Annotated in this window: 64 protein-coding genes, 1 tRNA gene, 1 pseudogene and 1 riboswitch; of the genes and pseudogenes, 39 read left to right on the top strand and 27 right to left on the bottom strand. The window is 70.4% G+C overall.

Annotated features, from left to right (window positions below; all coding sequences use genetic code 11):
- From G448_RS15780 to G448_RS0108325, 4 genes and pseudogenes are all read right to left on the bottom strand, one after another.
- Positions 1–728 (bottom strand): annotated as a pseudogene (locus G448_RS15780) (hypothetical protein); the annotation flags it as partial.
- Positions 725–1,117, bottom strand: a complete 393-nt coding sequence (locus G448_RS0108335; RefSeq protein WP_026407620.1) for a hypothetical protein — start codon at positions 1,115–1,117, stop codon at positions 725–727. The pseudogene G448_RS15780 and the gene G448_RS0108335, both read right to left, overlap by 4 nt.
- Before the next feature lie 738 nt (positions 1,118–1,855).
- Positions 1,856–4,435 (bottom strand): heterodisulfide reductase-related iron-sulfur binding cluster, encoded by a 2,580-nt coding sequence (locus tag G448_RS0108330; protein WP_026407619.1) that lies wholly within the window; start codon positions 4,433–4,435, stop codon positions 1,856–1,858.
- A 395-nt stretch (positions 4,436–4,830) separates the two neighbouring features.
- Positions 4,831–5,154: a hypothetical protein gene (locus G448_RS0108325; protein WP_156910975.1), complete on the bottom strand. Its 324-nt coding sequence runs from the start codon at positions 5,152–5,154 to the stop codon at positions 4,831–4,833.
- Positions 5,155–5,279: 125 nt separating this feature from the next.
- Here G448_RS0108325 and G448_RS0108320 point away from each other — a divergent pair, with 125 nt between their 5' ends.
- A complete protein-coding gene (locus G448_RS0108320; RefSeq protein WP_026407617.1) occupies positions 5,280–6,074 on the top strand; it encodes a hypothetical protein in 795 nt (264 codons plus the stop codon).
- 48 nt (positions 6,075–6,122) lie between these two features.
- On the opposite strand, the gene G448_RS0108315 is transcribed toward G448_RS0108320, so the two are convergent.
- A complete protein-coding gene (locus G448_RS0108315) occupies positions 6,123–6,428 on the bottom strand; it encodes a DUF4235 domain-containing protein (RefSeq protein WP_026407616.1) in 306 nt (101 codons plus the stop codon).
- 381 nt (positions 6,429–6,809) lie between these two features.
- On the opposite strand from G448_RS0108315, the gene G448_RS0108310 reads away from it, so the two are divergent.
- The 9 genes from G448_RS0108310 (at position 6,810) to G448_RS0108275 (ending at position 19,198) form a co-directional block, all read left to right on the top strand.
- A complete protein-coding gene (locus tag G448_RS0108310; protein WP_026407615.1) occupies positions 6,810–8,009 on the top strand; it encodes an AAA family ATPase in 1,200 nt (399 codons plus the stop codon).
- Positions 8,010–8,118: 109 nt separating this feature from the next.
- Positions 8,119–8,775 (top strand): hypothetical protein, encoded by a 657-nt coding sequence (locus G448_RS18110; RefSeq protein ID WP_156910974.1) that lies wholly within the window; start codon positions 8,119–8,121, stop codon positions 8,773–8,775.
- Between the two features lie 459 nt (positions 8,776–9,234).
- The gene (locus G448_RS0108305; protein ID WP_026407614.1) at positions 9,235–10,287 is read left to right on the top strand and encodes a thiamine ABC transporter substrate-binding protein; all 1,053 of its coding nucleotides are present in this window, start codon (positions 9,235–9,237) and stop codon (positions 10,285–10,287) included.
- Between the two features lie 386 nt (positions 10,288–10,673).
- Positions 10,674–12,290, top strand: a complete 1,617-nt coding sequence (locus G448_RS15775; protein WP_245572256.1) for an ABC transporter permease — start codon at positions 10,674–10,676, stop codon at positions 12,288–12,290.
- Positions 12,283–13,218 (top strand): ABC transporter ATP-binding protein, encoded by a 936-nt coding sequence (locus G448_RS15770; protein WP_156910973.1) that lies wholly within the window; start codon positions 12,283–12,285, stop codon positions 13,216–13,218. Before G448_RS15775 ends, G448_RS15770 begins: the two co-directional genes overlap by 8 nt.
- Positions 13,219–14,077: 859 nt before the next feature.
- Positions 14,078–14,509 (top strand): YbjN domain-containing protein, encoded by a 432-nt coding sequence (locus G448_RS0108290; RefSeq protein ID WP_026407613.1) that lies wholly within the window; start codon positions 14,078–14,080, stop codon positions 14,507–14,509.
- Between the two features lies 1 nt (position 14,510).
- Entirely contained in the window at positions 14,511–14,957 is a 447-nt protein-coding gene (locus tag G448_RS0108285) for a YbjN domain-containing protein (protein ID WP_026407612.1), read from the top strand.
- A 108-nt stretch (positions 14,958–15,065) separates the two neighbouring features.
- Positions 15,066–18,101, top strand: coding sequence for a hypothetical protein (locus tag G448_RS0108280; RefSeq protein WP_026407611.1), 3,036 nt, complete (start codon positions 15,066–15,068; stop codon positions 18,099–18,101).
- A 233-nt stretch (positions 18,102–18,334) separates the two neighbouring features.
- Entirely contained in the window at positions 18,335–19,198 is an 864-nt protein-coding gene (locus G448_RS0108275) for a glutathione S-transferase family protein (protein ID WP_026407610.1), read from the top strand.
- A gap of 249 nt (positions 19,199–19,447) precedes the next feature.
- Here G448_RS0108275 and G448_RS0108270 read toward each other — a convergent pair whose 3' ends face one another.
- The gene (locus G448_RS0108270) at positions 19,448–20,305 is read right to left on the bottom strand and encodes a CPBP family intramembrane glutamic endopeptidase (RefSeq protein ID WP_245572255.1); all 858 of its coding nucleotides are present in this window, start codon (positions 20,303–20,305) and stop codon (positions 19,448–19,450) included.
- Between the two features lie 59 nt (positions 20,306–20,364).
- Positions 20,365–21,006: a PadR family transcriptional regulator gene (locus G448_RS15765; RefSeq protein WP_084436530.1), complete on the bottom strand. Its 642-nt coding sequence runs from the start codon at positions 21,004–21,006 to the stop codon at positions 20,365–20,367.
- A 439-nt stretch (positions 21,007–21,445) separates the two neighbouring features.
- Positions 21,446–21,538, top strand: a riboswitch (SAM riboswitch).
- Here G448_RS15765 and G448_RS15760 point away from each other — a divergent pair.
- The 8 genes from G448_RS15760 to G448_RS19315 all read left to right on the top strand — a co-directional run bounded on the left by G448_RS15760 (position 21,532) and on the right by G448_RS19315 (position 28,453).
- Positions 21,532–22,650: a methionine ABC transporter ATP-binding protein gene (locus tag G448_RS15760; RefSeq protein WP_051268767.1), complete on the top strand. Its 1,119-nt coding sequence runs from the start codon at positions 21,532–21,534 to the stop codon at positions 22,648–22,650. (Overlaps the previous riboswitch by 7 nt.)
- Complete coding sequence (locus G448_RS0108255) at positions 22,647–23,399, top strand: methionine ABC transporter permease (protein ID WP_026407608.1); 753 nt, start codon at positions 22,647–22,649, stop codon at positions 23,397–23,399. The genes G448_RS15760 and G448_RS0108255 overlap by 4 nt, the downstream gene beginning before the upstream one ends.
- A 179-nt stretch (positions 23,400–23,578) precedes the next feature.
- Positions 23,579–24,442, top strand: a complete 864-nt coding sequence (locus tag G448_RS0108250) for a MetQ/NlpA family ABC transporter substrate-binding protein (protein ID WP_051268766.1) — start codon at positions 23,579–23,581, stop codon at positions 24,440–24,442.
- A 186-nt stretch (positions 24,443–24,628) separates the two neighbouring features.
- A complete protein-coding gene (locus tag G448_RS0108245) occupies positions 24,629–25,495 on the top strand; it encodes an SMP-30/gluconolactonase/LRE family protein (RefSeq protein WP_026407606.1) in 867 nt (288 codons plus the stop codon).
- 185 nt (positions 25,496–25,680) lie between these two features.
- Positions 25,681–26,172, top strand: a complete 492-nt coding sequence (locus tag G448_RS0108240) for an ATP-binding protein (RefSeq protein WP_026407605.1) — start codon at positions 25,681–25,683, stop codon at positions 26,170–26,172.
- Positions 26,157–27,041, top strand: coding sequence for a fructose bisphosphate aldolase (locus G448_RS0108235; RefSeq protein WP_026407604.1), 885 nt, complete (start codon positions 26,157–26,159; stop codon positions 27,039–27,041). Before G448_RS0108240 ends, G448_RS0108235 begins: the two co-directional genes overlap by 16 nt.
- 520 nt (positions 27,042–27,561) lie before the next feature.
- A complete protein-coding gene (locus G448_RS15755) occupies positions 27,562–27,984 on the top strand; it encodes a helix-turn-helix domain-containing protein (RefSeq protein WP_084436526.1) in 423 nt (140 codons plus the stop codon).
- Positions 27,905–28,453: a VapC50 family PIN domain-containing toxin gene (locus G448_RS19315; protein ID WP_483756934.1), complete on the top strand. Its 549-nt coding sequence runs from the start codon at positions 27,905–27,907 to the stop codon at positions 28,451–28,453. The genes G448_RS15755 and G448_RS19315 overlap by 80 nt, the downstream gene beginning before the upstream one ends.
- 110 nt (positions 28,454–28,563) lie before the next feature.
- Here G448_RS19315 and G448_RS17565 read toward each other — a convergent pair whose 3' ends face one another.
- The 3 genes from G448_RS17565 to G448_RS0108220 all read right to left on the bottom strand — a co-directional run bounded on the left by G448_RS17565 (position 28,564) and on the right by G448_RS0108220 (position 30,988).
- Positions 28,564–29,037 (bottom strand): hypothetical protein, encoded by a 474-nt coding sequence (locus G448_RS17565; RefSeq protein WP_084436524.1) that lies wholly within the window; start codon positions 29,035–29,037, stop codon positions 28,564–28,566.
- 483 nt (positions 29,038–29,520) lie between these two features.
- Positions 29,521–29,949, bottom strand: coding sequence for a hypothetical protein (locus G448_RS0108225; RefSeq protein ID WP_026407603.1), 429 nt, complete (start codon positions 29,947–29,949; stop codon positions 29,521–29,523).
- Positions 29,950–30,037: 88 nt separating this feature from the next.
- Complete coding sequence (locus G448_RS0108220) at positions 30,038–30,988, bottom strand: HNH endonuclease (protein WP_026407602.1); 951 nt, start codon at positions 30,986–30,988, stop codon at positions 30,038–30,040.
- 1,254 nt (positions 30,989–32,242) lie between these two features.
- On the opposite strand from G448_RS0108220, the gene G448_RS15750 reads away from it, so the two are divergent.
- Entirely contained in the window at positions 32,243–32,647 is a 405-nt protein-coding gene (locus tag G448_RS15750; protein WP_051268771.1) for a very short patch repair endonuclease, read from the top strand.
- Positions 32,648–32,869: 222 nt separating this feature from the next.
- Here the strand turns inward: G448_RS15750 and G448_RS15745 are convergent, their stop codons facing one another.
- The 3 genes from G448_RS15745 to G448_RS15735 form a co-directional block, all read right to left on the bottom strand.
- Positions 32,870–34,489, bottom strand: coding sequence for an amino acid permease (locus tag G448_RS15745; protein WP_245572254.1), 1,620 nt, complete (start codon positions 34,487–34,489; stop codon positions 32,870–32,872).
- A 232-nt stretch (positions 34,490–34,721) separates the two neighbouring features.
- Positions 34,722–35,195 (bottom strand): NanQ anomerase/TabA/YiaL family protein, encoded by a 474-nt coding sequence (locus tag G448_RS17050; protein ID WP_051268762.1) that lies wholly within the window; start codon positions 35,193–35,195, stop codon positions 34,722–34,724.
- A gap of 4 nt (positions 35,196–35,199) precedes the next feature.
- A complete protein-coding gene (locus G448_RS15735; RefSeq protein WP_084436520.1) occupies positions 35,200–38,256 on the bottom strand; it encodes a glycoside hydrolase family 2 TIM barrel-domain containing protein in 3,057 nt (1,018 codons plus the stop codon).
- Positions 38,257–38,397: 141 nt separating this feature from the next.
- Between G448_RS15735 and G448_RS0108190 the strand changes: the two genes are divergently transcribed.
- The 5 genes from G448_RS0108190 to G448_RS19205 all read left to right on the top strand — a co-directional run bounded on the left by G448_RS0108190 (position 38,398) and on the right by G448_RS19205 (position 41,656).
- Positions 38,398–39,411, top strand: coding sequence for a LacI family DNA-binding transcriptional regulator (locus G448_RS0108190; protein ID WP_026407600.1), 1,014 nt, complete (start codon positions 38,398–38,400; stop codon positions 39,409–39,411).
- Between the two features lie 315 nt (positions 39,412–39,726).
- The gene (locus tag G448_RS0108185) at positions 39,727–40,305 is read left to right on the top strand and encodes a TetR/AcrR family transcriptional regulator (protein ID WP_169720836.1); all 579 of its coding nucleotides are present in this window, start codon (positions 39,727–39,729) and stop codon (positions 40,303–40,305) included.
- A gap of 144 nt (positions 40,306–40,449) precedes the next feature.
- Positions 40,450–41,196, top strand: coding sequence for an HXXEE domain-containing protein (locus G448_RS0108180; RefSeq protein WP_211227985.1), 747 nt, complete (start codon positions 40,450–40,452; stop codon positions 41,194–41,196).
- Positions 41,197–41,318: 122 nt separating this feature from the next.
- Entirely contained in the window at positions 41,319–41,450 is a 132-nt protein-coding gene (locus tag G448_RS18990) for a hypothetical protein (RefSeq protein ID WP_281170946.1), read from the top strand.
- On the top strand, positions 41,429–41,656 hold the full coding sequence (locus G448_RS19205) for a transposase family protein (protein WP_425393644.1): 228 nt from the start codon (positions 41,429–41,431) through the stop codon (positions 41,654–41,656). Before G448_RS18990 ends, G448_RS19205 begins: the two co-directional genes overlap by 22 nt.
- A gap of 1,200 nt (positions 41,657–42,856) precedes the next feature.
- Here G448_RS19205 and G448_RS0108175 read toward each other — a convergent pair.
- The 4 genes from G448_RS0108175 to G448_RS0108160 form a co-directional block, all read right to left on the bottom strand.
- Positions 42,857–44,101, bottom strand: a complete 1,245-nt coding sequence (locus tag G448_RS0108175) for a hypothetical protein (protein WP_245572253.1) — start codon at positions 44,099–44,101, stop codon at positions 42,857–42,859.
- A 239-nt stretch (positions 44,102–44,340) separates the two neighbouring features.
- Positions 44,341–45,102: a hypothetical protein gene (locus G448_RS0108170; RefSeq protein ID WP_026407596.1), complete on the bottom strand. Its 762-nt coding sequence runs from the start codon at positions 45,100–45,102 to the stop codon at positions 44,341–44,343.
- 366 nt (positions 45,103–45,468) lie between these two features.
- The gene (locus G448_RS0108165; protein WP_026407595.1) at positions 45,469–45,891 is read right to left on the bottom strand and encodes a HipA domain-containing protein; all 423 of its coding nucleotides are present in this window, start codon (positions 45,889–45,891) and stop codon (positions 45,469–45,471) included.
- Positions 45,888–46,220, bottom strand: a complete 333-nt coding sequence (locus G448_RS0108160; RefSeq protein ID WP_211227984.1) for a helix-turn-helix domain-containing protein — start codon at positions 46,218–46,220, stop codon at positions 45,888–45,890. Before G448_RS0108160 ends, G448_RS0108165 begins: the two co-directional genes overlap by 4 nt.
- Positions 46,221–46,798: 578 nt before the next feature.
- On the opposite strand from G448_RS0108160, the gene G448_RS0108155 reads away from it, so the two are divergent.
- Positions 46,799–47,647 (top strand): glycosyltransferase, encoded by an 849-nt coding sequence (locus G448_RS0108155; protein WP_390882947.1) that lies wholly within the window; start codon positions 46,799–46,801, stop codon positions 47,645–47,647.
- Between the two features lie 256 nt (positions 47,648–47,903).
- On the opposite strand, the gene G448_RS15730 is transcribed toward G448_RS0108155, so the two are convergent.
- Both G448_RS15730 and G448_RS0108145 read right to left on the bottom strand, forming a co-directional pair.
- A complete protein-coding gene (locus G448_RS15730; RefSeq protein ID WP_156910971.1) occupies positions 47,904–50,594 on the bottom strand; it encodes a hypothetical protein in 2,691 nt (896 codons plus the stop codon).
- A gap of 57 nt (positions 50,595–50,651) precedes the next feature.
- Complete coding sequence (locus G448_RS0108145) at positions 50,652–51,548, bottom strand: fructosamine kinase family protein (RefSeq protein ID WP_026407592.1); 897 nt, start codon at positions 51,546–51,548, stop codon at positions 50,652–50,654.
- A 163-nt stretch (positions 51,549–51,711) separates the two neighbouring features.
- On the opposite strand from G448_RS0108145, the gene pheA reads away from it, so the two are divergent.
- A complete protein-coding gene (gene pheA / locus G448_RS0108140; protein WP_026407591.1) occupies positions 51,712–52,668 on the top strand; it encodes a prephenate dehydratase in 957 nt (318 codons plus the stop codon).
- A gap of 918 nt (positions 52,669–53,586) precedes the next feature.
- Here the strand turns inward: pheA and G448_RS0108135 are convergent.
- Together G448_RS0108135 and G448_RS0108130 are read right to left on the bottom strand one after the other, a co-directional pair.
- On the bottom strand, positions 53,587–54,609 hold the full coding sequence (locus tag G448_RS0108135) for a diacylglycerol/lipid kinase family protein (RefSeq protein WP_026407590.1): 1,023 nt from the start codon (positions 54,607–54,609) through the stop codon (positions 53,587–53,589).
- 93 nt (positions 54,610–54,702) lie between these two features.
- On the bottom strand, positions 54,703–55,632 hold the full coding sequence (locus G448_RS0108130) for a hydrogen peroxide-inducible genes activator (protein ID WP_026407589.1): 930 nt from the start codon (positions 55,630–55,632) through the stop codon (positions 54,703–54,705).
- A 286-nt stretch (positions 55,633–55,918) separates the two neighbouring features.
- On the opposite strand from G448_RS0108130, the gene G448_RS15725 reads away from it, so the two are divergent.
- The 6 genes from G448_RS15725 (at position 55,919) to G448_RS0108100 (ending at position 63,948) form a co-directional block, all read left to right on the top strand.
- A complete protein-coding gene (locus G448_RS15725; RefSeq protein ID WP_245572252.1) occupies positions 55,919–56,821 on the top strand; it encodes a helix-turn-helix transcriptional regulator in 903 nt (300 codons plus the stop codon).
- Positions 56,818–58,038, top strand: a complete 1,221-nt coding sequence (locus G448_RS0108120) for a MalY/PatB family protein (RefSeq protein WP_026407588.1) — start codon at positions 56,818–56,820, stop codon at positions 58,036–58,038. Before G448_RS15725 ends, G448_RS0108120 begins: the two co-directional genes overlap by 4 nt.
- A 301-nt stretch (positions 58,039–58,339) precedes the next feature.
- A complete protein-coding gene (gene nhaC / locus G448_RS0108115) occupies positions 58,340–59,842 on the top strand; it encodes a Na+/H+ antiporter NhaC (RefSeq protein ID WP_026407587.1) in 1,503 nt (500 codons plus the stop codon).
- Between the two features lie 150 nt (positions 59,843–59,992).
- Positions 59,993–61,264, top strand: coding sequence for a serine--tRNA ligase (gene serS / locus G448_RS0108110; protein WP_026407586.1), 1,272 nt, complete (start codon positions 59,993–59,995; stop codon positions 61,262–61,264).
- Positions 61,265–61,285: 21 nt separating this feature from the next.
- A complete protein-coding gene (locus G448_RS0108105) occupies positions 61,286–62,413 on the top strand; it encodes an HAD family hydrolase (RefSeq protein ID WP_026407585.1) in 1,128 nt (375 codons plus the stop codon).
- On the top strand, positions 62,413–63,948 hold the full coding sequence (locus G448_RS0108100; protein WP_026407584.1) for an ABC transporter substrate-binding protein: 1,536 nt from the start codon (positions 62,413–62,415) through the stop codon (positions 63,946–63,948). The genes G448_RS0108105 and G448_RS0108100 overlap by 1 nt, the downstream gene beginning before the upstream one ends.
- Positions 63,949–64,425: 477 nt before the next feature.
- On the opposite strand, the gene G448_RS18535 is transcribed toward G448_RS0108100, so the two are convergent.
- From G448_RS18535 to G448_RS0108075, 5 genes are all read right to left on the bottom strand, one after another.
- Positions 64,426–67,749, bottom strand: a complete 3,324-nt coding sequence (locus G448_RS18535) for an alpha-mannosidase (RefSeq protein ID WP_051268758.1) — start codon at positions 67,747–67,749, stop codon at positions 64,426–64,428.
- A 36-nt stretch (positions 67,750–67,785) separates the two neighbouring features.
- Positions 67,786–68,817 carry a carbohydrate ABC transporter permease gene (locus tag G448_RS0108090; RefSeq protein WP_084436518.1) on the bottom strand — a complete coding sequence of 344 codons (1,032 nt, stop codon included), beginning with the start codon at positions 68,815–68,817 and terminating at the stop codon, positions 67,786–67,788.
- Position 68,818: 1 nt separating this feature from the next.
- Entirely contained in the window at positions 68,819–69,664 is an 846-nt protein-coding gene (locus G448_RS0108085) for a carbohydrate ABC transporter permease (RefSeq protein ID WP_245572251.1), read from the bottom strand.
- Between the two features lie 122 nt (positions 69,665–69,786).
- Positions 69,787–71,157: an extracellular solute-binding protein gene (locus tag G448_RS0108080; protein WP_026407581.1), complete on the bottom strand. Its 1,371-nt coding sequence runs from the start codon at positions 71,155–71,157 to the stop codon at positions 69,787–69,789.
- A 525-nt stretch (positions 71,158–71,682) separates the two neighbouring features.
- Entirely contained in the window at positions 71,683–72,915 is a 1,233-nt protein-coding gene (locus G448_RS0108075; protein WP_026407580.1) for an ROK family transcriptional regulator, read from the bottom strand.
- Positions 72,916–73,126: 211 nt separating this feature from the next.
- Here G448_RS0108075 and G448_RS0108070 point away from each other — a divergent pair, with 211 nt between their 5' ends.
- The 6 genes from G448_RS0108070 (at position 73,127) to G448_RS0108045 (ending at position 82,054) form a co-directional block, all read left to right on the top strand.
- Positions 73,127–74,476: an AGE family epimerase/isomerase gene (locus G448_RS0108070; protein WP_026407579.1), complete on the top strand. Its 1,350-nt coding sequence runs from the start codon at positions 73,127–73,129 to the stop codon at positions 74,474–74,476.
- 144 nt (positions 74,477–74,620) lie between these two features.
- Positions 74,621–77,230, top strand: coding sequence for a class III lanthionine synthetase LanKC (lanKC, locus tag G448_RS0108065; protein ID WP_026407578.1), 2,610 nt, complete (start codon positions 74,621–74,623; stop codon positions 77,228–77,230).
- 342 nt (positions 77,231–77,572) lie between these two features.
- On the top strand, positions 77,573–79,228 hold the full coding sequence (locus G448_RS0108060) for an ABC transporter ATP-binding protein (RefSeq protein WP_084436514.1): 1,656 nt from the start codon (positions 77,573–77,575) through the stop codon (positions 79,226–79,228).
- Positions 79,225–79,992 (top strand): ABC transporter ATP-binding protein, encoded by a 768-nt coding sequence (locus G448_RS0108055; protein WP_034494784.1) that lies wholly within the window; start codon positions 79,225–79,227, stop codon positions 79,990–79,992. Before G448_RS0108060 ends, G448_RS0108055 begins: the two co-directional genes overlap by 4 nt.
- 53 nt (positions 79,993–80,045) lie before the next feature.
- Complete coding sequence (locus tag G448_RS0108050) at positions 80,046–81,854, top strand: FtsX-like permease family protein (protein WP_169720835.1); 1,809 nt, start codon at positions 80,046–80,048, stop codon at positions 81,852–81,854.
- A 111-nt stretch (positions 81,855–81,965) separates the two neighbouring features.
- A tRNA-Ser gene (locus G448_RS0108045) sits at positions 81,966–82,054 on the top strand.
- A gap of 149 nt (positions 82,055–82,203) precedes the next feature.
- Here G448_RS0108045 and G448_RS15715 read toward each other — a convergent pair.
- The gene (locus G448_RS15715; protein WP_051268756.1) at positions 82,204–83,748 is read right to left on the bottom strand and encodes a recombinase family protein; all 1,545 of its coding nucleotides are present in this window, start codon (positions 83,746–83,748) and stop codon (positions 82,204–82,206) included.
- 487 nt (positions 83,749–84,235) lie between these two features.
- Here G448_RS15715 and G448_RS15710 point away from each other — a divergent pair.
- On the top strand, positions 84,236–84,548 hold a 313-nt coding region (locus G448_RS15710), incomplete at its 3' end, for a transposase family protein (RefSeq protein WP_169720834.1).

Raw genomic sequence — 84,548 nt, 5'->3', positions numbered from 1 at the left:
GACAACAGATAACAGTCGTTGAGAGTTCCTTGACGCGGAGAACCCCAACCGCCACTGCCGTCCGCTTGCCGAGCAATCCGCTTGATGTCGTCGTCGGACAGGGGTGTTTTCTCGTCGGTTGCCGGGGGGCCGTCGGTCTTCTTGCCGCTGCTGGTTCGGGGGTTTGCGGTGTCCCCGGTGGTGTCTGCGGTGTCGTTGGTGTTGGTGGTGGTGAGGAGTGCTGCGGTGCGGGTGGCGGCGGTGGTGAGGAGTGCTGCGGTGCGGGTGGCGGCGGTGGTGAGGAGTGCTGCGGTGCGGGTGGCGGCGGTGGTGATGGTGGTGCGCAGGGTGTTCCAGGCGGTGGTGATCTCGGTGGCGGTGGCGGCCGCGGCGGTGGGGTCGGCGTGGGCGGTGGTCAGTGCGACGGCGGCTCGGCGGCGCAGGTTCTCGGCGGTGGCGGTGGCGGCGTCCAGGGTCTGGGCGTAGAGGTCCAGGGCGCGGGCGCCGGTGCCGAGGGTGTCGACGTCGGTGTCCAGGGCGCGGGTCAGTGTGCGGGCGGTGGTGGTGAAGGCCTCGGCGCTGCGGCCGGTCCAGGTGGTGGTGGCGGCGCGGGCGGCGTCGGCCAGGTCGGCGGCCTCCTTGACGGCGCGTGCGGAGTGTCTCCAGGAGTCGGCCAAGGCGCGCACGCCGCCGGGTGAGCCGGGCAGCTCGGCGGTCAGTACGGCCGTCAGGGCCTCGATGGCGCTCATCGTGGGGCCGTCAGTCCCCGGTAGCTCCTGCGCCCCGCTGCGCGCCCGGCGATGGTGCCGGCGGCTGTGCCGGTGATGGCACCGGCGGCGGCCGCGGTGGGTGCTGGTGGGGTCAGGGCGTGTGCTGCGGTTGCTGATCGTTGGTCGGCGTCGGTCAGCAGGTCCAGGGCGCGTGCGACGCCGTCGGCGAGGCGGTCGGCTCGTTGTGCGCGGTGGTGGGCGCTGGTGGTGCGGGCGGTGGCGTAGGCGGCCGCGGCGCTGGTCAGGTCGGGTGCGCCCAGGGCGTCGGCGGTGCCGGGCTCGATGTCGATGGGGGCCAGGGTGCGGGCGCATTCGTCGGCCAGTGAGATCGCTCGGCTGAGTTCTTCGGGGGCGACGTGCAGGTCCATCGGCGACCACTCCGTATTGTCGCGAACCGGCGCGGGGCGTCCGCGTTCGGCGGCGGTTTCATAGGGTAACAGGAACAACCGCACTGTAATCCCCGCCACGTTACCGGCGAAGGGACCAACGACCCCCGACAGCAGCGGGTGACCCGAGCGGGGCCGCTCGACAGCCGCGGGGCGACGCAGATGGGGTTCACTGCGGACGACTCGACGCGTGGAGTTGCGCGACCGGCGCGGGGCGACGAGGCTCAACGGGGATGCCCACGGAACGGGGCCCGGTGTCGCCGGTCGATCGGAGACGCCGGTTCCGGGCGCCGATGGTCCAGTGTCCCGGTGCGGGGTGCCCCGGTACTCCCGGGTCCCGCGAAGACCGCGATGTCTCCGTGTGTCTCGGTGCGGGGGTGGCCTTCGGCGGTGCGGGTGGCGGCGACGCGGTGTGCCCCGGTGCGGGGGCGGCCTGCTGCTCCCGGGGTCCGCGCGGTCGTACATGGGGCGCGTGGTCGTACTTTGTACTGCGCGGTCGTACGTGGACTTGCGCGGTCGTACCCTCCCGCGCCAGGTCGTACCTTAGGGAGGCTCTAAGGTACGACCGCGTGCAGCTGGGTACGACCGCGCGGCTCCGGGTACGACCAGGCGTACCCAGGTACGACCGCGCGCGGGGCCGACCCACAAACGACGCAGGAAGGACGAACCCCCAGGTACGACCGCGTGTGGGGCCGGCCGAAGACGAGGTCTCTCGAGCTCTCAGGCCCGTCCGCGATGCACGGCCTCCAGCATGAGGGAGGCGATGTCGGTGACCCGTACGTCCGCGCCTTCGGAGGCGACGCCGTCGGAGAGCATCGTGGTGCAGAACGGGCAGGCGGTGGCGACCACCTGCGCGCCGGTGCCGATGGCCTCGCGGGAGCGCTCCACCGCGATGCGCGTGCCGATCGACTCCTCCATGAACGCCTTCGCACCGCCGCCGCCGCAGCAGAAGGCGGTCTCGCGGCTGCGCGGCATCTCGACCGCCTTGGCGCCGGTCGCCTCCAGCAGTTCGCGCGGTGGGGAGTAGATCCGGTTGTGCCGGCCCAGGTAGCAGGCGTCGTGGTAGGTGACGGTCGGAGCGCCCTGCTGCCCGGTCCGCGCCGTCGCCTCCATCGCTCCTGCTGCCGTCGCTCCCGCTGCTGCCGCCGTCGCGCTGCCCGGAGCGGGATCCCCGCCTCCCGGCGCGCCCGTCGGGCCCTCCGTCGGGTGCGGCGTGCCGTCGCTCCCGCCTTCGCCTCCCGGTGCGCCCGTCGGATCGGGCTGCGGAGGCACCGGCCTCAACCGCCCCTCGCGCACGAGCGCGTTGAGCAGCTGGGTATAGTGCAGCACCTCGAAACGACCGCCGATCTGCGGGTACTCCCGCGAGATCGTGTTGAAGCAGTGGGCGCAGGTCACCACGATGCGCTGCGCCTTCGCCTCGGTGAGGGTCTCGACGTTCTGGGAGGCGAGCATCTGGTAGAGGATCTCGTTGCCCGCTCGCCGGGCCGGATCGCCCGTGCACGACTCGGCGTCCCCCAGCACCGCGAAGCTCACCCCGGCGATGTGCAGCAGCTCGGCCACCGCGCGCGTGGTCCTCTTCGCCCGGTCCTCGAAGGCGCCCGCGCAGCCCACCCAGAACAGGTAGTCCGCCTCGGAGGCGTCCTCGACGTCGACCCCGACCACCGGCACCTCGAAGTCCAGCCCCTTGACCCAGTCCATGCGCTTGCGCGGCGCCAGCCCCCACGGATTCCCCTTGGACTCCATCTTGCGGAACATCTTCCCCAGTTCCTTGGGGAAGGCCGACTCCATGAGGACCTGCTGGCGGCGCACGTCGATGACGTGGTCGAGGTGCTCGATGTCCACCGGGCACTGGTCGACGCACGCCCCGCAGGTGGTGCACGACCACAGCACGTCGGCGGGTATCACGTCGCCGGCCAGCGGGGCCGGGCTCGTGGCCACGCCCGTCTCGGAGGGGGAGGCCTTGGCCGCCAGCAGCGCGCCCAGCACGTCGCCGGTGTGGGCGCTGCCGGGGGCCAGGCCCAGGCGGTCGTCGTTCTCCAGGCCGTCGGTCATGCCGCTCAGGCGGCCCGCGATCCCCCCGCCCGCGCGACGCTCGGCCAGCATCTCCTCGGTGACCTCCTCCGGGGCGACGCCGAGGGCGTCGGCGGCCCGCAGGTAGGGGGCGACGGCGGCGTGGTGGTCGCGCAGCGCCATCACGAAGAGCTTGGGGGACAGGGGCTTGCCCGTGTTCCACGCCGGGCACAGGTCCTGGCAGCGGCCGCACTCGGTGCAGGTCGAGAAGTCCAGCAACCCCTTCCAGGTGAAGTCCTGGATACGGCCCACGCCCAGAGTCACCTCGTCGCCCGACTCCTCGGCCGCCTCCATGGCGGCGTCGAGGTCGTCCATGGTCTCGGCCGTCAGCGCCTCGCCGTCCGGCAGGAGCAGCGGCTTGGCGGGGCCGAGCGATTTGGTGCCGTCCGTGTTGCTGCGCGCATAGAGGTTGACGAAGGCCAGGAAGCGGTGCCAGGCCACGCCCATGGAGGGCTGCATCCCGACGACGACGAACCAGCTCATGGAGATGACGATCTTGACGGTGGCCACCACGGTGATGGCGATCGCCAGACCGGTGGCGCCCAGCGGTTCGAGCAGCGGGCCGCTCCAGGCGGTCAGGGGGAAATGGGTCCAGCTCGCCAGCGCGCGCTCGGCCTCGTCGTCGGAGATCGCCAGCCGGGCGTGCTCCAGCATGCGCAGGATCAGGACGCACCCGACGACGGCGGTCACCACGGCCTCGACGAAGTGCGCCTGCCCGGCCGAGGAGCCGGCGAAGCGGGGGGTGCGCGGGCGGGTGGCGCTCTCCTCGGCGTCGGGGAAGGGCGGGTCGGCGGCGCCGCGGCGGGTCCTGCGCCGTCGGACGGCGACCATGTGGAGGATGCCCGCCGTGCTCAGCCAGGCGATGAGCTCCACGACCCAGGCCCACCAGGCCTGGTGGCCGAGCCACGGCAGCTCCCAGGACGGGTGCGCCAGCACCTGCCCGTAGCCGGTGACCAGGGTCAGGAACAGCAGTGGGAAGCTCACCATGACCAGCCAGTGGGCCGCACGGATCCAGGGGCGGCCCTTGAACGCGGTGTGACCGACGACCTCGGCGAGCATGCGCACCAATCGGCGGACGACCGGGCGCAGGCGCTCGCGCGGCACGGGTCGGCCCACGCGCATGCGGTTCACGATCGTGCCACAGGCACGCGCGAAGACGGCCACGCCCACCACAGTGGTGAGAGTGACCACGATGGCGCAGATGAGACGCACGATCGCCAGGGAGGTCATGCGATCAGCCTAGTTGCCGGCGGGGGCCGGACCCGCACGACGGTCCGCGAGGGGCCGCGAGCTTCGTCGAGATCGGTCCGGTTCCGCGTCGAGATCGGTCGTAATCCGCGTTGAGATCGGTCTGGGCCCGGGTTCGAGGGGACCCGCCGTGGCCCTGGCGATGCGAGGTCGGTCCGGTGCGCTGTCGGGCTCGGCCGGGTGGCTGAGGGACCAGGTGGCTGAGCGGCCAAGGGGCCGGGCGGGCTGCCTTAAAAGTGCGTGAGAGCCTCGGAATCGCGCCTGGGACTCCGCGGGGAGCCGTGCATCCTCGACCCCGCCCCCATATGGATGCCTGCGTTGACGCCCACTGTCGGTTGCGACGCGAAGGTGCACCACCTGCGCACCCGTGACGGACTTCATGAGGCGGATCTGATCTCGAGCAGTGCGATGGCGCGGTGATCGCCGTCGAGGTCAAGCTGGCACGAGTCGTTGACGACCACGATGTCCGGCACGTGAACCGGCTCGGGCAGCAGATCGGCGAGCGCCTGGTCGATCGGGTCGTGGTCACGGGGGCCGCCGCCTACTGCAGGCCCGATGGTGTCGCCGTCGTTCCCCTGGACATGCCGGGCTGCCCCCACCCGTGCCGGCCTGTTATTCAGTCGATGCGCCCGCCGCTCGCCGGGGCGGACCTCCCGCGTGCCCGGGCACCCCGCCCCGGCCGTCGCGCGGGAGGCAAACATGAGCGCGGATCTCCTGCGTGCCCTAGCGCCCCGGAACCGCCCGCGTCCGGGACGCCCCGGACCGCCGGTGCGGATGGGGAGACCGGCCCAGTGCAAGGGGTCGTCGCCGTTCATATTCTGCCGTCGTGAGCGTCCCGTACATATCCTCCCACTCGCAGGACGGGCACCCGGGTGCGTGGCAGGCGGCCTCCGACCCGGTTCCCGACGGGCGCCCTGGCGCCTGGAGCCGGCGGCGGGGCGGCCTGCGCATCATCATCGACCTCATCGTGCCGCCCCGGCCGGGATCCGCTGCGCGCTCCCGCGCCCCGCGCCGCGCCTCCGCCCCGTCCCCGGATCTCGCCGACAGCGGTCCCGGTCCCCGGCCGCTCGAGGCCCCGGCCGATCTCGGCAGGCGCGAGACCGGCACCCGGGTGGGCCGCCGTCGGCTCATGGCACTGCGCTGGACCCTCGTGGCGCTCGCGATCGCCGTCGTCGCCGTGGGAGTCGCCGCGCTGACCGAGGGGGAACCGCTCTCGGAGGTCGTTGCCACCCGCGGCTCGCTCGTCCTCGTACCGGTCCTGATCGCCACCACCTCGCTGCTCGTGATCGTCACGTGCAGAACGGCTGTCGATGCGCACGCCGAGGGCTTTCGGCCGGCGACTCTTCTGTGGATCGCCGTCGTGCTCGGCTGCCTGGCCCTGGTGTGGCCGGCCGTGCTGCTCGTGCTGTGCTGGAGCGTCGTCCTCTCCGGGCTCGACACGATCATCCTCCTGCCCCCTGCGTCGGAGATCTCCGGTGTGATCGCCGGGATACTCCACCCCGCTCAACTGGTCGCCGCGGGCGGGTGCCTGACCGTGCTCGCGCTCGCGACGAGCGCCACGGCCCTGGACGTCCGACGGAGGTCGGGGCGCCGGGCGGGCGCGGGCGCCTCGGGGCGCTGAGGGGGCGGCGGGTGCGAGGCTCCGGACCCCGGATTCCGCCCCCGGCTCTCAGGCCTCCAGGGACCCGGAGCGCCCGCGGGTCAACCGGTTCGGCCCGCGCCTGTCGCGCCACCTGGCGGCCTGACGCAGGGTGAGCTGTCGCGTGAGGGACATGACCGCCCCCGAGACGATCGCGAAGACGACGACCTCGCCGAGCTGGTAGTTCAGCGTCTGGCTCTCGTCCTGAGGGGCGGGCCTCCCGGTGACGGCCTTCCACCCGACGGCGACGACCCGTTCCGCGACGATGCCGGAGGCCAGCAGGATCAGGGCCGAGGCGGCCGTCCAGGTCAAGTCGTTCTGCTTGCTATCGGTCATGGTGGCTCCGTTCCTCCGATTCGTGCGCCGACGACGGCGCGCCCCGCGGGACTGCGGCACTGCTGGGGCGCTTCAGCGTCGATCATGCCTTACTTGCCGGCGCGGCGCCCGACGCCACGGCGGCCGACGGCGCGGCGCCGGTGTCCGCGGGCGGTGCGCGGGGCGGGCCCCGTGGGGAGCGGGGGAGCGCGGGTATGCGCGGGGCGGGCCCGGCTGCCGAGTCCACGAGTCGGGCATGTCCGCACGAGGCTGACTTTTCGGCGCGAGTCGGGCGACGGCGTCGTCGGACTCGCGCAGGAATGCTCGCCTCGCACCGAAAAGCCGGTCTCGCGGCCCCGCCAGATCTCATGGAATCTCAGGTGCGCCCGGTAGTGTATGACCATGGCCACTGGGAAGCCGACGCCTCTGCGCTCGATCCGGGCGAAGAACTACCGATCCTTCGTCGACGTCGACGTCGAGTTCGGGCCCTTCTCCGTTCTGGCCGGTCCCAACGGCTCCGGCAAGTCCAATCTGCTCTCCGTCCTTCAACTGGTGAGGGACACCGCCCGCACGGACATCCCCACCGCCGTCGATCGGCACGGCGGATACGAGCAGTTGCACCGGGCCACCGGCGACGCCGGCCCGATCGAGCTCACGATCGAGGCCGAGGTCACGGAGAACGCCTCCCCCGGGGCGCCGGACGAGTACATCCTCACCCTCGACCAGGACGACGCCGGTATTCGGCGGACGGAGGACTTCCAGTACAAGCGCACCGCTGGTCGTGGGCGACGGCTCGGCTTCGCCCTCGAGGGCGTGGATGCGGTGAAGGTGCAGGGGAGCAGGAGCAATAAGAGGAGCTCTCTGACGCTGACCGATGCCGCATCCTCCGGCCTGGGGACCTTCGCCCTGATCAATGCGGACTGGCTCGGCGACGGCCCCAGCCGGTTCGTCTCCTTCCTCTCCTCGATCCGCTATCTCGATCCCGACGTCCCCGCCGCGCGCCGGCCCAGCCGCTTTGATCAGAGGCGCCTCGCTCCGGGGGCGGCGAACCTGTCCGCCGCGCTTCAGCAGATCCACGACGCCGCCCCGGACGCCTTCAGGACACTCGTTCGTGATCTGAGGCTGTGCCTGCCGGGCCTTGACTCCATCGGCTTCGAGACTCGTGGAGGGGACGCCCACGTGGTTGTCGCGGAGCTCCATGAGAACGGATTGCGCAGGCCGATCGAGCTCGCCGACGCCTCCTTCGGCACCGTGCGCATGCTCGCGCTCCTCACCGCCCTCCACGACCCGGACCCCCCGGCTCTCACCGTCATCGAGGAGGTCGACCACGGCCTGCACCCCTATGCCCTGGACGTTCTTGCGGACCGGATGCGGGAGGCGTCCGGGCGGACCCAGATCATCGCGGCGTCGCACTCGCCGACCCTCGTCAACCGGCTCGAGTCCGAGGAGCTCATCCTGTGTGACCGGGATCCTGAGACCGGCGAGTCCGTGATCCCCGTGCTCACGGCCGACCGGCTCGCGGATAGCCAGGAGACGAGCGGTCGGGGTCTGGGGGAGCTCTGGTACTCCGGAGTCCTCGACGGAGTGCCGAGCGTTGGCTAGGAAGTGCCCTGTCATTCTTGTCTTCGGCGAAGGCGGTCGGGGGAAGGCGGGCAGGAATAGCTATGACGCGCAAGCGATCAAGGCGCTCATTCCCGCCTTGGCTCCGGGGGTGAATGACTCGTATGACATCAAAGTCATCAAAGATCCGCCTTCGCTGACCAGAGGGGCTTCGAGCGAGTCGGTGCGCAGCTGGATGGATGACATCGGACGTGCGGTTGCGGCTCAGGAGGTTTCTCGGCCGGTCCACGCCGTCCTCGTCCACCAGGATGCCGACGGAAGAGATGGTGAGCAGCGTCGGAAAGACCTTCAAAACCAGTTGGATAAGATGAAAACTGCGCACGATTCCGAGTTCTCGACAGGCAGGAGGAAGAAAAAGAAGGGCCCCACTCCCCGGCCATGGCGCGTCTGCGCCGTCGTCCCGGTTCAGATGACCGAGGCGTGGTGGTTGCTCTTCCCGGACTCCATTCGGGCGTTGAATCCTGTTGCATGGCGCGGTCTCAGAGTCCCGACAAGAACGGTTGAGAGCCACGGCGACCCGGCCGCTCTTCTGATCTCGCTGACGGATAAACACACTCGGGGGAAGAAGAAGTACATCAAGTCCGACTCGCCCGCGATCGCGGATCTCGTCGCACGACGCATCATCGCCGGCAAGGAGCCGGACAAGCCTGCGCGCCCGTCGTCCCCGTCGTGGAATCGATTCGTGGACGACGTACGCGCTCTTGCGCAGAACCGGCCTCCCGCCCCCGCCCGGGCGCCGATCGTCTAGACTCGTCCCACTACGACAGGGGAGCGCCCCGTCGTCGGTCCGGGGCCCAGCCGCTCCGCCCCGGCGGCCACGGCGCTGAGAGTGCGGGCGACCGCAGACCCTCGAACCTGCTCCGGTCAGCACCGGCGAAGGAAGTCGAGCAGAATCTCCCCGGGCGCGCGGCCACCAGTCACCGGCCACCGCGCTCGGGCCCTCCCGGTACCCATCCAGGAGGACACCATGACCACCGCCGACCGCGTTTCATCGGCCTCATCGGCCTTGCCCGCCTCGCCGGTCTTACCGGCTTCTCCAGCCTCGCCGGCCTCGCGCCGCGCCCCCGGTGCGACTGCCTGCACAACCCCCGGCTCGCCGTCCCGTCGCGTGCGGCCGTCCCTCGGCCGGGAGCACTGGGGAGGAGGACCGGGCGCGCCACTCCGCCTCGCCCGGACGTCCCGTCGTGCCCGGCCGTCCCGCCGCGCCCTGCTGGCCGGAGGCGCGGCCACCGCCGTCGGCGTCGCGCTCGCCGCTTGCGGCTCCAAGGGCTCCGGCGGCTCGGGCCCGGCTGGCGGAGGGACGGTCACCGTCGTCACCCACGACTCCTTCTCCGTTCCTGACGAGCTCATCGACGCCTTCCGGGCGGACACCGGCTACGCCCTGGAGCTGGTCGCCTCCGGGAAGAGCGGGGAGCTGACGAACAAGCTCGTCCTGACCAAGGACGCGCCGCTGGGCGACGCCTTCGTCGGCGTGGACAACACCTTCGCCTCCCGCATCCTGGACGAGGGCGTCATCGACACCTCCGCCGCCGTCGATCTGCCCGAGGGCGCCGACCAGTACGTCATCGACGACACTCCCGCGCTGACCCCCATCGATTTCGGCGAGGTCTGCGTCAACATCGACACCGCCTGGTTCGCGGAGCACGGCGTCACCCCGCCCGCCGCCTTCGAGGACCTGACCGGGGCCGACTACAAGGATCTGTTCGTCGCCATCAACCCCTCGACCTCCTCCACCGGACTGGCCTTCCTGCTGGCCACCGTCGGGCACTTCGGCACGGGGGAGGCCGGCGGCTTCGCCGACTACTGGAAGCGGCTCGCGGCCAACGGCATGCGAATCGATGAGGGCTGGTCCGACGCCTACTACACCGACTTCTCCGGCGGAGGGGAGGGCGGCGCCCACCCGATCGTCGTGTCCTACTCCTCCTCTCCCGCCGCGACCCTCACCGAGAACGGCTCGGCCTCCACCACCGCCGCCCTCCTGTCCACGGCCACCCGGCAGGTCGAGTACGCCGGGGTCCTGGCCGGGGCCGCCAACCCCGACGGCGCCCGGGCCTTCCTGACGTGGATGCTGTCTGCCGATGTCCAGAGCTCCATCCCCGAGACCATGTACATGTACCCGGTCAACCCCGAGGCCACGCTGAGCGAGGAGCTGAGAAGGTTCGGCGCCACCAGCGATGATCCGGTCGTCGTCCTCGCCGACGACATCGCGGCTCACCGCGAGGCCTGGCTGGCCACCTGGACGGAGGCCGTCGGCGCGTGAACGCCCCGCGTGCGCGGTCCGGCGGTCCGCGCCGAGATCGGTCCGGCCCCACTCTGGGGAGCACTCCGCGCTCACAGCCCGGCGAGGGCGCCGCCCGCCCGGGGGCGCCGCGCACCCAGCTCGTCGGTGGACGCGGCGGACCGGGGGGCGCCGCCCGCCCGGGGGCGCCGCGCCGTCGGCCCGAAACGTTCCCCGAACCGATCTCGGTGCGGAACCGGACCGATCTCGAGCCGGAACTGAACCGATCTCGGTGCGGAACCGGACCGATCTCGGCGAGGGGGCCGCGGGCCGCGAGGGGACCGCGGGCGAGCGCGGGGGAGCGCGCCGCCTGGGCCCTCGCCGTCGGGCTGCCGCTGATCGTCCTCGCCGTCTTCTTCGCTCTCCCGGTGGCGACGCTCGTCGCCCGCGGACTGGCCCCCGACGGCCGCCTCGACCTCGGGGGCTTCGCCGAGGTCCTGGGGCGCCCCCGCACCTGGCGGATCATCCGCGCCACCCTCGTCCAGGCCACCGCCGCCACCGCGGTGTGCGTCGTGCTGGGCGTGCCCGGGGCGGCCGTGCTCTACCGGCGGGTCTTCCCCGGTCGCGACCTGCTGCGCGCGCTGGTCATCGTCCCCTTCGTGCTGCCCGGCGTCGTCGTCGGCGTCGCCTTCCACGCCCTGCTCACCACCGGCGGCCCCCTGGGCGCCACCGGCCTGGACGGGACGACGACGGCGGTCGTCGCCGCCATGGTCTTCTTCAACTACGGCCTGGTGGTGCGCACCGTGGGCACCATGTGGTCGCGCCTGGATCCGCGCGCCGTCGAGGCGGCCCGGGCGCTGGGGGCCTCGCCCTGGCGGGCCTGGCGCACCGTCACCCTGCCCAGCCTGGCGCCCGCCATCGCCTCGTCCGCCTCGATCGCCTTCCTGCTGTGCGCCACCGCCTACGGCGTCGTCCTGGTCCTGGGAGGGCCGGGCGTGGGCACCATCGAGACCGAGATCTACGTCCAGACCGCCCAGTACCTCGACCTGCGGGCAGCGGCGGTCCTGTCCGTCCTCCAGCTGGTCGTCATCGCCATCGCCCTGTGGGCGGTCGAGCGGACCCGTCGCGCCTGGCAGGCGCGCCTGGCGCTGCGCCTGGACGTGCCGGCGCTCCGACTGCGCCGCGGCGACCTGCCCGCCCTGATCCTGACGCTGACGGTCGTGGGCGGTCTGCTCGTCGGACCGGTCGTCGTCCTGGTCGTGCGCTCCCTGCGGCGCGCGGGGCAGTGGACGACGGCGAACTACACGGATCTGTCGGCACTGGCGCCCCGGTCGCCCCGCTCCGCCGCCGACGGTCGCAGCGCCCTGACGGTCACCGTGTGGGAGGCGGGCGCGAACTCGCTGCGCGTGGCGGCGGTGGCCACCCTCATCGCCCTGGCCGTGGGCGCGGCCGTGAGCCTGGCGGTCTCGCGCAGCCCCCGCAGCCGCCTGCTGGCCCGCGCGGCGGGACTGCTCGACGCCGTCTTCATGCTGCCGCTGGGCGTGAGCGCGGTGACGGTCGGCTTCGGATTCCTCATCACGCTCGCCCGTCCGCCGTTGGCGCTGACCCGCAGCTGGTGGATCCTGCCGGTGGCGCAGGCCATCGTCGCGGTCCCCCTGGTGGTGCGCACCCTCCTGCCGGCGCTGCGAGCCGTCGACCCGCGTCAGCGCGAGGCCGCCGCGGCCCTCGGCGCGGGACCGGGCCGGGTCCTGGCCACCGTCGACGGGCCGCACCTGCTGCGCGCCGGAGGACTGGCGGCGGGCTTCGCCCTGGCCACGAGCCTGGGGGAGTTCGGGGCGACGTCGTTCCTGGTGCGGCCCCGCACCGACACCCTGCCGGTGGTCCTCTACCGGCTCATCGGCTCGCCCGGCGCCCAGAACCAGGGCATGGGGCTGGCGACGGGCGTCGTCCTGGCGCTGGGGACCGCCGCGATCATGCTGACCTGCGAGTGGCTCCAGACCGTCCATCCGCGCAGCGCTCGCAACCGGGAGGGAACCCATGAGTGATGACACCGGCGACATCGATGGCACTGCCGGCGAACCGCACGACGGGGGCGGGTCCGGCGCAGTCCTCGGAGAGCCGGGAGCAGCCGCCGGCGGACCGGGTGGAGGAGGCGGGTCGTGCCGGGACAGCGCGGCTGCTGCGGGGCCCGCCGGCGCGGCCGGCGCTCGCGGTGGTGAGCCGGCGTCGGCCGGCCTGAGCCTGCGCGGCCTGCGGGTCGTCTACCGGGGGACGCGCGGCGCCGCCCGCGTCACGGCCGTCGACGGCGTCGATCTCGACGTGTCCCGTGGCGAGACAGTCGCCCTTCTGGGGCCCTCGGGGTGCGGGAAGTCCTCGCTGCTGCGCGCCGTCGCCGGGTTGGAGGACCTGGCGGGCGGGACGGTCATGTGGGACGGGCGGGACGTGGTGCGCGTGCCGGTCCACAGGCGCGGCTTCGGCCTCATGCTCCAGGACGGCCAGCTCTTCCCCTTCCGCGACGTCGCCGGCAACGTCGCCTACGGCCTGACCGGTCTGCCGCGCCGCGAGCGGCGGCCCCGTGTCGAGGAGATGCTGGAGCTCGTCGGTCTGCCGGGCTACGGCCCGCGGGACATCGCGACTCTGTCGGGCGGGCAGGCGCAGCGCGTGGCGCTGGCGCGGTCGCTGGCCCCCCGGCCGCGGCTGCTGCTGCTCGACGAGCCCCTGAGCGCGCTCGACAGGGCACTGCGCGAGCAGCTCGCCGTCGACCTGCGGGAGATCCTGGCCGGACAGGGGACGACCGCCCTGTACGTCACCCACGACCACGGGGAGGCGCGGGTGGTGGCCGACCGGGTCGGCGTCATGGACGCCGGGCGCCTTCTGCGTCTTGATGCGCCCGAGGCGCTGTGGGCGGACCCGGGCGATGAGACGGTCGCCCGCTTCCTCGGCCTGCAGGGGGCTGTAGCCGGGCCCCACTGAACTCACTTCCCGCATGCCCGCTTCCTCGGCCTGCAGGAGCCTGTAGGGGCGGGCGCGGGTGGACATGGTCGAGTCTGCGATCACGCCGCCGCCGAAGCGGTGTCCGCACCGGCACTCGCGCCCGCGCCCGCGGGAGACATGCGAGCCGACAGGGCGAGGAACGCCCATTCAGCCGCCCGGGCCCGCGCCCGCGGGAGACTCGCGCGGGAGTCTCGCCGTGGAAGTAGACGAAGCTCCGGCTCGGCTCCACCCGAGCCCACGGGAGCCCCGTGCGGTCGTACCGTATTCCATGAGGTCGTACCCGAATGCGCGCGGTCGTACCCTCTCTCGCCAGGTCGTACCTTGGAGGGGCTCTAAGGTACGACCGCGCGCCTCCGCGTACGACCGCGCGCCTCCGCGTACGACCGCGCGGCAGGGCGCCGCGCGCAGAGCACGGGCCGGCGCGGGACTCGCGAGTCGGCGATGTCCGGCCCCGCGGGCCATCGCCGTAAGCCGATCTCGCCGCGGAACCGAATCGACCCCGGCGCAGGGGACGCCGATGCTCTGCGTGCGTCCTATGAGTGTGGCGAGCTCGATCGACCCCGGCGCAGGGGATGCCGGCGGCCGCCCGGTGCCCCGGCTGCGGCGCCTGCGAGGTGCTCTGAACCAGTTCGGACCGCGCAGGACGCCGGTGGCCGCCCGGTGCCCGACGGCGACGGGGGCGCCTCTGCCGGTGATGCGTCGCCGCCCCGGTCGCCCCTCGCGTTCCATCCCGCTCACCCCCTGGTCGGCTCGGTCGGAGTGGACTGCGGCGCCCCCGGGTTGCAGACTTCACGCAGAGGTTACGAGGCGATCACGAGCCCGACGCGAAGGAGACGCGATGAGCGCACAACCGAGGGTCACGATTCCCCGAGTGGAGGCGTGGCTCAGGGCCGAGCGGCTCGACTACGAGATCGCGGAGGACGGCGGCATTCTCGTCGACCTGGAGAACTGCGAGATCCTCATCGTGGACTCCGCCTCGGAGTTCCTCGTCGTGGGCAGTACCTGGAACAGCGAGTTCGACGTCGTCGATCCCGCCCTGATGGACTACATCGACAAGCACAACAGCACCATGTACGCGCCGCGGGTCGTGGTGGGCGCCTACGACGACGCCGTCTGCCTCCAGGCGGACATGGTCGCCTTCACCGGCGAGGGCATGAGCGACGCCCAGCTCCGGGGTTTCCTGGACTCCGCCCTCACGACGCTGCTCAGCTTCTACGAGACGGCGGCGGAGGACCTCTCGGACCTCGTCACTCGGACGGAGGGGGACTGATATGGCCTGGTGGAACGAGCCCGCGGGCGATCGGACGCCCCCGGTCACGATCGACCGCGTCGCGGCCTGGTTCGATGGCAACGACTTCACCTACGACCGCAGGGAGGGCGACAGCGCGATCGTCTCCGGCTTCGACGAGTACTCCTACGTCGTCGCGATCGTGGACGGCAACCTCCTGGCGATCTACGCGCGCTACTGGTTGAACCTGCCCCAGGACGCGGAGGTCACCGCCACCCTGCGCGACCTGCTCAACACCCTCAACCGGTCCCAGCCGATTCCCACGCTGAGCACCTTCGTCGACGAGGACGGCCGGCAGGTCGCCGCCGAGGTCGCGGTCCCCGTCGCCGAGGGCCTCAACGACGACCAGCTCGCCACCATCCTGGACATGAGCCTGCAGGCCATCGTCTCCAACTTCGAGGAGCTCGGCGGGGTCGTGAGCCATGGGTAGACCATCGACCGCGACCGGTGAGCAGCGGGGCGCGACGCGCGCCGCCCCGGACGACGTCGCCCCGATCCCGCGGCCCTTGGACGCCGCCCGCTCAGGAGGAGCTCCGCAGTGACCAGCCGTGACGACGTCGTGGGACGCCTGGACCTCGCCTCCGACCATCCGTGGGGCCCGACCCGCACCGGCCTCGTCGCCGAGGCCGTGGCCCTGGCCGACGCGCTGCGGGACGACCAGTTGGCGATCGACGCGCGCCTGGCCCTCGCCGAGGCCCGCCACCGGGGCAACGAGGAGTGGAAGGCCCTGACGCCCTTCGTCTGGCTGCTGGCGCGCCTCGACGAGCATCCCGAGCTCTTCGACGCCGATCGTCTGGCGCGGCTGGGTCGGACCTACGAGCGGGTGGTGCCGGTGGCCGCCGACAACCCGGCCGTCAGCATCGCCCAGCTGGGGGAGCTCGAAGCGGGTCTGAAGAGGTTCTCCCGCCTCCTGGGCGGTTCCACGCACGCCACCCACGGCGGTCTCCTCCACGCCGCCATCATGCTCGGCCTGGAGGAGGAGGCCGCCGGGGAACTCGCCGCCTGGCGCTCGACGGCGCGCGACGCCGGCCGGGAGGACCACGACCCCCTGCCCGTGATCGAGTGGGCGAGCATTCATGAGGACTGGGAGACCGCCGTGGCCGCGGCGGAGCCGGTGCTCGGCGAACGGGAGGACGACGACCGGCTCTACGCCGTCCAGAGCGAGGCCCTCCTCCCACTGCTCGCCTCGGGCCGCTCGCACGAGGCGTGGAACGTCCATGCGCGCTCCTATCGAATGCTGCGCGACAGGCCCAACGTCATGGGCTACCTTGGCAAGCACCTGGAGTACCTCGCCCTGTCCGGGCGCGGGGCCCGCAGCCTGAGGCTCATGCGCGCGTATGCCGGGCGCATCGATGAGGCCCAGTCGGCCCGGGTGCTCATGGATCTCCTGGCCGGCGCCGTTCTCGCGCTGCGCGAGTCCGAGCGCGATGGACGCGGAGACGAGCCGCTGGATGCCGACATCCCGTCGGCCACCGCCTGGTTCCCGGGGCCCGAGATCGATCCCGATATGCCGCTGCACGCCGTCCGCGTGCTGATCGAGGGCTGGGTGCGCAGCATCGCCGCCCGATACGACGCCCGCAATGGCAACACGGCCGTCTCGGCTCGCCTGGATGTCGGGCTCGCACGCGCTCCTTTCATCAGTGCCGAGGAGGTCGTCGGGCGTCACGCGCGCGCGGTCTCCCGACGAGTCGAGGAGCCCGAGGCGTCGACCGAGGAGGTCCAGAAGGTTCGGTCCGCCGGCACTCCCGTGAGCGCACCCGCCCCCACCGATGCCAGTGCCGGTGCCGGGACCTCCGCCGGCGCCGCTGCCCCGGCTGGTGCCGATGCCACCGCGGGCGCGCCCGCCCCCTCCGCGAGCGCGCCCGCTGCCGCTGGCGAGACCGCCGTCGAGGCCGCGCCGCTCCCGACCGGGCCCTACTCGCCCGTCGACCTGCGCACTCCACCCGCCGTCGGCGACGCCGATGACCTCCTGCGCCGCCTGGAGGCCGAGCTCCTCCGCCCCGGGCAGACACTGGAGCACGCCTTCCTCATCGGCCAGGCCATGAGGCGGGGACTGGTGCCGGATCCCGATCAGGTCGCCCCCGGGCTCGTGCGCGCGGCCTGCTCGCTGCGCTGCGCCATCGCCGACCGCGGTTGGGACTACGAGCGGGCGGCCGACGAGCTCGCCCGCCTGCGCACCCGCCTCGACGGCGTCGCCCATCCGCTGCGGCTCATCGAGCTGGACCTGCAGGCCCTTCAGGTCGACAGCAGTGCCCGTGACCTTCACGACCGGTCCACCGACCGGACCCGTGCCGATGAGCTCGCTCGCGCCGAGGAGCTCGCGGAGCGGCTGACGCCCCTGGCCGAGCGTCTCCTGGACGAGCCCGCGGATCACCGGGCGGAGCTCGTCGATGCCTACCGGTCGGCCACCGCGCTGGTGCGGTTCCTGTCGGGCCGCGGCGACCATCGCGGGGGCGCCGAGTTCCTTGAGCTCGCCCGGCTGATCGCTCCGCACGTGAGCGATCTGCTCGACCCTCGCGACGGGACCCTGGACGATCAGCTGATCCTCCTGGAGGCCGAGACGCTGATGGCGCGCGACGATGTCCGCGGCGCGCGTGCGCTCGCCGACTCGGTGCTCAGGCGCTACGACCCGTGCCCGGTCGTCCTGGCGGAAGCGGCCCGCAGGATCCTGGTGCGGGCCTCGATGACTCTCGGCGAGACCGAGACTGCGGTGTCCCGGTCCCGCGAGCTGCTCGACATCCATCTGTCGGTGGGCCTGGACTCGCTCGCCGGACCATTCTTCGGGACCCTGGCCGCCTCCCTGAGCGCGTCGGGACGGCCGTTGGAGGCGGCCGAGGTGCTGGAGACCGCGCTGAGCGCCGATGCGCCCCGGGTCCTCGCCGAGGAGTTGCGCCGTACCCTCGTGTCCGTCCTGGAACGACTGAGCGAGGAGGAGGGCGTTCGCGACAACTGCCTGATCGTGGCCGAGTCCGCCTTGAAGCGCGGCGAGACGGAGCGGGGCGCGGAGTATCTCCTGCGAGCCGCCTCCGCCTGCGAGAGGCTCGAGGAGAGCACGAGAGCCTCGCGTCTGTTCGAGCGCGCCGCCGAGCTGGTCGATACCGGGGACGACGCCGGAAGGGTCCGCTGCGCGAAGTACCTGCGGCGAGCCGCTCGCGCCGCCGTCGCCGAGCCCGCTGTCCTGGCGGCGCCGGTCCGCCCCGACGAGGCCCGCGCTCTGATGTCGCGCGCACGGGGCCTTGTCGAGACGGTGCCCGATTCGCCCGAGTACTCCAAGGATCTCGAACTGGGCGACTGGCACGACGACATGGCGTGGATCCTGTGGCGCACCGGTGAGCGCGTCGAGGCGCTCGAGCACTGCGAGAAGGCCTTCCTCCGCTACGAGGAGACCGGGGATCGCGGTACCGCCTCCCACCCGCTGACCCTCATGGCCCTCATCCACGCCGAGATGGGCGAGACCGGGGCGGCGCGCGAGGACATCGCCCGCGTGCGCCGGCTGCTGGCCCACCCGCGCTGGGAGGGGCACCCCGCCCTGACGCGAGTCGCCACTCTGGAGGAGGCCCTCGGCAGGGCCTGAGCCGTGGGGCCTTGAGGCGCCGGGCCGGAACGCGTCGGGGCCAGGACTCGCCGGGGCCTGAAACGGCGGGGCTTGGGCCGCGGGAGTTTGAGGCGCCGGGGCCTGAGCCGTGGGGCCTTGAGGCGCCGGGCCCGGTTCGCCTGAGGGGGAATGGGGCGGCGCGTTCCGGGTGCGGGGGCCACCATTGGCCTGAGACTCTGCGACGCTCATCTCCACCTGCCGGGAGGCACTCCATGCCCATCGCCATCTCGCACCGCTTCGCCGACGACGATCTGCCCGTCGAGGCCGGTCGCTACCGACTCATCGCCTCCGGAGGCTGCCCGTGGTGCCGCCGTGTGCTCATCGCCCGGCGACTGCTGGGCCTGGTCGAGCCCATTCCCGTGTCCTGGACCTACGGCCGCGGCGAGGACGGCTACTGGGAGCTGACCGGCGCCGACGGCGAGCCCGGTGCGGACCCGGTGCTCGGGGCGAGTTCCCTGGCCGAGGTCTACGCGACGACGCCGGGCTACACGCCGCCGCCGACGGTCCCCGCCCTGGTCGACACGACCAGTGGTCGGGTCGTCTCCGACGACTCCGGCGACATGCTCTTCGACCTGGCCACCGCCTGGCGGAATCTCCAGCGCAGGGGAGCCCCCGATCTCTACCCGATCAACCGCCGCAACTCGACCGACGCCTGGGACGCCTGGCTCGCCGAGCACGTCAACGGCCCCCACGGGGTCGCCACCCACGGCGAGAACGAGGAGAGGAGGACCGGGGCCGCCAACACGGTGCTCATCGCCCTCGACGTCATCGACACCCTCCTGGCCCGCGCCACCCGCATGGAGGCCTCCCGCGAGGCGGCGCTCACGGTGCAGGACCTCCCGCCGCTGTCCGCCGTCGTCTCCGTGGAGCAGTTCCTGTGCGGGGCCGCGCCCACCGGCAGCGACATCCGCCTGTTCACGACCGTGCAGGCCTACGAGTACGGCGGCCGTCAGCGCTACCCGGGCGGGGAGGCGCCGTCGATCGCCTTCTGGCCGGCGCTGGCCCGGTGGTTCCGGGCGCTGGAGGCCCGCAGCGGCTGGGTCGGTCCCGAGGAGCGCAGCGCCCTGGGCCTGTGAGGCCGCTGAGGCCACTGAGGTCGCCCACCCCTTTCGCCGAGATCGGTCGGGTTCCGCGTCGAGATCGGTCGTGCTCACGGGTCCGGCGGGCTCAGGCCGGCGGCGCCTTCTCCTGATCGCTTGCGAGTCGTGCCCGCGCGGGCTCGGCGAGTTCCGGCAAGGCCGGGGCGGGGCCCCGCCCCGGCCGCCGTGCCCGCGCGGGTCCGGCGGGCTCCTCCGGGGGTCTTCGCCGGGCCCGCGCCGGGCGGCTCATCGGGCCCGACGGCGGAGTCGGCCGGTGCGCCGCGCCCACAGACCCAGGCCGGCGGCCGCGACGATCGCATTCGGAATAACGCCCACCAGCGGGGAGACCAGCAGGTCCCGACCCGGCGTGATCGGCAGGCCGCCCATGCTGAGGGGGATCTGGCTGAGGTTCGCGATCGAGTGCGCGATGAGGCCCGGCCAGATGCTGCCACTGAGGATCCGAAGCTCGGTGAACAAGGGGGCCCAGCAGATCGAGATGGCAATTGCGATGAGGGCGTAGACGATCGGCGGGACGTCCCAGACCGAGCGGATGAGCGACTCGTCCAGGAACCACAGGTAGTAGGGGATGTGCCACAGGCCCCAGATCATTCCGACGACGAGCCAGATCCAGGGGTCGGGCAGCCTTCGACCAATGAGCGCGGGTGTCAGATAGCCGCGCCAGGCGCCCTCCTCGGCGACGTTCTTGAGCACGGTCGCCACCGCGCTCGCGGCCACCACGCCCCCGAACGCTCCCAGCCCGGAGGGGGTGAGCCATCCCGCCGCCCAGCCGACGGCGATGGCGACGGCGAAGGACAGCGGGAAGACGGCGAGCGCCACGCCGTAGGCACGCAGTCTGCCCGGCAACCATGAGGCGGCGTAGAGGCGGCGCAGCGACGGGTCGCTCAGAGCCATGACGGCACCGGCCAGAAGGGGCGTCGCGATCCAGATGAGGGCGGCCGGCGACTCCATGGAGTGGGGGATGTCGAGGATGTCGTCGGCGACGAGTCCGATCCAGCCGGAGCCGAGGGCGACGACGACGAATACGGCGAGGCGGGTCGTGGGGCTCGCGGCGACGATGCCGCTGGGAGGAGGGGTGCGACTCATATCCATACTGTACAATACGAATATTGGATTTTACAAGTATGGATGCGTGGTGATCGCCCTCAGCGGGTCTTGTCGCCGGCGGCGTCGGCGGTCGTGGCCGTCTCAGCCGTCTCAGCCGTCTCAGCCGTCTCAGCCGTCTCGGTGGTCTCGGCGGTCTCGGCGACTCTCGCCCGTGTCCCGACGGCATCGGCGGCGACGGCGCGCCTGGTCCGCGCGATCCACTTCAGTTCGGCTTTCGCGCCGTCGATCCCGTAACGAAGGGTCGCGGCCTTGAGGGTGGTGTCGAGATCCACCGCGTCGACGTCGATCGCCTCCAGGGCCTCCAGGTCCCGTCGGACTTGCTCCTCCATCCCGGCCAGGAGCTCATCGGCTCCGTCGTGCCCCAGCCGAGCGGCGAAGAAGACGCGCGCCAGCACGGGGTCCTTGCTCGTGCGGGTTTCGAGCGGGCTCGCCAGCCAGGCGTCGAGCTCGGCGAGACCCGACTCCGTCAGGCTGTGCACCCGGCGATCCGGCCGGCCGCTCTGGGGGATGACTCGCGTCGATATGGCGCCGTCGGCCTCGAGGCGATCGAGAGTGCGGTAGATCTGGGACTGGTCGGCGTGCCAGAAGTGGACGACCGAGCTGGCGAAGGCGCGGCTGAGGTCGTAGCCGCTCTGCGGCGCGTAGAACAGCAGTCCGAGGATGGCGTGCCTGAGTCTCATGCACTCCACAGTAGGCGAGAGGGACTCCGGGACCCGGGCGCCGCCGGGAGGCCGACGTCCTGGAGGAGGCGCCCGCCCTGTGAGAGCCGGGACGCCCGGGCGTCGCGAGGGCCGCAGCACCTCGTGAGTTCGTGGCGCGGCTCGACGCAGTGCGTCGAGCCGGGCGTCCTTGCTCGAGTCGGACGACGGCGTCGTCGGACTCGCGCCGGAATGCCGGCCCGTGCAGACATGCCCGACTCGTGTCTCCGACGGCCGGGCGCGGCTCCGTCGGACCGATCTCGAGCCGGAACCGGACCGATCTCGAGCCGGAACCGGACCGATCTCGAGCCGGAACCGGACCGATCTCGACGAAGCCGATTGCGCTCCTGCCCGGGCGTGACGTTCCTCCCTTCATGTGTTGGGACTTGCGTCCCCGGTCGCCGCCGAATAACGTGTCACCCGACCATCTAGAGCAGCCGAGAGACCTGGCTCATCGACGTTGCAGCAACCCCCGCATGAGCGGTGCAGGTGCTTCCGCCAGGACCGATGGAGGAACGAGTGACCGCAGACCCCGCACCCGCCAGCGACTCGGCCCGGGCCGGTGCCCCGGTGGGCGCCCCCGGCGCGGATGAGTCCATGATCTCGCTGCGGAACGTCCACAAGATCTACCACCTGCGCGACGGGTCGGACGTGCGCGCCCTGGACGGGCTCACCCTTGAGATCCCCGCCGGCTCCATCCACGGCGTCGTCGGCACCTCCGGCGCGGGCAAGTCCACCCTCGTGCGCTGCCTGACCGCCCTCGAGAGGCCCACCGACGGCGAGGTGCGCGTCGCGGGTCAGGACGTGACCTCGCTCAGCGCCTCCGAGCTGCGCAAGGCCCGGCGCGCCATCGGCATGGTCTTCCAGCACGCCAACCTCCTCGAGCAGCGCACGGCCGCTCAGAACATCGCCTACCCCCTCGACCTGGCCGGGGCGCAGAAGGGGCAGCGCCGCGGCAGGGTCTCCCGGATGCTCGAGCTCGTGGGCCTGGCGGACCGCGGCTCGTCCTACCCCGCCCAGCTCTCCGGTGGCCAGCAGCAGCGCGTCGGCATCGCCCGGGCCCTGGCCGACGAGCCCGCCGTCCTCCTGTGCGACGAGCCCACCAGCGCCCTCGACCCCGAGACGACCCGCTCGATCCTCGACCTCATTCGCGATGTGCGCGACCGTCTGGGCGTCACCGTCGTCATCATCACCCACGAGATGAGCGTCGTTCGCCGGATCTGCGACTCCGTCAGCCTCCTGGAGGCCGGTCGGATCGTCCAGTCCGGCCCCATCGAGGCCGTCGTCTCCGACGTCGATTCCCGGCTCTCCCGCGAGCTCGTCCCGCCACCGGACGTGCCCGCGGCCGTGCGCACCGCCGGCGGGGCTCACGGTCACGGCTCCGGCCCCGACGGCGCTGCTGACGCCGTGATCGATGTCGCCCTGACGGCGCACCCGGGCGAGCCCGCCGCCGCCCAGGTGCTCGCCCTGGTCGCCGAGCAGGGTGCGGACGTCGCCGGGGGAGTCTTCGAGACCCTGGGCACCGCCCAGGTCGGGCGGCTGGCCCTGACCATCCCGGCCGATCGTGCCCGGGCCATCGTCGAGGCCCTGCACGACGCCGGTCTCATCGCGGAGGTGCGCCCGTGAGCCCTGTGACGACTGCTCTCCTCTCCTCGCCCGTCGCCGGGCCCGCGCCGTCGGCCGGCGCTCTCGCCGCTCGCAGCGGTGACGGCACCTGGTTCTCCAACCCGGCCGTCAAGAGCCACCTCGGCCCCGCCACGGCCGAGACCTTCGCCATGACCTTCGTCTCCGGCGTCCTCGTCATCGGCTTCGGACTGCTCCTCGGACTCGCCCTGGTCACCACCGGAAAGCGCGGCCAGCACCGCAACCGCGCGGTCTACGAGATCCTGTCCCAGATCGTCAACATCGGCCGCTCGATGCCCTTCATCGTCCTCATGGTCGCCATCGCGTCGGTGACCCGCCTCATCGTGGGGACCTCGGTCGGGTGGGCCGCCGCGTGCGTGCCGCTGACGATCGGCGCCATCCCCTTCTACGCCCGCCTGGTGGAGACCGCCATCAACGACGTCGACCACGGCAAGGTGGAGGCGGCCCTCATGATGGGGGCGTCCGGCTCCCAGATCACGTGGGGCGTCCTCGTCCGGGAGGCGCTGCCCACGCTCATCCAGTCCGGGACCGTCACGATCATCACGCTGCTCGGCTACTCGGCGATGGCCGGGACGGTCGGCGGCGGGGGGCTGGGCGACTTCGCCATCCAGTACGGATACAACCGGAACATGAGCGACGTCATGGTCATCGCCGTCGTCCTCATCGCGGTCATCGTCGGCGTCATCCAGGTGGTGGGCGACATGCTCAGCCGGCTGGTCGATCACCGCTGAGCCACGACCAGCCGGAGCACCCGCTCGGGGCCCCGCGGCGCGCCGTGCCGCGGCGCCGGCCCCGACGCGGCCCGCTCGGCCCGGCCGGTCGTCCGCGCACCGGCCGGTCCTCCGCAGTCCTCACGTCACCCCGGTCGGCCCGTCATCCGGCCCGGCCCCTCCACGAGCAAGGAACCACCATGACCCCCGTCCTGTCCTCCGTCGCCTCCGCGCCGATCTCCCGTCGCACCGCCCTGGTCGGCGGCCTCGTCTCCGCCACCTCCCTCGCACTCGCGGCCTGCGGATCCAACGGCGGCATCGACGTGAAGAACGGCGTCGCCACCATCGCCATCGGCGCCACCCCGCAGCCCCACGCCACCATTCTCCGGTGGGTCCAGGACAACCTGGCGGCCGACGCCGGACTGAGCCTGGACATCAAGGAGATCAACGACTACCAGACGCCGAACTCGTCCTTGAACGACGGCTCCCTGGCGGCGAACTACTTCCAGACGCCCAACTTCCTCAAGCAGCAGATCGACGAGAAGGGGTACGACTTCGTCTCCATCGCCGACGTCCACGTCGAGCCCCTGGGCCTGTACTCCTCCACGGTCGGCAGGGTCGAGGACATCCCCGCGGGCGGGAGCATCCTTCTCAACAACGACCCGGCGAACACGGCCCGCGGCTTCAAGCTGCTCGCCCAGGCCGGGCTCATCACGCTCGACGAGACGGTCGAGCTGCCGACGGACGCCGACATCACCTCCAACCCGAAGAACCTCACCTTCTCCACCCTGGAGGGCGCCCAGGTCGCCCGCTCCATGCAGGACGCCGACGCAGCGGTCATCAACGGCAACTACGCCCTCGAGGCCGATCTCAGGCCGAGCCGGGACGCGCTCATCCTCGAACAGGGCGGCGCGGACTCCCCGTACGCCAACGAGCTCGTCGTGCGCACCAAGGACAAGGACGACGAGCACCTGAAGAAGCTCGCCGAGCTCATGAACTCCGGGGAGCTGCGGACCTACATCGAGCAGACCTGGACCGACGGCTCGGTCCTCCCGGCCTTCTGACCGCGGGACGCCGGGTCCGGGAGCGGTCGAGGCGCCCTGGCCGGCCCGGCCCCGTCGAGTCGGGCTTTTCGGCGCGAGTCGGACGACGGCGTCGTCGGACTCGCGACGAAAAGCCGGCCTCGTGCAGGAATGTCCGCTCCCGACGGCGGGCGGCGGCACCGGACGGACGGCGCGTACCGTGGTCCCATGAGGGCTGAGCGCGTCACGGACTCCATCACCTACCACGGGGAGGGCCCCTGCTGGTGGCCGGCCACCCGGCGCCTGCGCCTGGTCGACATGCTCGCCGGCGCCGTCGTCGAGTTGGACGAGGGGGCCGGGGGCGGCCATCGCCGTCTGCCCGTGCCCTCGCCGGTGGCCTCGGTGATCCGGCCGCGCACGGGTGGCGGAGCGGTCGTCGCCACCGAGCGCGGCATCGCCCTGGGGCGGGCGGAGGACCTGAGCGACCTGGCGGAGGTCGTCGCCCTCTGGGACGATCCGACGGTCCGCACGAACGAGGGCGGCTGCGACCCGGACGGCCGGTTCTGGATCGGGTCGATGTCCTACGACAAGACTCCGGGCGCCGCCTCCGTCCACCGCTGGGACGGGCCGGGGGCCGAGCCGCAGCGGGCCTGGGGCGGGGCGACGATCTGCAACGGCCTGGGCTTCAGCCCGGACGGCGCGCGCGCCTACTGGGTCGATACCCCGACGCTGACCGTCACGGTCCTCGACTACGACGCCGAAGCGGGGCTGGTGGACCCGAGGCCCTTCGTCACGATCGAGGAGGGGGCCGGTCACCCGGACGGCCTGACCGTGGACGCCGACGGCGGGGTGTGGGTCGCCCTCAACGGGGGCGGGGCCGTGCGGGGCTACGACGCCGAGGGGAGGCTGTCCGAGACCGTCGAGGTGCCGGTGCGGCAGGTGACCGCCTGCGCCTTCGGCGGGGAGGGCCTGGAGTGGCTGTTCATCACGACCTCGCGCGAGAACCTGCCCGACGACGTCGAGCCTGCGGCCGGGTCCGTGTACGCCGCCGAGGTCGGCGTGCGCGGCATGGAGCCGCTGGCGTTCGCCGGCTGAGGGGCGGGCTCGGCCGAGGCGTGAGTGACAGCGGGAGCGGCACCGGGAGCACCGGTCTTGCTGTCAGTGACGGGAGCAGCGGCGCCATCAGTGACATCGTGCTCCGCTAGTGTGTCACTGACACTGGCAGTCGGTCAGTGCGAGTGACGGTAGGGCTTCGCTCCCGTCGGCTCGAGGATGTCGCCGTGCTCGAGCAGGGGGTTGCCGGTCAGGCTCGGGAGGCTGTGGCGCCGCCTGTGACCCGCACCTTCTCGACCGTCGAGTTCGAGGGGGCCGAGGAGCGGACTCACGCCCTGGTGCACAGGAATCTCGATGCCATCGCCGAGTCCAAGCGTGTGGAGATCGGGATCGTCGAGGACAAGCTGGTCGTGACCAGCCCTGGAGAATTGCGGGGCGTCTCGGAGCGGCAGCTCGGGCGCCCCGGCGGCAAGAGCGCCGTCAGCCCCGTCCTGTACGACATGTGCAAGAACCTTCGCACCTCCGGCGCTCGGCTCATCGAAGGCGAGGGAGGAGGCATCCGCGAGGTCCTTCAGGCGACCTCGCCTCGCACTCCGGGGCCCGTCACCCCCTGTTGTCTGAGAGGCGCGCCACATACACTTGAAGTGGCGGTCACGATCACTCCGCGGAGATACTGCGGCCGCGCACCGCTCAGGAGGCCACCATGTCCGAGCAGATGAACAGGATGCGTGACGGAGCCGGCTTCATCGCCGCCCTCGACCAGTCCGGGGGCTCCACCCCGCGCGCCCTCGAGGCCTACGGCATCGGCCCCGAGGCCTGGAGCACCGACGAGGAGATGTTCGACCTCGTCCACGCCATGCGCACCCGCGTCATGACCAGTCCCGCCTTCACCTCGGAGAGGATCCTCGCCGCGATCCTCTTCGAGCGCACCCTCGACTCGACCGTCGAGGGCCGTCCCACGGCCGACTACCTGTGGGACGTCAAGGGCGTCGTCCCCTTCCTCAAGGTGGACAAGGGCCTTGAGGCCGAGGCCCATGGCGCCCGCCTCATGAAGCCGATCCCCGACCTGGATGCCACCCTCGCCAAGGCGGCGGGCGCCCACGTCTTCGGCACGAAGATGCGCTCCGTCATCCTCCACGCGGACACCGCCGGCGTGCGTGCCGTCGTCGACCAGCAGTTCGAGATCGCGGACCGGATCCTCGACGCCGGACTCACCCCCATCATCGAGCCCGAGGTGGACATTCACGCCTCGGACAAGACCGGCATCGAGCTGCTGCTCCTGTCGTCCCTGACCGCGCACCTCGACGACCTCCGCCCCGGCCGCGACGTCATCCTCAAGCTGACGATCCCCTCGGTGACGGACTTCTACTCCGGGCTCATGCGCCACCCCCGCGTGGCGCGCATCGCCGCGCTTTCCGGCGGGTACAGCCGTGAGGAGGCCGACCGGAGGCTGGCGCGCAACCACGGTCTCATCGCCAGCTTCTCCCGCGCTCTTCTCGAGGGCCTCGACGCGGGTCAGACCCGGGAGGAGTTCGACGCCGCCCTGGCCGCCTCGATCGACAGCATCTATCGGGCCTCGACGACCTGAGTCCGACGTCGCCGGGCGGCCGGGCGGTCCTGTCGTGACGAGCACGGCGGACCTGGAGGAGGGCGCCGGGCCGCCGGGCGGTCCGGCGCCGGGGCGCGTAGTGCCGGCCTCGGCGCGGGATGATCGGCCGGGTCGCGCTCTGGGCATGGCCGGCGGATTCGGTGAACCGGGCTCGCCGGGGATGGCCGGCCAGAGGCGGGGCCGGGCCGGGTGGCCGCTTCGGAGCGAGCGCCCTGTCCACCTGCGCCTGCCCGCGCCTTCGCTGCGGCCCAGGAGAGCCCGTTCGTGGAGTAGGCCTTCGCAGGGTCGGTGTGCGTTGCCGTTCTCCCGGGTGGGGCCGCCCTGGGGCGTCGCGGAGCGTCCCGTCCCGGTGCCGGAGTGTCCAGATCTGCCACAAAGGTCCGGATTCTGTCGGGGTGTACGAGGAGAATCGTTGGTATTCCGGGCTTTTTTCACAGTCGATTCCGCCTCGCGGTTCCTTTGTGGCAGATCTGGACAACCTTCCGCCCGGGTGAGTCCTATGATCCTCGCGCGCCCCATCGGCAGGGCGTGCCTGCGTCTGATGGTCGACGGAGAGAAGGTCGAGGTGAGCCCGGACGTGGCGGATGTCCTCGTTCGTGTCGCACGGGCGATGCAGCAGGGGCTGGCCGTGACGGTCGCGCCGCAGAGCACTCGGCTGACGACGCAGGAGGCGGCCGACATGCTCGGCATCTCGCGGTCGACGCTGGTGAGGATGCTGGATGCCGGCGAGATCCCCTTCGAGAAGATCCGTCGGCACCGGCGACTCCATCTCGCCGATGTGCTCCAGTTCCGGAATCGTCAGCGGCGCACAGCGAGCGAGGCGCTGTCGGACATGGTCGCGGATGCCCAGGCGATGGGCGCCTACGACGACGAGCCTACTCGGGTGCGCGAGATACTCGCCGGCGTGCGTTCGGAAGGATGACGGACGGACGATTCTCCACCTGCACGAGGATCGTGGCCGAGACCGTGATGAGTCTTGCGGCTACGTGACGCGGCTCCGCAGGCAGATGAATGGTGCTCTCCCCGATGCGCGAGTGCGCGGGTGGGAGAGCGCTCTGCCATGCGTCCCGAATATTCGGGACGCGAATGACCGGCATGTCGTTGCAGCGGAGCTTGTCGGTCGGGCGGACGTCATCGTGACCTTCAATCTCAAAGATTTCGTTACTGCTCGACTCCCGGGCGACTTATTTTCCCAGTCTCCGGATGAGTTCCTCCTGGACCTTCTAGATCTATATCCTATGCCAGTCCGCGATGCGCTTGAGGAGGTGGCATCGAGAATGGGCCGTAAGGGGCCTCGGTGGACGCTGGAGGATCTTCTTGTGCGCCTCGAGCGCGAGGGATGCTGTAGGTTCGTCTCGGCAGCGCACCAGAGCATGGGGGCGCCGAGTTAGAGGGAAAACCGTGAACTTGACCTTCTAAAGGCTCTTATCATTTCGCTCGGCGGCTCGAGGAATGGATCTCGACGTGAGGTGATCGGCCAGTGACGGGGTCGGGTTGATGGTCAGGTGTCATCTCGCAGGTCTGGGCTGGCGCTGAAGTGCTCCTGTGTCATTGAGGTCGTCCACAGCCTGCGTTCGGTCTTGATTCTGCCGCGGGTGCTGGGCTTATTCGGGTGGTACCACTTGGCCGCCTCGATCTTGGCGTGGCCTGTTCTGGCGGCATGGTCAAAAGCGGGCGCCGGGTCGGTGTCGCGAGAAGCCGGGACGATGATGTCGTGAAGTCCGCAGCGAGCCAGATCCACCAGGGTCGGGGAGCACATAACGTTTACTCTTTTCTCGCGCCGGGAGAGTCGCACCGGTTTTTCTCGCCATTGATGTACTCCCAGGAGTACTTCAATGGTCGCAGTGTTGCGTGCGCGGGCGAGCTGGCAGCTGAACCGATGGGGATCGATCAGTGCCTCCTCGGGCGGGCGTGCGGGTAGGAACAGTCCTGCGGCTGTAACGTGGACATTCTGGTAGTCGATGACGACCGCCATCGTGAGAGCCGCGGGAAGCCTCCGGCAGGGAGAAATAGGTCCCGCCAGTCCCGGAGGACGACGGGGAGTTATGTGAGAAGGGTGGGTGGCGGTAGGGCGTCGTGGCCAGTACGCGATGTTGTGATCCATGACACTTGAATGGTGGTTGGATGCCTCTCGTCCCGAGTGGCCGGGTTGCTCGGGATGCCGCGGTCAATGCTGGTGAGATTGCCTGGCGGCTCCATGCGCCCGAGGGTGACGGAGGACCGCATTACCTCGCCTCTGGGCTTCGCGTGGGGAGCGGCACCAGCCTTCACAACCTACGAGATCCGGCTCATGCGGTCAGGAATGCTACGTCGCGGTGGGGTTCGGCCGGCTGACAGGGACAGTGGACGGCCTCAGCCGGCGCGGGTGTCCGACCACGCGGACGTTGAGGGGCGGAAGGATCCCGATCTGCTCAGCCTCCGCATGTCCGGCCGGTTCGGCGGCGTGCCGAGGGTCCTCTCATCCGACGGCGGCCCTGGCGGCGTCGGCGGCGGTGACGGCCCGGACCTGAGCGGACCAGGCGCCGACGGCGGTGTCGCGGCTGCGTCTGCCGGGTAGCGCGGCGATGGCTTCGCGTCGGCCCTCCCGCCAGGTGCCGACGACGGTGAACCGCGTCGGTCGGTTCAGGCGGCGCAGCAGGGCGGACCCGTGCGGGTCCGCCGCCAGGTGATCGACGACGACGTCGAGGGCTCGCCGCCAGGTGTGCAACTCGATGCCGGTGTCCGCGTGCGACTGAAGGAGATTCGCGACGAGCAGCATGACGTCGTCCCGGTCGTTCTCCGCGCGGTGGGGGCGGTACCAGTCGTCCTCGAGGACGGTGGCCAGGTGAGCGGCCCGCTCGAGGATGTCGCGCTCGGTTTCGTCGGCGATGTCGTTGGGGTAGGGCATGAGTGCTCTCCGATCTCGGGTGCGGTGCGCTGTGCGGGGAGAGTCTGCGCGGCGCGTCGTAGCTTGCCTGAAGCTTTCCGTCCGCTTGCTACGCCGAGGTCTTCTCCTCGGCCTCCAGGAAGCGGCGGAAGTGCTCGCTGAGACGATCGCCATCCGGGCGCAGCCGTTTGCTCCTCGGCACGTGCGTGAGGGATTCGGCGTCGAAAGCCAGAAAGCCGGTGCGATGGGAATCCGTCTCGAGCTTCCGCGCCCGCTCCGCCACATGGATGCAGTGGTTCGCATCGATGCCGATGAGGTTGCGATCGTAAGCCGTGTGATGGACCCTGCACAGTGCAAGGCCATTGCTGACTTCGGGTGCGCCCGACTCCTCCGCGTCCGGGATGATATGTGCGGCTTCGAGGAGTTGCGCGTGCGGGAGGTCGCAGACGGCGCAGGAGATTTCATATGCGCTGATGACGTGCTCGCGAAAATCGTGCTGGTGAACGCGCGCCCTGGTCCAACGAGATACGTACCTTCGTTCGATCAGCGGAGGGCCGGCATTCTCGATGACGGCCGACCTCGCCTCTTCGATGGCGATAATGAATTCCGAACTCTCTTGGTCGATCCGTTCAATGAAGGCGGGGAAACGGACGTAGTAGTACAGCAGGGAGTCCGTCGGTTTGACGCCGACGAGCCAGGCGAGAGGGTAGTTGCGGCGGGCGGCTTCGATCATCGCCTCGTTGGTCCACTGCTTGCCGGGGGAGTCGGCGAACTTGTAGCGAAGCAGCCCGTCATCGTCGATCCGGTCCGTGTACGGGGCCTCTTTGCCGGATTTCGGCGCCGCGGTTTTGAAAGTCAAGGAGGAGGCGAAGCCGGCGGGCTTCCAGATCCCCTGCGTCTGGTGAACGAGCGGGAGACGATGCCCGTGCCACATGAATCCGCGCATGAGCTCCTGATGCGTGAAGAGTTCGTGGCCGTCCGCCTGCTGCGCCTCGAACCACTGCATCGTGGCGAGGTGGGCGTCGAGTTCCTCGTCGGGGGTGAATAGCGGGTGTTTCACTTCGGTCGCTGAGCCGTCCTGTTCGTTGGTATTTTAGACTGACAACTTTCCTTTGGGGCTCTCGAAATTGCTTACCAGAACTTCGCGGTCCTTGTCTCGAGACTACACGGCTCGATCGGCAGTCGCGGCCGTTTCGAGGTTCTTCGTGTTCGGGGTGGGGAGATGCGGCTGTTCGGGGCTCTTTCTCGTCGGGGCCGCCGGGGTGCTGGTCGACGGTCCCGGGGTGTGAGTGCGCCGGGGGTCGTGCCGGGGATGTGTCGTGCTTCCGGCGGGGTTGTCCGTTGTCGTGCTCGTAGGGGATGTCGGCTCGCGCCGTATCGTTCGTCGGTGGGGTTCGTTTTGGTGTTCGGGTGTCCGAGTCTGTTGCAAGGCCTGGATCCGGCTGGAACGCGCAAAACGGATTGTTGATATTCCGGGTTTTTTCTCTGCTGCTGATACCGGTAGGCGGCTCCTTTGCAACAGGTTCGGACATGCCCCCCGCCGCGCAATGGGTCCCGGAGGTCCTGGGTGCTCGCCGCGCGCTGCTGCGGGTGCAGGCACCGGCGCCCGCATGGGTCCTGCTTGCGTCCTGCAGGCCCTGCAGTCCCGCGCCGTTGGCCTGTGAGGCCCGGCGTTGAAACTACCTCCGATGCGGTCTTGCGCTGGTCTGTGTTGCTGAAGCCCGCTGTTATGCGGCCCCTGTGCGGTGCGCGCTCACCGCTGCGCACCGCTGGTCTGTGGGGCCCGGAGTGCTCGGGGGCGCGCACCGCTTCGTCATCGTGGGCCACTGTCTCCATGTGGTCGTACGCAGTCTCACCCGGTCGTACGTAAAGCCGTGCGGTCGTACCTCTACGCGCGTGGTCGTACGCAACTCCACGTGGTCGTACCTTAGAGCCCCTTTAAGGTACGACCGCGCGTCTCCACGTACGACTGCGCGCCCCCGGGTACGACCGCGCAGGACTCCAAGACATCGGACCACCGGCACCCGCCCACCCCGACCACACCCACACACACGAAGAGCCCCGAAGTTGCTTCCGGAGAAGATGACGGCCGCGGATACGGCGACACTCTTCTCCCTCGCGATTCCATATTCTGCTGCTCCGAAGGGGCGCATCTCCTTCACCGTGAGGCGGCCCGATCGGAGCAACGATCCCGTTGTCGATATTGAATGATCGAGAATGACTGCGAATGATCGAGAAGGACCGAGGAGGCGGGATGGACGGTGCCGAGAAAACCGGAGGGTCCTGGGCCAGTAGTCCCGGCACGGCCCGATCGATGACGTCGAATCGGCGCCGCGACACGCGTCCGGAGTTGGCGATCCGTCGGCTCTTGCATGCGCGCGGCTACCGGTATCGCGTCGATTTTGCGCCGTGGAGCAATAAGCGTCGCCGTGCGGACATCGTCTTCACCCGTCGGCGGCTCGCCGTTTTCGTCGATGGGTGCTTCTGGCACGGATGTCCCGAGCACGGCACGATCCCGGCCTCGCACGTCGAGTACTGGGAGCCGAAGCTCGCGAGGAATGTCGAGCGCGATGCGGAGACGACCGCCATGGCGGAGGCCGAGGGCTGGAGGGTACTGCGCATCTGGGAGCACGTCCCGCCGCGGGACGCCGTGCACCTCATCATTCGCGCGCTTGAGAGCGGAACCGGGGAGGTCGGGGGCGGAAGCGGCGAGGAGTAGCGGATGCGTTGCCAGGGGCGGCCCGGCGCAAAGGCCGGGCCGCCCCTGGCGGCCGCCCCGGAGCCCCGCTTTCCGTTCGGCCCGGCGCCTCGGCCGCTCCGGGCCCTGCTCACCGGTCGGCGGACCATTCCGCTCCCGCTCGGCCCGACCGCCCCGGAGCCCTGCTGCCTGGTGGCCGCGGTGGTCGCGGGCCGCGTCCCGTAGGGCGAGGCGGGATGCGGCTCACTTCCCGGTGGCCGCGGCGGTCGCCTCCTCAGCGGTCGGCTCGTCGTCCGGGGCGCTCATCGTCTTGCCCTCGGCGTCCCCGACGCTCCTCGTCCCGCTCTCGTCACCGGCCCCGGCGGCCGACGGCGCGAGCTCGGCCCCGGTGGCCGACGGCGCGAGCTCGGCCCCGGTGGCCGACGGCGCGAGCTCGGCTCGGGCGGCCCGCGGGTCGGAGGCGCTCAGACGCTTGATGTAGCGCTGGTACCAGGCCAGCGCCAGGCCGAGGAAGATGACCACGCCGCCCACGTTGTACACGAGCGTGAGCCACAGGGCCTGGTCGACCGGCGTCGTCCCGGCGATGAAGACGAAGCCGAACACCGCCAGCAGGAACGTTGCGATCACCAGCCCCGTCGTCCGCGAGCCCATGCGGAACTCGCGCTCCGCGCCGTCGTAGCGCAGCCGCAGGACCAGGTAGGCCAGCAGGATGAGCAGCGGCGGGATGAGCGCCGTTGCCGCGGTCATGTTGACGACGATCTGAAGCAGGTCGTCGATGTTGCCCGACCCCAGCGCCGGGATGATGAGGATCGGCACGACGATCGCGAACTGCAGCCACGACGCCCGCCACGGGATGCCGTGCTCGTTGAGCTCGATGACTTTCTCCCCGAACACGCCCCGCGGGATCTCGGAGAAGAAGATCTTCACCGGCGTCGACGTCCACATGAGCAGCGAGCCCAGTGTCGCCGCCAGGAGGATCAGTCCGACGACGCGGTAGGTGATCAGCACCGGGATGCCGACGTGCTCGCCCACCGCGCCCATGACCACGAACAGGCCATTGGACAGCTCCAGGCTGCCCACCGGGACGAAGACGTTCATGAGCAGCGAGGCCACCGCGTACAGCAGCCCGATCATGAGGCCGGCGACGACGATGGTGCGCACGAAGGCCTTGACGCTGCCGCGCAGGTCGTTGAGGAACACGCCGACCGACTCCGCGCCGCCCACTCCCTGGATGATCCAGGCCAGCGTCCCCAGGAAGGCCCACGTGGTCGCGAAGGAGGAGGTGTCGGGGGCGAGCGTCGCCGGGGTGATCGCAGTGGCGGGCTCCACCCCTCCCGCCAGGGCCACCAGCGACATGACGACGAAGACGCCGGTGAGAACGAGAACCGCGGTCGCACCGATCGACGTGATCGTGCCGATCCACTTGGCGCCCTTCGTCGACACCCACGTCGCCACCGCGAAGATCGCGATCGACAGCCCGGTGATCGCCCACGGCGACATCGTCTGCTCGTCGCCCGTGACCAGGTAGGAGGTGAAGACGAGGACGAGCGGCAGCAGGGAGGCGAAGAAGAACAGATTCACGAACCAGTAGCAGAAGGCGGCCATGAAGGCCCAGCGGCCGCCCATCGAGGTCTTCACCCACTGGTAGACGCCGGACTCCGAGCTGCGGTTCATGGCGACGAACTCGGCGATGATGAGCGTGAACGGGACGAAGTACAGGATCGTGGCGAGGAAGAACGCCGGCGCCGACGCCAGCCCGATCGCCACGTTGTTGTTGATGACGTTGCGGATGTTGAAGACGGCGGACACCGTCATGGTGAGCAGCGCGAACTGACCGATCCGCGCTCTGGTACCGGAGGGCATGGGGAGATTCCTTTCTGGAAGGAGGTTGTTCGGGGATGGCTGGAGGAGCCCGAAGAGGTTGGGAAGGTCGGGAATCCGGGGCGGCCGGAGGAACCCGGGAGGGGCGGTGACGGCCTCGCGGGACAGCGACGGCCGTGCGGGCCGCGCCGTCAGCGCTGGTCGACGCCGTCGGCGACTCGCCGGGGAGGGGCGCCGCGGGCCGCGAGGACGGCGCGGGCCGGGACGCTGTCGATCACTCGTCGGGGAGGGACGCCCCCTCGACGGTGACGCGGAGGATCGCGGCTCGCCCGCCCGCCCCGGGCACCAGGCGGAAGGCCTCGTCGGGGCCGACGACGCCGACGCCCCCGGCGGGAACCGTGACGGCCTGCACCCCCGCGGTGGCGCTCAGCACCTCCCGGTCGGTGAGGTCGTCGTAGGGCGTGAGCACCCGGGCCTCCGCCACCGGGGCGACCTCCACCACGAGGTCGATGTCGATGGCGTGGAGGACGTTCAGATAGCGGCGCGAGGCGATGAGTCCGTCGCCCGCCCGCCACGCCGCGAGCAGATCGTTGGACGGACCTCTCCAATAGGTCAGGGAGTCGCCCATCGAGTGGGCCGTACCAGGGGCGATGCGATCGAGGTTCTCGATCGCCCGGTGCGCGCGCCGCCACGGCGTGGCGCTGCCCTGCCCGCGGACGAGCGCCTCGGGGTCGGGGAGGATCTTCATGACGTCAGGCTCCTATCGCTGGGCGGTCGGTTGCGGCGGTGCGGGCGCCGTCGAGGGGGATGAGGTCGAAGGAGAAGGCGAAGTCCTCGAACCGGGTCCGGTAGGCCTCGAGCACCTCCGAGCCCCAGGAGTTCGAGCCGAGCCCGAGCACGCGGTGGTTGACATTGACGGTCACGTTCTCCCGCGGGACGAGGTCGGTGCGGTGCCGCGCCCCGTCGATGTCCCGGCAGGTCCACGGCCACACCGAGAAGCAGAACTCCTCCGGCGGGCCGTCCGGCGACCGCCCGGTCCCCGGGGTGCGCGCCACCGCCAGGCCCGCGCCCCGCTCATCGGTGAGCGTGAACCAGCGGACCCCGCCGCGGTTGGCGCAGTCCTGGGGGACCACGTACGGCGTCTGCATCCCGTCCACGGTCCGGCTCCACCTGCCGGTGACGGCGGCCGCGCGGGAGTCCGGGTAGTTCTCGCCCGGCCCGAGTCCGAGCCACGTGACCTCGCGGCCGACCCCGGGGGCCTCGAAGGTGACGCCGATCCGGGGGATGATGTCGCAGTAGCCCGCGTAGCCGCCGTCGGCGCGACCGACGGCGCTCAGACTCACGACGGATCCGCCCACCGTGTACGTCAGCGCCACCTCGAAGCCGAGGTCGAGCGCCGGCGGGGCGATGATCTGGACGACCTCGACGACGACGCCGTCCTCCTCCTCGCGCCACGCGACCGAGCGGGTGGAGGTCTGCATGATCTGCAGGTGCCGACTCATCCAGAGCCTGTCGCTCTCCTGCTGGTGGTTGTCGATGAGCGGGGTCCAGAAGCCGACGGCGGGCGGCGCGGTCAGGACGTGCCGCTCCCCTCGGACCCACGAGCTCAGGGCGCCGGTGACGACGTCGAAGCGGATCTCCTGTCCCTCGCTCGTCACGACGAGCTCGTCGTGCTCGGTTCGCGCCCGGGGGGAGCCTCCCGCCTGCGGCGTTCGCGGGCGCAGGTGGGCGGCAACGTCGGGGCCGGTCTCATCGGCGACGAGGAACTGGTAGACACCCAGCTCGCGCCCCTGCGGCGCCCACGAGACCGACTCGGTCGAGCGGACGCGGACGGTCAGGTGGGTGAGGCCGCCCGCCGCCGCCTCGACGGGGCAGGGCAGGTCCACCTCCTGCTGCGGAGGGAGCGCGCCGGGCGCGAGCCGGCGGACCGAGTCGGTGACGCCATCGACGACGCGCTCCAGGTCGAGGACGACGTCGGAGGCGTCGGTGAAGAACCGGCCGTTGCGCACGCGCAGCCGGCCGTCCGACCAGGAGACGGCGACCGGGCAGATGACCTGCTTGTACTCGGCGAGCCCGGGGCTCGGCTCCTGCCAGGGGAAGAGCAGCCCGTCGATGCAGAAGTTCGAGTTGTTCGGGTAGTCGCCGTGGTCGCCGCCGTAGGTGTGGTACTCGCGCCCGTCCTCGGTGGCGGCGGCCAGGCCGTGGTCGCACCACTCCCAGACGAACTGCCCCTGGATGGACTCCCAGCGGTCGATGACCCGCTGGTACTCGGCCAGACCGCCGGGGCCGTTGCCCATCGCGTGCCCGTACTCGCACAGGATGCGCGGCTTGGCATGGGGGTGCTCGCCGAAGTCGTTCATCTGGGACACGCGCGAGTACATCGTCGAGATCACGTCCACGCACTCGGCGTCGCGGTCCTCCTCGTAGTGCACGGGCCGCGGGTCGAGCTCCTTGCACCGCTCGTACATGGCGCGGATGTTGCGGCCGAAGCCCGACTCGTTGCCCAGGGACCACAGGACGACGCAGGCATGGTTGCGCTCCTGGGCGACGAGCCGCTCGATGCGGTCGACGCAGGCGGGCTCCCAGGCCGGGTCGTCCGTGATGCGCGAGAGGTCGCCGACATTCTCGAAGCCGTGGGTCTCGAAGTCCGTCTCGGCCACCACCATGAGACCGATCTCGTCGCACATCTCGTAGAAGCGCGGGTCGTTGGGGTAGTGGGAGGTCCGCACCGCGTTGATGTTGTGCCGCTTCATGAGCTCCAGATCGCGGCGCACCCGGTCCATGCCGACGGCCCTGCCCCTGTGGTCGTCGTGGTCGTGGCGGTTGACGCCGCGCATCTTGATGTACGTGCCGTTGAGCAGGAGGCGGCCGTCCCGAATGGCCACCTCGGCCAGGCCGAGGCGGTGCGGCACCGCCTCGGCGATGGTGCCGTCGTCGTCCCGCACCTCCATGAGCAGGTCGTAGAGCGCGGGAGACTCCGGGTTCCACGTGACCGCGTCGGGGACGTGCACGGTGGAGGGGGCCGAGTCGGCGGCGATGCCCCGGGCGCACGAGCCGTCCGGGCCGGTGAGGGACCACCGCACGTCGTGGGCGCCGTGCGTGCTCACCGTCAGGGTGACGTCGGCGCCGCCGTCGGCGGTCAGGCGGGTCCGGACGTGGAAGTCCTCCAGGCGCGCCGCCGGCCGGGTGATGAGGTGGACGTCGCGGAAGATCCCCGAGGCCCACCACATGTCCTGGTCCTCGACGTAGGTGCCGTCGCAGTACTGCAGCACCTTGACGGCCAGGAGGTTCGTCTCCCGGGTCAGGTGCTCGGTGAGGTCGAACTCGGCGCTCAGCCGGGAGCCCTTCGTCATGCCCGCGAGGCCGCCATTGACGTAGATCTCGGCGTAGGAGTCCACGCCGTCCATCCGCAGGATCGCCCGCTCGCCGGGTGCGAGGGCGGGGCGGGCCAGTTCCCGCTGGTAGACGCCGGTGGGGTTGGCGGAGGGGACGAGCGGCGGTCTGACCGGGAAGGGGTAGCCCTCATCCGTGTACTGCAGCCGCCCGTAGCCGTCCATCTGCCACAGGTGGGGGACCCGGACCTCGTCCCACTCGGGGTGGGGCGCGGCGAGGTCGTCGGCGTGGACCCGCCCCGGCGAGTCGAAGAGGCGGAAGGACCACGGGCCGGTGAGATCGGTGAATCCCGTGGACTGCGCCCGGTCGCGGGTGGCCGCCGCCGCAACGGACGGGTATCCGAAGAAGTGGGCCCGTGCCGGCAATCGGTTGCGGTGGGGCAGCCCGGGATTCTCCCAGTCGTTCGAGTGCGCCATCGTCGTGCTCCTTCGTACTCTCCCCGGCGTCAGGGGAACCGGTTCCACAACGTCGTGGAAGCGGTTCCACAAATGTAGTGCGGTGACCGCTCGGAGCGCAAGCGGGATGCGGATCCGTGCGCGGGCGGGGAGGATTGGGGTGTGACATCCCCGGGCCAGCGCGTAACCATCGCCGACGTCGCCCGCGCCGCCGGCGTGGCCCCATCGACCGTCTCCCGGGTGCTCAACGACTCCCCCAAGTGCACGCAGGAGACCCGCGATCGGGTGGCGCGCGCCGTCGAGGAGACGGGGTTCGTCGTCAATCGCAGGGGCCGTGCGTTGGCGGTCGGCAGGTCCGAGGCCATCGCGCTGCTCTTCACCGACCCCCTCGAGGAGCTCTTCACCGACCCCACCTACGCGCGCCTGTGCCACGGGATCGTCTCACGGCTCGCGAACGGCCCTAATCTGCCCATGATCCTGGAGGCGGCCACCGAAGCCGAGCGGGAGCGCGTCGTCGAGCACGCCGGCAGGGGCGCCGTCGATGCCGTCATCGTCATGACCCCCTACGAGGGGGACGGGCTCCTGGACCGGCTCCGCGAGCTCGGGCTCCCCGTCGTCCTGTGCGGTCAGCTCGAGGGGGATCCGTACCGGGGCGTCTTCTCGAGCGTCTACTCCGACGACGTCGATGGAGCGGCGCTCGCCGCACGGGCCCTCGTGGACGCCGGCAGGACCGACGTCGTCTGCGTCATGGGGCCCGCCGGGAACCCGGCGTCGGCGGATCGCATCCGCGGCTACCGGCGCGTGCTCGGGCGGCGCATGGGCGATGACCGGGTCGTCCACACCGGCTGGGACCAGCTCGGCGGTCACCGGGCCGTGCGCGCTCTCCTGGAGGGCGGAGCCCGCTTCGACGCCGTCCTCGCCGGGTCGGACCGCATCGCCGTCGGCGCCATCGAGGCCCTGCGCGAGGCCGGGAGGGACGTGCCGGGCGATGTCTCGGTCGTCGGCTTCGACGACCATCACCTGGCCTCCCAGTACAGCCCGGGGATCACGACCGTGCACCAGCCGCTGCGCGAGGAGGGCGCGCGCGCGGCCGAGCTCGCGCTCGCCATGATCGACGGCGCGCCCCCCGAGACGGTCGTCATGGACATGCGCCTGGTCGAGCGCGCCTCGGTGTGAGGCGTCGTCCCGGGGCGCTGTTCGGCCCGCAGTCGGCCGTGACCGCCCGGCCCGTGACCTTGTTGGTGGTCCCGGGTGGTCCGGGGCAAGCCCCGGTATCGACATGCTCGGGCAGCAGCGCGGCGAACCGGACCCGCAAGGGCTCCGTCACCGATGATGGCGGGGTGGGGACGAGGAAACGCTCCCAGGAGCAGAGGCAAGTACGGACGACTCACTTCTTACCGGGACCTTGTGCTCGCACCCTGCTCCCGAACCGCACCTACTGACGCGACCTCCAAGTCTCTCCATCTGCGATCGAGGACTACACTCCAGAATATGATGGGGAGTGCTGATCGTGATGGAGTCGCTGTGGACGTTCGCGCGCACCGTTCCAAGATGCGGATCGCCGAGGCTCTCTTCGAAAAGCTTGCGGTTTATGAGCTCGATGAGATCTCCGTGTCGGAGGTGGCGGCCAGGGCGGGTGTCTCCAGAAATACGTACTATCGCCATTTCTCCACGAAGAGGTCCGTCCTGGTGTTCCATGTGGAGGAGTTGCTGACGGAGTATCTCCAAGGTGTTGAGGAGCGTGGCATCTCGGATATTGAGAGCCTTCTCAACTTTTATTTCTCCTTCTGGGGGGATCGCAGAGAATGTGTTGCCCTGCTGAGAAGGCGTCAGCTCTTGGATCTGGCGCTCGATGTGCAGCGAAAGAAGTTCCTGGAGGTGCTGCCGCACTCTGGCCTTCCCTGGCACGGAGTCTCCGAAGTTGACGAGACTCTCGTGGACCTGCTGGTCGTTGGTGGAATGTGGAATATTCTCCTGCACTGGATCGATCATGGCATGAGCCCAAAGGCCTCAGAGGTTGTCAGGACGTTTCTTGAGGAGCTATCGGTCTACGCCGGGTACGTGCGATAGTCGGCTCCATCGCGGGGTCTTGGTCCGAGTTGCGCAGTTTTGGTGCCCTGTCGGGATGTTGAGGGCGGTGAGGATCTCTTCGGCTTCGGCTTCGGTTTCGGGGTCGGGGGGGCGGGGGCCGTGAGGTGGTGGTCGTTGAGGCTGATGCCCCACAACGACACCTCACCGGCGTTATTCCAACGAAAACCTCGCCAGAAACACAATCCAGCCCACACTGCGCAGCTCGGGCTTGACGGCTGTGAGCGTGCCGCGTCGAGGGGCGGGCTCGACTTCCCTGTTGTGTGGTACGGATTCTGCGAATCTGTACCACACGTGCTGCGCGAGTGGAACGGATCGGGTTTTCGGCATACGGTCCTCTCGACCGATAAGCCATCGCTGGGAGGAAGAATGTCGTTTCTGCTCGACTACTGGGCGCTACCGATCCTGTTTATTCTGCATGATTTTGAGGAGATGGTGTTCCTGCCTCTGTGGAAGAGGCGGGCGAGGTTTCGGATGCTCCCCGACCAGACGGGCTATTTTGGGGGGACCAGGGATGGGTCGGCATTCACGGTGGGGGTTCTGGAGGAGTTTGTTATCCTGCTGACCGTCTCTTATGTTTGCTCGCTGACGCAAGGTGACGGATTGTACCTGTGCTTCTGTGTGGCGTACAGTCTTCACTTCCTCATTCACTATAGAATGTGTTTCCGGTTCAAAGGGTACGTCCCCGGGGTTGTGACTGCCACTCTTCAGGTTCCGGTGATGTGGCTCATTGTCTCCCACTACTGGAGAATCGATCTGTCGACGGTAGCATGCTTCATGCTGGTGATGGTGCTGGTCTACGGAAACCTGTACTTCATGCACCGCTTGATGCCGAGAATCGAGCGGCGGTTCGTCGGATACGCTCAGGGCTAGAGTCTTATTCATGGGGTGCCCGGGGTGTTTTAGTGGGGTGCGTGTCGCTGGGTGGGACAGCGGCCTGCTCCTGAGATAGCTCAGGTGCTGAGGTCAATTCAATCGGGAGGCGAGCCACCATCATGAATAGTAGCGCGAGGATCACCCGCGGTGAGGTTGCGGACCTGTGCGAGGCGATCCACGCCGCGGGCCCTCTACCGGTCTTCGGGGTGCGGGTGCCGGATCTGCACCGGTGCGTGCGCCTGAGGTCCTGAGCTACCTGCGCCACAACCCGGTCCAGGAGCTGCTCGCCGAGGTCCACGGCGTCCGGCAGTCCACCGTCTCACGGGTCATCGCGAACACCCAGGACCTGGCGCGTCCTGCACACCGGCCGCAGAAGACCACTGGGCGCCTTCCCGGTAACCATCACAGCTGTCCTCGGACTCATAAACACCCACACACCATGAATAAGCCCCCATAGGCGGTGCTATGCGTGTTCGGGTCTCGTGCGGTCGTACCCGGGGCCGCGCGGTCGTACGCAGCGCTCCGCGGTCGTACGTGATGCCGCGCGGTCGTACCTTAGAACCCGGCTACCGTACGACCACGAGCGAGAAGGTACGACCGCGCCGAGTCGGGTACGACCGGGCGCGAGAAGGTACGACCACGAGGGGCTGCAAGAGTGGTGCGCGCCGCATCGGGCAACGGGGGACCTTGCGCCTCGCCTCCCTCCGGCGGGTTCTGTGCGGATTCGCCGGTCGAGCCGAGGGTCCGGACGTCACCGCGCCGCCGTCGAACCGATCTCGGTGCGGAACTCGACCGATCTCGCTGCGGAAGTGAACCGATCTCGGCGGGTGCCGACTGCCTGCCGCCCACCGCCCCGCTCCCGGGATATGACTAGACCCGCGGCGCCGGGTTGTCTCTCCCGGCCCGCGGGCCCATGTCGTCGAGGGGCTCGCACCCCGGGTTCCCACATCCGGGGGAGCACATCCTCCTTCGCCGGAGCGATCGGAGCGGGCTCCCTAAGACCCGCCTCGACCTCGGCGACGGACCGCTCGACGGGTTCCCCAACCCTCACGACCCGTCCCGTCCGACGGCAGTAACCATGTAACCAGTGCGCCCTGGAAAACCGCCCCGCCGCGCCTGAGAAACGTCTAGGAAGTCGTGCCCCGGTCCATGTCCGAGCAGGGCGGGAGGACGGCGCCGGACGCCATCTCGTGGAGCGCGCCTCCGACGCCGCCCGCTGAGACTCGGCTCCGCGGCCCGCTCGTCGTGCGGACCGCGATCCGCACGCGCCCGAGAGCGGACCGGGCCCGCGGCGCCGGGTTGTCTCTCCCGGCCCGCGGGCCCATGTCGTCGAGGGGCTCATACCCGGGCTACCTGAACCGGGGAGCGCATCCTCCCTCGCCGGAGCGAGTCCATCAGGGGTCCCTGCAACCCTGGTGGCTCTCGGCCGGATCACCAGCGGGGAAGCCCGTCCCTCGCGACCCGTTCCGTCCAGCGGCGATGACTATGGAATCAGGCTCGCCTGGACGCACGCCCCCACGCAACCTGTGAACGCACTATGAGTTCTGCGTCTTCAGGGACTCAAACCTATGAGTGGACGGAGCCTCTCGCCGCGTCCCCGGTGCCGCGCCACTCCCGGTGCCGCGCCACCCGGACTCGGGCGCTCGCCCACGGCGACTCAGACGCCCGCGTACAGCGAGGAGCGATGATTGCCGCGCGATCTCCTGGTCCTGGCGGTCGCGGGTGCGGCGGGCATGGGCCACGACTGCCAGGCGCCGCGCTCGATGTGCACGGCCGCCCAGGTGCGCAGATAGGGGTTCAGCCCCCATGCCTCCAGGAACCGCCAGGGTCCGCCCTCGCGATGGCGGGTCTTCACCGAGACGCTGAACCTCACGTGCTCGAGCTCGTCGAGACGAATCGGACCCTCCAGCGTGTCCAGCTCGGAGAGCCCGGGCTGGCGCGCCGGCCGCTGGCGCCCCGGCACGGTCTCCAGCTCCCGCACGTAGGCGTAGGCGTACGCCACGTGCCGCACCTCCACGTGCCTGCCCCGCCATACGGCCCGTACGCGCGCGACCGAGAACGTTCCGTCGAGCTGCGACGTCGCGATCGGCTCGGTCATCCACCACTTGGAGTAGTTCCGGTCGATGCCGAAGCCCTGCGGGCACGGGTAGTAGGGCTCCGCCTTCAGCAGGGTGACCGGCTCGGGGTACACGCGGTCGCGGTCATGGAACTCGGCGGCCTTGAACGGCATGCCGTGGAGCACCGCGAACATCTGCCCCGACGCCGGGACCGGCCCCACGTACGACGGCGTCCACCCCTCCAGCGGTGCCTCGGGCCCGGCGCCGGACAGGCCCACCCCGCTGAACCCCTGCGGCAGCACCACCCGCCAGTCCATGAACCGGTCGGGGACCGACGCCGTCAGCTCGCCGCCCACCGCCGTCAGGGCCCGAGTCTGCTCCACGACCACTCGCGTCAGCCTCGACAGGTCGATCCAGTCGCCGAGCGCGTCGCGCTCGTCCGCGCTCACCCGCGCCGTGTCCCCCCACACGTCGAGCAGCCGTACCGGGGTGCGGTCGAGCATCGCCGTCGCCTCGGCCCGGAACCCGTCGACGACGGTCTCCCGCGGCAGTCGTCGTCCCCAGGCGCCGCGGTCGCTCCAGGCCGAGAAGCCCCTCGGGCACTCGATGGTCTGCGGGACCAGCAGCGGCCACTCCCCATCGGCGGGCAGCGCGTACCGGTCGTAGTCGCTGCCCCAGGACTGCCCGGCCGATCGCCATATCGCCGCCGACGTGTCCCACCTGGCCACCGTTCCCTCCGGGAGGAGGACCTCCCGGGTGTCGTCGCCGGTGACGAAGGACGCCGAGCGCGCGTAATCGCCCACCCGCACGGGACCCGACAGCGGCGGCACCACGGCGCCGCTCACGCCCTCGCCGGCTGATCGTACCTGTGAGAATTCCCGCACCTGTTCATCATCCTCACGTGCTCGTGTCTGTCGTGGTCCCCGCGTGGTGCGCGGTGGGTCGCCGAGCTGCGGCGCGGCCGCCTCCGCCGCCCTCCGGCGTCCGGATGAGCGCCGTGTCGGAGAGGATCCCGGTGCAGTCTCCCCGGCCCCGGCCTCCGCCGCCCGGTCGGGACGCCGTGGAGTCCCCTCGCCGTACCGACTCATGCCGCATCCGTTCCCCGACGCCGCTGCGCGAGCTCGGCGCCCAGGCTCTGGGCCGGGCCGCCGAGCAGGCCGTCCTGGCTGCAGGCGTCGATGGTGGAGCGGATGGTCTCGACGGTGGAGATGAATCGACTGTTCCACGCCTCCCGGTAGGCCCGTGCCGTCGCCGTGCCCGCCGCCGCGTCTCCCGGATTCTCGGCGCCTGCCGGGTCGGCCGCGTCATCCGTACCGCCCGCGCCGTCATCCGCCCGGGACCTGAGGCGGTGGCTCCCGACACCCGGATCCAGGTCGACGGCGGCCCGGACCCGCTCCCAGGCGCTGTCCGGGGCCCTCTGCTCGCTCGCCGTCGTGTCCCGGTAGTAGCCCAGGGCCTCGACGAGCGCGTCGGCGACCGGGTCCGCGCTCAGGCGGCACAGCCACTGATCGGCGCCCCCGCTCGTCCGCCCGGGATGGAGGCCCAGGATGTCGAAGAGCCGGGCGTGCAGGTCCGCTAGGCTGGGCTCCGGGAGCGTCGCCGCATCGGGGCGCTCCGGCAGGCGGCCGAGCTCGAGCCGGTGCAGGTCGAGCGCGAGGGTGTAGAGCCGGTCGAGCCCGGTGGCCAGGCTCGCCAGAACCTGGTCGCGGTTCGCCGTCGACAGGCGCCCATCGCGAACGGTCCTCAACCCGTCGTCGATGAGGTCGCTGGAGGAGGACGCCTTGAATTGCAGCTCCAGCTGCTGCTGGGGCGTCAGGTCCGTTGCTACCACATCGTGTGTTACCACATCGTGATCATAGGGTGGTGCAGGGCGGCTGTGATGGCGACTCGCGGCACGGGCGGATGTTGCGGGCAGCACCATAAGCACCATGAGTACCACATGAGTGTCCATGAGGGCCCATGAGATTCCATGGAATTCCATGAGACGCCGAGATCCGCATCGGCTCGCGCGTGCTGTTCGGCCCCGCGTCACCATGTCGTGGCGGCGGGCGCGGTGGTGGTGGGGAGCATTCTGCCCATGCACGTGGTCGGCGGCGTGCCCGCGCGGATCATACGCGCCATCGAGCTCGGCGAGCGGACCGCCAGCAGTCCGCTCGCCGCAGGCCTGGGCGGGGCGAGCGGGGTCGCGCTCCGGCGCCGACTCGCCGCTCGATCAGCTGCCGAACCGGGGCTGCGTCCCGTCGAGCACCGTCCCGAAGTCGCAGGCCGACTCGATGAGGACCCGGCAGGCCTCGGCCACCTCCGGGTCCAGCCCGAACTCCCGCGGGGCCCGGTCCCATGCGCCGCGGGCCACCCGCGTGGCCAGCGCCAGCACCTCGGAGCGGCGCAGCCCCCAGTCCATGTCGAGCAGTTGCTCCAGTGATCGGCCGGGTGCCTCGGGGCTCAGAGGCGTGCCGTCCTGCTCCTGCGGGTAGGGCACGACGTCGAAGAGCGGAGCCGCGCTCCACGCCCCGCCGTCGTGGAGGAAGCCGAAGTTCCTCGCGTGGTCATCGATCGAGTGCGTGCAGATCGCCAGGATCGCGGCGCCCACGACCGCGCGTACGGCGTCGTCCCCGGCGGTGAAGCGGGCGGTCATGGGCGGGCCCCGGGTTCGAGTCTCGCCAGGACGAGGGCACGGCCGCGCTCGGACTCCAGGGGATCGATCGCCGTCGTGATCGTCTCGTCCACACCGAGGACGGCGAGGACCGCCATGACGTTGCCGAAGGACGCCCTCTCCGGGTGCGTCTCGATCGTCCGCAGCGTCGGCCTGGAGATGCTCGCCCGATCCGCGACCTGCTCGGCGGTCAGCCCCTGGGCCCGCCGCCAGGTGCGGATCGACGGGCCGATGCGCGCGAGCAGACGGCGCGTGCGAGGATGCAGGCTCTTGGGCGTCGGAGCACCTCCTGTGGAAACTGTTCTTTCCACGAGAGGAGGTTATGGCAAGTGCGCATGACGATGCCGACGGCGCGGTTCGCCGTCGGGACGGCCGATTCCGTCGAGTCGGGCATCCTCGGGTGAGGTCGATGAGGGTGTCTTCGACCTCACCCGAGGGCATCGGCCTTGTCGGGGAAGAGGGAAGGAACCCGGCGCCGTTGACGGGTCCCTGAGAGTCAAGAATCTCATGATCGGCGTTACACTTCTGTGATCAAAACCACGAACGGGGGATAATCGAACGACTCGTCAGTTTCTGCAACCGTTTCATCGGTAAGTTTTGGGAACGAGGTCCCGTCCGGCCTCCGGCGTCGACGTCCGGCGACCCCGCGCGGTCCTCGTGCGCGCCCGCCCGCCCGCGGCCTCCTGCGGGCCTCGTGCCGGCCCGCGATCCGCCGGTCTTCCGCTCTCCGTGGGTATTTCCGCGGGGTCCGCCGCCTGCCGCGCCGCACGCGCGGCGCGTTGCGATCCCGCTCCCGGACACCGGGTGGCGTCCCGTCCTCGCGGGCCGGGCGGCACGCGTGAGCCGACCGAAACAATGACAATCGTCCTCCTGTGGCTACCCTGGTCCCGTGAGTCCGACGCCATCGCACGAGCTGCAGCCCGACCAGCGCTCCGAGCAACGGGCGGCGGTTATCATCCCCGCCAGGGATGAGGCGGACCGCATATCGGCCACGGTGCGCGCCTGCCGGTCCATTCCCCGCGTCGATCTCGTCGTCGTCGTCGATGACGGCTCCACCGACGGCACCCAGGACCACGCCCGCGCCGCCGGGGCGGTGACCGTCCGGCACTCCGTCGGTCGCGGCAAGGCCTCCGCCCTGGAGACCGGCGTCAGCGTGGTGGGGATGCGCGACTACGAGGACGGTCCCGCTCGCCTGCTGCTCTTCATCGATGCCGACCTGGGCGACTCCGCCGCCGCCTGCGCCGAGCTCGTCTCCCCCGTCGTCGACGGCGTCGCCGACATGGCCATCGCCGTTCCGCCCAAGCAGGCCGGGGCCGGGGGGCGCGGTCGTGTCGTGCGACTCGCGCGCTCCGCCATCGCGGTCGCCACCGGCTGGGCGCCCGTCGCGCCGCTGTCGGGGCAGCGCTGCCTGACGCGGCGGGCCTACGAGGCGGCGGCGCCGCTGGCCGAGGGCTGGGGGGTCGAGGCGGGCCTGAGCATCGACGTGCTCGTCGCCGGGATGACCGTCATCGAGGTCCCCTGCAACATCACCCATCGCGTGACCGGCAACGACAGCGCCGGTCGCCTGCACCGCGCCTCCCAGTACAAGGATGTCCTGCGGGCGGTGACCGGGCGCCGCCTGCGCCGCCATCGGGTGCCCGCCAAGGCCGTGGACAAGAGGGCCGTGCGCGAGCAGTCGCCATTCCTCGCCTACCAGGCCTGGGACGGCCCGGCCGGGTCGGCGGACTCGTCCTCCTGATCCCCCGGTCGGCCCGAGCCCGGTTCCGCGCCGAGATCGGTCGGGTTCCGGCTCGAGATCGGTTCAGTTCCGCAGCGAGATCGGTCCGGCGGCGGCGCGCCCGGTCGCCGGGGCTGCGAGTCGGGCATGTCCGCACGAGGATGGCATTCCTGCGCGAGTCCGACGACGCCGCCGCCCGACTCGCGCAGAAAAGCCCGACTCGATGAGCAGGTGGCCGGCCGACGGCGCGCTGCGGCGACTTGGGGGACTGGATGGACTAGGGGGCCCGGGAGGAGACGACGATCCTGGAGGTCAGGATCGCGATGAGCGCCGGAACGGCGACCGCGGCCGAGAAGCAGAGCATGGTCAGCCCCGAGTCGTTGACGAGCACCTCGACGACGACCAGGACCGTCAGTGCCCTCCCCAGCGGGCCCAGCCACTCCGGCAGCATCCCGGGCCGCGCGAGCCACGCGTAGGGCCCCCGCCCCTGCCGGGCCCCGCGCACCGCGCGACCCGCCCACCACGTGGCGAGCGCCGTACTGCCCGCCCCGACGACGAGCGCCGCCGTCGCGAGTCGACTGGTGGTGAAGGGCTCGACGAGCGCCGTCGCCTTGCGCGTGATGGTCGCCCCCGCGTCGCCCATGAGCATCTGGTTGATGAAGCGCCCCAGGTGCGTCCTCGAACCGCCGCTCAGGAAGTCGCTCAGCCCGAGCAGGAGCACGAGGCCCACGGCGACCGCCCCGACGGCGACCCAGTGCTGCCACCTCAGCCGCGCGCCGGCCAGCCCGGCCCCCAGCGCCACCAGGGCAGGCACCAGGGTGAGGGCCCCGCCGACGTCGGCTCCGGTCTCGGGGGCGGCGTCCAGGAGCAGCGCCACGAGCCCGGGCGCGGCCACGAGTCCCACGGCCAGGGCTCTTCGCCGCTCGCGGTACCCGGACCGCGCCGCCACCGGAGGGCCGCCCCAGGCGGCGATGGCCACCAGGAGCGCGGCGGCGGCCAGGGCGAAGCCCGTGTTGGACATGCCGTAGAAGCGTCCGGCCACGACGGCGTTCATCCCCAGCGGTCCGTTGAAGGCCAGGGGCGCCGTCCCCAGCGCGGCGTCGACGAGGATCACCGTCGCCGTGAGGACCACCAGCACCTGCGCCAGAATCAGCACCGTGGAGCCCCCCGGTGCGGAGGAGCCGAGGGCCTCGGCGTCGGTGCGCCGGCGCGCCTCCCCGGAGCCCCCCGGTGCAAAGGAGCCGGCTCGGGCGACGACGCGGCCGGTCGGGTCTGATGCGGAGCCCCCCGGTGCGGAGTCGGGCTTCGCGCCCGCGACGCCGGGTCTCGCGAGCAGGTGGTGGATCGCCTGCGGTCGCCGTCGCCCCACGACCGCCAGCACCGCCCGCCCCAGCCCCGCGGCCACGACGACGAGAGCCGCTGCGAGGGCGATCGCGGTGCCGAGCGCCACTGCTGCGGCGCTCTCGGCCCGCCACCAGGGCGTCGTGTTGGTGAACCAGATTCCAAGAGGCAGTGCGATCACCGGGCAGGCGGCCCCGGCCACGACTCGCAGGCGCCTCCGCGAGGGCGGTGCCACCCCGATGGCCGGTAGGGCGGCTCCCGCGGTCGGTCGGGGTGAGCCGTCCGGCGCGCCCCGCGGGCCGACCGGGGCGGTCCACGGGCCGTTCGGCGCGCCCCGCGGAGCGCGCAGCGCCCAACCCGTGACGAGCGCCAGGACCAGGGCCGTGCCGACGAGCGTCAGACCCATCGGCACGGTCGTGCGCTGGGAGGCGCGGGCGTGAAGAGCGTCGTCGGCCAGCGCCCGTGCGCGTGAGGTCCCCCGCGAGAGGGAACCGGCCCCGAGCGGGGCGGCCCCGGCGATCCTGTCGACCGCGTTGCCGGGCACCATCTCCAGCGGCCGCGACCAGAATGAGCCGGGCGTGAGACCGGAGGCGGCCAGGACGAGTGTCGGGGTGAGGTCGGTGAGCTGGATCAGACCGGGCTGGTGCGTGGAGGTGCCGACCACGAATCCGTTGCGCGTTCCCATCGGGGAGGTCGTGCCCTCGGGCAGGATCGCCATCTGGGGGCCCGGGTCCGCGGCGTCGGCGACCGAGGCGACGACCACGCGGGTGCCGGGAGGGGCGTCGGCGAGTGATTCCAGGGCGGCGGCCAGCGCGAGGATCCGGTCGGCGTCGGACGGGGCGGCGCCGGGGTCCGCGGGCTGCGGGACGGTGTCGGCGACGATCAGGTCGGGAGGATCGTCCTGGGCCAGGAGTTCGGTCGGGGAGTCTCCGACGATCGGGCTCGTGCCCCCGTTCGTCAGCGCCAGAACGCCGCCGCGGCCGATCGCCACCGGCGTCCAGGTGCGGAGGACCCCGGTGAGCGAACCGGCCTGCGACTGTCCACCGGGGGTCGCTCCCGCGGCCTCCGCCCAGTCGGCCGGCCAGCGGCATTCGGCGCTCCCGTCGCCCGCGCGCTCGGCGGCGCGCAGGCGCGACCCCGCTCCGAGCGTCAGCCAGCCGTCCGCCGGGCACGTGCCGTCCCCGACGGTGCGGGTGACCAGATCGACCGGTTCCCCGCCGCCCGCATAGGTGAGGATGGTCCTGGCCGCGGCGGCGAGGGGGGCGTCGTCGGAGTCGGCGGCGGCCAGCAGATCGGCCCAGGTGAGGTCCACGGTTCCCAGGACGACGACGGACGGGCGCCCGTCGTCGGGTGCGGCGGGTTGGTCCGGCGCAGCGGGCTGGTCCGCCATCGCCTCCGGTGCTGCCGACGCCGCGGGCACGACCGATGCTGCCAGCGCGGACGATGCTGATGATGCTGGCGATGCGATCGAGGCGGCCGGCCCCGCCATCCCCTCGGCGGCGCGCGCCGGGGAGGCGAGGGCCGTGCCCACCATGGTGGCGATCAGTCCGATGACCAGGGCCAGGACGAGGATGTAGACGACCGCGCGCACGAAGCGCTGCTGCCGATTCCTCCGGGGCGTGCTCATGGCGGCAGAGTACGTGGGCCGGAGTCGGGGAGGGCAGGCGGGGTCCCTCGTGCGCCATCACGTGTAGCGGCCGGCCACGGAGGCGGTCGCGGCGCCGTACGAGCCGCCGAAGAGGAAGGCGTGGATGATGAGCATGTGGAGCTGGTGCAGACCGACGCGCTCGCGCCACCCGTCCGCCAGGGGCGAGACCTCGTCGTAGCCGGCGATGATCCGCTCCAGGTGGCGCTGTCCGAACACGCCCAGAGCCGCCAGGTCCGTCTCCGCGTGCGCGCCCTGGGCGAGCGGGTCGATGAGGACGCCGACGACGTCGGGGACGCCGCCGCGTCCCCGACCCGCTCGGGGCGGTGCCCAGTCGATGGTCCGCTCGGGCACCCACATGACGTTGCCGGTCCACAGGTCGCCGTGGGTGCGGGCCACCGCGACGCGGTCCCCGCGCTCGCGGGCGGCCCGCCGCACGAGCGCGGGCTGATCGGCGTCGAAGTCGCCGTCTCGCAGACGTTCGCAGACTCTCTCGATCACGGATGCGTGCCGGCTCGTCAACGACCCCCGATCGAGGCAGGGCTCCAGGTAGGGGACCAGGCGGTCGTCGGCGAAGAACTCCCCCCACCGCCGGGGCGCGACTCCGTCGGGCTCTCTCTCGCAGGGGCGGATGCGCTCATTCGATCGCCCCATCTGCGTACGGCCGTCCCAGCCGGGCGGAGCCGCTCCGAAGACCGGGGCGCCCGCGGCGTGCGTCACGGCGAGCGCACGTCCGAAGGCCTCCGCGGCGGACGCGGTCACGGTGCCGGCGGCGAGGCGGGGTTCGTCGATCCACCCCGGTCCGGCCGTCACCGGGACCACGTGGGCGCCGCCGTCGGCCATGGGCTCGGCCAACCACGTCAGGCCGAGCGCCTCGAGTCCGGTGGCTCCGGGAAGATCGTCGTGCTTGCGGATGGTGGGACCGGCGCTGCTCACCCGACCAGCCTATGCGCCCGTCCCGCGCTCCGTCCCGTGCGCGCTCCCGGGCGCACCGGAACTCGCCGATCGGCGGCGTCGAGCCGAACGCCACCGGCGCGCTCCCGGGCTCGCCGTCGCTCAGCAGGCTCCGGAATCAACCATCTGGCTAGGCTTGGGTTTCATGAGTCCCGCCCCCACCTGGTCCTTCCTCGGGCCCGCCGGAACCTTCTGCGAGATGGCGCTGCGGCAGGTCGCGCCCGACGACGTCGTCCTCGACTCCTGTCAGGACGTCCCCACCGCTCTGGACCGGGTGCGCGAACGCGCGGCCGAGGCCGCCGTCGTCCCCATCGAGAACTCGGTGGAGGGAGGCGTCAACGCGACTCTCGACAATCTCGTGACGGGCTCTCCGCTCGTCATCGCCGCCGAGGCGGCCGTACCGGTCACCTTCGTCCTGGCCGGACGCCCCGGCACGGCGCTCGACGCCGTCCGCACCATCTCCACCCACCCCCACGCCTGGGCGCAGTGCCGCGGCTGGATCCACCAGCACCTGCCCGAGGCGACCTACGTCGCCGGCACCTCCACGTCCGCTCCCGCGCGCGCCCTGGCGCGAGTCGACGGCGCGACGGCCCCGGAGGACCTGGAGTACCAGGCGGTCCTGTGCAATCCGTTGGCGGCCCAGCAGTACGGCTTGGATGTGCTGGCCGGGGGCGTTGCCGACAATCCCGACGCCGTCACCCGCTTCGTCAAGGTCTCGCGGCCCGGGCGGGTCGGCGAGCCCACCGGTGCGGACAAGACCACGCTGCTCGTCCAGCTGCCCCACGACCGCTCGGGCGCTCTTCTGAGCATGCTCGAGCAGTTCAGCGCTCGCGGCGTCAACCTCACCCGCATCGAGTCCCGGCCGGTGGGGGACTCACTCGGCCGCTACCGCTTCTCCATCGACGCCGAGGGGCACATTCGGGAGGAGCGACTTCAGGCGGCCTTCATAGGTCTGCATCGCACGTGTCCGGTGGTGCGCTTCCTGGGCTCGTATCCGCGGCTGGACGCCCGTCCCGTGGTGGTGCCCGCCGGGACGAGCGACAAGGACTTCGTCGTCGCCCGCTCCTGGGTGGCGGACGTCCTCGCAGGACGGACCCTCTGAGCGGCGGTGCGTCCTTATTCCTCGTGGCGTTCTTGGTGCTGAGGGCGGTGTCGTTGTCCGGGGGTGCGGAGGGGCGCCGTGGGGCCCTGCTCGTCGACCGGGATTCACTGGGAGCGCTCCCACGGTGCCCGAGCCACCAGTGGGCCGTCTCATTCCCCCGCCCGGGGAGTCCCGGCCGATCCTGATCCGGCTCATGACGCCGCGCTGACGCTGAGCCGGTGACGCGCCGGTGACGCGCCGGTGACGCGCCGGGGCGGGCCATGAGCGCGATGCGCGCATGGAGGTCCTGGTCGCGTGGGTGCTGGGATTCCAACTGGGACGCGACCATCGTCGCCGTGAAGGGCCCTCTGGGCGCGCGCGAGTGCTGGCCCGCCCTCCGCATCCGCGACCGCCTGGAGCGAGGCGGGTGGCCCCGGTCGTCCACGGAGCGCCCCCATCCGCATCCGCGACGGAGACCTTGGGCGCGCAGTCGTACCCGGATACGCGCGGTCGTACAGTGCGTTACGCGGTCGTACCTCATACCGCGCGGTCGTACGTTGGAAGGGCTCTAAGGTACGACCTCGCGAGTTTGGGTACGACCCGGCGTCGGAAGGTACGACCGCGTGGCGTTGCGTACGACCGCGCGAGGGCCGCAGAGCCCCGGTCTCCGGCGATGTTCTCCGGCGACCCGCACCCCGCGGGCGGCGACCGGGCAGCATCATGACGATGAGTCACTGCTCGTCCGTACCCGACGGGTGACCGGATCGACACCGCCCGCCCGTCGTCGTCCGGAGAGCTGAAGGACGCGCGCGGGCTCGAGATGGGGACGGTATGCCCGCCCGTTGCAAGGGGATGGCATGCCATCCCATTACGTAGGAGTCGTGAGCCCCGCCCGGGCCGATCCTCTCAACCGCTCGCCCGCTTGCGGTGCCGGCCTGATCAGGCCGGGCGCCGCACGAGAATCGCGCCGGCGTCCAGCCGCGCTCGCAGAGCACGAGTGGGTGCGAGCAGCTCGCCGTCGACCTGGACGAGCGCCGGCTGCGCGAGCCGGACGATGACCTCGAGACCGCGGCGCAGCGTCACCCTCCCCAGTGCGCGGGCGGGATCGGAGTAGGTGGCCGCGAAGGGCGGCAGGACCTGGCGCGCCAGGGAGCTCCATCCCGCGACCCCGCCGATCGTGTCGATCACCGCGACGTCCAGCACGCCGTCATCCATGCGCGCCTCGCGCAGCAGCGTGACGCCCGCGGGCAGGCGGCCGCCGTTGGCCACCAGCACGGTGCGTCCGCGCAGGCGCTCGACTCGTTCGCCACCATCCGTCTCGCGCACTCGCGCGACCAGGTCCATATGGGGAGAGCCGAGATTGGTGACCGCGGCCACCGCGTAGGCGCCCCACCGTATCCTCGCCTTGAGCTCGGGGCTCGTGGAGGCGACCAGCCCCGCGTCGAACCCGATCCCCGTCACCACCATGCAGGCGTGCTCGTCGCCCAGGGTGGGCTCGGACCAGCCCCCCGGTGGTGCGGAGGCCGGGACGTCGGCGGGCTCGGTGCTCACCCACACCAGGTCCGCGCGCCGGGCGGTGCCGTGCGCCGCCACCTTGAGCGCCGCGTCGAGGCGGCCAACCGGCAGCCCGAGGTTGCGGGCGGCGAGGTTGGCCGTGCCCAGGGGCAGGATCGCCATGTCGACGCCGGTGCGGGCCGTGCCCGCGGCGACGGCCCGCACCGTCCCGTCCCCGCCGGCCGCGATGACGAGGCCGGCTCCGGAGGCGACGGCGAGACGGGCCTGCATGACGCCGGGCTCGGCGGGCGTGGTCTCCAGCCAGACCGGACCGGCGTAGCCGGCGTCGCGCAGTGCGGCGGTGGCGCGGCGTCTGACGGCGCCTGTCGCCGAGGGCTTGGACGGGTTGACGACGACGCAGGCCAGGGGGCGCGGGCGCGTCCCCGTCCGATGCCGGCGCATGGTCATGCCCCAAGCGTACGGGCGTCGTCGGTCTCGAGGAGGTCGTCGACGGTCGCTCGTCGGGCTCCGCCTCCCCCCCCTCGGCCCTCCTCGGTCCTGTCAGTCCTCCAGGGGCAGCAGGGGCAGGTCCGCGTCGGCCGCCAGCCGGGTGAGGACCTTCGCGAGCTGCATGAAGTCCTCGCCGCGGGAGGAGGAGGTGCGGTGGACGATGCCGATCCGGCGAACCGGCCCGCGCCCCGCGAAGCGCGCCACGGCGTAGTCCTCGTTGCCGAGCATGCGCAGCGCCCCCTCGGGGATGACGGTGATGCCCGCGCCGTGGGTGACCATGCGCACCACTGTCGACAGGGTCGTGGCCACCGCGGTCGGAGGGTGGGAGCTGTAGCGCTGGCACAGGGCCAGCGTCTGGTCGCGCAGGCAGTTGCCCTCGTCAAGGAGCAGCAGCCTCTGGTCCTCGAGCTCGGCGGTGGTCAGGTCGTCGCGCCCGGCCCAGGGGTGATCCCGGGGGACCAGGACGACGAGCGGCTCGTCGAACATGGGCACGGCCGCGATGCGATGGAGATCGACGTCGATGGCGATGATGGCCGCGTCGAGGCGGCCCTGGGCCAGCATGTCGAGGATGTCGCCGGTGACCATCTCGCGCAGCTCGGGGTGCAGGTCGGGCAGTTCGGCGGGAAGGCCGTCGAGGACCACCGGGGCCATGTAGGGGGCGAGGGTCGGGATTATTCCCAGGCGCATCGACCCGGTCAGGGCGGCGCCCCGGCTGGTGACGGCGTCGTTGAAGGACTCGGCGGCCAGAACGGCCTCCCGGGCGTAGGGGAGCAGGGTCTCGCCCAGCGGGGTGACGAGGACGCGACGGGTGGTGCGCTCGACCAGCTCCCCGCCGACGCGCCTCTCCAGGGCGGTGATCGCCTGGGACAGGCTCGGCTGGCTCACGCCGAGGGTGGTGGCCGCCTCGCCGAAGTGCTGGTGGTCGCACAACGACACGAAGGCCCTGAGCTGGGAGAAGGAGGGCAGGGGGGAAGTGGGCATGAGTGCGTCCTGAAGGTGTCGGGTGGTCGGGCTCGCGACAGGCGGGGGCCCACTCGCTGGGTAACACTACGGTATCCCCAATTAATCCGAATAGTTTCACAAGCGGTCTCGCGGCGGGGCGACGGGCCGGACCACGGTCCCGGGACGCCGACCGTCCCAGAGCTGTGCGATGGCGTGTTGAAGGCTTCAAACGGGAGTTGACGTCGCCAGTGCCTCTCTATATTGTTGATCCCAACAACAAAACGGTGAAGGCTTCCCATGGAAGCCATGAAGCAAGATATGGAGCGTGAAACGCCCAATGAAGAGCGATTCCACACGCGGTCGTCCCAAAACCGTCGGGCGGCCTGATGCTGCCGGCGGGAGGGATGTCTTCGCCGCGCTCGAGCAGCTCGTCGGCCCCCTTGAGCGATCGCTGCCCGGATCCGCGGAGGTCGTCCTCCACGATCTCGCGGCTCTCCCCGACTCGATCATCGCCATCGAGGGCGACATCACCGGGCGCCGTCCCGGCGACCCGGCCACGGACCGTCTCCTCGAGGCGGCCGCCGGCGGCGACCTCAGGACTCGCATCGGTTATCGCACGACCTCCCCGACCGGCCGCAGCCTCCTGTCGACGACGATCATCATCCGCGATGCCGAGGACCGGCCCGTCGCCGCCCTCTGCATCAACCGCGATGTGACGGACTGGACGATCATCGGCGACGCCGCGCGCTCCATCCTCGGGTGCGAGGAGCTCCTCGCACCCGACGGCGCCGGGCGCGGGACCGCCGGTGATGACGCCGACGGGCGGGGTCGGCGGGACGGCGAGGGGACGACCCGCGTCGCGGATGGCGAGGAAGGGGAGGCCTTCGCCCGCGACGTCGACGAGCTCGCCGCCGTCCTCCTCCAGCAGGCCGTCGAGGAGCAGGACGTGCCCGTGTCCCTCATGCGCAAGGCGCACAAGGTGGACGCCGTCCGCTCCCTGAAGCGCCGCGGCTTCTTCATGCTGCGCGATGCCGTCGAGATGGCCGCCCGGGCCCTCGGCGTCACCCGCTTCACCATCTACAACTACCTCAACGAGATCGAGGAGATCAACGGGAGCGGCGAGAGCGCGGCCCGGGAGGGCGGGCGGGGCTCGGCCCCGGCGGCGTCAGGCCCCCCGACGCGCTCATCTCGCTCGGCCTCGGTCTGCCCGACGGGGGTTGCCTCATGAGCGCCGTCACGACGTCGGCGGCCTTCGCCGAGCACCTCGACCGCCGGGGCACCCACAGCGCGAAGTGGGACCTCCTCGCCGCCCGCCTCGGCCCCGGAGCCGTCAGCATGTCGGTCGCCGACATGGAGTTCCGCACCGCCCCGTGCGTCATCGACGCCGTCGCCGCCGCCGCGCGGCACGGGACCTACGGGTACACGGAGGTCTTCGACGACTTCCGGGGTGCGGCCGTCTCCTGGCAGCGGGAGCGGCACGGCTGGGACCCCGCGCCCGCGTGCGTCCGCTTCTTCCCTCGAGTCGTTCAGTGCGTGAGCGCTCTGCTCAACATCGTCCTGCCCGACCGCGGCACCGCCCGGCCCGTCGTCGTCTCCCTCGATCCCGCCTACGGGCCGCTCCTCGAGGTCGCCGAACGGTCCGGCGCCGAGATCCGTCGCGTCCCCCTCCTGACCGACGCCCTCCCCGCGCGCATCGACGTCCCCGCGCTGGAGCGCGCCCTCGACGGCGCCGACCTGCTCCTCCTGTGCAACCCGCACAATCCCACCGGTCGCATCTGGACGACCGAGGAGCTGGGCGCCGTCGCCGACGCCGCGCTGTCCTCCGGGGCCCTCGTCCTCTCCGACGACATCCACGCCGACTTCGAGCGCCCGGGCCGCACCCGCTACGTCCCGATCGCCGTGGCCGCCCCCGCCCTGTGGGGATCGGGGCGCCTCATCCAGTGCGCCTCGCCCGGGAAGACCTTCACGATCGCGGGATTGGAGGCCACCGCCGTTCTCGTCCCGGGGGGCCTCGGAGATGAGCTCGAGGCCGCCAAGCGCCGCATGGGCCTTCACAACCCCTCCTACTTCGCGATCCCCGCGGCCATCGCCGCGTGGACCCGCGGGGCCTCATGGGTCGACGGCCTCCTGTCCGTCATCGACGCCAACATCGCCGAGACCGTGAGGATCGTCCGCGCGGAGCTGCCTCGCGCCCGCGTCACGGATCCCGATGGCACCTACCTCGTCTGGATCGATGCGCGCCCCTACCTGCGCGACGGCGCCGACCTCGACCGTGCGATGCGGGCCTGCCGTGTCGCGGTGAGCCCCGGCGAGGACTTCGGGGACCGCTACGCGGGCTGGTTCCGCATCAACACGGCGCTCCCGAGGGACGAGCTCGTCGAGGCGGTCCCGCGCCTGTGCCGAGCCATCCGGGCCGGCGGGGCCGACGTCGCCCCCCACCCCTGAGCGTCTCGGGCGGCGCTCCGGAGGAGCCCTCGCACCGGGATGCCGCCCGTCCCACGCAGCGCGTGCGGCCGTCCCCGGCCTCCTCCCGGACCCCGGTGACCGCACGACGAGCTGCGCGGCCACGCCCGCCCGTCGCCGATCTCCGCCCGGACCCCGGGCCCCGAGTCCCGGTCGACGGCGCCCGACGAGTCGCGACCCTCCCCGTTCGTTCCCGACGATCGGGGAACAACCGGGAAGAACAACCCGGAAACGACCACAACCCGGAAAACAAGCCGGAAACAACCCAGAAAGGTATCCCTTCATGTCCGAATCCCGCGTCAAGGACGATGCCGGTCCTCAGAGTCCTCAGGACGACCGGGCGGAAGAGGCCCGTGTCCACCGGACCCCGAGCGTCTGGATCGCCGCGATCCCCGTCCTGACCCTCATCGCCCTCCTGGGCGGCGGCTACATCGCCGCGGAGCTGCCCGTCGAGCCGCTCCTCATCGCCTCCGCGGTCGTCGCGGGCCTCGTCGCCCGGTACCTCGGCTACGGGTGGAACGAGATCATCTCCTCGATCGCCGAGAAGATCGCCAAGACCATGCCGGCGATCCTCATCCTCATCTGCGTCGGCCTCCTCATCGGCACCTGGATGGCCGGCGGAACCATTCCCATGCTCATCTACTTCGGGCTGAAGATCATCAGCCCGAAGTTCCTCGCCCTCATCGCGCTCGTCGTCACGGCGATCGTCTCCCTGTGCACCGGCACCTCCTGGGGCTCGGCCGGCACGGTCGGCGTCGCCTTCATGGGCGTGGCGATGGGCGTGGACGCGAACCTGCCGATGGTCGCGGGAGCGGTCGTCGCCGGCGCCTACTTCGGCGACAAGCTCTCGCCGCTCTCGGACACGACGAACATCGCCTCGGTCGCCACCGGGGTGAACCTCTTCACGCACATCCGGCACCTCATGTGGACGACCGTCCCCGCCTTCCTCACCTCGGCGGTCGTCTACACGGTTCTCGGCCTCCGGTCCCACGGCGGCGCCGTCCCCGAGAAGGTGGGCGCCATCCTCGGCGACCTCGACGCCGCCTTCAACTGGAACATCCTGCTGCTGCTCCCGGTCGTCATCGTCCTGGGCGGATCCATGTGGAAGAAGCCGACGATCCCCGTCATGCTCGTCTCCGCCGCCTGCGCCATGGTCAACGCCGTCGTCTTCGAGCACGTGAGCTTCAAGAACGCCATCGTCGCCGGGGTCGACGGCTTCGACGTCACGATGGTCGGCAAGGCGGGCTTCGACCCCTCCGGCGTCATCGAGGATGTCAGTCGCCTCCTCAACCGCGGAGGCATGAACTCGATGATGGGCGTCCTGCTCATCTGCTTCTGCGCGATCAGCTTCGCCGGCGTCGTGTCGGTCTCGGGCTCGCTCGACGTCCTCATCTCCCGGGTCCTCGAACCCGTCCGCTCGACCTTCGGCCTCATCCTCGCCACGATCGTCACCGGCCTGGCGACGATCGGCATCACCTCCAACGGTCAGGTCTCCCTCCTCATCCCCGGCGAGATGCTCCGCGACGAGTACGTCCGCCGGGGCCTGCACCCGAAGAACCTCTCCCGGACGATCGAGGACGCCGCGACCGTGTGGGAGCCGATCCTCCCGTGGACCTCCGCGGGCGCCTACATGGCCGGGACCCTCGGCGTCGCGACGCTCAGCTACATGCCGTGGGCCGTCTCCAACTGGATCGCCATCTTCTTCGCGATGCTCTGGGGCGCGACCGGTATCGGGATCGCGCGCCTCTCCTCGCAGGAGCGGGACGAGATGCTCGCCGACGGCTGACACGCGCACTCGCCGAGTAGTGGGCAGCGCGGGGCGGGCCCCGGTCGAAGACCGGGGCCCGCCCCGTCGTGAGCCGGTGCGCCCCGGGGCGTCTCGGCGAATGGGCGGGCGGGTCCGCGCGCGGCGCGGCCCCTCGCTAGACTCGCCCCCATGATCGACCTGCGCGCGCTCCGCGACAGCCCCGAGCCCTACCGCGCCAGCCAACGAGCCCGTGGCGCCGACGTCGCCCTCGTCGACCGCATCATCGAGGCCGACGAGGCCCGCCGCACGCTCCTCCAGAGTTTCGAGTCCCTGCGCGCCGAGCAGAAGACCGTCTCCCGGTCCGTGGGAAAGGCCTCGCCGGAGGAGCGCCCGGCGATCCTCGCCAGCGCCAAGGAACTGGCCGAGCAGGTCAAGGCCGCCGAGGCCGCCTCCTCGGCGGCGGCCGCCGAGCTCGACGCCCTGGCCCGCCAGCTCGCCAACCTCATCGAGGGGGCGCCGTCGGGCGGCGAGGAGGACTACGTCGTCCTGCGCCACGAGGGCGGCGAGCCCCGAGACTTCACCGCCGAGGGCTTCGAGCCCGCCGATCACCTGGCGATCGGCGAGGGCCTGGACATCATCGATACCCGCCGCGGCGCCAAGGTCTCGGGCGCCCGCTTCTACTACCTCAAGGGCTGGGGCATGCGTCTGGAGCTGGCCCTCATGACGGCGGCCCTGGACGCCGCCGTCGCCCACGGCTTCACCCCGATGACCACCCCCACCCTCGTGACCCCGCAGGTCATGGGCGGCACCGGGTTCCTGGGCGCCCACAGCGACGAGATCTACTACCTGCCCGCCGACGACCTCTACCTCACCGGCACCTCCGAGGTGGCCCTGGCCGGCTACCACGCCGACGAGATCCTCGACCTCACCGCCGGGCCCAGGCGCTACATGGGATGGTCCACCTGCTACCGGCGCGAGGCCGGCGCCGCCGGCAAGGACACCCGCGGCATCATCCGCGTCCACCAGTTCAACAAGGCCGAGATGTTCTCCTACTGCCGCCCCGAGGACGCCGAGGCCGAGCACGCCCGGCTCCTGGCCATGGAGGAGGAGATGCTGGCCCTGGTCGAGCTGCCCTACCGCGTCATCGACACCGCGGCCGGGGACCTGGGCTCCTCGGCCGCTCGCAAGTTCGACTGCGAGGCCTGGCTGCCCTCCCAGAACCGCTGGATGGAGGTCACCTCCACCTCCAACTGCACCACCTACCAGGCCCGCCGCCTGAGCATCCGCGAGCGGCGCGACGGACGCACCTCACCGGTGGCCACCCTCAACGGGACGCTCGCGACCACCCGCTGGATGGTCGCCATCCTGGAGAATCATCAGCGGCCGGACGGCGCCGTCGTCGTCCCCGAGGGACTGCGCCCCTACCTGGGAGGCCTCGAGGTCATTGAACCCATCGTCTGAGACCTCTGAGGCGGTCCGCCCGTGAACGAGTACGACGGCGGCGTCGCGCGCAGGAACGGCCCCCCGGCGGATCCCCCCGACGGCGTCGCCCCGGCCGGGCCTCCGCCCGGCGACCCCCCGGCGGTCGAGGAGACGGGGGAGGACGGGGCTCGCCCCGGCCCTCCGGGCGAGCGCGCCCGCGGTCGGCCCCGACCCCTGTCCCATGATGACTACCACGCCGTGGTCCGGGCGCGCGTGGCGGACCTGGATCGCCTCACCCCCGGCGCCTCCGCCGGCCCGGTCGGCGCCGTCCTCTCCGGCGGCTCCGGTGGCGTGGCCGACGTGCTCCCCGACGAGCGCCTGCTCGTCGCGCTCGACGTCGACGGCACCATCCTGGACATCGACGGACGCGTCTCCGAGCGGATGATGGCCTCCCTGGCCCGGCTGCGCGCCCACGGCGTCCGCATCGTCATCTCGACGGGGCGCGGTATCGAGGCGGCACTGCCCGTGGCCCATCACCTGGGGCTGACCGACGGGTGGATGATCTGCGCCAACGGGGCCATCACCCTGCGCATGGACCCGGCCGCGCCCGGCGGCTACGAGGTCGCCGACTCGGTCGTCTTCGATCCCACGGATGTCATCGCCACCCTGTCACGAGCGGTCCCCGACGGCATTCTCGCCGTGGAGGTCCTCGACGGCGGGTTCGAGGTCTCGCGCCCCTTCCCCGATGGCGAGCTCGCCGGGATGCAGAGGGTCGTGAGCCCGGAGGAGATGGCCTCCCGGCCCGTGATCCGCGTGGTGCTGCGCGCGCCGGGAATGGGCGTGCGGGAGTTCTCCGCGCTGGTGGCGGGCTGCGGGCTCCACTCGGTGGAGTACGCGATCGGGTGGACGGCCTGGCTGGACGTCGCCCCCGAGGGCGTGACCAAGGCCTCGGCCCTGCGGGCTCTCGCCGCGCGGCTGGGGACGAGCGCCGATCGCGCCATCGCGGTGGGGGATGGCACCAACGACATCGAGATGCTTCGGTGGGCCGGGATCGGGGCCGCCATGGGATCGGCGCCCCGGGCCGTCACGGAGTGCAGCGACATCATCACCGAGCCGGTGTGGCACGACGGCTGCGCCGCCCTGCTCGACGCCATCGTCGAGCGGACCAGGAAGAGGAGTCAGAGCTGATGGTGCGTTTGCCCACCCATGCCTTCCGGGCGCTTGCGCTCACCGCCGTCCTGGCGCTGGCCGGAACGGGGGTCACCGCCTGCGTCAACGCGCGCAACCCGGGCCAGGACCTCGGCTCCTGCGAGGTCCTGGCCCGGTACACGCCCAAGGACGAGACGGACGGGACCGTCAAGATTGCCACCGCCCTGACCGGTACCGAGGGGGAGCGCTTCGAGCAGTCCTTGACGCGTTTCGAGGAGTGCACGGGGGTCGATGTCGTGCACGAGGGCACCGATCGGCTCGAGGAGAACCTGCGCGGAAGAGCCGAGGGGACGACGGACTGGGACGCCGATCTCGCCATCGTCCCCCAGCCGGGCCTCGTGGCGGACCTCGCGGGCGAGGGTGCGCTCAGCCCGCTGTCCGATGTCGTGGGCGCCAACGTGGAGCTCGGCTGGGACCACACCTGGTCCGCGGCCGGCACCGTGGACGGCACCTTCTACGGGGCCCCTCTCATGGCCTCGGTCAAGTCCTTCGTGTGGTACTCCCCTCAGGCCTTCTCGAAGGCCGGTTACGAGATTCCGACCACCTGGGACGACGTGGTCGCGCTGACCGACAGGATCGCGGCGGACCACCCCAAGGGCGACGTGACGCCCTGGTGCCTGGGGATGGCCGACGGCGGCACCACGGGCTGGTCCATGACGGATTGGCTCGAGGAGACTCTCCTGGCCACCAGCGGCATCAGCGCCTACGACGCCTGGGCCGGCCACGACGTCGCTCTCGACTCGCCGTCCGCCGTCAACGCCCTGGGATCGGTCGATTCCCTCCTGATGAGGGGCGGGCACGTGTCCGGCGGGCGTCAGGGAGCCCTGTCCACGACCATGGAGCAGGCGGGGCAGCGGCTCGTGGACGGCTCCTGCCTCATGATGCTGGCCTCGTCGAGCTTCGAGACGATGCTGCCCGCGGGCACCACCATCACCGATCCCAAGGGTCGCGGCGAGGGCGGCGCGAGCGACAGCCCGACCGCCGGCGGTGGTGCGACGGGCGGTGGCACGACGACGGGCGGCGAGCCGGTCGAGAACGACTCCGCGGCGGGCGACACGGCGACGGGCGGCGGTACGACGACGAGCGCCGGCCCGGCCACGAGTGTGTCCGCCTTCATCTTCCCCGGCGCCGCCGACGAGGACGGGAATCCTCCCGTGCTCGTCGGCGGGGACTACCTCGTCTCCCTGAACCGGGTGAACGGGACGTCGGCGGCGGCCAATGCCGTCATGGAGTACCTCACCAGCGCCGAGTGGGCTCAGCAGCGCGCCGAGCTCGGCGGTGTGGCGACCGCCAATCGCGGCGTGGACGTGAGCGAGGTCAGCTCCGACGTGACCGTCCGCGCTACACGGATTCTCCAGTCGCGTCAGAGCGTCATCCGCCTGGACGCCTCCGACTCCATGCCCTCCCAGGTCGGCACCGACGCCCTGTGGACCGCGTTGACCTCCTGGACGGCCGGCGACCTGGATGCCAAGAAGGCGCTGGCGCAGGCCGAGGCCGCCTGGCCCAGTCAGTAGCCTCCCGAGAGTCCCGCGCCGGGCGGGCGGCGCGCTCTCCGGGTCGATGCTCCGTGCGGACCAGACGATGTGCGGTCGTGCCTTGCGGCGTGCGGTCGTATCCGAGCTCGTGCGGTCGTGCCTTGCGGCGTGCGGTCGTATCCGGACTCGTGCGGTCGTACCTTTTCGCGCCAGGTCGTACCTTAGAGAGGCTCTAAGGTACGACCGCGCGGATTCACGTACGACTTCGTGGCGACGCGTACGACCTGGCGGGCCCACGTACGACCGCGAGTCGCAGGGTACGACTGCGTGAGGCCCCCTCGTAGCGGCGCAGGCCCGCTCGGGTAGCGTGTCCCCGAACGAGCGGCGCTCCCCATCGGCTCGGGGTCGGTGGACTCGGCGGACGCGGCGTGTCCCCGGGCGAGCGGCGCTCTCGGTCACGGGGCGCGTGAGATGCGACGCGAGGCGCGTCCCCGATCGGGCGGGTGACGTGGCGACTCAGGGCCGGATGAATCTCAGCGTCATGATCTGGAAGGGGCGCAGCTCGAAGGCGGCGCTCATGGTGCTGGCGGGACCGCTGGCCGTCGATGAGGCCGGTGCCGCCCCGGGGCCGCCCACCGACTCGTCCGACGGCGTCGGAGCCGCAGTCTCGTCCGACGGAACCGAGGCTCCGGTCGTCGAACCGTCCGCCGGGCTGATGCGGAGCGGACGTTCCAGCAGGTCGGTGGCCACGACGTCGGAGGCCTCGAAGCCCGCCGTCACGCGTGCGCGGGTGCGCGCCCCGAGGGACTCGTAGAGCCGCACGACGACGTCGCCGGAGCGGTCCTCGGCGAGCTTGACGCACTCGACGACCACCCCCCTGCCGGTCGCGCTCACCAGCGGGGGGACGCCGTGGTCGCCGCGGACCGTGCGCTCGGGCAGGTTGAAGGCGTACCCCTCCATGACGGCGTCGGCGATCGCCGCCCCCGGCCGCAGGGCGACGCGCAGGCGATGGCGCCCCTGATCGGCCTCGGGGTCCGGGAAGAGCGGTGCGCGCAGGAGCGACAGGCGCACCGTCGTCGAGGGATGCCCCTGCTCGTCCACCCCGCGGGTCACGTCGTGGCCGTACGTCGAGTCGTTGAGCACGGCGATGCCGTAGCCCGCCTCGCCCACATGGATCCAGCGGTGCGCGCAGATCTCGTAGCGGGCGGCATCCCACGAGGTATTCCGGTGGGTGGGCCGTTCGACGTGGCCGAACTGCATCTCGGAGGTGGACGCGTCGGCCTTGATATCCAGCGGGAAGGCCAGCTTGAGGAGCCTCTGGCGCTCGTGCCAGTCGATGTCGAAGTCGAGGACGACCTGCTTGGAGCCGGGGGACAGACGGATCTCCTCCGAGAGCGTCGAGTCCCGGCCCGCCCGGCGGGTCACGCGCACGACCGCGTCCGGCTCCTGCGGGCCCCGGGCGACGACGGCGAGGTCCTGGACATCGGTGACGTCCTCGACCGTGTTGCGGTACTCGGGGTCGATGTCCCAGGCGTCCCACTGGCGCGGCGCGTCGGGGTGGAGCTGGAGCAGGCCCGCGGCGGTACCCGGGGTGAGGACCTCGCGGTCGGCCTCGAGATCGATCAGGGAGGTGATGAGGCCCGAGGCGTTGATCGTGACGCGCAGGAGCCCATTGTCCAGGATGATCCCGCCGTCGGCCTCGGTCGGGACGACGGGCTCGCCGGGGGCCGCGGCGGGGCCGATCGCCAGGGAGGGGACCCCGCGGGACTCCGCCGGGGCGGCGTTGAGCACCAGGGGGGCGTCCCCCGGACCGGTCAGGGCCGAGGCGGCGCGAGCGATGACCCGTTCGAGGCTGCGGGCGACGTCGGCGTACTCGGCCTCGGTGCGCTGGTAGACCCAGCCGATGCAGGTGCCGGGGAGGATGTCGTGGAACTGGTTGCGCAGTACCGTGCGCCAGCACTCCTTGAGAGTCGCATAGGGGTAGTCCGCGCCGCGCATGACGGCGGCCGTGGCGGCCCACAGCTCGGCCTCGCGCAAAAGGTGCTCGCTGCGCCGGTTGCCCTGCTTGGTGCGCAGCTGGGAGGTGTAGGTACCGCGGTGGAACTCCAGGTACATCTCCCCGCTCCACACCGGGGCCTCGACCGCTCCCGCCGGTGCGGTCCCCGCCGTCGGCCCGGCTGACCCCGCCTGCGCCGCGGGGCCCGCCGCCCCGGCCGGCTGCGCCGGCTCGGATGTCCCGGCCGGCTCGGCCGCCCCGGAGGCGCCAGGAGTCCCAGCGGGCCTTGCCGTCCCGACCGGTTCGGCCGCCCCGACGGCCCGGGCCATCTCGGCCTCAGCGCGCTCGAAGAAGGTGTTGGGACTGCCCAGCTCGACGGTGGCGACACCCTCGAGGTCCTCCATGCGGTGCGCGGCCGCCAGCATCTCCCGGGTGGGACCGCCTCCGCCGTCGCCCCACCCGAAGGGGACGATGGAGGAGGAGGCGACGCCCTTCTCGGCGAAGTTCGACTCGGCGTGGTGCAGCTCGGCGACGGAGAGCCGGGAGTTGTAGGTGTCCACCGGTGGGAAGTGGGCCAGGACGCGCGAGCCGTCGATGCCCTCCCAGGCGAAGGTGTGGTGGGGCATGCGGTCGGTGTCGTTCCACGACAGCTTCTGGGACAGGAACCAGCGCGAGCCCGCGGCCCTGATGATCTGCGGCAGGGAGCCGGTGTAGCCGAAGGAATCGGGCAGCCACACGTCCCGCGTCTCCACGCCGAGCTCCTCGATGAAGAAGGACTTCCCCTCGATCATCTGCCGCGCCAGCGCCTCCGAGCCGGGCATATTGGTGTCAGCCTCCAGCCACATGCCCCCCACGGGGATGAACCTGCCCTCGGCGACGCGCCGCCTGATGCGCTCGTAGAGCTCGGGCTGGTCCTCCTTGACCCAGGCGTACTGCTGCGCCGAGGAGCAGGCGAATACGAAGGCCGGGTCGGAGTCCATGAGGTCGAGGACGCTGGAGAAGGTGCGCACGCACTTGCGGACGGTCTCTCGCACCGGCCACAGCCAGGCGGAGTCGATGTGGGCATGGCCGACGGCGATGACGTGGTGCGCGCTCGCGGCGGCCGGGGAGGCCAGGGCGCCGGCGAGCTCGGCGCGAGCCGCCGCCGCGGTCCCGCTCACGTTGCGCGGATCCACCCTGTCGACGGCGCGTTCGAGGGCGACGTCGATCCGGGCGCGACGCGTGGAGTCCGCCGGCAGGTCCTCCGCCAGTTCCAGCAGGACCGTGAGGTCCTGGACGAGCTCCCACACGGTCAGGTCCCGCAGGGCGACATCGACCCGCCGCAGCCGGTACAGCGGGTCCTGGCCGGCGGTCTCCCGGTAGCCCAGGGGCGTTGGTGCGAACTCGAAGCCTCCGGCCACGTCCGGGTTCGACGCCGCCTCGATGTAGACGTCGATGGCGTCGGGCTCGCCCTCCCAGTCCGCGGCCCGATTGCGCGGGGAGATCGCCTTGATCGCCGAGCCGTCCGCACGTCGCAGCAGCCCCTCGGCCTGGAAGCCCGGCTGGGAGTCGGTGAAGCCCAGGTCGACGACGAGCTCGATCCGGTGTCCGTCGCGACCGCGCCAGCCGTCGGGGACGACTCCGGTGGCGTGGATCCAGGTCGTGCCCCACGGCGGGCCCCAGGGATCGCCCGGATGGATCGGTTCGTAGTCCTGCGTCGCCGCCTCGCCGAAGGGGACCGGCTCGCCCGGTGCTCGCCAGGCGGTGAGCGCCAGCGGGACCGAGGCGGCATGGACGGCGGGGGCGATCCGCTCGTGCAGCACGCGTGCGGCGCGCTGCTCCGTCAGAGCGGGATTGGTGTGCATGGGGGAGGATCCTTTCTCTGCCCGTCCCGATCAGTCTCAGCCCTTGACGGCGCCGGCCATCGCGAAGCCGCCTCCGGCGCGGCGCTGGACGATGAGGTAGAGCAGAAGCACGGGGGTGGAGTAGAAGATGGAGAAGGCCGCGAGCCGGCCGTAGGCGATGGCCCCGTTGGTGCCGAAGAAGTTGTAGATGGCCACGGCGGCGGGCTGGTGCTCCGGGGAGAAGAGCAGGACGAAGGGGACGAAGAAGTTCCCCCACGCGATGGTGAACACGAAGATGAACACCACGGCGATGCCCTGCTTCATCAGCGGGACGACGATGCGCCGCAGAGCGGTCATCGCCGAGGCGCCGTCGACCCAGGAGGCCTCCTCCAGGGAGACCGGCACGGAGTCCATGAAGTTCTTCATCATCCAGATCGCCATGGGCAGCGAGGTCGCCGCCATGAACAGGATCGTGCCGATGACGGAGTCCAGGAGTCGGAAGTTCACGAACAGCGTGTAGACCGGCACCATCATGGCCGTGATCGGCAGGCAGGCGCCGAACAGGATCGTGTACATGAAGCCCCGGTTGAAGCGCATGGAGAAGCGCGACAGGGGATATGCCGCCAGGACGGACACGCCCACGGTGATCGTCGCCGTGCCGAGGGAGATGAGCAAGGAGTTCCACAGCGGCAGGAGCGTCGCGTCCACGGTGGCGATACTGGTGAAGTTGTCCAGGGTCCAGGTCTTCGGCACGGCGATGGACACCGTGGCGGCCGGGTTGAAGGCGGACAGGACGATCCAGGCCAGCGGGGTCAGGAAGGCGATCCCGATGAGGATCATGACGGCGGACGACGCGATGCTCAGCCCGCGTCCGCGCGGGGAGGCCAGCGACAGACCCGCTGAGGACCATCCGCACCTTCTACTCGGCCCGCGCCCGCGCGGGGAGGCCGGACGGAGGGAGGCGGTCGGGGCGGTCGTATTGGTGGTGCTGGTCGTGCCGGTCCCACCGGTCCCGCCGGCGGCGTTGGTCGTGCCGGCCCCACCGGCCGCAGCCGCGCATCCGTCGGCCCTGTTGCTCGGCTCGGGCATGTCAGTCGACCTCCGGTTTGAGGATTCGCATGTAGACGATGGAGAACAGGGCTCCGACGACGAGAGTCACGGTGGCGATGGCCGTGCCGTAGCCCACGTGGGAGTACTTGAACGCCTCCTGGTAGGCCAGGACGGGCAGGGTGGAGGAGGAGGTGCCCGGACCGCCCCCGGTCATGACCCAGATGAGGGTGAAGACGCCGAGCGTCTGGAGCGTGGTGAGCATGAGATTGGTGGCGATCGAGCGACGGATCATGGGCAGTGTGATGCGCAGGAAGCACTGGAGCGTCGAGGCGCCGTCGATCTGCGCGGACTCCACGACCTCCGGGGGCACGTCGGACAGCGCCGTGTGGTACTGCATCATGGAGAACGCGGTGCCGCGCCAGACATTGGCGAGGATGACCGAGAGCATGGGGAGGACCAGGAGCCACTTGGGACCCTCCAGACCGATGAGGGCGAGCATCGAGTTCAGGGTGCCTTCCGAGGCGAAGAACGCGTAGCAGGCGAAGGCCGCCACGATCTCCGGGAGAGTCCAGGCCACGACCACGACCCCGCCCACGAGGGAGGAGATCGGGCGGGCGCAGTGGCGCATGAGGACGGCCAGGATCATGCCCAGGACGTTCTGCCCGATGATCGCCGAGGCGAGGACGAACACCCCGGTCAGGACGACCGACTTCAGGAAGGCCGAATCGGACAGCAGGGCAACGTAGTTGTCCAGGCCGACGAATCGGGGCCTGGCGGCCTTGTATCCACTCAGGGCGCGGTTCGTCAGCGAGCCGTACAGGGAGTAGACGATCGGACCGAGCAGGAAGAGGGAGAGCAGGACGACCGCCGGTAGCAGCGGGATCATCCGCCCCAGCCGCTTGATCCGTTGCCCGAGCGGTCGGTCGCGATGCGCGTTGAGGCGGGGAGGACGACGGGGCGCGGGAGCGGAGCACCCCGCCGTCGTCCCGGCCCGAGCCGGCCAGTCCATCAGGACGCGGCCTCCGTGGCGTCCTGGCCGACGATGCTGATGAGGCCGGCGTCATAGGCGGCCGCGGCCTCCTGCGGCGTGGTGGCGTCGGTGATGACGGACTCGCAGGCGACCTGGATGTTCCCGGAGATCTGCGAGTAGTCCGGGGTGGAGGGGCGGAAGCGGGTGACCGCGACCAGGCTCACGAAGAATTCGAAGCTGGAGTTGTAGGACAGGTACTCCTGGGACTGGGCGACGTCCTGACGCACGGCGACCTGGGCGTTCTCGGTGTCGTACTTCAGCGTGTTCTCGTAGTTCAGCGCGATCGAGATGAAGTTGAAGGCCGCGTCGGCGTTGGCCGTCTGCGAGCCGACGGCGAGGGTCCAGCCGCCCGACATCGAGGTGAACCCGTCGCCCTGGCCGTCCTTGGTGGGCATCTTGGCGAAGCCCATGGTCTCCTCCCACTCGGGCCAGGGGTTGTCCCCGGAGATCCAGGTGCCCGGCATCCATGAGCCGTCGATGGCCATCGCCAGTTTGCCCTGGGGGAGGAGCTCGGTGGATACGCGGTTGCCGACCGAGGCGTCCAGGGCGATGTCGAGCGACGGGCCCAGTCCCTCGGAGTAGACGGTATCCATGAAGGTCAGTGAGTCGGTGAAGCCTTTCGAACCCGTCACCCACTTGGCGGTCTCGGCGTCGTAGAGGAACGTCCCCTCGGTCCCGGAGAGCAGCATCTCGAACCCCTGCATGCTCGTGGCCTCGCCGGCGGCCTTGCCCGCGAAGACATTGAGCGGGATGACGTCGGGCACCTTGGTCCTGATGGTGCGGGCGGCGTCGAGGATCTCGGCCCAGGTCCTGGGCTGCCAGTCGGCGGGCAGGCCGGCCTGGGCGAAGATCGTCTTGTTGAAGTAGATGGCGCGGGTGTCGGTCCCCATGGAGACGCCGTAGAGCCTGCCGTCGTCTCCGATCCCGGCCTGCCTGGCCGACTCGGCGAACTGGCTCCAGTCGTCCCACGACTCGACGTACTCGTCGATGGGCAGCAGGTACCCGGCAGCGGCGTCCGAGCGGACCTGGAAGGAGTCCTCGTAGATGATGTCGGGCGCGGTGGAGGGAGAGCCGTTCATGAGGGCGAGCTTGGTGAAGTACTGGTCCTGCTCGGCCTCGATGGGGATGAGCTCGATGGTGACGTCGGGGTGGGCGGCCTCGAACTCGCCCTTGGCCTTGGTCAGCAGGGCGTCGAGCTGGGTGAAGGCGGACGTCTTCTGGTAGGCCACCTTGAGGTTCGAGGCCGAGTGCCCGTCCTTCCCCCCGCCGCAGGCGGTGAGCGCGGTCGCGGCGGCGAGGGCGCCGGCTCCGGTGAGGAAGGCTCTCCGCGTGGGGGTGGGCGCCGGCACTGAGCCCGGCTCTCCTCCTCGGGCGAAGCCCCGCCGTGCAGGGGCGGGTGCGTGCGCTGAGCGCGTCGGGGTCGTGATGCGGGGCGAGGATGATGGGGACGACGGGGTCATGTGAGGAGCTCCTTTGCACCTGCGGCGCCCTCCATTGGACGCGCGGTATCATTAACTCCATCAAATGGGCAAAATGTCAATCGACGTCCTGTCCCGTTATCGAATCGTTATGCGAAGGTTCGGTGCGTGGGGTGGAGCGGGGAGAGCGCGGTCGCATCCGGCGCCGTACAGGTCGTACCTGTCCGCACCGGGTCGTACCTTGCGGCGCGTGGTCGTACCCGGGCCTGCGTGGTCGTACCCGGATGCGCGCGGTCGTACCTTAGAGCCCTTCTAAGGTACGACCGCGCGGGGGCGCGTACGACCGCGCGGGGGCGCGTACGACCGCGCGGGGGCGCGTACGACCGCGCGAGCACCGAGTGCATCGCCCGACGGATTCCCGACGTCGGTCCGGCGCCCACGGGCCCGATCCGGCGCTCAGGGATTGATCAGGAGTGTGGACGACTTGGGGGTGAAGACCTCGTCGAGGATGAGGCACGCGGCGCCGACCGCGCCGGCGCGCCATCCCAGCGGGTCGGTGTCCAGGGTGATGGGCCGGGCCGCTCCATGAACCCGGTGACCGTCCAGGACCGGGCGCATCGAGGGCTCGACCAGACGGCGCATGGGGTCCCAGCGCGGTCCGCCGATGATCACGGTGTCGGTCTCCAGGAGCTCGCCGACCATCGTGACCGCCATCGCCGCGGAACGACCCGCCTCGTCGAACAGTCCCGCCGCCGTCGGGTCCCCGTCGTCGGCCAGGCGCAGGAGCTCGAAGAACGCCGCGTCCACTTCGCGCGGATCGCGTGAGCCGGGGACGCCCGAGAGGGGGATCCCGGCGTCACGGGCGTGGCGGACCATCTCGAACTCGCCGATGCTCGCGCCCAGGCAGCCGCGCTTGCCGCAGCTGCACTCCGGTCCGGCGGGGTCCCCCGTCAGGTGCCCGGCCTCGCCGGCGTTCCCGCTGCGGCCGCGGATGACCTCGCCGTCGATCACCGCGGCCATGGCCACGCCGGCGCCCACGTAGAGATAGAGGAAGTCCGGCGTCCGGCCCTCGCCCGCCTGCCAGACGCGTGCCTTCGCCGCGGCGGTCACGTCCTTGTCGAGCAGGACCACCGAGTGGCTCGAGGCCGTCAGGGCGTCGCGCAGGGGGATCCGGTCCCAGCCGGGCAGCAGCGGCGGGCTCACCGTGCCGGTCCCCTCCTCGAGCGGTCCCGGTGCCGCCAGACCGATGCCGAGCAGCTGTTCGGCCGGGATCGAGGCGCGCGTCACGAGGGCGTCGATCTGGGCCGACAGGTGGGAGGTGAGGGCGGCGGGACGGTCCGCGCCGGGCAACGGCTCGTAGGACTCGGCGATGAGCGCGCCCGCCAGGTTCAGGATGACGATGCCCAGGGAGGCCGGGTCGATGTGGACGCCGACGGCGTAGCGGCCGCTCGGATCGAGCTGCAGCACCCTGCCCGGTCGCCCGCGCCCCTCGCTGGGGGACTGCCCGGCCTCGACGACGAGGCCCCGTCCCAGGAGATCGCGAATGCTGTTCGAGATCGTTTGCGGGGCGAGACCCGTCATCCGGCTCAGGGTCGCGCGCGTCAGCCCGCCGCCGGAATGGCGGATGGCCTCCAGGACGATGGCTCGATTGAAGTCCCCGACTCGGGGGAGATTGCTGCCGCTTCTCATTGCGCCCCCCTCGCATTCCCGGGCCCGATCCGGCGATGACACGGCCATCGTAGGGCGGCGGCGGAATGGACGGGCGATGATTCGGCCATCCCGATGATGGTCCGGTGGCCGAGTCGCCTGCTACCGTGTCTCTTGTCCGATCCCTGCCTGTCAAGCGCGGGCCGTTGAGAGCATCGACGAACGAGGGCATCGACCGGGTCGAGGAGGACTCATGGGACTGGGATGGTTCGGAGCACCGGAGCATAACCGTTGGCTGGCCGGGGAGACGCACGCGCTGCTCCGCTTCGCACGGGCGGCCAGGCTCCCGGCGGGATTCGGGTGGATCGGCGAGGATGGCAGGATCGATGCATCCCATCCCGTCGAGCTGTGGATCACCGGCCGCATGACCTTCGCCTTCTCGCTGGGCACCCTCATGGGCATCCCCGGCTGCCGCCGCTACGCCGACCACGGCGTGCGCGCCCTGAGCCGGGTCATGCGCGATACCGAGCACGGCGGCTGGTACTCCGCCGTCGGCCATGAGCCGGACGACCAGGGGCGCGGCGTGCCCGCGGACCCCCGCGGCCGCAAGGAGTGCTACCAGCACGCCTTCGTCCTGCTGGCCGCTGCGGCCGCCACCGCCGCCGACCGCCCCGGCGCCCACGAGCTCCTGCGCGACGCCATGGCCGTGCAGAACCGCTACTGGTGGGATGAGGAGTACGGCCTGCCGGTGGAGTCCTTCGCCTACGACTTCAGCGACCCCGAGGACTACCGCGGCATCAATGCGGCCATGCACACGGTCGAGGCCTATCTCGCCACCGCCGACGTCACCGGAGACCTCACCTGGCTCGCGCGCGCCGTCCAGATCATCGACTTCGCCGTCAACGTCCAGGCGCGGGCCAATGACTGGCGCCTGCCCGAGCACTACGACGCGCACTGGCGTCCCGACCTGGACTACAACAAGGATCAGCCGGCCCATCCCTTCCGCCCCTACGGCGCCACACCGGGCCACGGCCTGGAGTGGGCCCGACTGACCGTCCAGGCGCGCGCGGCGCTCGTGGCCCGCTCCCTGCCCGTGCCGGACTGGATGCTCGACGCCGCCGAGGAGCTCTTCGACCGTGCCCGCACCGACGGCTGGCGCGTGGACGGAGGCCCCGGCTTCGTCTACACCACGGACTTCGGCGGCACTCCGATCGTCCACGAGCGCATGCACTGGGTGGCCTGCGAGGCCATCAGCGCCGCCGCGGCCCTGCGCCGCGCGCTGCTCGACGACGGTCGCGGCGAGATCGAGGTCGAGCACTACGAGCACTGCTACCGGAGCTGGGTCGACTACACCGAGGAGTACCTCATCAAGACGCCGGGCGTGTGGATCCACGAGCTCGATCGGGACAACTGGCCGTCCACCCGCACATGGAAGGGGCATCCGGACATCTACCATGCCTTGCAGGCGACCCTCATGGCGCGTCTGCCCGTGTGGCCCGCGATGGGACAGGCCCTGGCGGAGGGGCGCCTGGACCAGCCCGCATCGCTGATCCCGCCCGCGGCGCAGCAGGGGCGCAGGCGAGGATTCTTCTCCCGGGGCTGAATTCCCACTGTCCGGGACCAAGTTCCTATTGTCGGCCCCCCGACGTCGGTCTTAGACTCCTGAATCGCGCAGGCGATTCTCTGAACTCCTATCCCTGAGCCGCATGAGCCTGCCCTGTCGCGGCGTCTAAGAGGTGAGACCCTCGTGGTGAATATCGAGTATCTCGAGTTCTGCCAGGGCGATCCTTATTTCTATGATCTGCCCAGGGTTCTCGATGAGGAGCCGTTCGATATCGGCCCGCTGCCCACGGGATGGTCCAGCAGTCTCACGGAGGGGTGGCGCCATGTGGAGCCCCCTTCGCTTCGCTTGCCGGTTCAAGGGTGGAAGATCCACGTGTCGACGACCCCTGAAAATGCGCAGGACGTTTTGTCCCGCACGGCTGGTATGTGCTTCAGGGCGGGCCTCGCCTTCAAGTTCAACCCCACTCGGCATAGCATGCTCTCCCGAAACGCGAAGTACGCCGACCGCAGCGGTTCGGGCAAATTCATCACCATTTATCCGGGCGACGAGGCCGTCTTGGAGAGGGTGGTCCGCGAGCTGGGCGAGATGCTGAGGGGTTCAGCGGGGCCCTACATCCTTTCTGATCTGCGCTGGGGGGAGGGTCCGGTTCATGTCCGTTACGGCGGATTCAAGCCCATGTTCACCGAGGGGGAGGACGGGGAAACGATTCCTGCAATCATCGGGCCCGACGGCGAGCTCGTCCCCGATCGGCGCGAACCAATATTCCAGGTTCCCGAGTGGGTTGTCATCCCTGAATTCTTAAAAGATGCATACGAGCGCTACAATGATGATTCTCCGGAGTTGCCCTTCGTGGTCGAGGAGGCGATTCACTACTCCAACGGAGGCGGTGTTTATCTGGGGAGAGCGCCTCGGAGCGAGAGGCCGGTCATCATCAAGGAGGGGCGCAGGTACGCGGGACTCGACGGGCTGCACCGCAGCGGCTTCGAAAGGGTGGGGCACGAGGCGAGCATGATGAGCGCGCTGAAGGGGATTCCAGGCGTCCCCGAGATCATAGACGTGCTCGATGTGTGGGAGCATCGTTTTCTGATCATGAGCCAGGTCGATGGGCACGCCTTGTCCGCGGATGTCTCGTTGAACAATCCGGCGAGTTCGTTCTCGCCGCCGTCGGACGCGGTCGAGCGGTACGTGAAGCGGGTTGCTCATATAGTGGGGAGAGTCCGCTCGGTTCTGGACGAGGCGCATTCGCGAGGGATCTCGATAGGGGACGTTCAGCCCGATAACATTCTGGTGACCGAATCCGCCGACGTATCCGTGATAGATTTCGAGGCCGCCAGGGCGTCCGACACCGATCGGGCGCTCGGAACACCGGGATTCATCCCTCCGCGGGCGGGGGACCGATATGCGGAGGACTTCTTCGCCCTGTATCGAATCGCCCTGTATCTATTCGTGCCGTTGAACAACATCCTGCAACTGGCCCCGGGGGTGGCGCATGAGCATATCGCGTTCGCGGAAGAATTCTTCGGCCGGAACGCCGCCGGTCTGATAAAGGAAACCAGGGCGCTCTCGAATGAGCCCTCCCATGATCACTACGATGGGTTCGATGCGGCCCCGCGCGACCATTTCGATACGACTCGGGGCCGCGACGACCTGCGGCGGGGGATCATATCGACGGCGGGACGCTTCTCCGACCGCCTGTTTCCGGGCGATATTGCGCAGTTCAAAGGCGATGGCGCCGTAGACATATGGAGCGGTTCCGCGGGGGTCGTACTGGCTCTGCATCGTACCGGCGGGCTCTCATCCGAGATCGCAGAGATGTTCTTGGACGGTTTGCCCGCGAGCTGCCGCCTGGAGAATGATTCTCTCTTCACAGGATCGTTGGGGGTCGCAACGGTGCTCGATGAGCTCGGGGAGACCGATCGTCTCGCCCGATGGTTGGAGGCATCCGTGGGCAGCGGCCTGCGGATTCCCGCGGGTGTTGGCCTGCGGGCGGGCGCCGCGGGAACTCTTATGGGGCTTCTGTCCCTGCGCCGCCGTGAACCGAGTCTGACCGGGCTCTGCTATGAGACTGTGGAGCGGCTACTGGATGGGGTGTCATCCGCAGTCGGCACGCATGACGTCTCCTCGTCGGCGCCCTCCTGGAAGGCGGGACTATTCCAAGGATGGAGCGGAGTGTCGCTGGCGCTGCTGCTGGCGGCCGAGCAGCTCGGTTGCGACGATGTCGTGGACGCGGCGGGCCGCGCCTTGAAACTCGACCTGGCGTGCTGCGTCGAAAATGACCAGGACGGCTCGTTCCAGGTCAAGGATGGTAACCGCCTCCTCCCGTATCTTGCCCACGGTGGCGTCGGCATCGGCCTCGTGGCGCAGGCGTATCTGACTCGCCGTGATGACGAGGAATTGCGCGCCCTGCTGCCCAAGTTGATGCGTCCCGCGTTCAGTGCCATATACCTTTGCGCCGGTCTGACGCAAGGACGGGCCGGTATGATCGCGGCCCTCGCGCTGGCCGAGCAGAGGAATCTCGACGCCCCCGGGCGGGATGCGATCCGGTATCACATCGATCATCTCAACCTGTATTGCGCTCTGCGTGCGGAGGGCGCCTTCGTCGGTGGCGACCAGAATCTTCGTTTTTCAACAGACTATTCGACGGGCTCCGCCGGGCTTCTGCTGGCACTGGCCTCGACTGCTCTCGCGCCTGCCGACCGCGTGCCCTGGCTGCCCGGTTCCGTTCCGACGTGCCTATTCGGATCTGCTCCGAGTGGGCCCGATATGAACCATTTCGATTCGCGGAGGAGGTGAGATGAGTGCGTTCAATTCTTGATCTTCAGGTCATCAGTTCGTCCGGGGACTACAGTTCTCCGCAGGCGAGTTCGTTGAGCCAGAGCGATTGCTCTCGTAGCAGTTGGATCAGCTGGTCCCACTGCGGCTGATCGCGGCAGTTCTCTGGGGGCGAGTCCAGGGTCGGATCCGCCCCCAGAGGCGCGCGAGTATGAAGATTGGGTGCATGACGTTGTGGGGATTAATGAAGTGAGACGAGCATCGGTTGGCGCTTCGGATGATGAACGGAGGAAGCGTTCCCCAAGCACGATACGAGACATATGGCGGTACAGCATCGTCCAACGGAAGAGGCTCGTTGCGGCGATGGCGCTGGCTGCTGTCGCCGCGGGACTGTCATTCTGTCAACCGCTTCTGGTGAATCTAATCATTCGTTCCGTCACCGCGGGGCGGAATCCCATGACGTTCGTTGCGGATCTTGTCATCATGATGGTGGTGGCCGCCATGATCTCATGTGCGAGCGGCTACGTGCTCGCGCTCATTGCGGAAGACGGGACTTATCGTGTTCGGCGCCAGTACATCGGGTCGATCCTTCGTATGCCCATGTGGTGGTACACGTACCGACCTGTGGGTGATCTGGTGTCGCGGGCGACGTCCGATGTGAATGCATTGAAGTACGCGCTGTCATCGGGGTTCGTGGACATAGTCGGCAACTCCCTGCTTGTCGTCGGCTCGGCTATCGCCTTGGTCGTCCTGGATCTACCGCTGACGATCATGGTCGTTCTCCTGCTGGCGGCGTCCATCCTACTGATCGCCGGGGCGAGCCCTCATGTTCGTAAGGCGAAGCGGGCGGCTCAGGACGCCACGGGTCTACTCGGATCCCGATTGCAGCAGTCCGTGACGGCCATGCGCATTCTACGGCCTTACGGGGGAACGTCCCACGCCGAGGAGGACGCGTGCGACGTTGCTTCGACCATATATGCTCATAATGTGACGGCGGCGCGTCTGCAGGCAATAGTGCTCCCTGTGAGCTCATTGCTGTCGCAGGGGGGCATGGTGGTCATCTTCCTGGTTGGCGGCTGGCGCGTCGCCTCTGGTACGATGCCGTTGTCGGATCTACTCACTTTCGCCCTGTTCGTCAATATGCTGACGACGCCCGCCTCGTCCGTGGTGACTGCCATCCTGTCCCTCCAGGAGGCGCTCGGTGCTCTTGATCGAATCAGAGAGATCGTCGATGCTCCGCATGAGCCGTTGGATGCGACCGCGAGGCTCCCCCTTGAGGGCCTGCCGCCGACCAGTCTGGAGATTCGTAATGTGTCGTATAGGTATCCGGGTAGTGAGGCCTGGGCGCTGACCGATGTTTCGCTCACTATCGAACCGGGCGAAAGGGTCGCGCTCATAGGTGCGTCGGGCGCCGGGAAGACGACGCTGTTCTCCCTTCTTCTGGGCTATGATGCGCCGTCCGGCGGGCGCATCATCGTCAACAATACTGTTCTCGATGAAAGGAGTGTCTGGAAGACGAGAGGGCTCATCGGTCATGTGGATCAGGGTACTCACGTGGTGCCCGGTACGATTCGGGACAACATCACGGTCGGTGCCTCCTGGGCGTCCGATGATGACATAGTGGGCGTGCTGCGTCAGGTGGGTCTCGAGAAGGTTGTGGCAGATCTTCCCGAAGGACTCGATACTGATGTCGGCGAGGAGGGCGGAGCGCTTTCGGGTGGGGAGCGCCAACGGCTGGCCATTGCGCGTGCGTTGTTGTATCGACGTCCGGTCCTGCTGCTTGATGAGCCCAGTGCCAACTTGGACGCGGAGAGTGAGAAGCTGGTGATTGATGCGATTCGAACGATTCCTTCCGACATCACTGTTATCACGATAGCTCATCGCCTGTCAACTATTCGTGAGGTTGATCGCGTGGCTGTTCTTGATCGAGGTATGCTCGTGGCCGCGGGGAATCCGCGGCAGGTGGCGTCCTCATCGTCCGCCTATAGAATGCTTATGATGGATGGAGGAGAAGAATGACCCCCCATGACCATGGGAGCACCGTGGACGGGACGGCCGAGCCGGTTCTGCGGCTGAACGGAGTAACCCATCGTTACGGAAGACGCGGTGCGGGCGCCGTGATCGGCCCCTGCGACTTCTCCGTCGCCACCGGTACCGTGACTGCTCTGGTGGGCCGCTCCGGCTCGGGGAAATCGACCATGATGAATTGTGCGGCGTGTCTTCTGCGCGTCACCTCCGGTACGGTTCTCTACCGGGGCGCGGATATCACTCGACTTCCGGAGAGCGGTCGCGCACGGCTTCGGAGGGACGAATTCGGATTCGTCTTCCAGGACTACAGCCTCATCGATGCGCTCACGGTGTCGGAGAATATGGCCCTGCCGGCGCGGATATCGAGGCGCGTCGTCGCCGAGGATCATCTGCGGGAGGTGGCGGAGGGGCTCGGCATCGATTCGCTTCTGGGACGGCGGACCAGCGAGCTCTCTGGAGGTCAGCGTCAGCGAGTGGCGATCGGCAGGGCGGTCGTCAATAACGCACGGGTGCTGTTCGCCGATGAGCCCACGGGTGCTCTGGATCCCGTGACTCGGCAGGAGGTGCTGTCGGTTCTTCTGGACCCCGCTGTCCGCGAGGAGCGGGCGGTGCTCATCGCCACTCACGACGTGACGCTGGCCAGCAGCGCCGATCGGGTCCTTGTCATCGATGGCGGCGGGGTTGCGGCGGTTCTGGAGAAGCCGACTCCGGATGGTGTCCTGGACGCTCTGAAGGAGACTGGGGACGCGGTATGAGGGGCGGTTCTGCTTACGATCTGATTCGCATATCCTGGAGTGAGCGCGGCCTCATGAGGCCGGTGTTCGCCGTTCTCACCGTCGGAGGTCTGGTGATCTCCACCTTGGCCTCCTACGCCTTCGGACTGGCCGAAGGCGGTGACATCGGATCGCTCGTCACGATAGGGACCATCGCGGCCGCCTGCACGTTGGTGGTGCTGAGAGCGGTGACGCGGCATGCGGTCGCGGAGCGCTGGCCCACGGTTCGACGCCTGCGGATCGTCGGGATGAGCGCTCGGCGACTGCGAGTGGCCCTCCTGACCGAGACCGCGGCGATCGCTGTCGCAGCGGCTCTCGTCAGCGCAGTACTGGCCCGATACCTCGTGACGCCGCTGCTCACGCCCTACCTGGTATCGCTGGAGGTGGTCCCGGCGCATACGCCTGCTCGCTGGCGCTTGGGCGCCGTGGTCGTCACGGTCGTCGGAACGGGGCTCGTCGCCCTCGGGGGCACCTTCGGCGCGTCCTTGACGCTGACCCGCTTGGAGCCCGCCGATACGTCCCCACCCGGACCAGCGGCGGGATCGGGCGGAGCCTCGCGTACGGCTGTGTACGGGCTCGGCCTGGTGGCGACGGCGGTCTGCGCTTCATTTCTGCTGAAAGCGGTTCTGGCGACGCGTTCGGATGAGACGGCCTTCCTTCTCGGCGCGCTTCTGCTCATCTGCCTGATGGCACTGCTGTGCGGGACATGGAGAGGTGTTGTGAGAGGCTGCAGCGGAGTCGTGAACCGGCTCCGGCGCCTCCCGGCGTCGGCGCCGGCGCTGGTGTCACGACGGTGGCGCGAGCGGCAGCACCAGGTGACGGTCGTCAGCGCGACGGTCATCGCCACGATGATGGCTGTTTTTCTGGGCGGCTATCCGACTGCGACCGACGCCATGGCGCGCCATCGGCTTCAGGACATGATCGGAGAGCGCCTCGTGGCTCAGACGACGCTGACTGCGTCCGAGGCCGGCGCACAGGTGCTGGAGGGGGATGGGGTGGTCATGGCCAAGGGGCGGGCGGTTCTCGGGAACCGCAGTGCGTCGACGGCCGTCGACGGCGGGCAGTGGGGGCAGTCGGTGACCTTGCTCGGCGGAGACGGCGCCGACGACTGGCTCGCCGCACTCGGCGCCACGGTGCGCTCTCCGGGTGCGGTGGTGACCCGGCAGGAGGCGTTGCGTTCGGGCGTCGTGCCGGGTGATGAGCTCGTCCTGTCCGGTCAGGACGGGAGTTCAGTCGAGACCACGATCACCGACGTCGTCGATATGCCGTCGACCTTCGGGGACTACCTCATTACCGATCCTACTGCCGTCGGGTTCGCCACTGGTCGGGTCACCGCACTCCTGGGGCATACTCAGGAGGCCCGCGAAGGGTGGACCGTGCAGCCGGCGTCCGTCTGGATACAGGCCCTGGCCCCCGGTTCGGCGGTCTCCGACTCGGGCGGGGCGGGCACACGGGAGACGCCACTCCTGGTGGGTGCTCCGCTGGCGTTGTGCCTGACGCTCGCGGCTGCGGCGACGGCCACAACCGTCGTCGCCCGGCGCCCGGACCTGCGCATGCTGGAGCGTCTCGGGATGCCCCAATGGCAGCGCGCCGGGGCCCTGGCCCGGTCGGTCATGGTCGATACCCTGTGCGCCGGTGCGGTGGCCGCCGTCGTGAGCATGGGGCTCCTCGCCTTGACGATCCGTCCGTATGCGGCGCTGATCGGCATCGGCCCGGCCGTCCCGTGGTTGCAGTTGTCCTACTACGCCGCGGTCCCCATCGCGATCTGGCTCGTCTCCACGGCGTCGGCGCTCCGCTTTGCGGTGCGACGGACGCCCGTCGCGGCTTCTGAGGCGCGCGGGTGATCAGGCGGACCCGACCGCTCGTGGGGCGGGCGAGCTTGGTGGCGCTCGCCCCACGGACGGCGGCGTGCGACGGGGCCGGTGATGGTATGGTCGGGGGGCCCGCAGGGGCATGGAGAGGTGACAGAGCGGCCGAATGTGGCGGTCTTGAAAACCGCTGTGCGCCTAGCGCACCGGGGGTTCGAATCCCTCCCTCTCCGCCATTTTGGGCTTATTCGAACCCTCGGTAGCAGATTGGCTGCCGAGGGTTTGTTCGTGTTCGTCGCTAGGTAGGAGGATGGTGGTGGTGACGGTGGTGGCTGAGGTGTGGTGGTGCTTCTGAAACTTCCGCTGCTTAGGTGCTTTGCTTGTCTCACTTCCCTTCGTCTGGACTGCCCTGCCATCGTGCGTGGCGGCAGCTTGGAGGCTGCTGTAGGGCTCTTTGAGGGTGCTGGTAGTGACGGTGGTGTCGTCGAGGTAGATGGTGTGGAAGAGGGCTTGGCAGAGCATGCCGCGGACGGGGTCGGGAGACTGACGGTAGAGGGTGCCGATGTCTTGGAGGAGGTGGAGGCTGGTGGTGAGGACGTCTCGACCGATGGATGGCGAGGCGCTGGTCGAGGGTTTGTTTGGTTTGCTCGAGACGCTGGCGTTCCTGTGACAGCTCGGCCAGACGGCGGCGGGCGGCGGCGGTGTCGAGCGAGCCGTCGGCGACCAGGTCGATGAGGCGGCCTTCTTTGGCTGTGATGTCCTTGAGCTTGCGGGCGATGGCTTGGTTGCTCTGGCGGATGAGGGCCTGCTGGTCGTCGAGGGCCTGGGTCATCTCGGCTTCGGTGCGCTGGGTGAAGTCGCTGCCGAGGGAGAGGGTGCAGACGTGCCGTTGCACGTAGTCCTCTACGAGGGGTACCGGCAGGTACGGCATGTCGCAGTGGCCGTCTTGGCGTCCGCGGCAGAGGTAGTAGGCGTAGGTGCCGCCTTTGCCTTTGGCCTCGGTGTAGACGAAGCGGCTGCGTCTGCCGGCTTTGTGGCAGCGTTCGCAGTGGAGAATGCCGCCTTTGAGGTAGTGGAAGTGGACACGGTCGCGGGTGTTGTTGGAGCGCAGGGCGCGTATTTCCTGGACGCGGTCGAAGAGTTCTTGGCTGACCAGTGGCTTGTGCCGGCCCGGGTACTGCTTGCCTTTGAAGGTGACGATGCCGGTGTAGTATGGATCGGCCAGGAGGCGATGGATGGTTGAGACGGCCAGAGGTCTGGGCGTGGGGCGCTTGGCGGAAGGCCGAGTGGTCAGGCCCAGGTCGGTCAGCTTCTGCTGGAGGTGCTCGCAGGAGTAGTCGCCGGTGGCGTAGAGTTCGAAGGCTTTGCGGATGAGGGGTGCACGCTCGGGATCGAGCCCGATGGCGTTGATGCGGCGGCCCTCGACGGTGTCGATGACGTTGAGGTAGCTCAGGGGTGCGGGGCTGATGGTGCCGCCCTGCTCAATCTTGCGCAGCAACTTGATGCGGATGTCGGTTCCGTCGGCGGCGCTGCGGTACTCGTTGACGGCGGCCAGCATGCCGTGGACGAGCTGGCCCTCAGGGGTTTCGTCGATGTTCTCGGTAGCGGAGATGAGGGTGACGTTGGCCTTGCGCAGTTCCATCATGGTGACGGCGTCGTCGAAGCGGCTGCGGTTGAGGCGAGAGAGCTTGTAGACCATGACGCAGTCGACGTCGCCCCGAGTGTGGAGACGCTCGAGCATGGCCTGGAACTCGGGACGGTTGACAGTTTTGGTGCCGCTGCGCCCCAATTCGACGTACTCGTCGACGATGGTGATGCCGAGCTGCTTGGCCTTGGCCAGGCAGATTTTGCGCTGGGTGGGGATGGATAGGCCCTCGGGGTCGTAGTCGGTGTTGACCTGGGAGGCGGTCGAGACGCGCAGGTAGAGCACGGCGGTCTTGGGGCTCTGTGTGGCGTCTATGGCTAGTGGCTCCTCGTCGAGTGGTGCTGGCGTGCGGTGCTGGGCGGTGTGGAGCGTTCCGGCGGGGCGTGGGCTGCTGCGCTTGGTGCGTCATCGCGAGCGGCCAGACGGCTCTGGACGAGGCGGATCAGGACGGTGGCGGTGGGCACCTGGAAGTGCCTGGCCAACGCGGCCGGATGGCGGATGCCGCAACGCCAGGCGCGTTGGAGGGCCCGTGGTGGTACCAGGCTGTAGGCGGCGAAGTGGTCGGCGGCCTGCTCGGCTTGCTGGGCGGCGCCGCAGTGCGTGGTGCCGGTGTAGAGGCGGCGGGTGTGGCCGTAGTCCAGGGGGTCGGCAAAGTCGGTGGGTGGTTGTCTGATCTCTAGAGGGTCTGGTGTGTTGGTGCGGGTGCGGCGTGACCCGCATGGTGACGATGAAGGCGTCTACTCAATCCCGTCACCAGCGAGGTCACGCCGCCATGTCATCTTCCACCACGACCGCTCTGTCGCGCCAGCCCCTGGCCCAGGTTCTTAAGAATGTGGAAGACCCGCGTGATCGGCGGGGTGTGCGCCACAGCCTGTTCGCGGTCCTGTCCCTGGCCGTGACCGGAGTGCTCGCCGGCTGCCGGAGCCTGACGGCCATCTGGGAGCACACCACCGACCTGACCGCCGCCGACCTGGAGGCCCTGGGTTTGGAGGCGGGGCAGGCACTGCCGTCGGAGTCGACCATTCGCAGGGTCCTGCAGGACCTGGACCCCACCGACCTCAACGCCCATTTAAGGTCCTGGTGCT

Source organism: Actinomyces gerencseriae DSM 6844 (genome assembly GCF_000429265.1).
Lineage (GTDB): Bacteria > Actinomycetota > Actinomycetes > Actinomycetales > Actinomycetaceae > Actinomyces > Actinomyces gerencseriae.
Note: the sequence above shows the minus strand (reverse complement) of the source record. Positions and strands in the feature narration are given on the sequence as shown.

Bases quoted from the DNA above. Each gene is read 5' to 3' on its own strand.
- G448_RS0108335 (WP_026407620.1), bottom strand. From the start codon at position 1,117: ATGGACCTGCACGTCGCCCCCGAAGAACTCAGCCGAGCGATCTCACTG.
- G448_RS0108330 (WP_026407619.1), bottom strand. From the start codon at position 4,435: ATGACCTCCCTGGCGATCGTGCGTCTCATCTGCGCCATCGTGGTCACT.
- G448_RS0108325 (WP_156910975.1), bottom strand. From the start codon at position 5,154: ATGTTTGCCTCCCGCGCGACGGCCGGGGCGGGGTGCCCGGGCACGCGG.
- G448_RS0108315 (WP_026407616.1), bottom strand. From the start codon at position 6,428: ATGACCGATAGCAAGCAGAACGACTTGACCTGGACGGCCGCCTCGGCC.
- G448_RS0108310 (WP_026407615.1), top strand. From the start codon at position 6,810: ATGGCCACTGGGAAGCCGACGCCTCTGCGCTCGATCCGGGCGAAGAAC.
- G448_RS15770 (WP_156910973.1), top strand. From the start codon at position 12,283: ATGAGTGATGACACCGGCGACATCGATGGCACTGCCGGCGAACCGCAC.
- G448_RS0108290 (WP_026407613.1), top strand. From the start codon at position 14,078: ATGAGCGCACAACCGAGGGTCACGATTCCCCGAGTGGAGGCGTGGCTC.
- G448_RS0108285 (WP_026407612.1), top strand. From the start codon at position 14,511: ATGGCCTGGTGGAACGAGCCCGCGGGCGATCGGACGCCCCCGGTCACG.
- G448_RS0108275 (WP_026407610.1), top strand. From the start codon at position 18,335: ATGCCCATCGCCATCTCGCACCGCTTCGCCGACGACGATCTGCCCGTC.
- G448_RS0108270 (WP_245572255.1), bottom strand. From the start codon at position 20,305: ATGAGTCGCACCCCTCCTCCCAGCGGCATCGTCGCCGCGAGCCCCACG.
- G448_RS15765 (WP_084436530.1), bottom strand. From the start codon at position 21,006: ATGAGACTCAGGCACGCCATCCTCGGACTGCTGTTCTACGCGCCGCAG.
- G448_RS15760 (WP_051268767.1), top strand. From the start codon at position 21,532: ATGGAGGAACGAGTGACCGCAGACCCCGCACCCGCCAGCGACTCGGCC.
- G448_RS0108250 (WP_051268766.1), top strand. From the start codon at position 23,579: ATGACCCCCGTCCTGTCCTCCGTCGCCTCCGCGCCGATCTCCCGTCGC.
- G448_RS0108245 (WP_026407606.1), top strand. From the start codon at position 24,629: ATGAGGGCTGAGCGCGTCACGGACTCCATCACCTACCACGGGGAGGGC.
- G448_RS0108235 (WP_026407604.1), top strand. From the start codon at position 26,157: ATGTCCGAGCAGATGAACAGGATGCGTGACGGAGCCGGCTTCATCGCC.
- G448_RS15755 (WP_084436526.1), top strand. From the start codon at position 27,562: ATGATCCTCGCGCGCCCCATCGGCAGGGCGTGCCTGCGTCTGATGGTC.
- G448_RS19315 (WP_483756934.1), top strand. From the start codon at position 27,905: ATGCCCAGGCGATGGGCGCCTACGACGACGAGCCTACTCGGGTGCGCG.
- G448_RS17565 (WP_084436524.1), bottom strand. From the start codon at position 29,037: ATGGCGGTCGTCATCGACTACCAGAATGTCCACGTTACAGCCGCAGGA.
- G448_RS0108225 (WP_026407603.1), bottom strand. From the start codon at position 29,949: ATGCCCTACCCCAACGACATCGCCGACGAAACCGAGCGCGACATCCTC.
- G448_RS15750 (WP_051268771.1), top strand. From the start codon at position 32,243: ATGACGTCGAATCGGCGCCGCGACACGCGTCCGGAGTTGGCGATCCGT.
- G448_RS15745 (WP_245572254.1), bottom strand. From the start codon at position 34,489: ATGCCCTCCGGTACCAGAGCGCGGATCGGTCAGTTCGCGCTGCTCACC.
- G448_RS17050 (WP_051268762.1), bottom strand. From the start codon at position 35,195: ATGAAGATCCTCCCCGACCCCGAGGCGCTCGTCCGCGGGCAGGGCAGC.
- G448_RS15735 (WP_084436520.1), bottom strand. From the start codon at position 38,256: ATGGCGCACTCGAACGACTGGGAGAATCCCGGGCTGCCCCACCGCAAC.
- G448_RS0108185 (WP_169720836.1), top strand. From the start codon at position 39,727: ATGATGGGGAGTGCTGATCGTGATGGAGTCGCTGTGGACGTTCGCGCG.
- G448_RS0108180 (WP_211227985.1), top strand. From the start codon at position 40,450: ATGCCCCACAACGACACCTCACCGGCGTTATTCCAACGAAAACCTCGC.
- G448_RS18990 (WP_281170946.1), top strand. From the start codon at position 41,319: ATGAATAGTAGCGCGAGGATCACCCGCGGTGAGGTTGCGGACCTGTGC.
- G448_RS0108165 (WP_026407595.1), bottom strand. From the start codon at position 45,891: ATGACCGCCCGCTTCACCGCCGGGGACGACGCCGTACGCGCGGTCGTG.
- G448_RS15730 (WP_156910971.1), bottom strand. From the start codon at position 50,594: ATGAGCACGCCCCGGAGGAATCGGCAGCAGCGCTTCGTGCGCGCGGTC.
- pheA (WP_026407591.1), top strand. From the start codon at position 51,712: ATGAGTCCCGCCCCCACCTGGTCCTTCCTCGGGCCCGCCGGAACCTTC.
- G448_RS0108135 (WP_026407590.1), bottom strand. From the start codon at position 54,609: ATGACCATGCGCCGGCATCGGACGGGGACGCGCCCGCGCCCCCTGGCC.
- G448_RS0108130 (WP_026407589.1), bottom strand. From the start codon at position 55,632: ATGCCCACTTCCCCCCTGCCCTCCTTCTCCCAGCTCAGGGCCTTCGTG.
- G448_RS0108120 (WP_026407588.1), top strand. From the start codon at position 56,818: ATGAGCGCCGTCACGACGTCGGCGGCCTTCGCCGAGCACCTCGACCGC.
- nhaC (WP_026407587.1), top strand. From the start codon at position 58,340: ATGTCCGAATCCCGCGTCAAGGACGATGCCGGTCCTCAGAGTCCTCAG.
- serS (WP_026407586.1), top strand. From the start codon at position 59,993: ATGATCGACCTGCGCGCGCTCCGCGACAGCCCCGAGCCCTACCGCGCC.
- G448_RS0108100 (WP_026407584.1), top strand. From the start codon at position 62,413: ATGGTGCGTTTGCCCACCCATGCCTTCCGGGCGCTTGCGCTCACCGCC.
- G448_RS18535 (WP_051268758.1), bottom strand. From the start codon at position 67,749: ATGCACACCAATCCCGCTCTGACGGAGCAGCGCGCCGCACGCGTGCTG.
- G448_RS0108090 (WP_084436518.1), bottom strand. From the start codon at position 68,817: ATGCCCGAGCCGAGCAACAGGGCCGACGGATGCGCGGCTGCGGCCGGT.
- G448_RS0108085 (WP_245572251.1), bottom strand. From the start codon at position 69,664: ATGATCCCGCTGCTACCGGCGGTCGTCCTGCTCTCCCTCTTCCTGCTC.
- G448_RS0108075 (WP_026407580.1), bottom strand. From the start codon at position 72,915: ATGAGAAGCGGCAGCAATCTCCCCCGAGTCGGGGACTTCAATCGAGCC.
- G448_RS0108070 (WP_026407579.1), top strand. From the start codon at position 73,127: ATGGGACTGGGATGGTTCGGAGCACCGGAGCATAACCGTTGGCTGGCC.
- G448_RS0108060 (WP_084436514.1), top strand. From the start codon at position 77,573: ATGGCGCTGGCTGCTGTCGCCGCGGGACTGTCATTCTGTCAACCGCTT.
- G448_RS0108055 (WP_034494784.1), top strand. From the start codon at position 79,225: ATGACCCCCCATGACCATGGGAGCACCGTGGACGGGACGGCCGAGCCG.
- G448_RS0108050 (WP_169720835.1), top strand. From the start codon at position 80,046: ATGAGGCCGGTGTTCGCCGTTCTCACCGTCGGAGGTCTGGTGATCTCC.